105 protein-coding genes, 1 tRNA gene and 1 riboswitch are annotated in these 112,739 nt (G+C 65.6%); of the genes, 51 read left to right on the forward strand and 55 right to left on the reverse strand.

Features of this window, described 5'->3' with window-relative positions; translation table 11 throughout:
- Positions 1-93: hypothetical protein (locus tag ASF31_RS14335; RefSeq protein ID WP_200918645.1), on the forward strand; the 93-nt coding region annotated here is incomplete at its 5' end.
- A gap of 220 nt (positions 94-313) precedes the next feature.
- On the opposite strand, the gene ASF31_RS13650 is transcribed toward ASF31_RS14335, so the two are convergent.
- The 3 genes from ASF31_RS13650 to ASF31_RS13660 form a co-directional block, all read right to left on the reverse strand.
- Positions 314-1,201: a pentapeptide repeat-containing protein gene (locus ASF31_RS13650; RefSeq protein WP_055755153.1), complete on the reverse strand. Its 888-nt coding sequence runs from the start codon at positions 1,199-1,201 to the stop codon at positions 314-316.
- A gap of 81 nt (positions 1,202-1,282) precedes the next feature.
- Positions 1,283-1,774 (reverse strand): pentapeptide repeat-containing protein, encoded by a 492-nt coding sequence (locus ASF31_RS13655; RefSeq protein WP_055755154.1) that lies wholly within the window; start codon positions 1,772-1,774, stop codon positions 1,283-1,285.
- A 57-nt stretch (positions 1,775-1,831) separates the two neighbouring features.
- Positions 1,832-4,375, reverse strand: coding sequence for a hypothetical protein (locus ASF31_RS13660; RefSeq protein WP_055755155.1), 2,544 nt, complete (start codon positions 4,373-4,375; stop codon positions 1,832-1,834).
- 206 nt (positions 4,376-4,581) lie between these two features.
- On the opposite strand from ASF31_RS13660, the gene ASF31_RS13665 reads away from it, so the two are divergent.
- The 3 genes from ASF31_RS13665 to ASF31_RS13675 are packed head-to-tail and all read left to right on the forward strand — an operon-like array spanning position 4,582 to position 5,989.
- Positions 4,582-4,974 carry an NADH:ubiquinone oxidoreductase subunit NDUFA12 gene (locus ASF31_RS13665; RefSeq protein ID WP_055755156.1) on the forward strand — a complete coding sequence of 131 codons (393 nt, stop codon included), beginning with the start codon at positions 4,582-4,584 and terminating at the stop codon, positions 4,972-4,974.
- Positions 4,971-5,624 carry a DUF2155 domain-containing protein gene (locus ASF31_RS13670; protein WP_055755157.1) on the forward strand — a complete coding sequence of 218 codons (654 nt, stop codon included), beginning with the start codon at positions 4,971-4,973 and terminating at the stop codon, positions 5,622-5,624. Before ASF31_RS13665 ends, ASF31_RS13670 begins: the two co-directional genes overlap by 4 nt.
- 26 nt (positions 5,625-5,650) lie before the next feature.
- Positions 5,651-5,989 carry an EF-hand domain-containing protein gene (locus tag ASF31_RS13675; protein WP_055755158.1) on the forward strand — a complete coding sequence of 113 codons (339 nt, stop codon included), beginning with the start codon at positions 5,651-5,653 and terminating at the stop codon, positions 5,987-5,989.
- Here ASF31_RS13675 and lepB read toward each other — a convergent pair.
- The 5 genes from lepB to aroQ form a co-directional block, all read right to left on the reverse strand.
- Positions 5,986-6,750: a signal peptidase I gene (lepB, locus tag ASF31_RS13680; RefSeq protein ID WP_055755240.1), complete on the reverse strand. Its 765-nt coding sequence runs from the start codon at positions 6,748-6,750 to the stop codon at positions 5,986-5,988. The genes ASF31_RS13675 and lepB overlap by 4 nt on opposite strands.
- Positions 6,751-6,828: 78 nt before the next feature.
- Positions 6,829-7,536 carry a leucyl/phenylalanyl-tRNA--protein transferase gene (aat, locus tag ASF31_RS13685; protein WP_082465149.1) on the reverse strand — a complete coding sequence of 236 codons (708 nt, stop codon included), beginning with the start codon at positions 7,534-7,536 and terminating at the stop codon, positions 6,829-6,831.
- Complete coding sequence (gene accC, locus ASF31_RS13690) at positions 7,506-8,858, reverse strand: acetyl-CoA carboxylase biotin carboxylase subunit (RefSeq protein ID WP_055755159.1); 1,353 nt, start codon at positions 8,856-8,858, stop codon at positions 7,506-7,508. The genes aat and accC overlap by 31 nt, the downstream gene beginning before the upstream one ends.
- A gap of 3 nt (positions 8,859-8,861) precedes the next feature.
- Positions 8,862-9,350 (reverse strand): acetyl-CoA carboxylase biotin carboxyl carrier protein, encoded by a 489-nt coding sequence (gene accB, locus ASF31_RS13695; RefSeq protein ID WP_055755160.1) that lies wholly within the window; start codon positions 9,348-9,350, stop codon positions 8,862-8,864.
- A gap of 46 nt (positions 9,351-9,396) precedes the next feature.
- Positions 9,397-9,843, reverse strand: coding sequence for a type II 3-dehydroquinate dehydratase (gene aroQ, locus ASF31_RS13700; protein WP_055755161.1), 447 nt, complete (start codon positions 9,841-9,843; stop codon positions 9,397-9,399).
- A 344-nt stretch (positions 9,844-10,187) separates the two neighbouring features.
- On the opposite strand from aroQ, the gene thiS reads away from it, so the two are divergent.
- The 3 genes from thiS (at position 10,188) to ASF31_RS13715 (ending at position 12,272) form a co-directional block, all read left to right on the forward strand.
- Positions 10,188-10,394 (forward strand): sulfur carrier protein ThiS, encoded by a 207-nt coding sequence (thiS, locus tag ASF31_RS13705; RefSeq protein WP_055755162.1) that lies wholly within the window; start codon positions 10,188-10,190, stop codon positions 10,392-10,394.
- Between the two features lie 61 nt (positions 10,395-10,455).
- A complete protein-coding gene (locus ASF31_RS13710; RefSeq protein WP_055755163.1) occupies positions 10,456-11,238 on the forward strand; it encodes a HisA/HisF-related TIM barrel protein in 783 nt (260 codons plus the stop codon).
- Positions 11,239-11,972: 734 nt separating this feature from the next.
- The gene (locus ASF31_RS13715; RefSeq protein ID WP_055755164.1) at positions 11,973-12,272 is read left to right on the forward strand and encodes a hypothetical protein; all 300 of its coding nucleotides are present in this window, start codon (positions 11,973-11,975) and stop codon (positions 12,270-12,272) included.
- On the opposite strand, the gene udk is transcribed toward ASF31_RS13715, so the two are convergent.
- Entirely contained in the window at positions 12,269-12,916 is a 648-nt protein-coding gene (gene udk, locus ASF31_RS13720; protein ID WP_055755165.1) for a uridine kinase, read from the reverse strand. The two genes, ASF31_RS13715 and udk, sit on opposite strands and share 4 nt — an antisense overlap.
- 158 nt (positions 12,917-13,074) lie before the next feature.
- Here udk and ASF31_RS13725 point away from each other — a divergent pair, with 158 nt between their 5' ends.
- Positions 13,075-14,703: a long-chain-fatty-acid--CoA ligase gene (locus ASF31_RS13725; RefSeq protein ID WP_055755166.1), complete on the forward strand. Its 1,629-nt coding sequence runs from the start codon at positions 13,075-13,077 to the stop codon at positions 14,701-14,703.
- 18 nt (positions 14,704-14,721) lie between these two features.
- Positions 14,722-15,390: a DUF1499 domain-containing protein gene (locus ASF31_RS13730; protein ID WP_055755167.1), complete on the forward strand. Its 669-nt coding sequence runs from the start codon at positions 14,722-14,724 to the stop codon at positions 15,388-15,390.
- On the opposite strand, the gene ASF31_RS13735 is transcribed toward ASF31_RS13730, so the two are convergent.
- A complete protein-coding gene (locus ASF31_RS13735) occupies positions 15,387-16,289 on the reverse strand; it encodes an MBL fold metallo-hydrolase (protein WP_055755168.1) in 903 nt (300 codons plus the stop codon). The two genes, ASF31_RS13730 and ASF31_RS13735, sit on opposite strands and share 4 nt — an antisense overlap.
- 66 nt (positions 16,290-16,355) lie before the next feature.
- Between ASF31_RS13735 and ASF31_RS14645 the strand changes: the two genes are divergently transcribed.
- The 3 genes from ASF31_RS14645 to ASF31_RS13745 all read left to right on the forward strand — a co-directional run bounded on the left by ASF31_RS14645 (position 16,356) and on the right by ASF31_RS13745 (position 20,450).
- Positions 16,356-16,511, forward strand: coding sequence for a hypothetical protein (locus tag ASF31_RS14645; protein WP_200918647.1), 156 nt, complete (start codon positions 16,356-16,358; stop codon positions 16,509-16,511).
- Between the two features lie 170 nt (positions 16,512-16,681).
- The gene (locus ASF31_RS13740; RefSeq protein WP_055755169.1) at positions 16,682-19,744 is read left to right on the forward strand and encodes a TonB-dependent receptor; all 3,063 of its coding nucleotides are present in this window, start codon (positions 16,682-16,684) and stop codon (positions 19,742-19,744) included.
- A 238-nt stretch (positions 19,745-19,982) separates the two neighbouring features.
- The gene (locus ASF31_RS13745; protein WP_200918648.1) at positions 19,983-20,450 is read left to right on the forward strand and encodes a hypothetical protein; all 468 of its coding nucleotides are present in this window, start codon (positions 19,983-19,985) and stop codon (positions 20,448-20,450) included.
- Positions 20,451-20,495: 45 nt separating this feature from the next.
- Here ASF31_RS13745 and metH read toward each other — a convergent pair whose 3' ends face one another.
- Genes metH through ASF31_RS13770 form a run of 5 tightly spaced genes read right to left on the reverse strand, consistent with a single transcriptional unit; the run spans position 20,496 to position 26,614 of the window.
- Positions 20,496-23,162: a methionine synthase gene (gene metH / locus ASF31_RS13750; RefSeq protein WP_082465150.1), complete on the reverse strand. Its 2,667-nt coding sequence runs from the start codon at positions 23,160-23,162 to the stop codon at positions 20,496-20,498.
- Positions 23,162-23,623, reverse strand: coding sequence for a hypothetical protein (locus ASF31_RS13755; RefSeq protein WP_055755171.1), 462 nt, complete (start codon positions 23,621-23,623; stop codon positions 23,162-23,164). The genes metH and ASF31_RS13755 overlap by 1 nt, the downstream gene beginning before the upstream one ends.
- Positions 23,620-24,702, reverse strand: a complete 1,083-nt coding sequence (locus tag ASF31_RS13760; protein ID WP_055755172.1) for a homocysteine S-methyltransferase family protein — start codon at positions 24,700-24,702, stop codon at positions 23,620-23,622. Before ASF31_RS13760 ends, ASF31_RS13755 begins: the two co-directional genes overlap by 4 nt.
- Complete coding sequence (gene metF / locus ASF31_RS13765; RefSeq protein WP_055755173.1) at positions 24,699-25,655, reverse strand: methylenetetrahydrofolate reductase [NAD(P)H]; 957 nt, start codon at positions 25,653-25,655, stop codon at positions 24,699-24,701. Before metF ends, ASF31_RS13760 begins: the two co-directional genes overlap by 4 nt.
- Positions 25,655-26,614: a metalloregulator ArsR/SmtB family transcription factor gene (locus ASF31_RS13770; RefSeq protein WP_055755174.1), complete on the reverse strand. Its 960-nt coding sequence runs from the start codon at positions 26,612-26,614 to the stop codon at positions 25,655-25,657. Before ASF31_RS13770 ends, metF begins: the two co-directional genes overlap by 1 nt.
- A gap of 119 nt (positions 26,615-26,733) precedes the next feature.
- Here ASF31_RS13770 and ASF31_RS13775 point away from each other — a divergent pair, with 119 nt between their 5' ends.
- Positions 26,734-27,138, forward strand: a complete 405-nt coding sequence (locus tag ASF31_RS13775) for an EF-hand domain-containing protein (protein WP_082465151.1) — start codon at positions 26,734-26,736, stop codon at positions 27,136-27,138.
- 2 nt (positions 27,139-27,140) lie between these two features.
- Here ASF31_RS13775 and ASF31_RS13780 read toward each other — a convergent pair whose 3' ends face one another.
- Positions 27,141-28,067 (reverse strand): 2-hydroxyacid dehydrogenase, encoded by a 927-nt coding sequence (locus ASF31_RS13780; RefSeq protein ID WP_055755176.1) that lies wholly within the window; start codon positions 28,065-28,067, stop codon positions 27,141-27,143.
- A 29-nt stretch (positions 28,068-28,096) separates the two neighbouring features.
- Complete coding sequence (gene ettA / locus ASF31_RS13785; RefSeq protein ID WP_055755177.1) at positions 28,097-29,764, reverse strand: energy-dependent translational throttle protein EttA; 1,668 nt, start codon at positions 29,762-29,764, stop codon at positions 28,097-28,099.
- 198 nt (positions 29,765-29,962) lie between these two features.
- Between ettA and fabD the strand changes: the two genes are divergently transcribed.
- From fabD to ASF31_RS13825, 8 genes are all read left to right on the forward strand, one after another.
- Positions 29,963-30,907: an ACP S-malonyltransferase gene (gene fabD, locus ASF31_RS13790; RefSeq protein WP_055755178.1), complete on the forward strand. Its 945-nt coding sequence runs from the start codon at positions 29,963-29,965 to the stop codon at positions 30,905-30,907.
- Positions 30,908-31,052: 145 nt separating this feature from the next.
- Positions 31,053-31,793 (forward strand): 3-oxoacyl-[acyl-carrier-protein] reductase, encoded by a 741-nt coding sequence (fabG, locus tag ASF31_RS13795; protein WP_055755179.1) that lies wholly within the window; start codon positions 31,053-31,055, stop codon positions 31,791-31,793.
- Between the two features lie 179 nt (positions 31,794-31,972).
- Complete coding sequence (locus ASF31_RS13800) at positions 31,973-32,212, forward strand: acyl carrier protein (protein ID WP_008264317.1); 240 nt, start codon at positions 31,973-31,975, stop codon at positions 32,210-32,212.
- 151 nt (positions 32,213-32,363) lie between these two features.
- A complete protein-coding gene (gene fabF, locus ASF31_RS13805; RefSeq protein WP_055755180.1) occupies positions 32,364-33,635 on the forward strand; it encodes a beta-ketoacyl-ACP synthase II in 1,272 nt (423 codons plus the stop codon).
- 1 nt (position 33,636) lies between these two features.
- Complete coding sequence (gene mltG, locus ASF31_RS13810) at positions 33,637-34,797, forward strand: endolytic transglycosylase MltG (RefSeq protein WP_055755181.1); 1,161 nt, start codon at positions 33,637-33,639, stop codon at positions 34,795-34,797.
- The gene (locus tag ASF31_RS13815; RefSeq protein ID WP_055755182.1) at positions 34,794-35,678 is read left to right on the forward strand and encodes a YicC/YloC family endoribonuclease; all 885 of its coding nucleotides are present in this window, start codon (positions 34,794-34,796) and stop codon (positions 35,676-35,678) included. Before mltG ends, ASF31_RS13815 begins: the two co-directional genes overlap by 4 nt.
- Positions 35,668-36,309, forward strand: coding sequence for a guanylate kinase (gmk, locus tag ASF31_RS13820; RefSeq protein ID WP_055755183.1), 642 nt, complete (start codon positions 35,668-35,670; stop codon positions 36,307-36,309). Before ASF31_RS13815 ends, gmk begins: the two co-directional genes overlap by 11 nt.
- A 194-nt stretch (positions 36,310-36,503) precedes the next feature.
- On the forward strand, positions 36,504-38,255 hold the full coding sequence (locus ASF31_RS13825; RefSeq protein ID WP_055755184.1) for an ATP-binding protein: 1,752 nt from the start codon (positions 36,504-36,506) through the stop codon (positions 38,253-38,255).
- Here the strand turns inward: ASF31_RS13825 and ASF31_RS13830 are convergent.
- From ASF31_RS13830 to ASF31_RS13860, 7 genes are all read right to left on the reverse strand, one after another.
- On the reverse strand, positions 38,252-39,376 hold the full coding sequence (locus tag ASF31_RS13830; RefSeq protein WP_055755185.1) for a pyridoxal phosphate-dependent aminotransferase: 1,125 nt from the start codon (positions 39,374-39,376) through the stop codon (positions 38,252-38,254). The genes ASF31_RS13825 and ASF31_RS13830 overlap by 4 nt on opposite strands.
- Positions 39,373-40,182: a 16S rRNA (adenine(1518)-N(6)/adenine(1519)-N(6))-dimethyltransferase RsmA gene (gene rsmA, locus ASF31_RS13835; protein ID WP_055755186.1), complete on the reverse strand. Its 810-nt coding sequence runs from the start codon at positions 40,180-40,182 to the stop codon at positions 39,373-39,375. The genes ASF31_RS13830 and rsmA overlap by 4 nt, the downstream gene beginning before the upstream one ends.
- A gap of 8 nt (positions 40,183-40,190) precedes the next feature.
- Positions 40,191-41,195, reverse strand: a complete 1,005-nt coding sequence (pdxA, locus tag ASF31_RS13840) for a 4-hydroxythreonine-4-phosphate dehydrogenase PdxA (RefSeq protein ID WP_055755187.1) — start codon at positions 41,193-41,195, stop codon at positions 40,191-40,193.
- The gene (locus tag ASF31_RS13845; RefSeq protein ID WP_235551344.1) at positions 41,192-42,559 is read right to left on the reverse strand and encodes a peptidylprolyl isomerase; all 1,368 of its coding nucleotides are present in this window, start codon (positions 42,557-42,559) and stop codon (positions 41,192-41,194) included. The genes pdxA and ASF31_RS13845 overlap by 4 nt, the downstream gene beginning before the upstream one ends.
- Positions 42,560-42,631: 72 nt before the next feature.
- The gene (locus tag ASF31_RS13850) at positions 42,632-44,995 is read right to left on the reverse strand and encodes an LPS-assembly protein LptD (RefSeq protein ID WP_235551345.1); all 2,364 of its coding nucleotides are present in this window, start codon (positions 44,993-44,995) and stop codon (positions 42,632-42,634) included.
- Positions 44,996-45,103: 108 nt separating this feature from the next.
- Positions 45,104-46,243: an LPS export ABC transporter permease LptG gene (gene lptG, locus ASF31_RS13855; RefSeq protein WP_055755189.1), complete on the reverse strand. Its 1,140-nt coding sequence runs from the start codon at positions 46,241-46,243 to the stop codon at positions 45,104-45,106.
- Positions 46,240-47,376, reverse strand: a complete 1,137-nt coding sequence (locus ASF31_RS13860) for an LptF/LptG family permease (protein WP_055755190.1) — start codon at positions 47,374-47,376, stop codon at positions 46,240-46,242. The genes lptG and ASF31_RS13860 overlap by 4 nt, the downstream gene beginning before the upstream one ends.
- A 143-nt stretch (positions 47,377-47,519) precedes the next feature.
- Here ASF31_RS13860 and ASF31_RS13865 point away from each other — a divergent pair, with 143 nt between their 5' ends.
- From ASF31_RS13865 to ASF31_RS13880, 4 genes are read left to right on the forward strand one after another with little or no spacing between them, the layout of a single operon-like run.
- A complete protein-coding gene (locus ASF31_RS13865) occupies positions 47,520-48,995 on the forward strand; it encodes a leucyl aminopeptidase (RefSeq protein WP_055755191.1) in 1,476 nt (491 codons plus the stop codon).
- A gap of 21 nt (positions 48,996-49,016) precedes the next feature.
- Positions 49,017-49,475: a DNA polymerase III subunit chi gene (locus ASF31_RS13870; RefSeq protein WP_055755192.1), complete on the forward strand. Its 459-nt coding sequence runs from the start codon at positions 49,017-49,019 to the stop codon at positions 49,473-49,475.
- Positions 49,433-49,789, forward strand: a complete 357-nt coding sequence (locus tag ASF31_RS14790) for a hypothetical protein (RefSeq protein WP_174085785.1) — start codon at positions 49,433-49,435, stop codon at positions 49,787-49,789. The genes ASF31_RS13870 and ASF31_RS14790 overlap by 43 nt, the downstream gene beginning before the upstream one ends.
- 21 nt (positions 49,790-49,810) lie before the next feature.
- Positions 49,811-50,107, forward strand: coding sequence for a hemolysin (locus tag ASF31_RS13880; protein WP_055755193.1), 297 nt, complete (start codon positions 49,811-49,813; stop codon positions 50,105-50,107).
- Positions 50,108-50,110: 3 nt separating this feature from the next.
- On the opposite strand, the gene ASF31_RS13885 is transcribed toward ASF31_RS13880, so the two are convergent.
- A complete protein-coding gene (locus ASF31_RS13885) occupies positions 50,111-51,037 on the reverse strand; it encodes a LysR family transcriptional regulator (protein WP_055755194.1) in 927 nt (308 codons plus the stop codon).
- Between the two features lie 120 nt (positions 51,038-51,157).
- On the opposite strand from ASF31_RS13885, the gene ASF31_RS13890 reads away from it, so the two are divergent.
- Both ASF31_RS13890 and ASF31_RS13895 read left to right on the forward strand, forming a co-directional pair.
- Entirely contained in the window at positions 51,158-51,856 is a 699-nt protein-coding gene (locus tag ASF31_RS13890; RefSeq protein ID WP_055755195.1) for a pirin family protein, read from the forward strand.
- A 72-nt stretch (positions 51,857-51,928) separates the two neighbouring features.
- Entirely contained in the window at positions 51,929-52,327 is a 399-nt protein-coding gene (locus ASF31_RS13895; protein WP_055755196.1) for a DoxX family protein, read from the forward strand.
- A 48-nt stretch (positions 52,328-52,375) separates the two neighbouring features.
- Here ASF31_RS13895 and pip read toward each other — a convergent pair whose 3' ends face one another.
- The 5 genes from pip to ASF31_RS13920 form a co-directional block, all read right to left on the reverse strand.
- Positions 52,376-53,356 (reverse strand): prolyl aminopeptidase, encoded by a 981-nt coding sequence (gene pip / locus ASF31_RS13900; RefSeq protein ID WP_055755197.1) that lies wholly within the window; start codon positions 53,354-53,356, stop codon positions 52,376-52,378.
- A 26-nt stretch (positions 53,357-53,382) separates the two neighbouring features.
- A complete protein-coding gene (locus tag ASF31_RS13905) occupies positions 53,383-53,745 on the reverse strand; it encodes a DUF423 domain-containing protein (RefSeq protein WP_055755198.1) in 363 nt (120 codons plus the stop codon).
- A 48-nt stretch (positions 53,746-53,793) separates the two neighbouring features.
- The gene (locus ASF31_RS13910; protein WP_055755244.1) at positions 53,794-54,387 is read right to left on the reverse strand and encodes a hypothetical protein; all 594 of its coding nucleotides are present in this window, start codon (positions 54,385-54,387) and stop codon (positions 53,794-53,796) included.
- An 84-nt stretch (positions 54,388-54,471) separates the two neighbouring features.
- On the reverse strand, positions 54,472-57,054 hold the full coding sequence (locus tag ASF31_RS13915; protein WP_055755199.1) for a hypothetical protein: 2,583 nt from the start codon (positions 57,052-57,054) through the stop codon (positions 54,472-54,474).
- A gap of 139 nt (positions 57,055-57,193) precedes the next feature.
- Positions 57,194-57,376 carry a hypothetical protein gene (locus ASF31_RS13920; RefSeq protein WP_039247996.1) on the reverse strand — a complete coding sequence of 61 codons (183 nt, stop codon included), beginning with the start codon at positions 57,374-57,376 and terminating at the stop codon, positions 57,194-57,196.
- A gap of 157 nt (positions 57,377-57,533) precedes the next feature.
- Here ASF31_RS13920 and ASF31_RS13925 point away from each other — a divergent pair, with 157 nt between their 5' ends.
- Positions 57,534-59,012: a phospholipase D-like domain-containing protein gene (locus tag ASF31_RS13925; protein ID WP_055755200.1), complete on the forward strand. Its 1,479-nt coding sequence runs from the start codon at positions 57,534-57,536 to the stop codon at positions 59,010-59,012.
- On the opposite strand, the gene ASF31_RS13930 is transcribed toward ASF31_RS13925, so the two are convergent.
- The 5 genes from ASF31_RS13930 to ASF31_RS13950 all read right to left on the reverse strand — a co-directional run bounded on the left by ASF31_RS13930 (position 58,997) and on the right by ASF31_RS13950 (position 62,976).
- On the reverse strand, positions 58,997-59,734 hold the full coding sequence (locus tag ASF31_RS13930; RefSeq protein ID WP_055755201.1) for an endonuclease/exonuclease/phosphatase family protein: 738 nt from the start codon (positions 59,732-59,734) through the stop codon (positions 58,997-58,999). The two genes, ASF31_RS13925 and ASF31_RS13930, sit on opposite strands and share 16 nt — an antisense overlap.
- 72 nt (positions 59,735-59,806) lie before the next feature.
- Positions 59,807-60,484: a TPM domain-containing protein gene (locus ASF31_RS13935; RefSeq protein WP_235551346.1), complete on the reverse strand. Its 678-nt coding sequence runs from the start codon at positions 60,482-60,484 to the stop codon at positions 59,807-59,809.
- Positions 60,484-61,311, reverse strand: a complete 828-nt coding sequence (locus ASF31_RS13940) for a YgcG family protein (protein WP_055755203.1) — start codon at positions 61,309-61,311, stop codon at positions 60,484-60,486. The genes ASF31_RS13935 and ASF31_RS13940 overlap by 1 nt, the downstream gene beginning before the upstream one ends.
- Positions 61,308-61,991 (reverse strand): LemA family protein, encoded by a 684-nt coding sequence (locus ASF31_RS13945; protein WP_055755204.1) that lies wholly within the window; start codon positions 61,989-61,991, stop codon positions 61,308-61,310. The genes ASF31_RS13940 and ASF31_RS13945 overlap by 4 nt, the downstream gene beginning before the upstream one ends.
- A gap of 61 nt (positions 61,992-62,052) precedes the next feature.
- On the reverse strand, positions 62,053-62,976 hold the full coding sequence (locus ASF31_RS13950; RefSeq protein ID WP_055755205.1) for a bifunctional methylenetetrahydrofolate dehydrogenase/methenyltetrahydrofolate cyclohydrolase: 924 nt from the start codon (positions 62,974-62,976) through the stop codon (positions 62,053-62,055).
- Positions 62,977-63,068: 92 nt separating this feature from the next.
- Here ASF31_RS13950 and ASF31_RS13955 point away from each other — a divergent pair, with 92 nt between their 5' ends.
- Together ASF31_RS13955 and ASF31_RS13960 are read left to right on the forward strand one after the other, a co-directional pair.
- On the forward strand, positions 63,069-64,967 hold the full coding sequence (locus ASF31_RS13955) for a PPC domain-containing protein (protein WP_156356068.1): 1,899 nt from the start codon (positions 63,069-63,071) through the stop codon (positions 64,965-64,967).
- A gap of 47 nt (positions 64,968-65,014) precedes the next feature.
- Positions 65,015-65,183, forward strand: a riboswitch (yybP-ykoY riboswitch).
- A gap of 2 nt (positions 65,184-65,185) precedes the next feature.
- A complete protein-coding gene (locus ASF31_RS13960) occupies positions 65,186-65,758 on the forward strand; it encodes a manganese efflux pump MntP family protein (RefSeq protein ID WP_055755206.1) in 573 nt (190 codons plus the stop codon).
- A 6-nt stretch (positions 65,759-65,764) separates the two neighbouring features.
- Here the strand turns inward: ASF31_RS13960 and hutH are convergent, their stop codons facing one another.
- From hutH to hutG, 3 genes are read right to left on the reverse strand one after another with little or no spacing between them, the layout of a single operon-like run.
- Entirely contained in the window at positions 65,765-67,294 is a 1,530-nt protein-coding gene (hutH, locus tag ASF31_RS13965) for a histidine ammonia-lyase (protein WP_055755207.1), read from the reverse strand.
- 3 nt (positions 67,295-67,297) lie between these two features.
- Complete coding sequence (gene hutU, locus ASF31_RS13970; RefSeq protein ID WP_055755208.1) at positions 67,298-68,962, reverse strand: urocanate hydratase; 1,665 nt, start codon at positions 68,960-68,962, stop codon at positions 67,298-67,300.
- A complete protein-coding gene (hutG, locus tag ASF31_RS13975; protein WP_055755209.1) occupies positions 68,959-69,777 on the reverse strand; it encodes an N-formylglutamate deformylase in 819 nt (272 codons plus the stop codon). Before hutG ends, hutU begins: the two co-directional genes overlap by 4 nt.
- Positions 69,778-69,854: 77 nt before the next feature.
- On the opposite strand from hutG, the gene ASF31_RS13980 reads away from it, so the two are divergent.
- The 4 genes from ASF31_RS13980 to ASF31_RS13995 all read left to right on the forward strand — a co-directional run bounded on the left by ASF31_RS13980 (position 69,855) and on the right by ASF31_RS13995 (position 76,610).
- The gene (locus tag ASF31_RS13980) at positions 69,855-71,231 is read left to right on the forward strand and encodes a formimidoylglutamate deiminase (protein ID WP_156356070.1); all 1,377 of its coding nucleotides are present in this window, start codon (positions 69,855-69,857) and stop codon (positions 71,229-71,231) included.
- On the forward strand, positions 71,228-71,953 hold the full coding sequence (gene hutC, locus ASF31_RS13985; RefSeq protein ID WP_055755210.1) for a histidine utilization repressor: 726 nt from the start codon (positions 71,228-71,230) through the stop codon (positions 71,951-71,953). Before ASF31_RS13980 ends, hutC begins: the two co-directional genes overlap by 4 nt.
- Entirely contained in the window at positions 71,950-73,143 is a 1,194-nt protein-coding gene (hutI, locus tag ASF31_RS13990; protein WP_055755211.1) for an imidazolonepropionase, read from the forward strand. Before hutC ends, hutI begins: the two co-directional genes overlap by 4 nt.
- A gap of 62 nt (positions 73,144-73,205) precedes the next feature.
- Positions 73,206-76,610 carry a DNA methyltransferase gene (locus ASF31_RS13995; RefSeq protein WP_055755212.1) on the forward strand — a complete coding sequence of 1,135 codons (3,405 nt, stop codon included), beginning with the start codon at positions 73,206-73,208 and terminating at the stop codon, positions 76,608-76,610.
- A gap of 3 nt (positions 76,611-76,613) precedes the next feature.
- Here ASF31_RS13995 and ASF31_RS14000 read toward each other — a convergent pair whose 3' ends face one another.
- Both ASF31_RS14000 and ASF31_RS14005 read right to left on the reverse strand, forming a co-directional pair.
- On the reverse strand, positions 76,614-76,991 hold the full coding sequence (locus ASF31_RS14000; RefSeq protein WP_055755213.1) for a response regulator: 378 nt from the start codon (positions 76,989-76,991) through the stop codon (positions 76,614-76,616).
- Positions 76,988-78,496, reverse strand: coding sequence for a PAS domain-containing sensor histidine kinase (locus tag ASF31_RS14005; RefSeq protein ID WP_055755214.1), 1,509 nt, complete (start codon positions 78,494-78,496; stop codon positions 76,988-76,990). The genes ASF31_RS14000 and ASF31_RS14005 overlap by 4 nt, the downstream gene beginning before the upstream one ends.
- 119 nt (positions 78,497-78,615) lie before the next feature.
- Between ASF31_RS14005 and ASF31_RS14010 the strand changes: the two genes are divergently transcribed.
- Entirely contained in the window at positions 78,616-80,136 is a 1,521-nt protein-coding gene (locus ASF31_RS14010; RefSeq protein WP_055755215.1) for a carboxylesterase/lipase family protein, read from the forward strand.
- A 9-nt stretch (positions 80,137-80,145) separates the two neighbouring features.
- Here ASF31_RS14010 and gor read toward each other — a convergent pair whose 3' ends face one another.
- The 3 genes from gor to ASF31_RS14025 form a co-directional block, all read right to left on the reverse strand.
- Entirely contained in the window at positions 80,146-81,528 is a 1,383-nt protein-coding gene (gene gor / locus ASF31_RS14015; protein WP_055755216.1) for a glutathione-disulfide reductase, read from the reverse strand.
- 108 nt (positions 81,529-81,636) lie between these two features.
- Entirely contained in the window at positions 81,637-83,148 is a 1,512-nt protein-coding gene (locus ASF31_RS14020) for a tryptophan halogenase family protein (RefSeq protein ID WP_055755217.1), read from the reverse strand.
- Positions 83,149-83,330: 182 nt separating this feature from the next.
- Positions 83,331-83,406: transfer RNA gene (locus ASF31_RS14025), tRNA-Lys, on the reverse strand.
- A gap of 154 nt (positions 83,407-83,560) precedes the next feature.
- Here ASF31_RS14025 and ASF31_RS14030 point away from each other — a divergent pair.
- Positions 83,561-84,973: an amino acid permease gene (locus ASF31_RS14030; protein ID WP_055755218.1), complete on the forward strand. Its 1,413-nt coding sequence runs from the start codon at positions 83,561-83,563 to the stop codon at positions 84,971-84,973.
- Entirely contained in the window at positions 84,973-85,326 is a 354-nt protein-coding gene (locus tag ASF31_RS14035) for an Hpt domain-containing protein (RefSeq protein WP_055755219.1), read from the forward strand. Before ASF31_RS14030 ends, ASF31_RS14035 begins: the two co-directional genes overlap by 1 nt.
- 278 nt (positions 85,327-85,604) lie before the next feature.
- On the opposite strand, the gene ASF31_RS14040 is transcribed toward ASF31_RS14035, so the two are convergent.
- The 3 genes from ASF31_RS14040 to ASF31_RS14050 all read right to left on the reverse strand — a co-directional run bounded on the left by ASF31_RS14040 (position 85,605) and on the right by ASF31_RS14050 (position 87,928).
- Entirely contained in the window at positions 85,605-86,402 is a 798-nt protein-coding gene (locus ASF31_RS14040; protein WP_156356072.1) for a hypothetical protein, read from the reverse strand.
- A gap of 327 nt (positions 86,403-86,729) precedes the next feature.
- On the reverse strand, positions 86,730-87,062 hold the full coding sequence (locus tag ASF31_RS14045) for a chorismate mutase (protein ID WP_055755221.1): 333 nt from the start codon (positions 87,060-87,062) through the stop codon (positions 86,730-86,732).
- 50 nt (positions 87,063-87,112) lie between these two features.
- Positions 87,113-87,928 (reverse strand): ferredoxin--NADP reductase, encoded by an 816-nt coding sequence (locus ASF31_RS14050; protein WP_055755222.1) that lies wholly within the window; start codon positions 87,926-87,928, stop codon positions 87,113-87,115.
- A gap of 109 nt (positions 87,929-88,037) precedes the next feature.
- On the opposite strand from ASF31_RS14050, the gene ASF31_RS14055 reads away from it, so the two are divergent.
- The 6 genes from ASF31_RS14055 (at position 88,038) to egtB (ending at position 96,036) form a co-directional block, all read left to right on the forward strand.
- The gene (locus ASF31_RS14055) at positions 88,038-90,287 is read left to right on the forward strand and encodes a S9 family peptidase (RefSeq protein ID WP_055755223.1); all 2,250 of its coding nucleotides are present in this window, start codon (positions 88,038-88,040) and stop codon (positions 90,285-90,287) included.
- Positions 90,221-91,714, forward strand: coding sequence for an amidase (locus ASF31_RS14060; RefSeq protein ID WP_200918649.1), 1,494 nt, complete (start codon positions 90,221-90,223; stop codon positions 91,712-91,714). Before ASF31_RS14055 ends, ASF31_RS14060 begins: the two co-directional genes overlap by 67 nt.
- 72 nt (positions 91,715-91,786) lie before the next feature.
- Positions 91,787-92,065, forward strand: a complete 279-nt coding sequence (locus ASF31_RS14065; RefSeq protein WP_039243605.1) for a SemiSWEET family sugar transporter — start codon at positions 91,787-91,789, stop codon at positions 92,063-92,065.
- A gap of 86 nt (positions 92,066-92,151) precedes the next feature.
- Positions 92,152-92,457 carry an SCP2 sterol-binding domain-containing protein gene (locus tag ASF31_RS14070; RefSeq protein WP_017506191.1) on the forward strand — a complete coding sequence of 102 codons (306 nt, stop codon included), beginning with the start codon at positions 92,152-92,154 and terminating at the stop codon, positions 92,455-92,457.
- Between the two features lie 105 nt (positions 92,458-92,562).
- Entirely contained in the window at positions 92,563-93,774 is a 1,212-nt protein-coding gene (locus tag ASF31_RS14075; RefSeq protein WP_055755225.1) for an acyl-CoA dehydrogenase family protein, read from the forward strand.
- Between the two features lie 102 nt (positions 93,775-93,876).
- Positions 93,877-96,036, forward strand: coding sequence for an ergothioneine biosynthesis protein EgtB (gene egtB / locus ASF31_RS14080; protein WP_055755246.1), 2,160 nt, complete (start codon positions 93,877-93,879; stop codon positions 96,034-96,036).
- Positions 96,037-96,119: 83 nt separating this feature from the next.
- Here egtB and ASF31_RS14085 read toward each other — a convergent pair whose 3' ends face one another.
- Together ASF31_RS14085 and ASF31_RS14650 are read right to left on the reverse strand one after the other, a co-directional pair.
- The gene (locus ASF31_RS14085) at positions 96,120-96,341 is read right to left on the reverse strand and encodes a general stress protein (protein WP_039243609.1); all 222 of its coding nucleotides are present in this window, start codon (positions 96,339-96,341) and stop codon (positions 96,120-96,122) included.
- Positions 96,342-96,457: 116 nt separating this feature from the next.
- Positions 96,458-96,619, reverse strand: a complete 162-nt coding sequence (locus ASF31_RS14650; protein WP_200918650.1) for a hypothetical protein — start codon at positions 96,617-96,619, stop codon at positions 96,458-96,460.
- A 103-nt stretch (positions 96,620-96,722) separates the two neighbouring features.
- On the opposite strand from ASF31_RS14650, the gene ASF31_RS14090 reads away from it, so the two are divergent.
- Complete coding sequence (locus tag ASF31_RS14090; protein ID WP_055755226.1) at positions 96,723-97,016, forward strand: hypothetical protein; 294 nt, start codon at positions 96,723-96,725, stop codon at positions 97,014-97,016.
- Between the two features lie 18 nt (positions 97,017-97,034).
- Here ASF31_RS14090 and ASF31_RS14095 read toward each other — a convergent pair whose 3' ends face one another.
- Positions 97,035-97,736, reverse strand: a complete 702-nt coding sequence (locus tag ASF31_RS14095) for an MBL fold metallo-hydrolase (protein ID WP_055755227.1) — start codon at positions 97,734-97,736, stop codon at positions 97,035-97,037.
- Between the two features lie 190 nt (positions 97,737-97,926).
- Here ASF31_RS14095 and tig point away from each other — a divergent pair, with 190 nt between their 5' ends.
- From tig to ASF31_RS14115, 4 genes are all read left to right on the forward strand, one after another.
- Positions 97,927-99,273, forward strand: coding sequence for a trigger factor (gene tig, locus ASF31_RS14100; RefSeq protein ID WP_082465153.1), 1,347 nt, complete (start codon positions 97,927-97,929; stop codon positions 99,271-99,273).
- A gap of 104 nt (positions 99,274-99,377) precedes the next feature.
- Complete coding sequence (locus ASF31_RS14105) at positions 99,378-100,283, forward strand: hypothetical protein (RefSeq protein ID WP_055755228.1); 906 nt, start codon at positions 99,378-99,380, stop codon at positions 100,281-100,283.
- A 93-nt stretch (positions 100,284-100,376) separates the two neighbouring features.
- Entirely contained in the window at positions 100,377-101,024 is a 648-nt protein-coding gene (locus tag ASF31_RS14110) for an ATP-dependent Clp protease proteolytic subunit (protein WP_055755229.1), read from the forward strand.
- A 73-nt stretch (positions 101,025-101,097) separates the two neighbouring features.
- Positions 101,098-101,418 (forward strand): hypothetical protein, encoded by a 321-nt coding sequence (locus ASF31_RS14115; RefSeq protein ID WP_055755230.1) that lies wholly within the window; start codon positions 101,098-101,100, stop codon positions 101,416-101,418.
- Positions 101,419-101,421: 3 nt separating this feature from the next.
- Here the strand turns inward: ASF31_RS14115 and ASF31_RS14120 are convergent, their stop codons facing one another.
- Positions 101,422-102,069 carry an HAD-IB family hydrolase gene (locus ASF31_RS14120; protein WP_055755231.1) on the reverse strand — a complete coding sequence of 216 codons (648 nt, stop codon included), beginning with the start codon at positions 102,067-102,069 and terminating at the stop codon, positions 101,422-101,424.
- A gap of 194 nt (positions 102,070-102,263) precedes the next feature.
- On the opposite strand from ASF31_RS14120, the gene clpX reads away from it, so the two are divergent.
- Positions 102,264-103,532 (forward strand): ATP-dependent Clp protease ATP-binding subunit ClpX, encoded by a 1,269-nt coding sequence (clpX, locus tag ASF31_RS14125; RefSeq protein WP_055755232.1) that lies wholly within the window; start codon positions 102,264-102,266, stop codon positions 103,530-103,532.
- 80 nt (positions 103,533-103,612) lie between these two features.
- Here the strand turns inward: clpX and ASF31_RS14130 are convergent, their stop codons facing one another.
- The 4 genes from ASF31_RS14130 to ASF31_RS14540 all read right to left on the reverse strand — a co-directional run bounded on the left by ASF31_RS14130 (position 103,613) and on the right by ASF31_RS14540 (position 107,952).
- Complete coding sequence (locus tag ASF31_RS14130; RefSeq protein ID WP_055755233.1) at positions 103,613-104,365, reverse strand: 1-acyl-sn-glycerol-3-phosphate acyltransferase; 753 nt, start codon at positions 104,363-104,365, stop codon at positions 103,613-103,615.
- A gap of 37 nt (positions 104,366-104,402) precedes the next feature.
- Complete coding sequence (locus ASF31_RS14135; RefSeq protein ID WP_055755234.1) at positions 104,403-105,452, reverse strand: GGDEF domain-containing protein; 1,050 nt, start codon at positions 105,450-105,452, stop codon at positions 104,403-104,405.
- 110 nt (positions 105,453-105,562) lie between these two features.
- Positions 105,563-107,128 carry a DEAD/DEAH box helicase gene (locus tag ASF31_RS14140; protein WP_055755235.1) on the reverse strand — a complete coding sequence of 522 codons (1,566 nt, stop codon included), beginning with the start codon at positions 107,126-107,128 and terminating at the stop codon, positions 105,563-105,565.
- A gap of 245 nt (positions 107,129-107,373) precedes the next feature.
- A complete protein-coding gene (locus ASF31_RS14540; protein ID WP_156356073.1) occupies positions 107,374-107,952 on the reverse strand; it encodes a hypothetical protein in 579 nt (192 codons plus the stop codon).
- A gap of 184 nt (positions 107,953-108,136) precedes the next feature.
- Here ASF31_RS14540 and ASF31_RS14150 point away from each other — a divergent pair, with 184 nt between their 5' ends.
- Positions 108,137-109,000 (forward strand): 50S ribosomal protein L11 methyltransferase, encoded by an 864-nt coding sequence (locus ASF31_RS14150; RefSeq protein WP_055755237.1) that lies wholly within the window; start codon positions 108,137-108,139, stop codon positions 108,998-109,000.
- Positions 109,001-109,009: 9 nt separating this feature from the next.
- Positions 109,010-110,815: an aminopeptidase P family protein gene (locus ASF31_RS14155; RefSeq protein ID WP_055755238.1), complete on the forward strand. Its 1,806-nt coding sequence runs from the start codon at positions 109,010-109,012 to the stop codon at positions 110,813-110,815.
- Between the two features lies 1 nt (position 110,816).
- On the opposite strand, the gene ASF31_RS14160 is transcribed toward ASF31_RS14155, so the two are convergent.
- Complete coding sequence (locus ASF31_RS14160) at positions 110,817-112,547, reverse strand: patatin-like phospholipase family protein (protein WP_055755239.1); 1,731 nt, start codon at positions 112,545-112,547, stop codon at positions 110,817-110,819.
- Positions 112,548-112,739: the final 192 nt, after the last annotated feature.

Here is a 112,739-nt window from a genome sequence, read left to right on the forward strand (position 1 = left end):
ACCCCGATCGCGATGGACCAGGGCCTGCGCTTCGCCATCCGTGAAGGCGGCCGCACCGTCGGCGCCGGCGTCGTCGCCAAGATCGTCGAGTAAGAAGACCCGGTCCTCGGGCTGAAACAGTAGCGTAACAGAACGGCCCCCGGAGCAATCCGGGGGCCGTTTTGCTGTGGGCTACCCGCAGATCGCCAGAGGCGCCCGTAAGAGGTCCGAGTTTCATCGGATTGCGCCGCAGGCCAAGGCCTCTGGTCTTTGGGGTGCGGGTCAGGCCTGAGATACGGGGCGGTCCCGAAGGGACGAGTCCGAGGCGGACGGCTTAGTTTTCGGCGTTGACCAGGTTTCGCACGCGAGGCGGGACCGGCGGCGTGGGCGCTGCGCGGACGATGCGAATAGAACTGCTGCGGCAGGCCTGGGGCGAAAGGCGGCCGGGCAGGCGGGTCGAGCCGTCGCCGCAGGCTTCGCTGATCTGGTCCTGCGTCAGGCCTCGCGCGCCCGACAGGTCCGCGCCGCGAATGTCGGTTCGACGCAGCGAGGCGTTGGAGAAGTCGGCGCGCGAGAAGCTGCCGCCGGTCAATCGCGCCCCGTCCAGGCTGGCGTTCGAAAAGTCCGCGTTGGAGAAATCGCCGCCCGAAAGGTTCGAGGCCGTGACTTCGGCGCTGGCGAAGTTGGCGCCCGACGCCCGAACATTGGCCAGTGTGGCGCCGAACAGTTCCGAGTTGGAGAAGTTGGTTCCGGCCAGGGTGGCGCCGGTGAAGTTGACCCCGTGCATCTCGCTGCCCGAAAGGTTGGCGCGGGTCAGGTTGGCGCGAACGAAGGACGATCCTTGCGCCTCGGCGCCGTTGATCTGAGCCCCGGTGAAGTTGGCGGAGGTGAAGTTGGCGCCGACGATCTCGACCCCGCCCATGTTGGCGCGGCTGAAATCACTGCCGGTGAAGTTGGAGCCCATCATCTCGGCGCCGCGCAGGTTGGCGCCCACCAGGGTGGCGTTCATGAAGCTGGCGCCGGTGAAGGTGGCGCCCGACAGATTGCGGCCGGACAGTTCGCAGCGATTGCACGATCCGCCCAGCGACACCGAACGGGCCACGTCGCGGTCCTGCATCGACATCTCGACCCCGGCGAAGGCGGGGGAGGCGGCGAGCGCCAGTCCCAGCGTCAGCAGGGCCAATGTGGGGCGGACCCGGATATGTTCAGCGATCTGTTTCACGCACTCTGAATGCCTCGAAACCCCCGCCGCACCTACTTAAATCGAGGTAACTTCATGAAATCGAGGCAAGGTCGGCGCCGCTCAGCAGGCCGGAATGCGCAAGCCCCGAGGCAGGACGGTGGAGCCGTCGCCGCAGGCCCGGTTCAGTTGGGCCTGGGTCAGGCCGGTGGCTCGCGCCAGCTGAGCGCCCGACAGATTGGTCCCCGACAGGGTCGCGCCGGCGAAGCTTGCGCCCTCCAGGTAGGCGCCGACGAAGCTGGCGTTGGTCAGGTTGGCGCGCGAGAAGTTGGATCCCGAGAAAACGCCGCCATAGGCTTCGACGTCACGCATGTCGGCGTTGGAAAATCTCGTGCGGTTCATGACGCTGAGGCTCAGGTCCGCCTGACGCAGGCGTGAGCCGGCCAGGTTCAGGCCCCGCGCCTCCAGCCCCGAAAAGTCGCCCTGAAAAAGATTGCAACCGGCGCAGGAGGCGCCGCGCTTCACGCTGGCGATCTGGCCCGCGTTCTGGGCCAGCGCTGGCGCGGCGACGGCCAGCAGGGCGGCGATCAGGCCGAGGGAAAGTGTGCGTTTCATGGACCGGGCTCCGACGTTCGATCGTCTGTCAGCAAACCCTAGGCCATAACCCTTAATCTACCCCTGATCGCTTCCTTGGAGCGCCGGAGCGGCTCCGCAGGTGTCGCAGACCCAGGCGGCGCCGCGTTGCTGCAGGCTGAAATCGCCGCAGGCGGGGCAGGCGACGGCCTCGCTGTTGGCGGCGGCGCGAGCCTCTGGATCGCCTTTCTTGCCAAAGGGCAGGACGACCAGATTGTCGGGCGCCGAACCGCGCGCGAACCCCTTGGAGATGAACCGGGCGGCGGGCACGGCTTCGTTGGCGTCGGGTTTTCCGTCGCCAAGACCGTCGGCGTTCAGATCGTCGGTTCCGGCGTTGGCCAGCTCATGCCGGTCCAGATAGGAGACGCCCAGTTCGCGGAAGATGTAGTCCAGGATCGAGGTCGCGGACTTGATGGAGTCGTTGCCGGTGACGCGCCCGGCCGGCTCGAACCGGGTGAAGACGAAGGCGTCCACGAACTCGTCCAGCGGCACGCCGTATTGCAGGCCGATCGAGATGGCGATGGCGAAGTTGTTCATCAGGCTGCGGAAGGCGGCGCCTTCCTTGTGCATGTCGATGAAGATTTCGCCGAGCTCGCCGTCTTCGTATTCGCCGGTGTGGATATAGACCTTGTGGCCTCCGACGGCGGCCTTCTGGATATAGCCCTTGCGCCGGTCGGGCAGTTTGCGGCGCGCGCGTTCGCGCTCGACCACGCGTTCGACGACCCGTTCCGTCGGAGCCGGGCGAGGCGCTTCGCGGGCAGGCGCGGGGCGGCCAAGCTCGGGGCGGGCGGTGTCGAGCGACGGCAGGGACACCAGCGGGCCGGCGGGCGGTGTGGTGCGGGACAGACGAATGGCGCGATGACCGTCCAGCGCGCCCTGGCTCAGCAGTCGCGCGGCCTGGGTGGAGGTCGTGCGCCAGTCCATCGGTTCGATCGCGAGGTCCGGCATGTCGCTGAACGGCTCGACGGCGCGCCGCAGGTCGGCCGCCGCCGCCGCCGGATCGTCCAGCAGGGCGGCGACGGACGCCGGCGCCTCAGGCCAGTCGCGCAGATCGCCATATCCGAAGACCCAGCGCGTCGCCGCCGTCTCCGCCTCTTCCGACACGCCCAGCAGGGTCAGCAGCAGACCATCGCCGTCTTCCACGCCCAGGACGTCGCGGATGAAACCGGGGTCCAGGACGGGGGCGGCGAAGACCGTGTCGAAATCCTCGGCCCAGCCCAGGGCGGTCTCGATGGCGGCCAGTTCGATGTCGGTGAAGCCCAGGGCGCGCAAGGCTGTATGGTCGATGCCCGGCGCCTCGACCAGGGTGCGGCGACCGAACGTCCACCGCTCCGCCGCCTGGACATCGCCGCCGGCGGCAGAGATGGCCGAGGCAAGCGCGGGGTGCAGCCGGCGACCGATCTCGCCGTCGGCCGTCTGGAACACATCGATCGCCGCGACGCGACCCAGGCCCAGCCGCAGCCGTGCGTCCGCATCCTCGACGAACAGGCCGATGGCCGAATGGCGACGCGGCTTCTCCGGGTTCGCCCAGTCGGGGCAGGGACCGCGCAGGCTCGCCAGTTCGGCCGAGGTCTGCGCCGCCGTCGCCGCGACCACACCCGCGAGCGTCTGCGCCTGATCCATGCGGTCGTCGCTGGCGGACAGCGCGTCCAGTAGGCCGTCCAGCCCCAGGGCGATGGGGCCGGGCGTCGCGGTCTGAAGATCCAACGCCACGGTCAGCAACCGCGTCAGGGCCGTCAGATCGGTCGCTGCGTCGCCGTCCAGCGCCAGCACGGCGCTGAGGTCGATGATGGCCCGAGCCGTCTGCGCCGTCGCGGTCTCCGCATCGCGCGGGTCGAAGGCGACGATCAGCCCGCCGTCCAGCGCCGCCTCGGCCGCCAAGAGGGCCTCGGGCGCGCCGGCCGCAATCTGGGTCCGGTCCGCCAAGGCGATCAGAGGCGCGCCTTCGACCATAGGCTCCAGGGCCATCGCGGGCCGTTCGCCGTCGATGGCTCTCAGGATATCGGCGTCGCTGGCGCCGCAACGCCTCGCCAGCGCCGCCGCCCGGCCCAGGGCTGGATTGCGTGACGGGTCGCCGCAGTCGCCGCGTGGGCCTTCGCAGCGATCGACCGCATCGGCCACGCCCGCCAGCGCCTCGGCCAGGGCGTCGGCCGCCTGAGCCCCCAGACGCGCAGCCGCGCGCCGTCCGGCGTGCGCCTTCAATCGCGCCGCCGCGCCGGGGTCGTTCAGATCGACGACGCCGACAGCCGCAGGGCCAGACGCCGCCGGCGCCGCCAGGCCCAGCCTGAAGGCGCCCGACAGCTCTTCGACGAACGCGGCGGCCTCGGCCCGGTCGAACACGCCCTCGCTCACGCCTGTCTCCGCCAGCCGCTCGGCCCAGGCGTCGACGCCGCCGTTCAGCCAGTCGCCGGACAGGGGCGTTGCGAATCCTTCCGCCTCGACCCAGTCCAGCCAGGCCTCGATCCGGACGTCGGACCAGCCGGCGGGAGCCAAAACCTGTTGCACGCCGGCGGGGCGCTCGATGGCGCGGGTCTCCATCGCGACTCGTTCGGCGCGAGCGGCGAAGCCGGATTGAAAGCGCATGGCGGCGTCTCTCCGAAAGGTTCGGCCAAGCCTAGGATGCACACGCGGCCTAGCCAATACATCTGGTGTCGCTGGGCAGGTTTGCCCACAAGATATCGATTCACCGCCAGGCGCCTGAACGCTGGACGAAGAGGGCGCGGGTTTCTATGATCCGCACCAGACGCCGCCTCCCTTTCCGGCGACCCCTTACGGTTGGATTCCACGACGTGTTGAGCAAGATTTTCGGCTGGTGGGAGGGCGCCACGATCGGCACCCGGTTCACCATCGCCAAGCGCGGTCGCTTCGTCGGCCAGGACGAGAACGGCAATCGCTATTACGAGAGCCGCGACAACGTCAGCTACGACGGCCGCAAGCGTCGCTGGGTCATCTATGACGGCTATGCCGAGGCGTCCAAGGTGACGCCCGACTGGCACGGCTGGCTGCACTACACCTTTGACCTGCCGCCGACCGAGCAGCCGCTGCCGCGTCGCGCCTGGGAGAAGGAGCATCTGCCCAATATGACCGGCACGCCTCTGGCCTGGCGTCCGCCCGGCTCGCTGGCGGGCGACGCCAAGCGCCCGGCCGCGACCGGCGACTATCAGGCCTGGACGCCCGAGTGAAAATCCGCCGCATCCTGTTGGGCGCGGCGTCCGTCGCGGCTGTGCTGAGCGCCGGTGCAGTGACCGCCAGCGTGCTTCAGGACGCGCCGCGCGATGCACGTCCGGTCCAGGATCCGATCGGCGACATTCTGCGCACCACCCCGGCCCAGCCCTCGGTCCCGACCGAGACGCCGCCTGCGGGCGCGCCGGCTCCGCGTTCTCCGGTCGCCGTGGCCCCGCCGCCCAACGTCGTCATCGCCGAGGACGCCGCCGTCGAGGAAAAGGCCGAGGAAGAGGTGGCGACCGAGAAGCCCGTCGCCACCAAGGCCATCGACCAGCCCGCCACGCCCGCGCGTCGCCAGCGTCGCAAGTTCGCGATCATCCAGGCCATCGACAAGGTCACCGCCGAGACGATGAAGTTCGAGGTGGAGGTCGGCGGTCGTCCCGTGCGCTTCAACCAGAATCTGATCTTCGCGGCCCGCGCCTGCGAGGTCACGACACCGGACGAACTGACCGAAGACGCCATCGCCTATATGGACGTCTCGCTTCAGGCGCGCGGCCGGCAGGAAGGCCGCCAGATCTTCCGCGGCTGGATGTTCGCCTCGTCGCCCGCCGTCAGCGGGGTCCAGAGCCCCTACTATGACGCCTGGGTCGTCGGGTGTAAGAACTGAGCTCTGACGCCGCGAGGAGGCGCGCCATGGATCGCAACAAGCCGCCCAAGAAGACCGAGACGGTCGAAATCCGACTGCCCCACGCGACCAAGACCGCCTTCATGGCCCGGTGCCGTGACGAGGGCAGGACAGCCAGCGACGCCATTCGCCGCTTCATAGACGCCGAGTTGAACGCGACGTCATCCGCACGCCCTCAACCCCGCCTGGGCTGGCGGCCCCTGCTGGCCGCCGCCGTCGCGGGCCTGGCGCTGGGCGCCGTCGCCGCGCCCTCCCTGGCCCAATCGTCACCCACCCGCGCCGACTTCGACCGGCTGGACCGCAATCACGACGGTGTCATCAGCTTCGATGAGTACCGGGCGCGTTAGCGGATGCGGACCAGGAACCGATCCCACTGAAGGTTCAGCCACGTCCAGGGCTTTAACAGGCCTGCGCCCGGCTTCCATGAGGCCAGCACCACCTCGGCCCGGCCGATGATGTTTTCGGCCGGCAGCAGGCCGACGCCGATCTCGGGCGGCCAGCGGCTGTCCAGCGAGTTGTCGCGATTGTCGCCCATCATCAGATAGCAGCCCGCCGGCACCCGGCGCGCAGGCGTGTCGTCGCCCGGCAAGCCCGATCCGCCGTCGTAGGTGACGTAGGAACGCCCGTCCGCCAGCGTCTCGCGCACCTGCTGGACCCGTCTTTGAGGCGCATCGTGGTCGGCGACGACATCCAGCCGGGTCTGTCGCACCGGGTCGCCATTGACGAACACAACGCCGCCCCGCACCTGAACCGTGTCGCCCGGAAGGCCGACGACGCGCTTGATCCAGGCCTCGCTGGGGTCGCGCGGCAGGCGGAACACTACGACGTCGCCGCGTCTCGGCTCGCGCCCGAACAGCCGTCCCGGCGACATCGCCGGATTGAACGGCAGAGACGCCGTGCTCCAGCCATAGGGATATTTCGACACGACGATATAGTCGCCGGTCACCAGCCCCGGCTCCATCGACGACGACGGGATGGTGAAGGGCTGGAACAGGACGATGCGGATCGCGAGCGCCAGGATGACGGCGAAGAGCAGCGTCAGGGCGATCTCTCGCACCTCGCGAAGAAGGGACGGGCGGGGCGGGGCTTTTGGCGGGGTCTGGGTCATGCCGCCATTGACCGTCAGGCTGGGCGAACACGCCAATCCTAAGCTGTCGGGACGGGCCCCAAATCGTGTCCGGACAGACTAGGCGCTGGCCAAGGCGACCGCTTCTGCACCGGTCAGGGGTGCGCGCAACGCGCCTTGGTCCGGTCTAACCGACAGCGCGGGCTGAAGTCGCTCAAGATAGGTCGCTTGCGGCGTTTCAACCGCACCGAACTGGCTCAGATGGTCGGTCAGAAACTGGGCGTCCAGCAGGGTCCAGCCGCCCTTTCGCAGGCGCGCGACCAGATGCACCAGAGCGACCTTGGAGGCGTCCCGCTCGCGGCTGAACATGCTCTCGCCGAAGAAGGCCCCGCCCAGCGACACGCCGTAAAGCCCGCCGACCAGCCGCTCATCACGCCAGCACTCGATGGAATGAACGAAACCCATGGCGAACAGGGCGGCGTACAGCCGCCGGATCGGGCCGTTGATCCAGGTGTCTTCGCGATCCGGTCCTTGCGCCGCCGCGCATCCATCCAGCACCGCCTCGAAGGCTGTATCGACCCGCACCTCGCACGGCTCGCCCCGCACGGTGCGGCGCAGGCGGCTGGGGATGTGGAAGGCGTCCAGCGGAATGACGCCGCGCTGTTCCGGCTCGATAATGAAGACGCGCGGATCATCGCGCGCCTCGGCCATCGGAAACACGCCCCGGGCGTAACAGGCTAGCAGGTCCTCGGGGCCGAAACCGCCGAAAGGCCCGCTGGCGCTGAAATCGGGGTCGGTCAGGCGTCGCCCTTCTGACGGGCCGCCCATTTCTCCAGCCAGTGGATGTCGTAGTCGCCCGACAGGATGTCCGGCTCGGCCAGCAACTTCTGGAACAGGGGGATGGTCGTATCGACGCCGCCGATGACCACCTCGTTCAGCGAACGCTTCAGGCGGGCGATGGCCTCCTCGCGGTCGCGGCCGTGAACAATAAGCTTGCCGATCAGGCTGTCGTAATAGGGCGGGATCGAATAGCCGGCGTAGATCGCGCTATCCAGGCGCACGCCCAAGCCGCCCGGTGCGTGGAAGTCGGTGATCTTGCCTGGGGACGGGGTGAAGGTCTCCGGGTTCTCGGCGTTGATCCGCACCTCGATGGCGTGGCCTTTGAACTCGATCTCGTCCTGGGTGAACGACAGCGGCAGACCGGCGGCGATGCGCACCTGTTCGCGAACCAGGTCGACGCCCGTGATCATTTCGGTGACCGGGTGTTCGACCTGCAGGCGGGTGTTCATCTCGATGAAGAAGAACTCGCCGTCCTCCCACAGGAACTCGATGGTGCCGACGCCCAGATAGCCGATGGCGGCGATGGCCTTGTTGACCGTCTCGCCGATCTGCTTGCGACCCTCGGCCGACAGGGCGGGTGAGGGGGCCTCTTCCAGCACCTTCTGGTGACGGCGTTGCAGCGAGCAGTCGCGTTCGCCCAGGTGGACGACATTGCCGTGGCTGTCGGCGATGACCTGGATCTCGATGTGGCGCGGCTTCTGGAGGTAGCGCTCCATATAGACGGCGCCGTTTCCGAAGGCGGCCTTGGCCTCGGACTGGGCGGTCTGGACAGCCTCGACCAGATCGTCAGGCGTCAGGGCGACCTTCATGCCGCGTCCGCCGCCGCCCGCCGCCGCCTTGACGATCAGGGGGAAGCCGATGGATTTGGACGCCTCGATCGCGGCCTCGACGGTCTCGACTTCGCCATCCGAGCCGGGGACGACGGGGATGCCGGCGTCCTTGACCGTCTGTTTGGCGCTGATCTTGTCGCCCATCACCCGGATATGCTCGGGCTTGGGGCCGATGAAGGTCATGCCGTGGGCCTCGACGATCTCGGCGAAGCGGGCGTTCTCCGACAGGAAGCCATAGCCGGGGTGGATCGCCTGGGCGCCGGTGATCTCGGCCGCCGCGATGATCGACGGGATGTTCAGATACGACTTGGCCGCCGAGGCGGGGCCGATGCAGACGCTCTCGTCCGCCAGCCGCACCCACATGGCGCCGCGGTCGGCTTCGGAGTGGACGGCGACGGTCGAGATGCCCATCTCCTTGCACGCCCGGTGGATGCGCAGCGCGATCTCGCCCCGGTTGGCGATCAGGACTTTCGTGAACACGGCTCAGGCTTCCAGCAGGACGAGGGGTTCGCCGAACTCGACCGGCTGGGCGTCGCCGACCAGGATTTCGGCGACGACGCCGTCGCGCGGGGCCTGGATCGGGTTCATCGTCTTCATGGCTTCGACGATCAGCAGCGTCTGGCCCTTCTTGACCTTGTCGCCCGGCTGGACGAAGGCCGGCGCCTCCGGCGAGGCCTGCAGATAGGCGGTGCCGACCATTGGCGACTTAACCTCTTCGCCGGCGCGGGCGACGATGGTCGCCGGATCCGATGGCATGGCGGCAGGCGCAGCAGCAGCAGCGGGCGCAGCGGCAGCAGCCGGAGCGGCGGCGTACTGGACCGGGGCGGCGTTGACGGTGATTTCGCGGGCGACGCGGATGCGCAGATCGCCGCGCTCGACTTCGACTTCCGTCAGGTCGGTCTCGTTCAGGATGTCGGCCAGCTGGCGAACCAGGCTGGCGTCGATTTCGGCGTGTTTCTTGTCATCGGCCATTGGAGTGCGCCTTGTCTTTCGTGGTCTTGAGTAAACGGGACGGGCCTCAGCCGCGTTCCCGAACCTTGGTGAGAGCCGCCTGGACGGCCAGTTCATAGCCCGCCGCGCCGAAGCCGGCGATGACGCCGGTCGCCGCGGAGGACACATAGGAGTGATGGCGAAACGCCTCGCGCGCCGCCGGATTGGACAGATGCAGCTCGATCACCGGGATCGACAGCGTCTTCAGCGCATCGTGCAGCGCCACCGACGTATGCCCATAGGCGGCCGGATTGATGATCAGGACGTCGGCGCTCTCGCGCGCCTCCTGGATCCAGTCGACCAGAACGCCCTCATGATTGGTCTGGCGAAACACGATTTGCGCCTCGCCGGCCGCCTTGACGCAGCGCTGCTCGATGTCCGCCAAGGTGTCGCGGCCATAGATATCCGGCTCCCGAACCCCGAGCAGATTCAGATTGGGGCCGTTCAGCACATGAATGACGGGCGTTTCGGCCATGGTTCCAGAATCGATCCGGCGCAGCGCGGCGCAAGAGGGGCCTTTTAGCGGACGCAGGGCGTGGGTCAAACGCTCGCGGCGTTGAACCTTACCCGACGTTACGTGCGATGGCGTGGATTTCGCAGCGCCGGCTGCCATCGTCCCTGGTCGGGACGGCCTGAGGGAGCGGCGAGGATGCGCCAGGACGGCAAACTGATCCTGAGAACCGTGGTGGCGACCTTTGCGGCCCTGGCCGTTGCGGTCGGCGCCTTCCTGTTCGAGGCCGGCTGAGCGCACAGTCTGGCGAAGCGGCCTGTCACCGTCTATCTGACGCGCGACGGTCGGAGAGGCGAAGGTCAGGGAGAATGCGCGTGCACCAGATCCATCTCAATGGCGAGCCACGTCAGGTCCAGGCCGCCACCATCCTGGCCCTGGTCGAGGAACTGTCGCTGGACCCGCGCAAGGTCGCCGTCGAACGCAATCTCGAGATCGTGCCCAAGTCGCTTCACGCCGCCACGCCGGTCGCCGCAGGCGATCGTATTGAGCTGGTCCAGTTCGTCGGCGGCGGGTGATCCGATCAAATCGGGCTACGACGGGTTCCCCCGCGCGCCTGAGAGGCCTAGGTCAGCATCCATGACCGATACAGCCAACGAAACCTGGTCCGTCGCCGGCCGCACCTTCAACTCGCGCCTGATCGTGGGCACCGGCAAATATGCCGACTACGCCCAGAACGCCGCCGCAGCCGAGGCGGCCGGGGCCGAGATCGTCACCGTGGCCGTGCGCCGGGTGAACCTGTCCGACCCGACCCAGCCGATGCTGGTCGACTATGTGAAGCCGGATCGCTTCACCTTCCTGCCCAACACCGCCGGCTGCTTCACGGGCGAGGATGCGGTGCGCACCTTGCGTCTGGCGCGCGAGGCCGGCGGCTGGAGCCTGGTCAAGCTGGAGGTGCTGTCCAACACCGCCCACCTGTATCCCGACATGATCGAGACCCTGCGGGCGCTGGATCTGCTGATCAAGGACGGCTTCGACGTCATGGTCTATTGCACCGACGACGTGGTGATGGCCAAGCGGCTCGAAGACGCCGGCGCCGCCGCCATCATGCCTGCCGCCGCCCCGATCGGCTCGGGCCTTGGTATCCAGAACGAGGTCAATGTCCGCCTCATCGTCGAACAGGCCAAGGTGCCGGTGCTGGTCGATGCGGGCGTCGGCACGGCCTCGGACGCGACGCGCGCGATGGAACTGGGCTGCGACGCCGTCCTGATGAATACCGCCATCGCTGGAGCCAAGGACCCCATCCGCATGGCCCGCGCCATGAAACACGCCGTCATCGCCGGCCGCGACGCCTATCAGGCCGGCCGGATGGCGAAGCGGATGTATGCCGACCCGTCGTCGCCGCTGGCGGGACTGATCTGATCCAACCGTCTCCTCCCCGCAGCGCGGGGAGGAGGACCGCGAAGCGGTGGAGGGGTTCTTGAAGTCCCACAGAGGCCGCCGATGCGCTGAAGAGCCCCTCCGTCTTTCCGCTGCGCTTCGAGCCACCTCCCCATGAAATGGGGAGGTGGCGATGCTCAGCCATCGCAATGCCGCTGGTCCATCCGCAGCGATTTCAACCGCTTGCCGATTTATGTCCCCCGTCTCCCATCCACGGGGTCAAACGGCCCCATAATGCATCCGTCTCGTCGCATGGAGGGCTCGCCTGGCCTGCGACCTTGCGGCGGCGAGAGCGGAGGGAATGGGGGCGATGGTGAGACTCCATCGCGGCGCCGGGGCTGATCGGCCGGGGAATCGCCCCGGCGTCCGCAGTCGCGTCGCAGGGTCGAGGGGGATACTCGGCCGCACCGGGGATCGGGGATCGCTGCTCCGACCCGCCCGTCGCGTCGCAGGGTCGAGGGGGATACTCGGCCGCACCGGGGATCGGGGATCGCTGCTCCGACCCGCCCGTCGCAGGCTTATGGGGTTAGGCGATAAGACCGCCACCGCTCGGCGCCCCGAGCTTGCAGGCCAACCTTCCGCGCGGAGCGTCATACCCTTCGTCGAAACGGTAACTACAAACTCACACTCCGGGCGAAGGCCCGGCGCTCCGCCCAGCCCTCCAGACTTCGCAGGCCGAACGCCGCGAAGCTGATACCCCCTGTCCGGAGACCCGCATGGCCCGCCCCAAACCTCGTCGTCCCAAACCCGGTCGCGGTCTCCCGCCGCCCTACAGACAGACGCCCGAGGAAGAGGCCGAGGATGACCGCATCCGCGCGGAGTTGCTGGTCGAGTACGAACGCCTGGACGCCATCAAGGTCATCAAACAGGCCGAAGCAGACGAGCGCGCGCGCATCAAGGCGCTGAAACGCGCGGCGGAGGCGCAGGAGGCACGCGACCTCGCCGCCAGCGGTGCAGACCAACAGCCTATCCTTACGGTCCAGTCGCCAGACCGCATCAGAGACCTTTGGTCCTAATCGTCCAACATGGCCTGCAGCAGCGGATGGGCCAGGACCGGCGCGGCGAGACGCACCACAGCCTGGGGGTCTTCCAGGCGGACGGCGGCCGTCGCATCGGCGACGATGAAGTCGGCGTGGGTGCGCGACGGTTCGGTCAGGCGTTCATGCCCCGGCCGAACAGTCGCCAGATATTGCGCCACGACCGAATCCGCCGATCGGCCCCGCTCGGCCTGGTCGCGCAGCAGGCGGCGGATGAAGCGGATGTCGGCGGGGGTGTCCACGAAGACCCGGATGTCGAACAGGGCGGTCAGATCGGGGGTGCACAGAACATGCGTGCCCTCGACGATCACCACCTCGGCCGCCGGGATCGGCTCGCCGCCCGGCTCGCGGCCGTGATGGATGAAGGAATAGACCGGCGCCGTCACCGCGCGCCCGGCCTTCAATGCCTTCAGGTCTGCGATCATCAGGTCGTGATCGCGCGCCGTCACATCGTCGAAGTCGAAGGTCGCGGCGTCGAAGCCGGGCAGGGAGGCTGCGTCCTTATAATAGCTGTCCTCGCGCACCAGCACGGCCGACCCTTCCGGCAGGGCCGAGACCAACGCCTCCGCCAAGGTGCTTTTGCCGGAGCCGGAGCCCCCCGTGATCGCGATCAATATGGTCATGGGCGGCCTTCTAGACCGCTGAACCGGCCGACGCCACGGGGGACGATCCGCCGCGCCGTTGCTGACGCTACGTCACGTTGCTTATCGCCGATCACCGATGTTAGCGTCGGCTCAAGCGTCGCATCAAAGCAGACGCATCCAAGGGACAAGGATACGACATGCTGGGCTTGATGCAGGACTGGCCGCTGACGGTCGACAAGATCATCGACCACGCCAAAAACTGGCATGGCGAGCGCGAAGTGGTGACGCGCTCGGTCGAGGGGCCCATCGTTCGCACGACCTACGCCCAGATCCACGACCGGGCCAAACGCGTGTCCAGTGCGCTGAAGGACTGGGGCGTCAAGCCGGGCGACCGCGTCGCCACCCTGGCCTGGAACACCGCCAATCATATCGAGGCCTGGTACGGCATCATGGGCATCGGCGGGGTGTGCCATACCCTGAACCCGCGCCTGTTCCCCGAACAGCTCATCTATATCATCAATCACGCCGAAGACCGGATCATCTTCGTCGACCTGACCTTCGTGCCGCTGCTGGAAGCCATCCTGCCGCATATCCCCAAGGTCGAGCGCGTCGTCATCATGACCGACGCCGCCCATATGCCGCAGACGAAGCTGCCCAAGGCCGTCGCCTATGAGGACGCGATCGCCGGTCAATCGACCGACGTGGTCTGGGGCGACTTCGACGAACAGACGGCCTGCGGCCTCTGCTACACCTCTGGCACCACAGGCAATCCGAAGGGCGTGCTGTATTCGCACCGCTCCAACTTCCTGCACACCTTCATGGGCCTTCAGGCCACGGTGATGGGCGCCACGCCCAAGGAGGTGATCCTGCCGGTCGTGCCGATGTTCCACGCCAACGCCTGGGGCATCGCCTTCGCCGGTCCCGCCGCCGGCACCAAGCTGGTGATGCCGGGCGCCAAGATGGACGGTCAGTCGATCTATGAGCTGATCGAACAGGAGGGCGTCACCTTCTCGGCCGCCGTGCCGACCGTCTGGCAGGGCCTGTTCGCCCACATGAAACAGAACGGTCTGGGCTTCTCGACCCTGAAACGCGTGCTGATCGGCGGCTCGGCCTGCCCCGAAAGCCTGATCCGCGGCTTCCAGGACGATTTCGGCGTTGAGGTCACCCACGCCTGGGGCATGACCGAGACCTCGCCCATCGGCACCATCGCCAACCTGCCACCCGAAATCCTGAAGCTGTCCTACGACGAGCAGATGAAATACCGCCTGAAGCAGGGCGTGCCGCCGCTGGGCGTCGAGTTGAAGCTGAAGGACGAGGCGGGCGCCGAACTGCCGCATGACGGCGCGACCTTCGGCCGCCTGATGGTCAAGGGACCGACGATCAGCCGCGCCTATTTCAAGGAAGACGGCTCGATCCTGGACGACGAAGGCTTCTTCGACACCGGCGATGTGGCCACGGTCGACGACCTGGGCTTCATGCAGATTACCGACCGCGCCAAGGACGTCATCAAGTCTGGCGGCGAGTGGATCAGCTCCATCGAGATCGAGAACATCGCCGTCGGCCACCCCAAGGTCGAGATCGCCGCCGTCATCGGCGCGGCCCACCCCAAATGGGACGAACGGCCCGTGCTGATCCTGAAGCTCAAGCCCGACGAGACGCTGGACAAGCAGGAGCATCTGGACTTCCTGACCGGCAAGATCGCCAAGTGGTGGATGCCCGACGATGTGGTCGCCGTGGACGACATCCCGCTGGGCGCGACCGGCAAGATCGACAAGAAGCTTCTGCGCGACCGGATGAAGGACTATCGTCTGCCGACCGCTGCCTAAGTTAGAACAGGAGCCTGAATGCCGACCAGAAAGCCCGTACCCGCCATTCTGCCCTGGCTGACGGCGCTGGCGGCGGCGCCCTTCGTGCTGATCGTGGCAGCCGTTACGGCGACGCGGTTCGGCGGGCTCGATCTTGCGATCGGTTACGACCTGCTGACCTGGACCGTGGCGCGCATCCTGGCCTGGGTCGGTCTGGCGGCGGCTCTGGCGGCGGTGGTGCTGGCGCTGCGCGATCTGAGGGGCAGAGGGATTTATGCGCTGGTGGCGCTGGTTCTCTCGGGTGCGACCGTCGCCGGCTTCGTGCTGCGTCAGGGCCAGGATGCGACGCCCCATCCACGTGACGTCAGCACCAACCTGGACGAGCCGCCGGGCCTGCCGCGCGCCGCCGGCCCGCGCAGCGGCGCGCCGCAGACCTGTAACGGTGTGGACGCCATCCCGACCCAGGTCCTGGCCCAGCAGGCGACCTCCGCGCTGGTCGATGCCGGCTTCGTCGTCACCCGCGCCACAACCTTCCAGGTCGAAGCCGTGCACGCCGGCGCCTGGTTCGGCTTCGCTACCGACGCCGTCGTCCGCATCCGTCCCGGGCGCACAGACATTCGCGTCGCGGCTCGCAACAGCCGTCCCGACGGCGGCGCCACCTGTCGCCTCGCCGCCAAGATCACCCGAAACCTGGAAGCGGGACGCTAAGTCAGCCGGAACTGCGCCGACAGGCCGGGCACGCCATCGCTGATCGCCGCGCCGTCCTCGACCAGCTTGATCAGATGCGCCAGCACCGACAGCGACGCTGCCGGCCACAGCCGCTGATCGACGGCAGCGTAGAGAACCGGGACCATCTCGGTGATCGTGCGATCTCCCGCCGCCAGCCGCTGGAGCACTTGCGCCTCCCGCTGCAGCCGATGCGCGCGATAGGCTTCCAGAAACGGCCGCACCTCCGTCACCGGCGCCCCATGGGTCGGCCACAGCACATCGAAGTCGCGCGCGATCACCGCATCCAGGCTGGCCATATACTGACGCATATTCCCATCCGGCGGCGCCACGACCGTCGTCGACCAGCCCATGACGTGGTCGCCACAGAACAGCGCGTTCTCTTCGAGCAGAGCGAAAGCCATATGATTTGACGCGTGACCGGGCGTGAATATCGCCTCGATCGTCCAGCCGTCGCCTTCGATGACCTCGCCGCCCGTCAGCACCACATCTGGCGCGAAGTCCGCATCCTCATCCTCGTCAAGCGCACCCGACGCAAGCGTTTCCCGCACCGGAGGCCGGGCCGCCCAAATCCGTGCTCCGGTCGCCTCGGCGAACCGCCGGGCCAGAGGCGCATGATCCCGATGCGTATGCGTCACCAGCACATGGCTGACCCGCCGCCCCTCGACCGCCGCCATCAGCGCCGCCAGATGCGCCTCATCCAGCGGCCCTGGATCGATCACCGCGACCTCGGCCCCTTGGTCCGGTCGGCCGACGATATAGGTCCCCGTCCCGGTGAAGGTGAAAGGCCCCGGATTGTCGGCGATCACGCGCTGAATCAAAGGCGACACCTGATCGCGTCGCCCATAGGCGAAGTCGAACGCCCTGACGAACGGGATCATCGTCACGGCCGCGTTTGGCGCAGAGCTTGCGTTAACGTCTCGGTAATCATGCCTGGAGCGCCCACAATGGCCCGTTCGATCGCCAACGCTGTATCAAATCGGCTTCCGTTCGTCGCGGCGGCGATCCTGTGTCTCGCCGCGGTGCAACTGATCGCCGCCTCCTGCACGCCGGAGACCGCGCCCTATGCCACAAGCAAAGTTCACACATTGTCTGGTAGGTGACAGGTGTGTGGCACGATTGCGACATGAAAAGAGTAAGAGCCTGACGCAGACGTTCTGACCTACCCAGCCTGCGACAGAACGCCCTAAGGTGACGCCAATCATGCCTTTGCATGAGATTCGTGTCGCTGCCTGCGGAGACGTGGGCGCGTCGAAGGAAGGGGAATTCTTTCATGACGCTGAATATCAAGCAGCTACTACTCCATTCGACTATGATCGGCAGCGCAGCGCTGATGGCTGTTGTCGCCGTGCCCGCCGTCACCCTGCTGACGCCCAGCGTCGCCTCGGCCCAGGATTACACCAACGGCACCCTTGCTGGCGTGGTTCAAGGTACCGACGGAAAGGCTCTGTCTGGCGCCGCCGTCACCGTCCGATCCGCTGCTCAAGGCGCGACCCGCAACGTCACGACGAGCGCGAACGGCACGTTCCGCATCCCGCTCATCCCGACGGGTCGATATGATGTCGTGGTTGAAGCGCCCGGCTATGACACCCTGTCTGAACAAGTCGTAGTATCGCTGGGCGATTCTTCGTCGTTCACTTTCACCTTGGCGGCTCAAGGTTCCGCCAGCGCCGACGCAAGCAACCTAGGCGACATCGTCGTCGTCGGCGTTCGCCAGGGCGTCGACTTCACACGCACGACGACCGGTCTGACCGTCGATATCGAAGAACTGACAAAGCAGGTTCCGGTCGGTCGCAGTCTGACAGCCGTCACGCTGCTGGCGCCCACCGCGACTGCGGGTGGATCGGCAGCTAACGCTGCGTTTGCTGGGCAACCCTCGATCGGCGGTGCGTCGGTTGGTGAAAACGCATTCTACGTTAACGGTCTGAACACCACCAATTTCGACACCTATGTCGGATCCGTGACCGTTCCGTTCGACTTCTATAAGACTATCGAGGTCAAGACGGGCGGCTATCCGGCCGAATTCGGCCGCGCGCTTGGCGGCGTGATCAACGCCGTTACTAAGTCGGGCACCAACGAATTCAAGATGGGCCTGCACGGCAACTACACCGGTTCCGAGCTGGAAGAAACGTCGCCGGACACCTTCCAATCCGCCAACCGTCTGACCGAGACCAGGCAAGCAGACTACACGCTTGAGCTGGGCGGTCCGATCATTCGCGATCGTCTGTTCTTCTATGGCTTGGCGCAAGGCCGCGATAACGAAAGCCGTTTCGCGTCCATTACGGGCAACAGCTATAACATCGATAAATCTGACGATCCCTTCTACGGCGCCAAGATCGACGCCAACCTGTTCGAAGGTCACCGCGTCGAATTCACCTATTTCGACACTTCGCGTGAAACGGAGCGTGAGACCTATTCGTTCAACAACCGTACCGGCGTGATTGGTACGACTGCGAACAAGACCACCTTCCAGCAAGGCGGCGAAAACTACGTGGGTCGTTATACCGGATCGTTCACCGACTGGTTGACGGTTTCGGCTGCTTACGGCGTGAATGAAGACACGAATAACACTCTGCCGGGCGATCCGTCGCTCTCGCTGGTGCAAGATGTGCGTTCGGGAACCACGCAGCGCCTTTCTACGACTCAGCCCACCGCCTCTCAAAGCATCATCGACACCCGTCGTGAGTTCTACCGCGCCGATGCCGATGTCTACTTTAGCCTGTTCGGTGATCACCACGTTCGCTTCGGCATCGACAATGAGAAGCTCGAAGAGTTCAAGGTTTCTCAGCGGAATGGCGGTTATAACTATATCTATCGTCGTGGCTCGGCAAACGACGCCCGTGGCGTGGCTGCTGGTCAAGATTATGTCCAAGTAACCGTCGGTACGTTTGGCGGCACCATTAAGGGCCAAAACCGCGCTTGGTACATCCAAGACTCTTGGGATGTGAACGATCAACTGAACGTTCAAATTGGCCTGAGAAATGACTCGTTCGAGGCTGAGAACCTGGCTGGCGATAAGTCGGTCGAGTTGAACGACAACTATGCGCTCCGCGCTGGCTTTAGCTATGATCCTACCGGCAACCGGGTTGATCGTATCTTCGGTTCGTACGGCCGCTATTTCGTTCCGCCTGCTCTGAACCTCGGCTTCCGATCCGGCGATCTGTTCTTTAACGAGTACTTCAATGCTCCGGCTGGCGGGTTCCAGATCGATCCGGTCACCGGCTTGCCTGCAGCGCTGGGCAGCCAAATCACCTTGGCTAGCAACCCCGGCTACCGTACGGGACCTTCGGCGTGCCCGGCGGGTGGTCGTGGAACGGTTGGCGTTGTCGGCTGTGAAGTTAACGGCAACGGCAGCGTCGAACCTGCGATCTCGAAGTCCGCGTTGAACCTGGATCCCACGTCCGAAGACGAGTTCGTGCTGGGTTATGAACGTCAGTTTGGCGATCTTTGGTCCGCCGGGGTCACCCTGACCCACCGTCGTCTGAACAACACGTCCGAGGACATCGCGGTTGACGCCTACATCAACGCGCTGTGCGCTCGGGAAGGCATCGTTGGGTGCGAAGACATCTACTTCGGCGACTATCAATACCTGATCGCCAACCCCGGCCGTGATCTGGTCTTCCGTCTGCGTGATCCGCTGCCCGGTGAAACCACGTCGCGCGTCATTACTGTTGCGGCCCAAGATACCGGCTATGTGAAGGCGATCCGTGAATATACCGGTCTCACCTTCCAGTTCGAGCGCGCCTTCGATGGCAAGTGGGGTCTGCAAGGTTCCTACGTGATCTCGAAGAACATCGGTAACTACGAAGGCACCGTGCTCTCGGACAACGGTCAAACCGACGCTGGCTCGACCATCCTGTTCGACCACATCGGTCTGGCGGACAATCAGTACGGTCTGCTGCCGAACCACCGCGCTCACCAGATCAAACTGTTCGGTTCGTATCAGGTGTTCGACGGACTTCTGGTCGGCGCCAACCTGCGCGTCCAGTCCGGCAAGCCTTATGGTTGCTTGGGTGTTCACCCGACGGATGCCGACGCTGCGGCTTACGGCGTGTCGTCGCGCTTCTGCCAAGGTATCGCCGTTCCTCGTGGATCGCGCTTTAACTCGGAATGGACCGGAAACCTGGACCTGTCGCTTCGCTACACTGTTCCTGTGTCGCTGCCGGGCGATTTGGTTCTGCGCGCCGACATCTTCAACGTGTTCAACGAGAAGGGTCAAACCGAGCTCTACGAACAGGGTGATCTGGCTTCCGGCGCTGTGGACCCGAACTACGGCAAGCCCGTTGCTTATCAACAGCCTCGCTTCATGCGCATCGGTTTCGACTGGGCGTTCTAAGCTTCAATACGAGGCGACACTAATGGGGCGGCGAACGCAGGTTCGCCGCCCTTTTTTCCTTACGCGCCCCATTAAAGGCCACGTTGCAAGCTATGCGTTGCCTTCTACACACCCACACATTCAGGCGAGTTTGCAGGTAGTCATGGCTAGATTTGGTGCAATCCTTCTCAGCGGCTTAGTTGCGTTGCCGTTGCTGCTTGTCGCGTCTCAGGATGCTAACGCCCAGGATGGACCGATCGTGACGGGTAATCGCTCGGGCGAGACGGCCGATGCGTTGAAGACGCGCGAGGCCATCGCCTACGCACGGCCGTTGCCGCGCGGCGCGCCGAGCGCCGACTATCCGCTGGTGGCGTGGTGCGATGCGCTGGTGACCGGACATGCCGATCTGGGCGAAACGCTGACGTCGCGCGCGCCGGAGGATGTCGAGCTGGTGCGTCTGGGCCGTCTCGAAGCCCAGGATTTCCGCAGCGCCCTGGCGGCGGCCGCGCCGCGTCAGTCGGCGCCTTCGAAGGCCGAGGCCGAGCAGGCCGTCGCCGCCGTCAAGGCGCAGTGGGCCCCGCTGATGGCCAATCCCGATGCGGAGGCGCGTAGCCAGTCGTTCGGGCTGTTCTTCGGCCTGCCGGGCCGCTGTGAGCACGCCGCGCGGCGCCTGCGCGACAACATCACCACGCCGCCCGCCACGCTGGAGAGCGTCGGCATAAACTGATCGGTTCGGCGGTCGCCGGATGACAGACGGCGGCTTGAGCCCGGCTCAGGCCGCCGTTTCGCGTTTGGCGGCGTAGGGGTCGTAGTTGAGGATGGGGGCCAGCCAGCGCTCAGCCGTTGCGACGTCCCAGCCCTTGCGACGGGCGTAATCCTCGACCTGGTCCAGATCGATCTTGCCGACGCCGAAATAATGGCTGCCCGGATGGCCGAAGTAGAGGCCCGACACCGAGGCCGGCGGCGTCATGGCGTAGCTTTCGGTCAGGGCCATGCCGGCATTGTCTTCGGCCTGTAGCAGGCGGAACAGGGTGGCCTTTTCCGTGTGATCGGGCTGGGCGGGATAGCCGGGGGCAGGGCGGATGCCCTGGTATTGTTCGGCGATCAGCGCGTCGATGTCGGTCGTCTCGTCGGCGGCATAGCCCCACAGTGTGGTGCGAACTTCCCTGTGCAGCCGTTCGGCGAAGGCCTCGGCCAGGCGGTCGGCCAGGGCCGTGGCGAGGATGGCGGAATAGTCGTCGCCGGCGTCCTTGAACCGTTTGGCGATTTCTAGTTCGCCGTGACCAGCGGTGACGGCGAAGGCGCCGATATAGTCGTCGCCATCCTCGGCGATGAAGTCCGATAGCGCCAGGTTCGGCTTGCCGTTCGACTTCTTGATCTGTTGGCGCAGCGTGTGGAAACGGGCGATTTCCGCATCCCGATTCTCGTCGGCATAGACCACGACATCGTCGCCGTCAGCGCGGGCGGGCCAGAAGCCGACCACGCCTTTCGCCGTGAACCATTTCTCGTCGATGATACGCTTCAGCATGACCTTGGCGTCGGCGAACAGGTCGCGCGCCGCCTCCCCGACGATCTCGTCGTCCAGGATCAGCGGATAGCGGCCGATCAGCTCCCAGCTGGCGAAGAATGGCGTCCAGTCGATGTGGTCGGCCAGATCCTGCAGATCCCAGGCGTCGAACGCCTTCACGCCGAGGAAGGACGGCTTGCCGGGCATGGGCTGGGCGGGGTCGATGCGGAAGCGGTTTTCGCGCGCTTGGGCCAGGGTGGCGCGGGCTTTCACCTCCTGGCCGCGGGCGTATTGCTCGCGGATGCGGATGTATTCGTCGCGGGTGGCGGCCTCGTTCTTCGCGCGGTCTGTCTTGGACAACAGGCCCGAAACGACGCTGACGGCGCGCGATGCGTCGACGACATAGGTGGTCGAGCCCCGGCGATAGGCCGGCTCGATCTTGACCGCCGTATGGGTGCGGCTGGTGGTGGCGCCCCCGATCAGCAGGGGGATGTCGAAGCCACGCCGCTCCATCTCGGCTCCGACGAAGACCATTTCGTCCAGGGACGGCGTGATCAGGCCCGACAGGCCGATGATGTCCACCTTGTGCTCGACAGCGGCGTCCAGGATGCGGTCGGCCGGAACCATGACCCCGAGGTCGATGACCTCGTAGTTGTTACATTGCAGCACGACGCCGACGATGTTCTTGCCGATGTCGTGGACGTCGCCCTTGACCGTGGCCATCAGGATGCGGCCGGCCTGTTCGCGCGGCTTGCCGGCCTTTTCGGCCTCCATAAAGGGCTCCAGCCAGGCGACCGCCTGTTTCATCACGCGGGCGGACTTCACCACCTGCGGCAGGAACATCTTGCCCGAACCGAACAGGTCGCCGACCACGTTCATCCCGTCCATCAGCGGACCTTCGATGACGTGCAGCGGACGTTCGACGCCCAGGCGCGCCTCTTCGGTGTCGGCCTCGATGAACTCCGTGATGCCGTTGACCAAGGCGTGTTCGATCCGCTTGCCGACCGGTTGGTCGCGCCATTTCAGATCGACGACGCGGGCCTGGCCCTTTTCGCCCTTGTAGCGGGGCGCCATGTCGACCAAGCGCTCGGTATTGGAGACATTCGTTCGCTGCGGTCGATTCAGGATCACATCCTCGACCGCCTCGCGCAGTTCGGCGTCGATGTCGTCGTAGACCGGCAGGTCGCCGGCGTTGACGATGCCCATGTCCATGCCCGCGTTGATGGCGTGGTAAAGGAAGACGCTATGGATCGCCCGGCGCACCGGCTCGTTGCCGCGAAAGCTGAACGAGACGTTCGACACCCCGCCCGAGATGCGGGCGTAGGGCAGGGTGCGTTTGATCTCTCGCGTCGCCTCGATGAAATCGACGGCGTAGTTGTCGTGCTCCTCGATCCCTGTCGCTACGGCGAAGATGTTGGGGTCGAAGATGATGTCTTCAGGCGGGAAGCCGACCTCGTTGACCAGGATGTCATAGGCGCGGGTGCAGATCTCAATCTTGCGGGCGGCGGTGTCGGCCTGGCCGACCTCGTCGAAGGCCATGACCACGACGGCGGCGCCGTAGCGCAGGCATTTGATCGCATGGTCACGGAAGGCCTGCTCGCCCTCCTTCATGCTGATCGAGTTGACGATGGGCTTGCCCTGAACGCACTTCAGGCCCGCCTCGATCACTTCCCATTTGGAGCTGTCGATCATCACCGGCACGCGGGCGATGTCGGGCTCGGCCGCGATCAGATTCAGGAAGGTCCGCATGGCGACGACGCCGTCCAGCAGCCCTTCGTCCATGTTGACGTCGATGATCTGGGCGCCGGCTTCGACCTGCTGGCGGGCGACGTCCAGCGCCGCCGAATAGTCGCCCTCGACCACCAGCTTGCGAAATTTGGCCGAGCCGGTGACGTTGGTCCGTTCGCCGACGTTGATGAAGGTGGGGCGCATCAGGCGGACTCAACTACGAGAATAGGCAACCTGTTTCGCTGCCAGAGGCTTTTCTTGATCGACCGGGCGCGGCGCCATGACATGATGGATACAGAACCGGTCGTGACGGCTTTTTTGAAGCCCCGACTATCCAGGAATACCCAGGAGCGTGTCGGATAGCCTTTGGGACCGCTGACAGAGACGCCTCGGCCTGCAATGACCGCGTCGCAAAGAGCGAGTGCCTCTTCGACGTCGTGATCATTTCGGAGAAGTTTGAAGTCTAGGCCTTGGCCACAACTCAGGCCTAGCTCGTAGCTACCCAGACGCGCCTCCAGAAGAGACATGTCGCCGCCGTCCCCCATTCGGAGAAGAATATATTTCTCAGAGTCGTGATCGATCACGCAGGCGGGGCTGCTTGCTGCTAGTTTTCGGAGTTCGATACGCAACCGCTCGAACGCCTCGACCTCTGCGGTCTTGCTCACGCCACCATCTCGAACGGTTCGAGGCCGGATAGCCGCAAGGCCACCGGTCGATCCGGGATCGCGCGCGGCTTCAGCGGCGCGACCTCTTCGGCGACGTGGCGAATGTGATCCGGCGTGGTGCCGCAGCAGCCGCCGACGATGTTGACCAGGCCCGACGCGGCCCATTCCTCGATGAAGTGGGCGGTCTCGTGCGGTTCTTCGTCGTACTGCCCCATGGCGTTGGGCAGGCCAGCGTTGGGGTAGGCGGCGACCAGGGTGTCGGCGACGCGGCTTAGCTCGGCGATGAAGGGGCGCATCAGGTCGGCGCCCAGGGCGCAGTTGAAGCCGACGGCGAAGGGTTTGGCGTGGCGCACGCTGTTCCAGAAGGCTTCCGCCGTCTGGCCCGACAGGGTGCGGCCCGAGCGGTCGGTGATGGTGCCCGAAATCCAGATGGGCAGGGCGTCCATGCCCTCGTCCTCCAGGTCCTTGATCGCCTTGATCGCGGCCTTGCAGTTCAGCGTGTCGGTGATGGTCTCGATCAGATAGAGATCGACCCCGCCCTCGTTCAGCGCCTTCACCTGATGGCGATAGGCCTCATAGACATGGTCGAAGGTCACGCTGCGGGCGCCGGGGTCGTTCACGTCGGACGACATCGACAGCATCTTGTTCAGCGGACCGATCGAGCCGGCGGCGAAGCGCGGCTTGTGCGGCTCCTTCTCGGTCCAGCGATCGGCCGAGGCGCGGGCCAGTTTGGCGCCTTCCAGATTGATATCCCACACCGCCTGGGCGTCCAGGGCGTAGTCTTCCTGGGCGATCGTGGTGCCGGAGAAGGTGTTGGTCTCGCTGATGTCGGCGCCGGCGGCGAAATACTGGTCGTGCAGGTCGGCGATGACGTCGGGGCGGGTGATGCAGAGGATGTCGTTGTTCCCCTTCATCTGATCCTTCTCGTCATATCCGTTGGCGGCGACGAAGCGGTCAGCGCGGAAGTCGGCCTCGTCCAGGTCGCGACGCTGGATCATCACGCCCCAGCTGCCGTCGAGGACCAGGATGCGTTGCTTGGCCGCCTGATGCAGGGCGGCGATGCGTTCTGCGCGGGTCATTGGGCTGCCGCCGTCTCGCGCACGCCCAGAACGCGACAGATCGCATAGACGAGGTCGGCGCGGTTGAGGGTGTAGAAGTGGAAGTCCGAGAAGCCCTCTTCCTGCAGACGTGCGCACGTCTCGGCGGCGACCGAGGCGGCCAGCAGTTTGCGGGTTTCGGGATCGTCGTCCAGGCCTTCGAAATGCGCCTTCAGCCAGTCAGGAATGCTGGCGCCGCACGCGTCGCACATCCGCTGAAGACCGACGAAGTTGGACACCGGCATGACGCCGGGGATCAGGGGGATGGTGACACCCGCCGCCCGCACCCGGTCCCGGAACCGCAGGAAGGCGTCGATGTCGAAGAAGAACTGGCTGACGGCGCGGGTCGCACCGGCGTCGACCTTGGCCTTCAGCACCTCGATGTCGTGATCGATGGACGGGCTTTCGGGATGGCGCTCGGGATAGGCGCCGACCGTGACGTCGAAACCGCCGATGCGGTTGATGGCGGCGGTCAGTTCGGTGGCGTTGGCATAGCCGTCGGCGCGCGGCTGATAGACGCCGCCGATGCCAGCGCCACCCGGTGGATCGCCGCGCAGGGCCACGATGTGATCGACGCCGATCGCCTTGTACCCTTCGATGACCTCATCGACTTCTTCCCGACTGGCCTCCACGCAGGTCAGGTGGGCGGCAGGGCGCAGCGACGTCTCGGTGATGATGCGCTGGACCGTGCGGTGAGTCCGCTCGCGGGTCGAACCGCCGGCGCCGTAGGTGACGGAGACGAAGGCGGGGTTCAGCGGCTCCAGACGGCGGATCGCCTTCCACAGATTGGCCTCGGCCTCATCGGTCTTGGGCGGAAAGAATTCGAACGAGACGCGCACGGCGTCGCGGTTCGATCCGGCGCGGGCCACCGGGCCAAGCGGCGACAGCAGCAGGGCGCGAGCGTCGGCCAAATTGAGGGAGGCGGAGGAGGCCATCAGGCGGTCTTTCTGTCCTGGACGCGGCGTTCCGCCGTCCAGATGGTCACGGTCAGGCCCTCGGCGTCGTGGGGCAGGGCGATGGGGGCCGATGGCGTTAGGCCGCCGTCAACCAGCCAGCCGTTGATCTCGCTGTCGGCGAAGCCCAGGCGACGATGCTGATGCGCCTCGCGCATATGTTCGAAGTCGTGCGGAGCGAAGTCGATGATGACCAGGCGGCCGCCCGGACTGACCAGGCGGGCGGCCTCGGCGACGGCGGCGGACGGATCGGACAGATAGTGCAGCACCTGATGCACGATCACCAGATCGGCGCTGGCGGCGGGCAGGCGGGTGGCGAAGATATCGCCGTGGCGCAGTTCGACCTGCTCCACGCCCGCCTTAGTGACGTTGGTGCGCGCGATGTTGAGCATGTTCTGGCTGAGGTCCAGCCCGACCGACATCTTCGCCTTCTTGCCGAAAAGGGTCAGCATCCGGCCAGAACCCGTGCCCAGATCGACGACGCGTTCGAAGGGGCCGGGCCCCACAGCCTTTTCCAGCGCCGCCTCGACAGCACTTTCGCTGACATAGAGCGAACGCAAACGGTCCCACTGGGGCGCGACCTGTTCGAAATAGCTGGCGGCGGCTTCCTCGCGGTCCTTGCGGACCTCGTCCAGACGGCGATGGTCGGCCTCGCCGGCGTCCTCGGCCAAGATGTCCAGCACGGTGTCGATCAGCCGGCGCGCCTGGGCGTCGTGCGACAGGCGGTAATAGACGCGCGCGCCGTCGGGAAAGCGTTCGATCAGACCGGCGTCGGTCATCAGCTTTAGATGGCGCGACACCCGGGGTTGGCTCTGGTCCAGAATGCGGGACATTTCCATGACCGACAGCTCTTCGCCCGCCAGCAGCGACAGAACACGCAAACGGGTGGGTTCGCCGGCGGCGCGGAGGGCTTCGACAGTCTGATCTGCGGACAAGCTCATATGCTCATATAAAGATATCCTTATATGATTTGGCAAGTGAAATCGGTTTCTTGGAAACGCGTCGACGGGAATGGTTTGTGCGCGCGTTAAAGCCCACAGACCCGTCTTGGAGTGATCTCATGCGTAGCCTGTTCATCGCCGCCCTTGCTCTCGCCGCCGCCGGTCCGGCGTTGGCCCAGAGCGACTTTCCCGAGACGCCCATGCCTCAAATGTCTGGGCCTGAAATGTCAGGGCGGCCTATGGGCGGACAGATGCGGCCGCCGGAGCGCGAAAACCTGGCCCAGATGCAGGCGCGCATGACCCAGATGTTCAACCGCCTAGACGCCAATGAAGACGGCGTGGTCGACGCCAGCGAACTGGCCAATGCACGCGGCGGTCGTATGCTGGCGCGCTTCGACGCCGATGCGGACGGGCGCATTACTCGCGAAGAGTTTGACGTGGGCCTCGCCGCCGCCTTCAAGGCCATGGACAAGAACGGCGACGGCGTGGTGACGGCGGACGAGCGGCCGCAGCGTCCCCGCTGAAGTCAGACGACGGGCGTCTTCAGCGGCTCGCCCGCGAAATGCGACTGCAGATTTTCGATCAGCAGCATCAGCATGCCCTGCACCCCGGCGGTCGTGGCCCCTGCGGTGTGGGGCGTCAGAATGACATTGGGCACGTCGGCCCAGCGCGCTGGGTCTGTCGGCTCTTCGATGAAGACATCCAGGGCCGCCTGACCCAATGTCCCTGACTTCAAGGCGGCGATCAGGGCGTCCTCGTCCACGACCTGACCGCGCGAGACGTTGACCAGCAGGCCGTCGGGGCCAAGCGCCTCGATGATGTCCTGCGAGATCAGGCCGCGATTGGTCTCGTCCGCCTTGCAGGCGACGACGAGGATGTCGCTGGCCTTGGCGAGCGCCAGCAGGCTGTCGGCGCGTGGCCATTCGGCGTCGTGCGGCCGCGGCCCCCACCAACTGACCGCCATTCGGAAGGCCTCGGCGCGGTCGGCGACGGCCTTGCCGATGTGGCCCGAGCCGACGATGCCCAGCTTCTGGCCCGCGAGCGACGTCGTGATGGTGCGCGTCTCGAAGGTCCAGCCGCCGGCGCGGACCTGACGGTCGCCCGAGGCGATCTGGCGGCGTGCTGCCAGGATCAAGCCCAAGGCGTGATCGGCGACATCCTCGTGATTGACGCCAGGGGCGTGGGTGACGGGCAGACCGCGCTGGCGGCACCAGTCGATGTCGATCCCGTCATAGCCGGAGGTGAAACAGGCCACGAGGTCGAGGTTCGGCAGGCGTTCGATTAGCGCCTTGTCCAGCGGCGCCTCGCCGGCGACGACCATGACGCGGATGTCGTGGGCGGCCTCGATCGGCGGACCTTCCCAGAAGCGATAGACGTCATAGGCGCTCTCCAGAAATCCCGAGAGCGGCGCGAGATGCCGCTGCATGATGAGAACGGCGGGGCGTGGGGTCATGCAGCGGCTCCTCTTGTCAGATCAGGCGATCAGCGCCCGAACTTCTGGTGCTGGATGCGCTTTGGAATGATGCTGTCGGCGCCCAGGCGACGCATCTTGTCCTGTTCGTAGGCTTCGAAGTTTCCTTCGAACCATTCCACATGGCCGTCGCCTTCGAAGGCGAGGATGTGGGTGGCCAGACGGTCAAGGAACCAGCGGTCGTGAGAGATGACCACGGCGCAGCCGGCGAACTCTTCCAGAGCCTCTTCGAGGTTCTGAAGGGTCTCGATGTCCAGGTCGTTGGTCGGTTCGTCGAGCAGGATCAGATTGCCGCCCGAGGCCAGGGTCTTGGCCAGGTGGACGCGGTTGCGCTCACCGCCGGACAGCTGGCCGACCTTCTTCTGCTGGTCGCCGCCCTTGAAGTTGAAGCTGCCGACATAGGCGCGGGTGTTGATCTCGCGCTTGCCGACCATCATCACGTCGGTGCCGCCCGAGATGGCCTGCCAGATGGTTTCGTCCGGCTTCAGGTCGTCACGCGACTGGTCGACATAGGCCAGTTTGACGGTTTCACCGACCTTGATCGTGCCGCCGTCAGGCTGTTCCTGGCCTGTGATCAGCTTGAACATGGTCGACTTGCCGGCGCCGTTCGGGCCGATGACGCCGACGATGCCGTTGGGCGGCAGTTTGAAGGTCAGATTGTCGAACAGCGTCTTGTCGCCATAGGTCTTTTGCAGACCCTCGACTTCCAGAACGACGTTGCCGAGGCGCGGGCCAGGCGGGATTTGGATGTGGGCGTGCGTTTGGGCGCCGCGCATCGATTCCTGTTCCTCGACCATCCGCTCATAGGCGGCCAGACGGGCCTTAGACTTGGCCTGACGGGCCTTAGCGCCCGAACGGACCCATTCCAGTTCGCGAGTGAGGGCGCGCTGGCGGGCTTCGGATTCCGACTGCTCCTGCACGACGCGCTTGGTCTTGGCTTCCAGCCACGAGGAATAGTTGCCCTCGTGCGGGTGGCCCTTGCCGCGATCCAGCTCCAGCGTCCATTTGGTGACGAGGTCCAGGAAGTAGCGGTCGTGGGTCACCAGGATGACGCAACCGGGGAAGTTTTCCAGGTGGTGCTGCAGCCAGGCGACGGATTCGGCGTCCAGGTGGTTGGTCGGTTCGTCAAGCAGCAGCATGTCGGGCTTGGACAGCAACAGGCGGGCCAGGGCCACGCGGCGCTTTTCACCGCCGGACAGGTTGGTGACTTCCCAGTCGTCGGGCGGGCAGCGCAGGGCGCCCATGGCCTGGTCGATGCGGCTGTCGATGTCCCAGACGTCGCCGGCGTCGATCTTCTCCTGAAGGGAGGTCATCTCCTCCATCAGTTCGTCGGTGTAGTTTTCACCCAGTTCAGCGGCGACTTCGTTGAAGCGGTTGACCCACTGCTTCTCTTCGCACCAGGCCTCGACGTTCTGGCGCACGTTCAGGGCCGGATCGAGCTGGGGCTCCTGTTCCAGATAGCCACGCTTGATGCCGTCGGCGGCGCGGGCCTCGCCGTTGAACTCGTTGTCCAGGCCGGCCATGATCTTCAGCAGGGTGGACTTACCCGAGCCGTTGACGCCGACGACGCCGATCTTGGCGTCGTTGTAGAAGCTGAGCCAGATGTTCTCGAAGATCTTGCGGCCGCCGGGGAAGGTCTTGGTCAGACCCTGCATCTGGAAAATATATTGCTGCGCCATGAGGTGCGGTGCGCCCTTCGGGTTCGTCTGAATGGGGAGTTGCGCCGGATGTAGCGATCCTGCGCGCGAAGGGCAAATGAGGCGAGGGTCGGGCGGAGCCGGCGTCCTTATGCAGTAGGCCCTGGAGCCCTCGGCTTGCCCTCGGGTAAGTCTGGGCTTACGGGTCCGCGCCTTGATCAATGATTCAGGGAGCGGTCGATGACCCTCGCACTTCTGTTTCCGGGACAGGGCAGCCAGGCCGTCGGCATGGGCGCACAACTGGCCGACGCTTTCCAATCCGCCCGCGACGTCTTCGCCGAGGTGGATGAGGCCTTGGGCCAGAAGCTGTCGGTGCTGATGCGCGAAGGGCCCGAGGATCAACTGACCCTGACCGAGAACGCCCAGCCCGCGCTCATGGCGGTGTCCGTGGCGGCGATCCGGGCGTTGAAGACCGAGTTCGGCTTTGACGCGGCGAGCGCGGCCTATGTCGCCGGTCACTCGCTTGGAGAATATTCGGCCCTGGCGGCGGCGGGCGCGATCTCGCTGTCGGATACAGCGCGGCTGCTGAAACTGCGCGGCCAGGCGATGCAGCGCGCCGTGCCGGTGGGGCAGGGGGCGATGGCCTCGCTGATCGGCCCCAAGACGGATCTAGCGCTGGCGGAAGCAGCGGCGGCGGCCGGTTCGGAAATCGGCGTCTGCGTCGTCGCCAATGACAACAATAACGGCAATATCGTCATCTCAGGCGAGAAGGCCGCAGTGGATCGGGCCATCGAGAAAGCCAAGGAACTGGGAGCGCGCGCGATCCCGCTGAACGTTTCGGCGCCGTTCCACTGCCCGCTGATGCAGCCGGCGGCGGACGAAATGGCTGCGGCCCTGGCGTCGGCGACCATCCTGGCGCCGGTCGTGCCCGTCGTCGCCAACGTCCTGGCGCGGCCCGAGAGCGATCCGGAAGTCATCCGCCGCCTGCTGGTCGAACAGGTCACGGGCCGTGTGCGTTGGCGCGAGAGTATGGAGTGGATGGCGACCGAAGGCGGCGTCACGCGCTTCGTCGAGATCGGCTCGGGCAAGGTGCTGACCGGCATGGCCAAGCGGATCGCGCCGGACGCCGAGGCCTTGCCGCTGAACACGCCGGAAGAGCTGGAAGCCTTCGCCAAGGCGTTGTGAGCCACGCAGGTCGCCATCCTCGGACTTGACCCGAGGATCGGACCGTCCGCACTTCGGCGTCTGAGCGCCATTATCGACATTGGCGCCGCACGGTGCCTGATTCTTGGGTCAAGCCCGAGGATGACGGAAGGAATAGAGGGAACAGATGTTCAATCTTGCAGGCAAGACCGCGCTGGTGACCGGCGCGACGGGCGGAATCGGCGGGGCTGTGGCGCGGGCCCTGCATGCGCAGGGCGCGACCGTGGTGCTGTCGGGCACGCGCGAGGCCGTGCTGGCCGATCTGGCCAAGGAGTTGGGCGAGCGGGCGCATTTCGCCGCGGCGAACCTGTCGGACCCGGAATCGGTCGACAATCTGGTCAACGCAGCCGAAACGGCGGCGGGCGCGCCGCTGGACATCCTGGTCGCCAACGCCGGCATCACCAAGGACGGCCTGCTGATGCGGATGAAGGACGAGGATTTTCAGTCCGTCATCCAGATCAATCTGGAAAGCTATTTCCGCCTGACCCGCGCCGCGGTGAAGGGGATGATGAAGCGCCGTTCGGGCCGAATCATCGGCGTCACCTCGGTCGTCGGCGTGACCGGCAATCCGGGCCAAACCAACTATTCGGCGTCCAAGGCCGGGATGATCGGCTTTTCCAAGTCGCTGGCGCAGGAGGTCGGCTCGCGCGGCATCACCGTCAACTGCATCGCGCCGGGCTTCATCGCCTCGCCGATGACCGACGTGCTGAACGATCAGCAGCGCGAGACCATTCTGGGCCGGATTCCGGCAGGCCGGCTGGGTTCGGGCGACGAGATCGCCGCCGCCGCCGTCTATCTGTCGTCCGACGAAGCCGCCTATGTGACGGGCCAGACCCTGCATGTGAACGGCGGCATGGCGATGATTTAAGGACCGCGGCCCTTATCACGTCGCGCAACAGACTATTTCCAGCCCGAAAGCCTGTGCTAAAGGGTTGAATGCGTCGGCGGTTCGGGCTTTCGGGCTTGCGTCGCCATCGCTGCCGTGAGACGGCGATTTCTGAGCTACCCCCGCCTCTACGGCGATTTCAAACAGGCAGAGAGACACTCATGTCCGACACCCTCGAGCGCGTTCGCAAGATCGTCATCGACCATCTGGACGCCGATCCGGACAAGGTCACCGAAAAGGCCAGCTTCATCGACGACCTGGGCGCCGACTCGCTCGACAACGTCGAGCTGGTGATGGCCTTCGAAGAAGAATTCGACATCGAGATCCCGGATGACGCCGCCGAGCACATCCAGACGGTCGGCGATGCGGTCAAGTTCATCGACGAAAAGTCGGCCGGCTGATCTCAGTCGCCGATCTCGGCCGAACAGGCTGACGGTTCACAGGGCCGCCCGGCGCTCCTAGCGGAGACGCCCGGCGGCCTTTACTGTTTCTGACCCGCGCGAATCCGCAATGATTCCGAAGGGTCGGGCTGGAGATAAGGGAGCACGCACCATGCGCCGCGTCGTCGTTACGGGCATCGGTCTGCTGACCCCCCTGGGTTGGGGCGTCGAGAAGAGCTGGAAGGGCATCGTCGAGGGACGGTCGGGCATCGGCCCGATCACGTCGTTCGACACTACGGGCTATGGCTGCACCATCGCCGGCGAAGTGCCGAGCGTGGATGGACGCGGCGGCGGCGGCGAGGGCGACTTCGATCCCGAGAAGATCATGTCCGCCAAGGACAGGAAGCGCGTGGACGACTTCATCCTGTACGCCATCGCGGCGGCGGACGAAGCTTTGGCCGATGCGAACTGGAAGCCCGAGACGGACGAGGACAAGGAGCGCACCGGCGTGATGGTCGGCTCCGGTATCGGCGGCCTGGGCCCCATCGCCGACACGGCTATCGTGCTGAAGGAACAGGGCGTGCGTCGCGTCAGCCCTTTCTTCATCCCCAGCGCCCTGATCAACCTCGCCGGCGGCCAAATCTCTATCCGTCACGGCCTAAAGGGGCCGAACCATGCGGCGGTGACCGCCTGCGCCACCGGCGCCCACGCCATCGGCGATGCGGCCCGGATGATCGCGCTTGACGACGCGGACGTGATGGTGGCGGGCGGGGCCGAAAGCTCGGTCGTGCCGATCGGCATCGCGGGCTTTCTGGCCTGCAAGGCGCTTTGCACCGCCTATAACGACACGCCTGAGAAGGCATCGCGTCCCTATGATCGGGGCCATGCGGGCTTCGTCATGGGCGAAGGCGCCGGCATCCTGGTGCTGGAAGAATACGAACACGCCAAGGCGCGCGGGGCCAAAATCTATGCCGAGGTGGTGGGCTATGGCATGAGCGGCGACGCCTATCACATCACCGCCCCGTCCGAGGACGGCGAAGGCGGCGTGCGGGCCATGAAGGCGGCGCTGAAACGGGCCGGTCTGCAGCCGTCGGACCTGGACTATGTCAACGCCCACGGCACCTCGACCATGGCCGACTGGATCGAGCTGAAGGGGATCGAGGGGCTGGTCGGGGATCATGCACAGAACCTGACCGTCTCTTCGACCAAGTCGATGACCGGACACCTGCTGGGCGCGGCGGGCGCCATCGAGGCGGCCTTCTGCGTGCTGGCGATCCGCGATCAGATCGCGCCGCCGACGATCAATCTGGACGATCCCGAGATGGAGACGCCCATCGACCTGGTCCCCAACACCGCCAAGCCGATGAAGATCGATGTGGCCATGTCCAACAGCTTCGGCTTCGGAGGCACCAACGCCTCGGTGATCTTCAAGAAGGTCGACTGAGATGTTCGGGCGCGGGCGGGTCGAGAAATCCAGCGGGCGGTCGGGTTTTACGGTCTCGCTGCTGACCGCGTCCGCGACCTTCGGCCTGTTCTTGCTGGTGGCGCTGATCGCCGTCTGGGCGGTCTATTATGCGCCGGGACCGTCCGCGCGGCAGGGGCAGACGACGGTGGTCACCCTGCCCAGCGGGTCCGGCGTCTCCGCCATCGCCGCGCGGATGAAGGCGGCGGGTGTAATCCGTTCGACGGACCTGTTCCGTGCGGCGGCGACCCTGACGGGCGCGGATCGTCGGTTGAGGGCCGGCGAATACGAGGTGCCGTCCGGCACGTCCTTGGCCGGGGTGCTGAACCTGCTGGTCGAGGGGCGGGTGGTGCGCCATTTCGTGACCCTGCCGGAGGGTTGGTCGTCGTTGCAGGCGGTGGACATCCTGAACAAGGAGGCCGTGCTGACCGGGACGGTCGCCGAAACGCCCGAGGAGGGTAGCCTATGGCCCGACACCTACGAGGTTTCGCGCGGCGACACGCGTCAGTCGGTGATCGACCGGATGCAGCGCGCGGCGACCGAGAACCTGCGTCTGCTGTGGAGCCAGAGGTCGCCCGCGACCGTGGCGCGCACGCCGGAGGAGGCTGTGATTCTGGCCTCCATCGTGGAGAAAGAGACCGCGCTGGCGGCGGAGCGACCCCGCGTAGCGGCGGTGTTCTCGAACCGGTTGCGGGCGGGGATGCGGTTGGAGAGCGATCCGACCATCGTCTATGGCTTGACCAAGGGAAGGCCTTTGGGACGCGGCATCCGGCGTTCGGAGCTGCTGGCGCCGACGCCGTGGAACACTTACCAGATCAACGGGCTGCCGCCGACGCCGATCGCCAATCCGGGCAAGGAAGCCGTCAAGGCCGTGTTGAACCCGCCGGCCGATCCGGCCCTGTTCTTCGTGGCAGATGGCTCCGGCGGACACGCCTTCGCTCTGACCTATGAAGAGCATCTGCAAAACGTCACGCGGTGGCGTCAGATCGAGCGCCAGAAGGCGGGCTTGCCGCCGGAGGCTACGCCACCCGCAACGCCGGGAACCAGTGCGGCGCCGATGACGACCGAACCCGCCGCCGCGCCTGTCGGGAACGGTCAGGCGACAATCACCCTTCCGGCCGGCGCAACGCAAGGGCCCCGATGAGCACGCTTTCTGGCATGACCGGCTTCGGCCGGGCCGACGGGGCCGGCGAAGGCTGGACCTGGTCGGTCGAGGCGCGTTCGGTCAATGGGCGCAATCTGGAGGTCCGGTTCCGTGGACCAAACGGTTTCGACGGGCTGGAGCGTGCGGCCAAGGCGGCCTGCCAGGCGCGGTTCGCGCGGGGCCAGGTGACCATCGGCGTTCAGGCCAAGCGGACCGAAGCTGGTGAGGCGGCGGTCACGATCAACGCCGCTGTGCTGGCGCGCTATCTGACGCTGGCGAACGAACTGGCCGAGGACGGCGCAACGCCGCCGTCCGCCGACGGCCTGCTAGCCCTGCGCGGTGTGATCGAGGCGCCCGAAGAGGTGGATGATCCCGAGGCGCGGGCGGCGGTCGAGGCGGCCATGACCCGCACGGTCGAAGAGGCGCTGGATGCGCTGAAGGCGTCACGCCAGAACGAGGGCGCGCAACTGACACCGGTGCTGGACGAATTCATCGCTCGGATTGAGGCGCTGGTCGCCCAGGCGGAAGGCGAGGCGGCCGCGCAGGTCGAGGCTATTCGTGATCGCTTCACGCGCCGAATCTCCGAACTGGCGCCCGATGCGCCGGGGCTTGACGACCGAATCTTCTTGGAAGCGGCCGCTCTGGCGACCAAGGCGGACGTGCGCGAGGAGCTGGATCGACTGACTGCCCACGTCGCCTCGGCCCGCCAGCTTGTGGCCTCGGCGCCCGCCGGGCGGAAACTCGACTTCCTCATGCAAGAATTCATGCGTGAGGCCAACACGCTCTGCTCGAAATCCGCTACGACCGCGCTCACCGGAATCGGCCTGGAGCTCAAGGCCGTCATCGAACAGTTGCGTGAGCAGGTCCAGAATGTCGAATGAACGCAGCCCCCGTCGGGGCGTCCTCCTGATCGTCGCCAGTCCTTCGGGCGCCGGCAAGACCTCGCTGTGCCGGCGGTTGATGGCCGATCACGGCGGTCTGGAGCTGTCCGTGTCCATGACCACGCGCGGCATTCGGCCGGGCGAGGTGCATGGGCGCGACTACAACTTCGTCGGCCATGACGAGTTTCAGCGCCTGATCGACGAGGACGCCTTTTTGGAATGGGCGGACGTCCACGGCAATCGCTACGGCAGCCCGCGCGCGCCGGTGGACAAGGCGCTGGCCGAAGGGCGCGACGTGTTGTTCGACATCGACTGGCAGGGCGCACGTGACGTGGCCGAGAAATGCCCTGAGGACGCCGTCCGCGTCTTCATCCTGCCGCCCAGCCTGGAAGAGCTGCGTCGTCGTCTCGTCACCCGCTCACAAGATGCAGACGACGTGATCGAGCGTCGTGTGGCCAACGCCAAGGGCGAGATCGAACACTGTGACGCCTTCGACTATGTGCTGGTGAACGAGGACTTCGACCGGTCCTACGCTGAACTGGCTCACATCTATCACGCCGAGCGTTCACGCCGGTTCAGGAACCTGTGGGTTGGCGACTACAAGGCCGCCCTGCTGAACGAAGCCGTCTAAAAAGCAGCGCCACAGGCCGTGGGGACCTGCGGCGCTATGGGTTACTCAACGCTACGCTACTGACGCTGTTTTGCCGCCCAGAAGATTTCGGACGGTAAACGCGGCCATAGGGAATGTCCCGTAGCCGCCCAATGGCTCAGGTTTACGTCCTGTTCGCCCTCTTGACCTAACGTCAGGCGGTGAACGGGGGTATCATGGGCTTTCTTCATTCGATCGCGCCTCTACTGGCCAGCAGCGCCAAGGAGAGGGTCAAGCAGGTCCCGGTCAGGCTTTTGCTGGCCGCCTTGGTCGGTTGGGCCATGAACGAAGCTGGAATGCTGCGGTGGGTCCCGCTGTGGCTGGCGGTCGCGGTTCTGGTTCAGGCGTTCGAACTGTGGGCTATGGCGCCGTTCAGACGCGCCGAAGCGTCGCAGAGCCCGCTGTCCGTGTTCGTCGCTCTGGCGTCCACCACCGTGATGGCGACGACCTATGCCGCGATGGCCCTGATGGTCTGGTCCACCAATCACCCAGCGCTTGTGACGCTCGCCGCCCTGACAATGGCGGGCGGGCTATTGACCAATGTCGCGTCCGGCATCGCCTCGCGTCGGATCTTCTTCATCGGCGGCAGCCCTTATCTGGCGGCGCTGGCCTTGATGCCGGCGATCAAGGTGATCCAGGGCGATACCCGCGGGGTCGTGGTCATGACCCTGTCCGCCATCCTGTTCGTCGGCATGGTGCTGAACATCTATTGGCGCGTGCACGGATCACGCGAAGCCGAGGTGACATCACGGGCGGAAGCGGAAACGCGGCTGGAGCAGGCGCAGGCGGCCATGGCCGATCGTGCGGCGATGGCGGCGATCGTCAGCCACGAACTGCGTACGCCCGTCAGCGCCATCCTGGCCGGCGCCCATGTCATTCGCGACGGCAAGTCGTCGAAACACCGCCAGGAGACGGCCGACCTGATCATCGACGCGGGACGATTGATGACCGGCATGCTGAACGATCTGCTGGACCACTCCAAGATGGAGGCCGGGGCGATGGCGATGGAAAGCCGCGACTTCGAGCTGGGCGATTTGATGCGCGATACGGTGCGGTTCTGGGCGGCGCCGGCGGCGGACAAGGGACTGACGCTGGACATATCGGGCGTGGATGGCGAGGCGGTGTGGCTGCGCGGGGATCCCTATCGTCTTCGCCAGATCATCAACAACCTGGTGTCCAATGCGATCAAGTTCACCCCGTCGGGCGCGATCCGTCTTGAAGCGTCGGCGCCGCGTGGCGACGGGAAGCACTGTCTGACCCTGACCGTCATCGACCAGGGCGCCGGCATTGCGCCAGAGGCGATGAACCGGCTGTTCACCCCCTTCGCACAGGGGTCGGCCGAGGTGGCGCGCACCTATGGCGGGACGGGCTTGGGCCTGACCGTCAGTCGGGAGCTGGCGCGGTTGATGGGCGGCGACCTGACGGTCGAGAGCACGCCGGGGCAGGGCGCGGCCTTCACCCTATGTGTCGATCTGCCAGCGGGGCAGCCGACGCAGGCTTTGGACGGGCAGGAGACGGCGGCGCCCGTTCTGGCCCGGCGGCTTCGCGTCCTGGCCGTCGACGATCACGAGATCAATCGCCGCACGATCTCGCTCGTGCTTCAGCCGCTGGATGTCGATCTGACCACGGCCTCGGACGGGCATCTGGCGCTGGCGCTGTTGTCGGAGAAGGCGTTCGACGTGGTGCTGATGGATGTGAACATGCCCGGCATCGACGGCAATGAGACGACACGGCGCTTGCGCGCATCGGACGGGCCCAATGCGGACGCCCCTGTGATCGGGTTCAGCGCGGGCACGGAGGCCGAACAGGTGCAGGCCTGCTACGCTGCCGGCATGACGGACTGGCTGGCCAAGCCGCTGGAGCCGAAGAAGCTCTACGACGCCTTGCACCGGGCGACATCGGCTGCAGTTCAGCCGAAGGCGGCCTAACCCAAGGTTGCAAACCAGGGACGCAGGCGGGTCAAGGCGTCCTCGATTTCCGGCGTCGAGACGGCGAAGCTGAAACGGATGAAATGGTGGCCTTCGACAGGGTCGAAGTCGACGCCGGGCGCGGTGGCGACGCCGGTGTCGCGCAGCAACTGCTCGCAGAACGCCACGCTGTCGTTTGTGAGATGGCCGATGTCGGCCCAGATATAGAAGGCGCCGTCCGGCGGCGCGATCTTGCGCAGACCGAGCGCTGGCAAGGCCTCCAGCATGAGCTGGCGGTTGCGGGCGTAGGTCTGGATATGGGCTTCCAGCTCATTGATCGCGTCCATGGCGACAAGACCGGCGTGCTGGCTGAGGCTGGGGGGCGTCAGGAACATGTTGCCGATATAGGCGCGGGTGGCGTCGATCCGGTCCTCTGGGACCAGCAGCCAACCCAGGCGCCAGCCCGCCATGCTCCAGTATTTGGAAAAGCTGTTGATGACCACGGCGTCCGGCGCGAACTGCAGCATTGAAGGCGTCGGGCCGACGTAGCTGAGACCGTGATAGATCTCGTCCGAGACGATGGCGATGTTTCGCGCGCGGCAGACCTCGGCGATGGCGGCCAGCTCGGCGTCCGGGATGATGGTGCCGGTCGGATTGGCGGGGCTGGCGATGATGACGCCGGCAGGGGCTGGATCCAGCGCCTGGAGTTGGGCGGCGGTCAGCTGGAAGCGGGTGTCGGGACCGCAGGCGATCTCCACGGGCTCAAGATGAAGGGCGCGCAGCGTGTTGCGATAGGCGACGTAACCGGGCCGGGCCAGGGCGATCCGGTCGCCGGGTTTGAACAGGGTGCTGAGCGCCAGCACCAGCGCAGGAGAGGCGCCGCTGGTCAGCAGAATGCGGTTGGGATCGACGGCGACACCGTAACGCTCGTCGTACAGGCGCGCGATGCGCGTGCGCAGATCGGGACTTTCCCAATAGCCCATCGCATCGGCGTCCAGCACCTGATGCGCTCGCGCGATGGCAGCGGCGGGCGCGCCCGTGGAGGGCTGGCCAAACTCCATATGGATGATCAAACGGCCTTCGGCCTTCAACTGATGCGCCAGGCGGCTGACGGAGATGGCGCGGAACGGTTCGACGGTCATTGAAGGGCGTCCGCCAGGCGCAGGAAGCCCGCGACGTCGATGGTTTCGGCGCGGGCGTCGGGCTCAATGCCAGATGCCTCGCACAGGGCGGCGCCGCCCAGTTGTTTCAGGCTGGAGCGCAGCATCTTGCGGCGCTGGCCGAAGGCGGCGGCGGTGACGCGTTCCAACTTCTTCAGACGTTCCGGCGACGGGCGCTCATCCAGCGGAACCAGGTGGACCACGGCCGAGGCCACCTTGGGCGGTGGCGTGAAGGCGGCGGCGGGCAGATGCATGACGATGCGGGCGGTGCAGACGGCCTGGGCGATAACCGCCAGACGGCCGTAGGCGTCCTCGCCTGGCCCCGCGGCGACGCGCTCGGCCACTTCCTTCTGAAACATAAGGGTCAGGCTGTGCGGCAGCCACGGGCCGGTCAGCCATTTGATCAGCAGGGGCGTCCCGACATTGTAGGGTAGGTTGGACACCAGATGGGTCGGGCCGGAGACCAAATCCGCCTCCTTCACCTTCAGCGCATCGGCTTCGACGATGGTCAGGCGGCCGGAGCCGTCGTCCAGTTCGGTGAGCAAGGGAATGAAGCGCGGATCCTTTTCCACCAGGACCACGGGGCCGGCGTCGGATTCCAGCAGGGCGCGGGTCAGGCCGCCGGGACCGGGGCCGACCTCGATCACAGCGCGGCCCTCAAACGGACCGGCCAGACGCACGATCTTGCGAGTGACGTTCAGGTCCAGCAGGAAATGCTGTCCGAAGCTTTTCTTGGCCGAAAGGCCGTGGGCGTCGAGGGTTTCGCGGAGGGAGGGAAGGTCGGTCACACGCCCTGTTAGCGCGCGGCGCGGGCCGCCGCCATCTCCGATGCCAGGCGAATGGCGGCGATCAGGCTGTCCGGACGTGCGACGCCCTTGCCGGCGATGTCGAAGCCGGTGCCGTGATCGGGCGAGGTGCGGATGATCGGCAGGCCGAGGGAGACGTTGACCCCGCCCCAGAAGTCCAGCGTCTTGACCGGGATCAGGGCCTGGTCGTGATACATGCAGATGGCGGCGTCATAGGTCGCGCGCGCCTCGTCGTGGAACATCGTGTCGGCGGGTCTGGGGTCGGTGATGTCGATGCCCTCGGCGCGAAGCTGTTCGGCGACAGGGATCAGGATGTCGAGTTCATGCAGGCCCAAGGCGCCGCCTTCGCCCGCGTGGGGATTCAGCGCCGCCATGGCCAGGCGCGGGCGGGCGATGGCGAAGTCGCGTTTCAGGCTTTCATAGACCACGCGGGCGGTGCGGGCGACACGCTCGGCCGTGACCAGTTCCGGCACCTGATCCAGGGCGACGTGAATGGTGACGAGACAGGCGCGCAGATTTTGGGCCGTCAGCATCATCACCGGGCCGCGCGTACCGGAGTATGGCGCATCGGCCGTCAGTTCTGCGATGAACTCGGTATGGCCGGGAAAGCGAAAGCCCGAGGCGTACATCGGCGCCTTGGCGATCGGGGCGGTGACGACGCCGGACGCCTCGCCGGACAGGGCGAAGTTGACCGCCTCCTCGATGCCGTCCGCCACGGCCGAGGCATTGGCCGGATCGGGCGATCCGACCAAGACCGGCGCGGGGAGGGGGCGATGGATGACAGGAAGGGCGGAGCCGAATAGGCCGCCGACGTCACCGGGAACCCCGATCTCGGCCACGGGAACACCCTGCGTCCGCATCAGCGCCGCGTCGCCGATGACGGCGAAGGCCGTCTGGTCGGCGCGCAACGCTTTCCAGGCGGCGGCCACGATCTCCGGCCCGACGCCGGCGGGTTCGCCCAGCGTCAGAACCAGAGGCGCGACCGCTGGGCTCATTTGAACTCGATCAGGGCGTCGCTGCGCAGGTCGCGCAGATAGCGGCGCTCCAGCACGGCCAGGTTCTGGGCGCGCAGACGGTTTTCGACCTGCTGACGGTTCGGCGCTTCCGGCCCGCCGACGCGACGACCGCAGACGGCGACCAGGTGCAGGCCCAGCGGGGTGCGGATCGGCGTCGAGACCGAGCCGATTTCGCCGGTGCGCGCGAACTGCTGGAACTGGGGCGCCAGGTTGGCGACATCGGATTCGCCGAGGTCAGCGCCAAGGACGCCCTGGGTCGCGCGGGCCTGGGAGATGATGTTGTCGCACGTCAGGCCGTTGCGCAGACCTTCCAGCTTGGCGGTCGCGGCCGCGACATCGGCCTCCGATGCGGTTTCAGGCAGTTCGACCATGACCTGTTTCAGCGAAACCAGGCTGGTCGAGGCGCCGTCACGCTTGTCGCGGAGGTAGAGGATGTAGACGCCGCCATCGACGACGATGGGGTTGGACAGCTGGCCCGGCTGGAGCTGTTCCAGCACTGACTGCACAGCCGGCTGGAGCGAGTCCTTTACGACCCAGCCCGCATCGCCTGGGACGCGGGCGCTGGCCGAGGGGGCGGCGGAGAATTGCTGAGCGACGGCCTGGAACGGCGCGCCCTGGATGATCTGCTGCACCAGCTGGCGGGCGCCGTTCAAGGCTGCCTGCGCGCCGCCGACGCGGGCGGCGTCGATGTAGATTTCCCCGAGCAGGAACTGGGGCTTGGAGGCCGCCTCGTTCAGCCGACGGACTTCCTGATCGACCTGAAGGGTGCTGGCGCGGGCGCGGCTGTTGAAGCGGCCCGGGATCAGCTGGCTCCAGCCGATCTGGGTGCGCAGATTGTCGCGGAAGGCGGCGGGCTGGATGCCGCCCTGTTGCAGGAACTGCATGTAGGCCTGCGGCGTCGTGCCTGCGGCGCGGGCCATTTCGGCGATCTCGCCGTCGATTTCCTCGTCCGTGACCTTCAGGCTCTCGAACTTGGCCATCTCCTGATCTTTGAGGCGATCCTCGATCAGGGCGTTCAGGGCGGCCTGCTGAATGGAGGGCAGGTTCTGCTCGGTCGGCTGGACCTGGGACGAGGCGATCAGCATCAGCATACGCTGGCGCAGGTCGTAGCCGGTGATGATCTTGTCGTTGACCGTGGCGACGATGCCGTCGGCCATTTCGAACTGAGGCTCGGCGCGCGCCGTCGTCGGCGCCTCTTCAGCCGCAGGATTCGGCGCGCCGGCCGCAGGGCCCTGCGCGGGCGTGAGGGTCTGTGCCGGAGCGGGCGCCGTCTGGGCATAGGCCGAACCGGCGAGGAGGACTGCCGCGAGCGCAGCCCCCGTCGAATAACGCATCAAACCCATTGGTCGTCCTGATTCCTCACAGCGGTCCGCCAGCCAGGCCGGCAGGCGGTCGCGCCCCGTAAAGCGTCATGCTCAACGCATATCGCCCTGTCCATAACCTGAACCTCCGAAAGTGGCGAGGTTTAGGCGCACATAGATGCCTTCCGACGGTCCGCCGGGCCGGGCGCGGGTGTTGTCGCGCCGATAACCCAGTTCGAACCGCAGGCAGTCGTCGTCGAACAGCACCCCGACTTCGGATCGCGTGATCTCGTTCTGGTCCAGATCGGCGATGCCGGCGACGGTAAAGCCCCAGTTCTGGAAGACGAACTGCTGGCCCGCCAGCTGGACGAATTCGTAGTTGCGGTTCAGCGGCCCGTCGACGGGGTTGGACTGATCCAGAATGTAGCTGACGGTCGCCAGGTTGCGGCGACCCCAGCGGCCGTCCAGCGCCGCCTCGGCGCGGCGCACCTCGCCCGAACCGTCCACCGTGGCGTGGAACCAGCTACGGATGCGATCCGACGGCGAGAAGTCGCCCTGGACCACCCAGTCGGAGGTTTGTGAGGCCAGACCCGTCGGGTCATAGAGACGCGCGGGATCGTCGGGAATCGACGTTCGGAAGTCGTCCTGCTGGTCGAAGCGATAGCTGCGTCCCACGAACAGGCTGGCCTTGCGACCTTCAGCCCAGCGGATGGTGGCGCGACCGCCCGCCGTCACGCGCGCGCCGCCTTCCAGCAGATCATAGCCGGAGAAGCGATCCATGCGGAACAGCGACGACTCGTCCAGCTCCAGAACCTGCGAGTCCTCGATGGGAATGCGGCGGTCCAGGCTGACCTTGTTGGAGACCGAGAACTGGCCCACCGGTTCCAGGATGATGTCGGCGTCGGCGATGCGTTTGATCAGGGGATAGGTGACGTCCACGCCCGCGCTGAACCTGGACCGGCTCACCGTCTCGTCGCTGTCGACGCCCATCATCGGCGGCAGGTCAGACATGGAATAGAGATCGACGCGCGTATCGACGAACGGCTCCACGCGCATGCCGACAGGAAGGATGATCGCCCGTCGCCATTCGACTTGGCCCGTGATGCGGCGGCTGTCCACGCCAGCCAGACCTGTCGTGACGGGCGGGACGATCTCCGGATTCAGGATCGGCGCGCCAACAAAGGCGTCGCGATAAAGGGAGACGGCCGAACCCTTCAAGCGCAGCCGGCCGCCGAAGACCAGTTCGCGCGGCTCCCAGCGGGCATCGATCAGCGGAGCGACGAAGGGCAGGGTGTCGTCGTCCTCGAATACCTTGAAGCCGTTTGCGTCGCGGAAGTCCGTCGCGGCGAAGGCCGGATCGAGGCGCAGGCTCTGGATCGAGAAGGCCGCGACCGAAACGTAAGACCGATCGGTCTGATGTTCCGCGTAGATCTGGCTGATCAGACGACGGCGGTCGCCGTAGTAGAGGCCGTTGTCCTGATAGGGAGAGCGCACGTCGTAGCGATCGAACAGCGTCTTGTCCGAGGTGCGCTCGGCCGTGAAGCCGAACCGCCATGGGCCATCCGGATCGAACTCGCCGTGCGACAACAAATAGCTGCGATGTTCGCGATCGCCGAACTTGACGTTGCTTTCGAAGTCGCCGTCGCCGTCCCGATCGAAGTCGCCGAACTCGCGCTCGTAGGTATAGCCGCCGCGCGCCACGATCATGCCGTTGGCGAACCGTCGCCGCCATTGCAGGTTCAGCAGCGGCGCGACCTTCGTGTTGATCTGCGGGCTGATCAGCCAGTCCTCGGACGGCGACACGACACGCAGATAGGGAACCTCGACGGAAACGCCGCGACCCTCGTCATAGTTGACGATAGGCACCAGGAAGCCCGAGGCCCGCTCCACCGAGGGATCGGGGTGGGCGAAAAAGGGCGTGTAGAAGACGGGCACCGGCCCGATATAAAAGACGGCGTTGCGATACAGGATCGCGCGCAACTGCTCGTCCTGCGTCACCTTTTCCGCCTGGATCGAGATTGTCGGCGTCTTGGGACCGCCATCGTCGCAGATCGGGCAGGGTGTGAAGCGAGCGTAGTTCAGTTCGCTGACATTCTCGCTGCGGCGCACAGCCGTTGCAGCCATCAGACTGGCGCCGTTAGCCAAACGCGTGGCGAAATCCACGGCGACGCCGGTCTCCAGATTTTCATCCAGCTCGAGACGGCTGGCGTAGACCACGGTGCCATCGGGCGCGATGGCCTCGACGCGGCCTTCGGCCGTCGCTGAACCGGCGTTCAGATCATAGGACAGGTTCTCGCCGCGCAGCACATGGCCGCGCGTCCGGACATAGGCGCGGTTCTCGGGCGTGCCGCTGACGATGATGTTGTCGCCTTCGCGACGCGCATTGTCTGCGTCGACATAGACCGCTTCGGGCGGCAGGCCGTCGGAAGGCGCGGCTGCGGCCGCCGGGGTGGATTGCGCCCATGCAGGCGTCGCCAAGGGTGCGCAGGCGACCAGAGCCGCACCGGCGAGAAGCCTTGCTTTGAAAGCGTCGAAGCGCCGATCACCCTGCATAGGCCATCCGTAGTCTGAGAAGCGAGCGCCCGATTAGCCGTCTTCGGTATAGAACAGCAAGGTCAAGGCTGCGAGCGCCGTAAGAACAGGCGGCAGCCAGGCGGCGACGAAGGGCGCCACGACCTCGGCCGATCCCATCGCCGACGAGAACTGGTTCAGGAAGAAGAAGGCGAAGCCCAGCACGACGGCCGCCACGCTCATGCGCGCCAGGTCGCCCAGCCGCATCAGCCGCAGCGAGAAGGCGGCGGCCAGGATGGACATGGCCGCGAACACCAGCGGCGTGGCCAGAAGTTGCTGGAACCGCAGGCGATAGGCGGTGGAGGTGAAGCCCGCGTTTTCGATTCGGCTGATCTGGTTGGGCAGCGACCAAAAGGGCGTGGCCTGCGGTCGGGCGAAACGATCAAAGGCCTCGTCGTCCGCCAAGCTGGAAACCAGGGTCAGGCTGGAATAGGTGACGGCGCGCTGGCCGATCTGGGCGCCGACCGCATCGGTCAGGCGCCAACTGCCGGCGTTCAGAGAGGCCGACTTGGCATCGATCCGCTCGGAGAAGGTGCGGCCGCCGCCGGGTGCGGTCGTGTAGATGAAGAAGCTGACGTTCAGCAGTCGCGCGTTGGCGCGGTCCTGCTGGCCGGCTCGGATGATCATCTGGCGCTGATCGTCGCCCTCGCGCAGCCAGATCGCCTCCTTGGGGTCGCCGCCGGGCGCCGTACCGGAAATCCGCGCGCGCTCGCGTTGCCACAGGCCGTCGCCGGCCGACGCCATCGGACCTAACACCGTGACGGTCAGGATGCCCAGGACGAAGGCCATGCCGGCCGCCGGCAGGACAAAACGCCAGGCGGAGACGCCCGCCGCGCGCATGGCGATCAGTTCGCTGCGGCGGTTCAGGCTGATGAAGGCCGACAGGGTGCCGAACAGGAAGACGAACGGCATCAACTGCACGATGACCGACGGCGACTTCAACAGCACCAGGCCGAAAATGCGGACGGCCGACAAATCCTGGGCCGAGCCGACGCCGCGAGAGACCTCGACGAAGTCGATCAGCATGACCAGGGCCGAGATCACGGCCAACGCCACGCCCAGCGACTTCAGCTGCTGGACCAGCACATAGCGTTCGATCCCACCCAGACGGGGGATATGCGGCGAACGACGGACGGAGGCGGCGACGGCGGTCATGCGAACTTGGCCTTCAGATCGCGAAGGGCGGCGGTGGTCCGGCTGCGACGCGGCTTCAGCGCGCGGAACAGAACCCTCAGAGCGACGACGATGGCCACGACCGGCACGACGTATTGGAGCACGTTCATCCAGCCGTTCCAGGCGCTGGCGGCGACAAGGCCGTAGCCGATGACGCGCAGGACCAGGAACAGGCCCGCCGCCTTGGCGATGCGCAACGTATAGCCGGTGCGGCTGAAGGCGCCGCCCAAGATGGCGGAAAGCGCCAGGGCCATGGCGACCATGGCATAGAGCGGCGAGGCCAGCCGCGAATGCGCCTCGGCCAGCAGTTCGCCGCGCGAGCCGGCGACCTCGAGCACCTTGGCCGTCGGGTTCAGCAGCTGGCGCAGATAGAGGTCGGTCGGCTTGTAGCGAATGGTGTCGGTCACCCCGACGAAGGGCGCGAGGGAGAAATCGTATCGCCCGAACGACAGCGTCTCCAGCACGCCGCCCGACGAATAGCGCTGGGCCGAGCCGTCGATCATGGTCAGGATGGGAATGCCGCCGGCATCGCGGCTGAAGCGCGCTTCGGACGCGTTCCAGGTCGTGACCTTGTCCTTGTCGTCCAGATAGACGAACAGGTTCTTCAACAGACCGTTCTGTTCGATCTGCTGCACATAGACGGTCAGGCCGTCAGGCCCCTGAACGAACTGGCCTTCTTCGACCAGGAGAGCGGCGAGGTCGGTGCGAATGTCGAACGCCTGACGCCGCGCCTCCTGCTGCGCCCAAGGCAGAATGAAGACGTTGACCAACAGCGTGACCAAGGCGACCAGCACCGCGATACGGGCGGCCGGCGATATGACCTGCCACCGGGTCATGCCCCCCGCGAAGGCGGCCGTCAGCTCCTGTTCGCGTTGCAGACGGGTCAGGGCGATCAGGGCGCCGACGAAAAGGCCGATGGGCAGAATCACCGACAGCAGTTGCGGCAGGGCGAGCAGGGTCAGCTTGACCATGATCCACACGCTCTGACCCCGCTCCACGATGACCTGGAGTTGGTCGAGGCTTTGGCTCAGAATCCCGATTCCCGCCAGCGCTGCGCACGCGGCGATCACAGGAAACAGGATCTGACGAAAAAGGTATCTTTGAATCAGGGTCATGGGCGGATGGACTTCGCCCGGTTGCAGGCGGCGACATTGAGGCGCATCTAGTAGCACATCAGGGCGCGTCCGCGACAAGCAGACGCGCCGTTGTCATTTTGCTGTTTGCAGACGCCGGGTGGGGCCTGGCTGGAGTTGATTGAATGAAGATCGAATTCGTCGCCGCCGTGGACGCCGCCGAAATCCTGGCCGTTCCGGTTTTTGAAGATCGCAGCTTCACCGCCGCCGGGACCGCGCTGGACGGCAAGGCCAACGGCGCGCTGACCAAGGCGGCGGGCAAGGGTCGTTTCACCGGCAAGGCAGGACAGAGCCTGAGCATCGCCGCGCCGGCGGGCGTCGAGGCGGACGCCGTGCTGCTGGTGGGCGCGGGCGCCAAGGACAAGCTGGATGACCTGGCGGTCGAGGCCTTCGGCGGCAACGCCTATGCGGCGGTCAAGCTGTCGGGCGCCGAGGTGTTGACGATCGACGCTTCGGATCTGTCGCCTGAGCAGGCCGCCCGCGTCGGTTTCGCCGCGCGTCTGGCCGCCTATCGCTTCGACAAGTATCGCACGACGCAAAAGGCCGACAAGATTCCGTCGATCACCACCATCCGCGTGGTCACGACCGACCTGCGGGGCGCCGAAGCCGCGCTGGAGCCGTTGTCAGCGGTGGCCGACGGCGTGATCTTCGCGCGCGACCTGGTGTCCGAACCGGCCAACGTCCTGTATCCGGCCGAGTTCGCCAAGCGGGTGAAGGCGCTGGAGAGCCTGGGCTTGGAGGTCGAAATCCTCGGCGAGGCCGAGATGGAGAAGCTGGGCATGCGTACCCTGTTGGGCGTGGGCCAGGGCAGCCGTCGCGAAAGCCAGCTTGCGATCATGAAGTGGAACGGCGGCGAAGCCGGCGCTCAGCCGCTGGCCTTCGTCGGCAAGGGCGTCTGCTTCGACACCGGCGGCATCTCGATCAAGCCGGCGGACGGCATGGAAGACATGAAGTGGGACATGGGCGGCGCGGCCGCCGTGACCGGCACCATGATCGCCCTGGCCAGCCGCAAGGCCAAGGCCAACGTCATCGGCGTTCTGGGCCTGGTCGAAAACATGCCGGACGGCAACGCCCAGCGTCCGGGCGATGTGGTTGTGTCCATGTCGGGTCAGACGGTGGAGGTCATCAACACCGACGCCGAAGGTCGCCTCGTTTTGGCCGACGCCCTCTGGTACACCCAGGAGCGTTTCAAGCCGAAGTTCATGATCGACCTGGCCACTCTGACGGGCGCGATGATCGTGGCCCTGGGTCTGGATTACGCCGGCGTCTTCTCGAACTCCGACGATGTCGCCGACCCGATCCTGGCCGCGGCCAAGAAGGTCGGCGAGAACTTCTGGCGCATGCCGATCCCGGCCATCTACGAGCAGCACATCGATTCCAAGATCGCCGATGTGAAGAACACCGGCAACGGCCGCGCCGGTGGGTCGATCACCGCCGCCCTGTTCCTGCAACGCTTCACCAACGGCGTGCCGTGGGCGCACCTGGACATCGCCCCGACGGCCTGGGCCAACAAGAGCCCCAGCCCCACCGTGCCGGAAGGCGGCGTCGGCTTCGCTGTGCGGACTCTGGACCGGATGGTCGCGGATTCCTACGAAGGCTGATCGGTCGGGAGGTAGAGCCGGGTGAGCGACAAGCCCGAAATCTGGTTCTATCACCTGGAGCGTTCATCGCTGGATCAGGTGCTGCCAACCCTGCTCGAAAAGACGATCGAGCGGGGGTGGCGCGCCATGATCAAATCATCGCATTCGCATCGTCTGGACGAGGTCGACGAGACGCTGTGGACGTTTCGCGATGACAGTTTCCTGCCGCACGGCCGGGCCGACCAGCCCCATGCCGAGCGCCAGCCTGTGCTGTTGAGCGAGACAGGCGAGAACCTGAACGGCGCTCAGGCGCTGTTCATAGTCGACGACGCAGAACTGGGCGGGACGGAAGGGTTCGAACGATGCTTCATTATTTTCGACGGTCGCGACGAGCCGGCTTTGCAACACGCGCGGGGACGCTGGAAGGCGCTGAAGGGGCAGGGCGCGAACCTGGCCTATTGGCGTCAAACGGACGAAGGGCGCTGGGAAAAGGCGGCCTGATCGGACTGGTTCTGCTGGCCGGTTGCTCCACGCCGGTCTCCGAGGCGCCTGCGCCGCGCGCGGTCGAGCAGGCCCAGTTGAATCCGCCCGTCGGCAGCCGGATGCCGACCGCCCAGACGGAGGACGTGTGCAAGGCCGGCGAGATGCAATATCTTGTCGGCAAGTCCCGGACCGAAATCCCAGTGCCCGTGGACGTCGTCAACCGGCGCGTGACCTGCACCACCTGCCCGGTGACGCAGGACTTCTCCGCCTATCGTCTGAACATCTTCTACAACGAACAGACCGGCATCATCGAACAGGTCCGCTGCGGCTGACCTCGACGCAAGGAGACGACCATGAAGATTATCGTGAGTACACTGTTGGCCGCTGGCGCCTTGGCCGTGTCGGCCTGCGCGCCTGTCCACACCGCCGAGCCTGCGCCCGGATCGGACACCGCCTTCAAGGCGTGCAAGGTTTCGGATTATCAGAGTTATGTCGGCCGCAACCGTTCGACCATCCCGACCGCGCCCGCCGGCCAGACCTTCCGTGTGCTGTGCACCACCTGCGCCGCGACCATGGACTATCGCGAGAATCGGGTGAACTTCGTCTATGACGAGGCGGCCAACATCGTGCGCGAAGTGAAGTGCGGTTGAGCGTTAGCGCCCCACCGTATCGCCCGGCCACAGCGGTCCGCTGAACTTCGCCGCCAGATAGTCCATGAAGGCCGTGACCCTGGCCGGGCGCGGTCCTCCGCTGGGCGCCACCAGATGCAGGGCGATGGGCGGCAGCCGCCAGTCGGTCATCACCGTCTCGAGATGGCCATCGGCGACGTCCTTCCAATAGATGAAGTCCGGCTGGGGAAAGAGCCCCAGACCCGCACACAACGACGCCGTCAGGGCGTCGGAGTTGTTGGCGCGCAACGGCCCGCGCGGATGCACGACCACTTCTTCACCCGCCTCATTGCTGAACCGCCAGGTGTCCGGGCTGGGCATGTAGGCGTAGCCGAGGCAGGCGTGACGGGCCAGATCGTCGGGATGAGTGGGGCGGCCCCGCTGATCGAGATAGGACGGCGAGGCCACCAGGGCGCGGGCCACAGGCCGCAGTTTGCGCGCCGTCAGCGAGGAATCGGCCAGGGCGGCGATCCTCAGCGCGCAATCGAAGCCGCCGCCGACCAGATCGATGACCTCGTCCGACAGGTGCAAATCGACCGATACGTCGGGGTGGGTGGCGAGGAACTCGGGCAGGGCCGGGGCCACATAGGCCATGCCGAACGACATGGGCGCCGCCAGTCGCACCAAGCCGCGCGGGGTGACGGACATGTCCAACGCCTCCGACACCGCGCCCTCGGCCTCGGCCAGCATGTGGGCGGCGCGGGCGGCCAGGGTTCGGCCTGCATCGGTGAGGGCGAAGCGGCGCGAGGTGCGGTGAAGCAGGGTGGTCTTCAGCTGCTGTTCCAGGCGCGTGATCGCCTTGGATACGGTGGCCTTGGATAGGCCCAGCGTCTCGGCTGCGCCGGAGAAGGACTGGTTGTCGGCCACCTTGGCGAAGATGGCCAGGGCCTCCAGATCGGGCAGGCGGGACATGGGCGGCCTTGCGTCCTGAAACGATGAGTTTCGGTTGTTTCTATTTCTGATCGGTCGCCGATCTCTATCTTGGCGTCAAGCAAAGGCGTCGGACGGTTCCGATGCGAAAGGACGAGTGCGATGATCGAGCGCAGACCATTTGAATCTCTCGGCGGCGCCAACCACGGCTGGCTGAACGCCAAACACCATTTCTCCTTCGCCAACTACTATGATCCCAAGCGGATGAGCTGGGGCAATCTGCGGGTCTGGAACGACGACGAGATCGCCGCCGGAACGGGCTTCCCGCCGCATCCGCACGCCGACATGGAGATCATCACCTATGTCCGCGATGGGGCCATCACCCATGAGGACAGTTTGGGCAACAAGGGCCGCACTGTCGCGGGCGATGTGCAGGTGATGAGCGCCGGCACCGGCATTCGGCACGCCGAATACAACGCTGAGCCGGATTTGACGCGGATCTTCCAGATCTGGATCGAGCCGACCCGGCGCGGCGATGCGCCGAGTTGGGGCACCAAGCCCTTCCCCAAGGGCGAGCGGTCGGGCCAGTTCGTGGTCCTGGCTTCGGGCTTCGAAGGCGACAAGGACGCCCTGCCGATCCGCACCGATGCGCGGATCGTGGCGGCGACGCTGAAGGCGGGCGACAGCGCCGACTATCCGCTGGGCGTTGCGCGGCGGGCCTATCTGGTGCCGGCAAAGGGCGAGGTCGAGGTCAATGGCGTCCGGCTGAACGCCCGTGACGGCGCGGCCATCGCTCAGGAGGATGTCGTGACGGTCAGGGCGCTGTCCGACGCCGAGATTGTGCTGGTGGACGCCGCCTGATTTTCGGATCAAGCTTCACGGTCGGACCCGGTCCGACCGTGAACAACCGCATCAAAAAGGCGAGGAAAGAGAATGTTCAATCAAGTGAATGGCTGGTCTTCCCGCGCCCTGGCGGCGCTCAGGATCGTCGCCGGTCTGTTGTTCCTGGCGCATGGCGTCATCAAGGTCTTCGGCTTCCCGGCCGGGGCCGAACCCGGTCAGCAGGAGCTGCTGTCGCTGTTCGGCATCGGCGGGGTGATCGAGCTGATCACGGGCTTGCTGCTGATCCTGGGCCTGTTCACGCGTCCGGCCGCCTTCATCGCCTCGGGCCAGATGGCCGTGGCCTACTGGATGTTCCACTTCCCCAGCAGCCCCTATCCGGCGGTGAATGGCGGCGACGCGGCCATCCTGTACTGCTTCATCTTCCTGTACATCTTCACCGCCGGCCCAGGCGCGTGGAGCATCGACAATCGAACCGCAAAACGGTTCTGATCTTTAAGAATGAAAATAGCCGCCGCGCTGTCCTGCGCGGCGGCTTTTTCATGCCTTGAGGCTCGCGGCCCAGTCGGCGGCGCGCACCAGGCTGTCGACGATGCCCGGTTCCGATGAGGCGTGGCCGGCGTCGCCGACGATGTCCAGATGGGCCTCGGGCCAGGCGCGATGCAGCGCCCAGGCGCCTGAAATCGGCGTCACCACGTCGAATCGGCCCTGCGCGATCCAGCACGGGATATGCCGCATCCGGTCCACATTCTTCAGCAGCCATCCGTCCTCCTCGAAGAAGCCGGCGTTGGTGAAGAACCAGTTCTCGATCCGCGCGAAGGCGACGGCGAAGTCGGGCTCAGCGAACTTGTCCGGCCGGGCGTTTGGCCCCTCGACGCTGACGGTTTCGCCCTCCCAGCTGGACCAGGCGACGGCGCATCGCTCGCGCTCGGCGACGTCATCGCCGATCAGCCGCTTGTAGTAGGCGGCCATCAGGTCGCCGCGCTCCGCTTCGGGGATAGGGGCGATGAAGCGTTCCCAGGCGTCCGGGAAGATCATCGAGGCGCCGTCCTGATAGAACCAGTGCAACTCCTTCTTCGTCAGCAGGAAGATGCCGCGCAGCAGCAGCGCGATGACCCGCTCGGGATGGGTGATGGCGTAGGCCATCGACAGGGTCGAACCCCAGGACCCGCCGAACACGACCCATTTGTCGACGCCGCACAGCGCGCGCAGCCGCTCGATATCGTCGATCAAAGTCCAGGTCGTGTTGTCTTCCAGCGAGGCGTGGGGTCGCGACTGGCCACAGCCGCGCTGGTCGAACATGATGATGCGATAGACGGCGGGATCGAAGAAGCGGCGCATGCCCGGATTGACCGCACCGCCTGGTCCGCCGTGAAGGACCAGAACCGGCAGGCCGTGCGGATTGCCGGACTCCTCGTAATAGATTTCATGCACGCCTTCGGTCGGCATCCAACCCGAGGCATAGGCCTCGATCTCAGGGTGGAGCACACGACGCGGCTCGGCGGGCGTGGGGAAGGCCATGGATGCTTGGTCTTTCTACGAGGAAATCAGGGGCGAGAACGCAAGGCCGCAAGGGCCAGGCAGAGCCAACCGGCGATCATCAGAAGGCCGCCGATCGGGGCCACGGCGCCGAACGCCGGCACGCCGAGAAAGGCGATCGCCGCCAGGGCGAGGCAGAAGATGAGGCCGCCGATCGATCCGAGCCAGCCCGCAAGCCGCGCCAGCCCGCCGCCACTTGTCCATTGGGCGCAGGCGAAGGCGAAGACGGCGTGGACGATCTGATACTGGGCGCCGGTGGTCAGCAGGGTCTTGATCTGCGGCCCGGCGCCATGCGCGGCGAAGGCGCCGAGCGCCACGGCCAGGGCGCCGTTCAGGGCGGCGAAGACGATCAGGTTGCGACTCACTGTCATTTCGAAACCCTAGACCGCCCGTTCGTCGATGTCTGCGACCCAGGAGGGTTAACCGACACGCGGTAGCGGCGTCAGGTGGCTGGCCATGGCCGAGGCGGCGGCCTTGACGCCCCTGCGTACCGCCGCTTCGTTGGCGGGGGCGGGCGCGCGCAGTAGGCCGATCGACGGCGTCAGCGGCCCATCCGGCAGGTCCGAGAGCACGCGATAGAGAAGATAGGAGCCGGCGTCCTCTTCAATGTCGGACGAGGCGTCGGCCTGCAGCCCGGCGGCGGTCAGGGCGCGAACCATGTCGGCGACGGGCGCCGTGGTGCGGGCCACGCCCGGCCCGGTGCTGGACAGGCGGTGCTTGTAGTCGAGGGTGCGGTTTTCAGCGCGCATCTGGACCCGGAAGCCGGCACCCTTTTGCGTGCGTCCGACCAGGAGGACGGCCCTGCATTCCCCGCTGACGAGACGGGCGGCCAAGGTCGAGGCGAGTTCGTCGGGATCGGCGGCGGCGATGGGCACGGCGCGGGCCCCGCTGGGGCTCCAGATTTCGCCCGACAGATCCTCGACCAGATCCCATCCGTCATCGTCGCCGTCATAGGCGCAGATGATGATGCCAGGGCGGCGATCACCACTGGAACGACTGTCGATTTGGTTCATCGTGCCAGCCATAGCCCCATCCATGACAGTTCGGTGACGTGCAAGAGGCTGTAACTTCCCGACGCCGTCAAGTCCGCAAGAGTCTTAGCCCAGGTCGCCGACCGCCGCATCCAGCAACATGAAGGCGCGACCGCTGTCCGAGGCCAGGCTGGACTGCACTGCAGCACTGTCTCCGGCGCGGGCGGAAGCGTTCAGCATGACCGCGAAGTTGCGGACATAGCGTTCGGCGTCGGCACGCAGTTCGGCGTCGCTGAGGACGCGGCGAGACACGCTGCGGACAGCGGCCGGCGCGACGCGACGCACGATCTGACGCGCGGCGTCGGGGTCGCCACTGCTGAAGGCGCGGGCGGCCTCTTCGACGCGCGAGCGGGGCAGGAGGGCGTTGGGATCGACCCCCATGCGCCGGATGGCGGCGGCGACCCGGTCGGACAGGGCTTCGGCCTCGGCAGGCGAAGGGGAGGGCGTGTCCAACTCCAGCGGCGCCTCGTTGTCGTCGTCGCCGTCGATCAGATCGCTCCAGTCCAGGCCCTTGTCCGTCGCCGGCGGGGGCGTCTCTGCGGGCTCGAGCCGCAGGCGACTGCGCAGACCAAACCGGCGCTCCTCGGCGGGAGGCGAGGCGGGAGGCGTTGGGCGATCGGTCCGGCGCTCGGGACGAGGTTCGGGCCGGGCTTCGATCTCTGCGGCCGGCTCGCGACGACGCGCCGGCGTCGTATCGCCCGACACCACGCCCATCAGACGCACGGCCTCGGTCAGCATGTCGTAGTTTCGGCGCACGCGATCCTGGAAGCCGACATCCAGCGCCTCGGTGTCCTCGGCCGCCTTTCGCGAGGCGGCGGAAAGGGAGGCCAGGCCTTCCTCGACAGTGGCGCGCACGGCGTCGGCGCGGGCGCGAGCTTCCTGAGGCAGGCGCGCGGCGCGCTCGTCGATGTCGGCGACGGCGGTGTCAATTTCTGACAAGGCGCTGTTGAGACGTGCCACCAGGGTTTCCAGGCGGCTGACCATCCGCTCGCCGGTCTCTTCGACCAGGCCGGACGTTTCGGTGACGATGCGGCGGGCGTCGGCGATGCGGGCGTCGGCGGCTGTGTCGGCCTTTTGGGCTGCGTCGAACAAGGATTCGCCCAGGCGGTCGGTGCGCAGACGCGCCTGTTCGGCGGCGTCGGCGGCGGCGGCGCGTGAATCCTCGGCCGTGGCGCGCATCTGCTCCAGGGCGCGGCGCGTCTCTTCCATCAGGGCGTCGCGCGCCTCGGCCGCCAGGGCTTCGAAGCGATCCAGGGCGAGCTTGGTGGCGGAATCGAAGCCGTCGGCCTCGCGTTGCGACATATCGACGAGAGCGCGGAACTGGTCGGTGGCCGCCTCGACCAGATCGCGCATGGACACGACCGAGGTCTGGGTGGTGCGATCCAGATCGCCCGCGGCGCTGCGCGTGGCGGAGAGATGCTCGATCAGTTGAGCGCGCTGGCTTTCGACCTGGGCCGAAAAATCCTCCTGATCGGTGCGCAGGGCGTAGGCGGCGGTGACCAGGGCGGCGCGCTGCTGGCTGAGGCCTTCCTCGACGGACTGAATCTGCTCGGCGACGCCCGAACCTGCGTTCTCAAGTCGAATGGTCTGGCGCGCCAGATCGTCGGAGGCCACGCGGGCGGCGTCTTGGGCTTCACCAGCGGCGGCGGCGAGGTCGGCGGCGCGCGCGGCGAGGGCGGCCTCGGCTTCGCGAAGTTGCGCCTGAGCCAAATCAGAGGCGTCGGCGACCATGCGCGACTGACGCTCGACCGCGTCGATGACGCCCGACGCCTGCGTATCCAGATGGATGCCCAGGGTCTGCATCTGGTCGCGCTCGCGGCCCAGGTTTTCGGTGAGACGCCGTGCGGTGCGGCCGGCGTTCTCGGCCGCCTCGTTCAGGCGCGTTGTCTCCTGGGCCAGCGCCTCTCGAAGCAGAGCCATATCGTTGCGGGCACGTTCCGCCGCCAGGGTGGCGTGATCGATGTCGGAACGCAACGACTGAAGCACCTCGCCGGTCTGCTGGGCGGCCAGGGCGGTCGGGGCGACCAAGGCCTCGGCCAGTTGGCGGGCGCGACGGGTTTCTGCGGCCAGACCGGCGCCTTGTCGGACGGCATGGGCCAGCATGATGGCCAGGCCCGCAGGGGCCAAGGCGATCAGGGCGTAGATGGCGATTCGCAGCGGATCCAGTTCTGCCCCGCCGGCGCCGAACTCGTAAGCGGCCCAGGAGGCGACGCCGCCGATCCACAGAGCTGAGGCGACGCCCGCAATCACATAGGCGTGGCGCCCTGACGGCTCGCCCTGGGCCTTGGCTTGAACGGTTTTCACAGCCGGCGGTTTGGACAGCTCGAACGGCGCGGGCGGCTGACCGGCGGTGACGGCCATATCGACAGGAGCCTCTGGCGTCGGTTTCGCATTGACGGGGGCGGCGCCGCGTTCGGCGGCAAGGGCACGTTCCTTGGCCTGGCGCTGCTCTTCCAGCAGGCGACGGCGGCGGCGCTCCGACATCGGCGGCTCGAACGTCGGCTGCACGATCTCGAAATCGGGCTCGGGGATCGGGTCGAGCGAATGCGTCGCCTCCTCTACCGGCATTTCGTCCGAGGTCGACAGATCGACCGGCGCGACGGCCTCGTCGTCGGTCAGCTTCAGCGGCGGCCGTTTGGGAGACTTCATAAGCTCAAAAACTCGATCTCTACGCGGGCGTCCGACAGCGCCAATGAAACCCTAGAGCATGATCGATGCGGACGAAACCGACTCAAGCCCGCAACCTGTCGATGAACCGCGTCACGCAGCGCGCAAAGCGCCGCCGCGTTCAGCAGTCGCGCTTGGATTCGGACAGCAGCGTGGCGTTGGAACCGGTGTCGCGACACTCCACCACACGGCGCACTTCGCGGTCGCCGTGGTTGGGGTTGTGGGTGTCGACGCCGAACTGCGTCAGGACGGCGGCGGCCAGCAGGGCGATGAAGCCAGCGATCAGTTCGACAAGCGCCTGCATTCTACCCTCCCTCGCAGCCTGTACGGCTACGCTCCTTATGCGCCAAATCGGCGAACGTCACAATCCCGCCCTGAAAGATTGACCGAAGGACACGCGCGTGGAACGGAGGATGCAGGCGCTTCGACACCATGTCACGCGAATCAGACAGATAGGTCGCATGACTTTAGCCGGCGACAGTTACGAAGGCAGTCTGCTGGAGCCGGGGCCCGCCCTGTGGACGTCCGCCGTCGCGCACCGTTTTTCCGTGCTGATGGAAAACGAGGCCTATTTCGACGCCCTCTCGTCTGCGATTCACAAGGCTCAACGATCCATCGTGCTGTTGGGATGGCAGTTCGATCCACGCACCCATCTGGATCCGGAAACGCGACCCGGCGACAAATCGGCGGAAATCGGTCGCCAGCTGCGGATGCTGGTCAAGAAGAAGCCGGACCTGGATGTGCGACTGCTCATCTGGAAATCGCCGCTGCTGATCGCCGCGTCGCAAGGCTTCTATCCGCACAAGGCGCAGCGCTGGTTCCGTAAGCGGATGGTGGAGTTCCGGCTTGATTCCCCCGGTCCTATCGGCGCCTGTCATCACCAGAAGGTGGTGGTCATCGACGACAAGGTGGCCTTCTGCGGCGGCGGCGACATCTCGACCGATCGCTGGGATTCCGACGAACATCTGGACGGCGACCCGCGCCGCGCCCTGCCTAGCGGCCTGATCTGCAAGGCGCGTCACGAGGTGATGAGCGTGATGGACGGCCCTGCGGCGCGTGCGCTGGGCGATCTGGCGCGCGAGCGCTGGTTCAAGGCGACGTGGGAGCGCACTATCGCGGACGAGGTTGAGGACGATCCCTGGCCCGACGGCGTGCCGGTGCAGATGACCGACGTGCCCGTCGGCATCGCCCGCACCGAGCCGAAATGGTCGGGGCGGCAGGAGGTGCGCGAGAGCGAAGCCTTGCACCTGGAATCAATTCGGCGCGCCAAACGGCTGATCTATATCGAGAACCAGTATTTCACCTCGCCGGTCATCGCCGCCGCGCTGGCCGAACGACTGGCCGAGGTGGATGGACCGCAAGTCATCGTCATCTCGACCGCCAAGAGCCCGAGTTGGTTCGACAGCATGACCATGGACACGGCCCGGGCCGAGGTGCTGCACCGGCTGGAGCAGGCGGACAAATACAACCGCTTCTTCGCCTTCGCCCCGCTGACCGCCGGCGGCGACCGGATCATCGTCCATGCCAAGGTGACGATTATCGATGATCGGCTTCTGCGGATCGGGTCCACCAATCTGAACAACCGGTCGATGGGCCTGGATACAGAATGCGACATCGCCGCTGAGCCTGTCGACGCCGCCGGTCGGGCCTTCATCACGGCGCACCGTCACCGGACGATCGCCCATTGGCTGGGCGTCGCGACGGAGGACTATGCGGCGGTCGAGGGCGTCTTCGGCTCGGTGGGGCAGGCGATCTGCAACTTCGAAACCGATCGGCTGAAGCCGCTGGGCTCAGAGCCGCCGACGCGTATCCAGCGGATGTTCGCCGAATGGCAGTTGGGCGACCCGACGTCGTCCAGCGACGCCTGGCGGCCTTGGAAGCGTCTGAACCGTTCGCAACGCACGCGACCGGCGTCCGAGGGTGGTCAAGCGCCGGGTTGAACGACCTCGAAATCAACGATCAGCGGCAGGTGGTCCGAGGCGACGCGGGCCAGGGGCGAGAAGGCGGATCGCACCGCGCGGATGCGGATATGCGGGCTGACGAAACAGTGGTCGATGCGGATGGCAGGGAAGGCCGACGGGAAGGTCTTGACGCTGGGCTTCTGGCCCAACTGACGCTGGCAGTCCTGCAGGCTGCGGCACAGGGTCTGATAGGGGCGGGTGATCGAAGTGGCGTTGAAATCGCCCGCCAGCAGGATCGGTCCCTCGCATCCGCCGATCCAGCCGGATCCGGCCAACGCGGCGGCCTGAAGACGCTGCTCGCGTGGCACCAGGCCCAGGTGGGTATTCATGACGTTGACGGCCGTGCCGTCGATCTCGATTTCCGACCAGATCGCGCCGCGTGGTTCCAGCCCTGGAATGCCGCTCACGGTCGGCAGGGCGCCGGCGCGGATCAGCCGTTCGGGATGCGGGGTCAGGATGGCGTCGCCGTACTGTTCCGCCTCGACCCGCATCGCTGGATGGAAACGCGAGGTCATGGCCAGACCGTCGGCGATCGCCTCGGCCTGATCGACCCCGCCCGTGCGCGCGCGGCCCACGTCCAGTTCCTGCAGGCAGACGATGTCCGGCTCGAACTCGGCGATGACGGCGACGATCCGATCGACATCCAGGCGGCGATCTGTGCCGACGCAGCGGTGGACATTGTAGGTGAGAAGGCGAGGCATGAGCTGGCGGCTGTTTGAACTTTGACCGTGGGCTAGGCCTTCTGGCGCGCGAATGCGACCCCGATGCGACGATCAGAGCAGGATCAGATGATTGGGCAACTCATTGCGATTGTCAGCGCGCGGTGGAAAGTGGCGGGCCAGAACCTCGCAGCACAGACCGACGGCGGCGGCGAAGCCATCGACGGGGCGGTCGGCGCGCAGCTCGCGGGTCAGGACCGCGACGGCCTGAGCCCAGGCGTCCTCATCCACCTTGGCGTAGATGCCTTCATCGGCGATCAGTTCGACCTGATGTTCGTCCATGGCCGCGAAGATCAGCACGCCCGTGCGCTCGCGCGTGACATGGACGCCTTGGGCCAGGAACTGCTGCAAGGCCGCCTCCCTGACGCGGCCGCGCCTGACGCCGGCGGGCGTCACGAGACGGCGCACGGCCGGGATACGGGTCAGCAGAAAGACGCCGACGAAGACGACGGCCTGCGACAGGGCGTAGAGGCCCAGGGCCTGCGCCGTCGTGGCGTCCTGCGCGGCCTGGTGCGCCGCTTCCCAGCCATCGCCGGGCCAGCGAAGATCCAACACGAACGGAACGAAGACGGTTGGGGCCAAAAGCGCCATCGCTGCGGCCCAGGCCAGGCTGACGTCCACATAGGTCGAGACACGACGCGCGACGACGCAGAAGATTTCGCCCGACGTCTGACGCTCGGCCGCCGCTATGGCTTCGGCGATGCGGGTGCGGTCGTTGTCCGTGATCTGCATCACCATCCCCCCGACGCGCCGCCGCCGCCGAAACTGCCGCCGCCACCACCGAACCCGCCACCACCGAAGCCGCCGCCGCCGCCGCCCCAACCACCGCCGCCTCTGCCGGAGTTCCGCAGCACCTCTGACGCCGCCCACAGCAGGACCGAGCTGACATTGCTGCGCCGTCCGCGTCCGGACCTCATGGCGATCAAGAAGATGAACAGGAAAAGCCCGGCGATGATGACCAGCGGAATGACGGATTCGCCTTTGGTGTCGGATTGCTCGGCTGCGGCGGCTTGGGCGCGCGCCTGCGCCTCCGCCGGGTCGAGCGACAACTGAGCGATAAGGGCGTCCACGCCATTGATCACGCCCGCCTGGTAATCGCCGTCTCGAAACGACGGGAGGATGTCGTTGCGAATGAGCTGGGACGAGAAGGCGTCGGTCAGAATGGGCTCCAGCCCATAGCCGACCTCGACGCGGACCTTGCGTTCATTCGGTGCGACGATCAGCAAGGCGCCGTTATCGTTCTCCTTCTGACCGATGCCCCAGGCGCGACCCAGCTGATAGCCGTAGTCCTCGATCTCCTGATCCTGCAGGCTGTTGACCGTCACGACGACCAGCTGGTCGGTGGAACTGGCTTCCAGCGCCGCGAGCTTTTCAGTCAGGGCCTGTTCCGTCGCCGGATCGAGCAGATTGGCCTGATCGACCACGCGGCCGGTCAGTGGCGGGAAGTCGATCTTGCTCTGCGCGGCCGCCGGAAGGACGAGCAGCAAGGCGATGAGAAGGCCAAAAAAGAGGGCGGCGACGCCAGGCGAACGCCGCGCCGCCGCTTGGATGGTCGTCACTGGGCGGGCGGGGTCGCGCCCGGGGCCACGGCCGGTGCGCCGCCGCCGGGCGCCGAGGCGTTGGCGGGCGGGGCGTTCAGGTTGAAGTTGACCTGGGGCGCCGACTGGGCGGCGGCGGTGGCGGTGAACAGCTGCATCGGCTGCGACCCGCCATGCAGGGTCTTGGCCCAGATCACCTGCGGGAAGGTGCGCAGGGTCGTGTTGTAGTCGCGAACGGCCTCGTTGTAGTCGCGGCGCGCGATCTGAATGCGGTTTTCAGTCCCTTCCAGTTGCGACTGCAGGGTCAGGAAGTTCTGGTTGGCCTGAAGTTGCGGATAGGCCTCGACCGTCACCAGCAGGCGCGACAGGGCGCCGGACAACTGGCCCTGGGCCTCCTGATACTGCTGGAAGGCCTGCGGATTATCGAGGTCGTCGGCCGAGACATTGACCGAGGTGGCGCGGGCGCGGGCGTTGATGACGTCCGTCAGGGTGGTGCGTTCCTGGATCGCGGCGCCTTGAACCGTCGCGACCAGATTGGGGATCAGGTCGGCGCGGCGCTGATACTGGCTCTGCACATCGGCCCAGGCCGCCTCAGCGCGTTCCTGCTTGGTCGGAATGGTGTTGTAGCCGCAGCCCGCCCCGGCGGGGACGATCATCAGAGCGCCGGTCAGAGCGACGGCGCGAGCATTGAGGCGGACCATGACATCTCCCGTTCGGCGATAGCGCCGTGGGGCGGGACTATTCACCGGCCCAATGAATGCATCAAGCGTCCAATGGCTCCGGTTGGATATTGTTGAGACGGCAGGCGGCCGAATAGGTGTTGGCCAGCAGACAGGCGATGGTCATGGGGCCGACGCCGCCCGGCACCGGCGTGATGCGGCCGGCGACCTCGACCGCCTCCTTGAAGGCCACGTCGCCGACGACGCGGGTCTTGCCCTCGGCGGCCTTGACGGGGTCGGCCGAGGGGACGCGGTTGATGCCCACGTCGAGGACGGTCGCGCCCGGCTTGATCCAGTCGCCCTTGATCATCTCGGGCCGACCGACGGCGGCGACGAGAATATCGGCGCGACGGCAGACCTCGGGCAGGTCCCGCGTGCGCGAATGGGCGATGGTGACCGTGCAGCTTTCGCCCAGAAGCAGTTGCGCCATCGGTTTGCCGACGATGTTGGAACGGCCGACGATGACGGCGTTCAAGCCTGACAGATCGCCGAGTTGATCCTTCAATAGCATCAGACAGCCCAAGGGGGTGCAGGGGACCAGACCCGGCAGGCCGACGGCTAGACGACCTGCATTGACCACGTGAAAGCCGTCCACATCCTTGTCCGGCGAAATGGCGTCCAGAACCACCGTCGCGTCGATGTGGGCGGGCAGGGGCAGTTGAACCAGGATGCCGTGGATGCCGGCGTCCGAGTTCAGCTGGGCGATCAGGGCGAGCAGTTCATCCTGGCGAGTAGGTTCGGCCAGGCGGTGGGTGTCGGAACGCATGCCGGCGCGCAGCGTCGTCTCACCCTTGTTGCGGACGTAGATCTGGCTGGCGGGGTCCTCGCCGACGATGACGACGGCCAGACCAGGTTTGACGCCGTGCGCGGCTTCCAGCCGGGCGACGGCCGCCCCGACGCGTTTCACCAGGGCGGCCGAGAAGGCCTTGCCGTCGATCAGGGTCGCAGGCGTGGATTGGGCCGACATGGCAGCTCCGTCTGGCGGGAAATCAGGATGGCGGCGATTTACAGCCGTCACGGTTCGGCGTCTATGATCTGCAGCCTATGCTGGAGGAATTCATGAACCGTCCGTCGCTCGCCGCCGCTGTCAGCACCCTGGCCCTCTTGTGGGCGGTCGCGCCGGCCGTGGCCCAAGACGCGCAGCCGTTGCGCATCGGCGCTAATGTGAACGGCGCCCTGACGGACGGCGACGCCAAGGCGGCGGATGACGAATATCGCTATGACGACTATCGGTTCGAGGCGCGGGCGGGACAGCGGCTGGAAGCCACGCTGAGATCGGACGCTTTCGACGCCTATCTGGAAGTCTACGCCGACGGCGCAGCGGGCGAGCCGTTGGCGTCAGACGACGACGGACTGGGTGACGGCACCAATGCGCGGCTGCGGTTCACGCCGGAACAGGCGGGGACCTATATTCTGAGGGCCCGGACGCTGAGCGGACTGGACGGCGGCGACTATCGTGTGTCGTTGCAGGAACGCCCGGCGCCGCCGCGTGCGCCGCGACCCGGCGGCATTCGTGTGGGGGCGACCCAGAACGGCGAACTGACGGCTCGCGATCCTGAGCAGGAAGACGGCGGCCGCTATGACGCCTACGCCTTCCGCGCCAACGCCGGCGATCGGTTTGTCGTGACGCTGAACTCCGAGGCCTTCGATCCCCTGGTTCGGGTGGGGCGAATGAACGGTCCCGATTTCGTCGAGATCAGTTCCAACGACGATGCACCCGGCGGCGGGCTGAATTCGCGGCTGACCTTCACGGCGCCGACGGCCGGCGAATATGTGATCCGCGCCACGTCGCTGGAAGACGGGCTGGGTCGCTATGAACTGGGCCTGGCCGAGGCGCCGCCCGCGCCGCCGTCAAAGCCCATCGCGATCGGTGACGAGATCAAGGGTGAGCTGGGCTCGGACAGCGCCACGAACGACGGCGGCCAGCGCGCGGAGACTTATCGCTTCACCGGGACGAACGGCCAGCGCGTCGCCATCGAGATGAAGTCGAGCGACTTCGACGCCTATCTGGCGCTTCGCCGTGCTTCGGACGATACCGTCCTGGCAGAGGACGATGACGGCGCCGGTTCGGGCACCGACGCCCGCATCGCGCGCACCTTGGACGCCGACGGCGACTACATCATTGAGGCGCGCGGATTCAGCGACGAGGCCGAGGGCGACTATACGCTGAAGCTGACCGAAACCGCGCCGCCGCCGCCGCCGACCACGGCGACTTTGGGTCAAACCGTGGAGGGCGAGATCACCGACGAGGACCCCCAAGGCGACGATGGCAAACGCTATGACGCCTATGTCTTTGCTGGAACGGAAGGCCAGCGCGTTCAGGCGATCCTGCGGTCCGGCGACTTCGACGCCTATCTGGAGATCGGCAAGGCCGACGGTGAGTTCGAGGCGCTGGCCAGCGATGACGACGGCCTGGCCGAGGGCACGGATTCGCGGCTGAACTTCACCCTGCCGTCGGACGGTAGTTATGTGGTCCGCGCCATGCCGCTGGATGCGGAAAGCAAGGGCCTCTATTCACTGGAGCTGCTGGATCGCGGGCCAGAGCCCAAGCCCGGCAGTCTGCTGATCGGGTCGACCGTGCGCGGAACCCTGTCGAACAGCGCCGCGCTCAGCGACGAAGGCGCCTTTTTCGACGCCTACCGCTTCCAGGCCAAGAAGGACGAGAAGCTGCGTCTGACGATGGTGTCGAACGCCTTCGACTCCTTCATCGACCTGGGCAAGCAGGATGAGGACGGCGATTTCACCAGCCTGGCCACCGATGACGACAGCCTGTCCGACGCGCACGCCAAGCTGGATTGGACCGCGCCGGATGACGGCTGGTACGTCGTGCGCGCTCGCGCCTACGGGCCCAATCAGATGGGCGCCTATGCCCTGACGGTCGAGCGCCAACCGGCCGGCGCATCGACCTCGGCGCGCGATGATGCGCCCGTCGTCATGGCGCCCAAGTCGGGCACCTGATCGACCTGTGAGGTTGCCAAGCGCAGGAAGCGGCGTGTAGAGAGCCGCCTCCTGTTGGGGAGTAGCTTCCGGCGTTCGTCGTCGGGATCGCGTCAACATACTCGCGCTTCGGCGCGTGGCGCGATCAGCGGAACCACCGCCTAGCGAGACCAGCGTGTCCTGACGCCGCGACCGGCCGGTGCAGGACCGCTGTCACGCGTCCGGTCGAGTTCTGTTTCATGACCCCAGGCGCCATCGCCATTCTCTCGCTCAGCATGTCCACGGACGCCTTTGCAGCCGCCGTCGGACGCGGGGCGTCGCATCGACCCGCCGTCAAGGACGCCGTAAAGGCCGGATTGGTCTTCGGCGTCATCGAGGCGATCACGCCCCTGATCGGCTGGGGATTGGGCATCATCGCCGCCGGCCTGGTTGAGAAGGTGGATCACTGGATCGCCTTCACCCTGCTGCTGATCGTCGGCGGCAAGATGATCTGGGAAGGCGTTCAACCGCGGGGCACGGACGAGGATGAGGCGCCGCGCCGGTCCGGCCCTTGGGCGCTCGTGGCGACGGCGGTCGGCACCAGCATCGATGCCGCGGCCGTGGGCGTGGGTCTGGCCTTCATCGGCGCCAATATCTGGGTGATCGCCGCCTCGATCGGCTTCACCACCTTCGTGTTGACTACCATCGGCATGCTGATCGGCAAGGCCGTTGGCACGCGCTTCGGCAAAACCGCAGAGATCATCGGCGGCGTGGCGCTGATCGGTCTGGGCACGGCCATCCTGTTGGAACACCTAGGTGTTCTCGGCGGCTGAGCCGGATCAGGCCGAAGGCAGCAGGTCCGCCGCGAAGGTTCGGTAACGACCCGCGCGTACGGCGTCGGTCGCGCGAGCGATGTCCGGGGCGAAATAGTGGTCGCTAGCATAGGGAGCGGCGGCTTCTCGCACGATGGCGAAGACCTGTTCCAGCGCCGGCGAGCTGGTGAGCGGCCGATGGAATTCCAGCCCCTGCGCCGCCGCCAGAAGCTCGATGCCGACCACCGTCGCCGTGTTCTCGGCCATATCCAGCAAACGGCGGGCGCCGTGGGTGGCCATGCTGACGTGGTCTTCCTGATTGGCGCTGGTCGGCACGGTGTCCACGCTGCATGGGTGGGCGACCATTCGATTCTCGGCGATCAGGGCGGCGGCCGTCACCTGGGCGATCATGAAGCCGGAGTTCAGCCCGCTTTCCTTGACCAGGAAGGCCGGCAGTTCGCTCATCTTGGGATCGACCAGGATCGAGGTGCGGCGTTCGGAGATATTGCCGATCTCGCAAAGCGCCATGGCGATCTGATCGGCAGCGAAAGCAACGGGTTCAGCGTGGAAGTTGCCGCCCGAAATGACGTCGCCATCCTCGATAAACACCAGCGGATTGTCGGTCACGGCGTTGGCCTCGCGCGCCAGCGTTCCGGCGGCGCTGGTCAGCACATCGAGGATCGCGCCCATAACCTGGGGCTGGCAGCGCAGAGAGTAGGGGTCCTGGACCTTGGAGCAGTCGTCGCGATGACTATCGCGAATGGCGGAACCGGCCATCAACTCGCGCAGCCGCGCGGCGACGGCGATCTGGCCCGGTTGGCCGCGCAGGGCGTGGATGCGATGATCGAAGGGCGCGTCGGATCCTTTCAGCGCATCGACCGATAAGGCCCCAGCGGCGATCCCAGCGGCGAACGCCGCCTCGGCCGCGAATAGACCCGCCATGGCCAGCGCCGTCGAACACTGGGTGCCGTTCAGAAGGGCCAGGCCTTCCTTTGGGCCCAGCGTCAGAGGCGTAAGGCCGACCTTGGCCAGAGCCGCTTCGGCCTCCAACGTCTCGCCGTTGAGCCGCGCCTCGCCCACGCCGATCAGGACGCAGGACATATGAGCCAGCGGCGCCAGGTCGCCCGAGGCGCCGACCGATCCCTTCGACGGAATGCAGGGCAGGATGTCAGCGTTGACCAGGTCGATCAGGGCCTCCAGCGTCTCACGCCGAACGCCGGAGGCACCACGCGACAGGCTGGCGATCTTCAGCACCATCAGAAGACGCGTCACCGCATCCGGCAGCAGCGGCCCGACCCCGCAGGCGTGGCTGAGAACCAGATTACGCTGTAGCGTCTCCAGATCTTCCGGCGCGATGGAGGTGTTGGCTAGCAGGCCGAAGCCCGTGTTGACGCCATAGACGGTGCGCCCCTCGGCGACGATGGCGGCGATGGTCGCTGCGCCCCTGTCCACATCGGCCCAGGCGGCTGGCGTCAATGAGACGGTAGCGGGCCCCTCCAGCACCGCACGAAGCTGCGCCAGGGTGAGAGGCGATTGGCCGAGGGTGATCGCGGTCATGGCTCAGGCCTTCAGGCTCGGAAGGTTCAGTTCGTGCTCGCGCGCGGCCGCGCGGGCGATCTCATAGCCGGCGTCGGCGTGACGCATGACGCCCGTGGCGGGATCGTTCCACAACACCCGCTCAAGCCGTTGGGCGGCCTCCGGCGTCCCGTCCGCGACGATGACGACGCCTGAGTGCTGGGAATAGCCCATGCCGACGCCGCCACCGTGGTGCAGCGACACCCAACTGGCGCCAGAGGCCGTGTTCAGCAGGGCGTTCAGCAGAGGCCAGTCGGAGACGGCGTCCGATCCGTCCACCATGGCCTCGGTCTCGCGGTTCGGGCTGGCGACCGAGCCGCTGTCCAGATGATCGCGGCCGATGACGATCGGCCCCGACAGTTCGCCCGACGCCACCATGTCGTTGAACATCAGGCCGGCGCGGTGGCGATCACCCAATCCGATCCAGCAGATGCGGGCAGGAAGTCCCTGAAAAGCAATGCGCTCGCCGGCCATGTCGAGCCAGCGACGCAGGCCCGCATTGTCGGGGAACAGTCGCTTCATCGCCGCGTCTGTTTTCTTGATGTCTTCCGGATCGCCGGTGAGGGCCGCCCAGCGGAACGGCCCGATGCCCCGACAGAACAGCGGGCGGATGTAGGCGGGCACGAAGCCGGAGAAGTCGAACGCGTTCGTCACGCCCGCATCGAAGGCGACCTGACGGATGTTGTTGCCGTAGTCGGTGGTCGGCACGCCCATCGCCTGAAAGTCCAGCATGGCCTTCACATGAGCGACGATGGAGGCGCGCGCAGCGGCGGCGACGCTGTTTGGATCGCTGACGCGCTTGTCTTCCCACTCCGCGACGGTCCAGCCCGAGGGGAGATAGCCGTTGATCAGATCGTGCGCGCTGGTTTGGTCGGTGACCAGATTGGGCCGGATGCCGCGTCGGACCATTTCAGGCAACAGATCGGCTGCATTGCCCAACAGGCCGATCGACACGGGTTTTTTGTCCCGGAACGATTGCTCCAGCAGCGCCAGGGCTTCGTCCAGGTTTTCGGCCATGACGTCGACGTAGCGCGTCCGCAGACGGAACTCGATGCGGCTGCGTTGGCATTCGATCGTGATGCAGGAAGCACCGGCCATTGTCGCGGCCAGGGGCTGGGCCCCGCCCATTCCGCCGAGACCCGCGGTCAGGATCCATTTGCCCGACCAGTCGCCGCCGTAGTGCTGGCGGCCCGCCTCCATGAAGGTCTCGTAGGTGCCCTGAACGATGCCCTGGGTGCCGATGTAGATCCAAGACCCGGCGGTCATCTGGCCATACATGGCCAGGCCCTTGCGATCGAGTTCGTTGAAATGCTCCCAGGTCGCCCACTTTGGCACCAGGTTGGAGTTGGCGATCAGCACGCGCGGGGCGTCGGAATGGGTGCGGAAGACGCCGACCGGCTTGCCGGATTGAACCAGCAGGGTCTCGTCGGCCTCCAGCGCCTGCAGGCTTTCCACGATTCTGTCGAACGCCGCCCAATCCCGCGCCGCCTTGCCGATGCCGCCATAGACGACGAGGTCCTGGGGCCGCTCGGCGACCTCGGGGTCCAGGTTGTTCATCAGCATCCGCATGGCCGCTTCGGCGGCCCAGGTCTTGGCGGTCTTTTCCGGGCCGCGCGGGCTGCGGACGATCCGGGCGTTGGGCGTGTTCATCGTTGGCTCTCGGCGAAGGCGATGCAGGCGGTCAGGACGCGGCGCAGATGGCCGCGCATCGGCTCGGCGCGGTCCGGCTCATAGGGGCTGGGCCAGTTTTCTGGCGACACCGGTCCGGCGGGATCGAGAATGTAGCCCCGGTCCGCCAACTCCATTTGAATGGCGTGAACACCTGCGTCGGGTTGGCCGTAGTGGCGCGTGGTCCAGCCGCCCTTGAAGCGGCCGTTGACGACGACACTGTCGCCGCTGATCACACAGGCTTTTTCGACAGCCTGCGTCAGCTCGCCGGCGCAGGTGGCGCCGTCGTTGTCGCCGATGTTGAACTGAGGCAGTTCGCCCTCGAAAAGGCGCGGCACGACGGACCGGATGGAATGGGCGTCGTAGAGCACGACCGGACCTCGGCTGCGCAGTCGCTCTAGCTGGGCTTGCAGGGCGGCGTGATAGGGATCGAACCAAGTCGCGCGTCGCTCGGCGATTTCGGCCGCGTCGGGTTCTTGGTCTGGGCGATACAGCGGCTCGCCGTCGAAGGTTTCGGTCGGACACAGGCCGGTCGTGGTCATGCCGGGATAGAGCGAGACGCCCGACGGATCGCGATTCACGTCGATGACACTGCGCGACACGCCCGTTCGCACCAGGGTCGCGCCCATGTCGATCGCGAAGTCGTACAGCCGATCCACCCACCAGTCTGCGTCCTTGCGGGCCAGCCAGGATGAGGTCATCCGCGCCTCGATGGCGGGCGGAATGTCGGTCCCCGTGTGCGGCAGGCCGATCACCAGCGGCGCCGAACCTTCGTGGATGGTCAGCCAGTCCTGCATCCGTTCGGCCTCCCTCGCCAAATCGATCCACCGTGGTATGTCTAGACATATTGATCGTAACGACACGGACCTGTCCAGTGACCCTTCAGCCGCAGCCTGTGGATCGCACCCTCTGGTTCGAGGCGGCCTTGTTGCCGGACGGCTGGGGGCGCGGCGTCCGCATCGGCATCGCAGGCGGGCGGATCGTCAGTCTTGAAACAGACGTTGCGCGCAGCCCGGCGGACGAGGGGGGCGGTGTCGCCCTGCCTGGCGTCGCCAATGTCCACAGCCACGCCTTTCAGCGCGCCATGGCGGGCCTGACCGAAGCGCGCGGGCCTTCAGACGACGACTTCTGGACGTGGCGCGAGTTAATGTACCGCTTCCTTGATCGGGGCGGGCCGGAAGAGATCGAGGCCATCACCGCCCTGGCCTTCATGGAAATGCTGGAGGGCGGCTTCACCCGCGTCGCCGAGTTCCATTATCTGCACAACGACCCGTCAGGCGCGGCCTATTCGCACCGGGCCGAGATCGCTGCGCGGATCGTGGCGGCGGCGCAGGCGACGGGCATCGCCCTGACCCTGCTGCCGGTCTTCTACGCCCATGCCGGGTTCGGCGGACAACCGCCGGCGTATGGACAGCGGCGCTTCATCAACGATCTGGACGGTTTCGTCGATCTGGTCGCGCGATGCCGGACCCTGACCGCCGATCTGCCCGACGCTGTGGTCGGGGTGGCGCCGCACAGCTTGCGCGCCGTCAGCCCGGATCAGCTGAGGGCAATGCCTGCGCTGGCGGGCGATGGGCCGATCCATATCCATGTCGCCGAACAGACCAAGGAGGTCGCGGACTGCCTGGCCTGGTCTAGCGCTCGGCCGGTCGAATGGCTCTTGGCCAATGCGCCGGTCGATCAGCGCTGGTGCCTGATCCACTCCACCCATGTGACCGAGACCGAGTGGCAGGGCGTCGTCGCGCGCGGCGCCGTCGTCGGTCTGTGCCCGATCACGGAGGCCAATCTGGGCGACGGCGTCTTCCCGGCGGTCGATTTCACGCGCGCCAGCGGCCGGTTCGGCATCGGGACCGATTCCAACGTGCAGATCGGCGTCGCAGAGGAACTGCGGATGCTGGAGTACAGCCAGCGTCTTTCGTTGCGCGGCCGAGCCGTCATGGCCGATCCGCAGCGTTCGACGGGGCGCGCCTTGTTCGATCGCGCGTTGGCGGGCGGCGTCCAGGCGACAGGCGCGGCGTCGGGACTGAGCGTCGGGGCGTCGGCGGACATCGTATCGCTGGATACAAGCGGCGTCGCCTTTGCGGGACGGTCGGGCGATGCGGTGCTCGACAGCTGGATCTTCGGCGCGCCGACGGGCTCGATCCGTTCGGTTTGGCGAGCGGGGCGGGAGGTCGTGAAAGACGGCCGCCATATCGCCCGAGACGGCATTGTAGCGCGCTATCGCAAGGCCTTATCGGCCGTGTTGGGATGAGCCTGCATCGCCGCATCTACGCCGATCTGGAGGGGCTTATCCTGTCCGGCGAGCTATCGCCCGGAGACCGCATTCCGTTCGAGCATGAGCTGACCGAACGCTACAGTTGTTCGCGCATGACGGTCTCCAAGGCCATCTCGGAACTGGCAGGGCGGGGGCTAGTGACGCGTCGGCGTCGCGCCGGCACCTTCGTCGCCCAGCCCAAGGCCCACGCCGCCGTCCTGGCTATTCCCGACTTGCGGGCCGAAGTGATCGAGCGCGGGCAGGCTTACGGCTATGTCCTGCTGGAGCGGATCGAACGCGAGCCGGACGGTGCGGACGAAATTGAACTGGCGTCGGGTGGTCTTCTGTTGGATCTGACCTGTCTGCACAGCGCCGACGGCGCGCCCCTGGCTTTGGAATATCGGCTCATCGCGCTCGGCGCGGCGCCTCAAGCCATAGACGTCGATTTTCGTACGGTTCCGCCGGGAAGCTGGCTCTTGGACTCCGCGCCCTGGACCGAGGCGGAGAACCGCATCTCGGCCATCGCGGCCGACGCCCGCGCTGCACGCCTGTTGGAACTCAAGCCCGGCGCCGCCTGCCTGTGCGTCGAGCGGCGGACGTGGCGGGACGGGCAGGGGGTGACGCGGGTCTGGCAGACCTTCCCCGGCGACCGCTACGATCTGGTCGCGCGTTTCTCGTCAGCCCATTCACCCGTTTTGGCCAAGGAGCCTCGCCGATGAAGGCCGATCGTCTGCTGATCGATTGCCATGTAGCCACCATGGTCGAGGGACCGGTCCCTTATGGCGCGATTCAGGACGCCGCCGTGGTCGTCGCCGATGGCCGCATCGCCTGGGTGGGACCGCGCGCTGACCTGCCGCCCGTAGAGGCGGCTGAAACCGAGCGGCTGGAGGGGCGATGGATCACGCCTGGCCTGATCGACTGCCACACCCATCTGGTGTTCGGCGGAGACCGTTCTGCCGAGTTCGAACAGCGGCTCGGCGGCGCGACCTATGAGGAAATCGCACGCGCCGGCGGGGGCATCGTCTCCTCGGTCAAGGCCACGCGGGCGGCGTCTGAGGACGACCTGTTCGCTTCCGCCATGACGCGTCTGGCGGGGCTGAAGGCCACAGGGGTCACCACCGTCGAGATCAAGTCCGGCTATGGGTTGGACCTTGAGACCGAGCTGAAGATGCTGCGCGTCGCACGCAGGATCGGGCGCGAGGGCGGCGTGCGTGTCTGTACCAGCTATCTGGGCCTGCATGCCGTGCCGCCTGAATATCGCGACGACCGGGCCGCCTATGTAGACTTGGCCATCGACCACATCCTGCCCGCCGCCCATGCCGAAGGTCTGGTCGACGCGGTCGACGCCTACTGCGAGCCCATTGCCTTCTCGACCGAAGAAGTGTCGCGTCTTTTCGACAAGGCGCGCGCGCTGGGGCTACCGGTCAAGCTGCACGCCGACCAGTTGTCGAACGGCGGTGGTGCTGCCCTAGCGGCGCGCTATCAGGCTCTGTCCGCCGATCACATCGAACATGCGACCGAGGAAGGCGTCGCCGCCATGGCCGCCGCCGGCGTGGTCGCCGTCCTTTTGCCCGGCGCCTATCTGATGCTGCGCGAGACCCAGGCGCCGCCCATCGATCGACTGCGCCGGCACGGCGTGCCGATGGCCGTCGCCACCGACTGCAACCCCGGCACCTCTCCCATCGCTTCCATGACCGCCGCGCTCAACCTCGCCTGCGTGCAGTTCCGTCTGACGCCGGAAGAGGCTTTGGCCGGCGCAACGCGGGAGGCGGCGCGGGCGCTGGGTCTGTTGGGTGAGATCGGCACTTTGGAAAGTGGCAAAGCCGCTGACTTCGCGATCTGGGACATCTCGCGACCTGCTGAACTGTCTTACTGGCTAGGAAAGCCGATGCTTCTCGGCCAAACATAATCACCGGTTGTGGCCGGTTGTAATGCACGTTAAAGACGCATTCCTGTTCTGGGGTGCGACTTATGGATGTAGAAGACTTCATCAGGATTTGGGCAAACGCATCGGCTTCAGAGCGGCAGACAGCGCAGTCCTTCGTTATTCAACTCTGCAGGGTTCTTGGCGTCGCCGCTCCTAACGACGAAAAGGTCGGCGACCCCGATTACGGGTTCGAACGGATCGTAAGGTTCCTTCACGACGATCTCAGCTCTCATTGGGGCTACATCGACTGCTATCGTCGCGAATGTTTCGTGCTTGAAGCGAAACAGACAGCCAAGCGGTTGGCCAACACTCCCGACAAGCAGCAGATGAAGCTGGTCGGACCCGACGTTGTCGAACGAAAAATGGAGAAGGCTCGGGCTCAAGCTAAAGGCTATGCGCGAGCGCTGGACGAATGGCCGCCGTTTCTCATCATGGTCGACGTGGGGCGGACCATTGAACTCTGGTCCGACTTCAGCCGGATGGGAAAGACCTACCTCCAATATCCCGACCGCGAAAACTACCGGATTGCGCTTTCGGATCTGCGCGATCCCAAGATCAGGGAGCGCCTGGCGGCCGTATGGAGCGATCCCATGTCGCTGGACCCTGCGAGGCGTGTGGAGGAGGCGACGACAGAAATTGCTGCGCTTCTGGGACGCCTGGTTCAGTCCTTCCGAAAACGCTTCTCTCGCGAGGCGGGGGCAGCGAACGATCCGGTTCATCGCGCAGCATGGGAACGGCGCGTGGCCGTCTTTGTGATGCAGTGCGTTTTCGCCATGTTTGCCGACAGCGTAAAGCTAATCCCGGACCGAGCCTTTGGCGAGTTCCTGAAAAGCTATCAGGGGGCAGCGAAGAACTTCAGCAAGGCGATCAGTCAGGTGTTTCGCACGATGGATACAGGGGGTTACTGCCCGGTCCTTCGATGCGACATGCTCTGGTACAATGGCGGCTTGTATGCCGAAGACGCGGCGATCGCGGTTTCGGAAAGTGAGCTGGATATTCTTTGTAAGGCTGCGGCCTGCGACTGGGCGAAGGTCGAGCCAGCGATCTTTGGCGCGCTCATGGAAAATGCCTTGTCCGCCGAGGAGAGGGGCGAGCTTGGAGCGCATTACACGCCAAAAGCCATGGTCGAGACGTTGGTGCAGGCGACCATCATTGATGTGCTGCAGAACGAGTGGGAAGCAACGAGCGTCCAAATCGATAAGCTCGAGCGGGAGGGATATCTTCGCAAGGCATGTGAGTTGGCGAAGTCTTTTCACAACGCCCTGTGCCACATCGCCGTGCTTGATCCCGCCTGCGGGACGGGCAATTTTCTCTACATCGCCATGGACAGGATGAAGGGCCTTGAGGGCGAGGTTGTTGAGCGGCTGGCGTCGCTGGGTGTTTCGCAGCGCGTGCTGGAGACCGATGGATTGTCGGTCGGCCCACGTCAGTTCATGGGCATCGAGAAGAACCCTCAAGCCGTCTGGATCGCCACGGTCGTCATGTGGATCGGCCATCTACAATGGCATTACCGGCACTCGGGCCAGGTGCTTACGTCCAATCCAGTTTTGAAGAATTACTGCGTCATCGAGCAGGGCGATGCGATCTTGCGGACCACTAAGATGCCCTGTTCGTTATCAACAGACGGCGTACGACACATTGACCCCTTCGCGCCGGCATGGCCGAAAGCCCATTTCATCATCGGAAATCCCCCCTTCATCGCGGGGAAGAACCTTCGCGACGAACTGGGCTCGGACTACGCCGAGGCGCTCTGGGCTTCTCGTGGAGAGCGTTTTCGGTCTGCCGATATCGTGACGGTTTGGTGGGATCGAGCGGCGGAAATTCTAATCGAAGATGCCGCGAACCGAGGTCCGTTCGATGACCTCTCTGGTGCGCTTCGAACCCATTCCATGCCTGCGCCTGCATTGCAGCGTTTCGGTTTTGTGACGACGAACTCCATCACCCAAACATTTTCGCGCCGCGTCATTGAGGAAAGGCTTCAGGGCGACGTGCCGATCCGATTGACGTTCGCCATTGCTGATCATCCCTGGACCAAGGGTAAGGGCGCAGCAGCAGTCAGGGTGGCGATGCTGGTCGCAGAAGCAGGGCCTCCCAATGGGCGGGGAAGGCTGCTGACCGTCGCGCGGGAGAGTGCGGAAGGCGTGACCTACTCGGAGGCCAGAGGCGATATCGGCAGCGATCTCACGATCGGGCGCGGGGTCGAACGCACCGTGCGACTGAAGGCCAACGCCACGTTGGCTCACCGAGGCGTGCAGTTGATGGGAGACGGCTTTCTCATTACTTCGAAGAAAGCCGCTGCATTGGCGAACCAGTCGGTTGACCGACAGACCACACCCCTCAGGTCCTACCGCAACGGCAAGGATTTGACGGACCGCTCGCGTAATCTGCAGGTCATCGATCTATTCGGATGGCCTCAGGACGAGGCGATCCGACAGCATCCCGGCTTCATGCAGCATTTGATGGAAACTGTGAAACCGGACCGGGACGCAAACAACAGGGCGTCCTATCGTGACAACTGGTGGATTTTTGGCGAGCCGAGACGAGAACTTCGTCGGGCCTTAAAAGGATTGCCGCGTTTCATTGCGACGGTAGAGACGTCCAAACACCGTTGGTTCCGATTTCTGGACGCCTCGATATTGCCGGATAATCGGCTGGTCTGCATCGCGTCTGACGATGCCTTCGTGCTGGGCGTGCTGTCGTCCAGGGTACACCGGGCGTGGGCGCTTGCCGTCGGCGGAAAGCTCGAAGATCGCCCTGTCTATTCTAAGGGAACGTGTTTCGACCGGTTTCCCTTCCCCGACGCAAGTCCATTGCTGCGTGAGGAAATCGCCACCTTTGCTGAGGGCTTGGACGATCTGAGATCGCGCGCGCTGGCCCAGAATCCGGACCTGTCGATGACGGGTCTGTACAACGTGATGGAGAGGGTCTTGGCCGGGGTATCGCTTACCGAGCATGATCGAGCCATTCGGCAGGCAGGCTGCGTGGATCTGCTTTTGCATGCGAGCCAGCGTTTGGATGCGCTGGTGCTGCAAGCTTATGGATGGCCCTCTGATCTCGGTGACGAGGCCGTCATTTCACAGCTGGTGGCTCTCAATCAAACCCGAGCAGCGGAAGAAGATGCGGGACAGATTCATTATCTCCGTCCTGTCTACCAGAACGTCAACTTTCCTAAATCTCGCAAACCACACCGATCGATGCAGAAGGAGGCGCCCACTCCTCGCCCGATCTTACCGTCTGACGAAATCGCGCGCATTATGACCGTGTTGGAGGTGATGCGCGGGGTGGGGCGACCGTTGGACGTCGAACATCTCGCATCCTGTCTCGAGATTCCGAAAGGCGCGAAAGCCGTCGCCGAAAGCTTACGACACACTCTGGATATTCTGACGGCCGCCGGCAGTATTTATAGAACGGACAAAGGTTGGTTCGCGCCACAGCGGATGCCGAATTAGGGGTCAGGCCTCGGCGACGCCCATGGCTTTCATCAGGGCGTCGCGAATAGCGGCTTCTGTGAAGGGTTTCTGGATCGTGGGCTGGCCGCGCCATTCGTCGGGCAGACCGCCTTCGCCGTAGCCGGTCGAAAACACGAACGGCACGCCGCGTTCCTTCAACGCCTCCGCGACGGGAAAGACCTGACGACCGGCGACGTTCACGTCCAGCAGGGCGGCGTCGAGATTTTCCGTGTCCCGGGCGAGTCTCTGACCGTCGTCCACATTGGAGGCAGGACCGATCGGGACGCATTCCATGTCTTCCAGAATCGTTTCCAGAAGCATGGCGACGAGCGACTCGTCTTCGACCACGAGGACACGGCGACCGGTCAGAGGTTGAGTCATTGTGCGGCCGTCCTGTCCAGTGGAACCGTCAGTTCCGCGATCAATCCGTCAGGGGCGTAGACCAGATCGATCTCGCCCGCCAGATCATGTCGAATGTTTCGTTCAATCAAACGGCTACCGAAGCCCCTTCTTTCCGGAACCGTAACTTTGGGGCCGCCGATTTCGCGCCAGCTCAGCTTCAGTTTCCGGTCGCGCTGATCCGCCAAACCCCAGTCGATGAGGATGCGACCGTCCGGCGTATGCAGGGCGCCGTATTTGGCGGCGTTCGTCGCAAGCTCGTGGAAGATCATGCCCAGAGACAGAACGACGGCGGGCTCCAGCGACACCGGCGGGCCATTCAGGCTTATGCGGGTCGGTCCGTAGGCTTCAGTCTCATGCTCCAGGATGGCACGCAGGTCGGCGCCCTCCCAATGGCTTTGCGTCAGCAGATTGTGGGTGTGCGACAGCGCCATGATCCGGGACTGGAATGTCTCCGCGAAGCTGGCCGGGTCGGTATTGGAGCGGGCCGTCTGGATGGCGATGGATTGGACCGTGGCGAGTGTGTTCTTCACGCGGTGATTCAGCTCGTCGATCATCAACTTCTGACGCTGGGCGGCCAGGACGTTTTCGGTGATGTCGTGGCCCTGAACGAAGATGCCCACGACCGCGCCTGAGTCGTCGCGGATCGGCTGATAGATGAAGTTGAGATAGACGGTTTCGAGCAACCCGTCGGGCTTGCGTTGCAGCTGCGCTGCGCTCTCGCGGCCTTCATAGGGCTCGCCTGTGGCGAAGACGCTGTCGAGAAACTCGTAGAAGCCCTGGCCTTCCAGTTCCGGCAGAGCCTGCCTGACGGGCTTGCCGGCGATATCCCTGTGACCGATGAGTTGGCTGTAGGCGTCGTTGTGCATCTGGAACCGGTGATCCGGCCCGGACAGGATGGCGACGAAGCCGGGCGCCTGCATGAACATTTCGACCAGACGGTTGCGCTCGGTCTCCAGGCGACGATTGTCCTCCTGAACAGACTGGGCGCGACGCAGGACCGAGCCGCCGACAATCGCGTCCAGCGCGGTTGTCGGCTCATCCGGGCGGATGACGGGCGCCAAATCCGTCACATCCGTGGTGTGCTGAAGCAGCATCACCACTTCGCCGTCGGCGTTCAGGATGGGCGTATGGGTGGCGCTCCAGAGACGTTCCTCAAAACCTTCGGTGCCGTCCGGCTGGGCTCGAGGCATTGAAAAGCGCACGACCGCCAGGTGATCGCGTTGTCGGGTGTCGCGCGCCTTTTCCAGTGAAGCACGGACTTGGCGGACGTTCTCTGGGGCGTCCGAGCCAGGTCCCGAGTCGAAGGTCGAGAACAGGGGCTGACCGACCATGTCGCTACGCTTGGCACCTGTGACATCTATGTAGGCCTGATTGACTTCTGCGATGCGCAGGTCAGGCGTAATCAGCACATACGGATTGGGCGAGGCTTCGAAAGCCGCGCCCAGATCGACGGTCAGGTCGCTAGATTTCACTGTTTCGTTCAACGCCTACCCCGCACAGCTTGGCGATAACGCGCCATATTGAAATCGGTTCTCTCATCGCCTGTCGTGAACTGTGATCGCAAGTTTATTGGCGAGACGCCGTAATTTGCTAATCAGCGCGCATGACAATCGCCGGCGTTTTCGCCACCCTTTCGCTCATGATGGCGCCCGCAGCCGACCAGCCCACCGTCCGCATTTCGCAGGGCGTCCTGAACGGACGTGCGGATGCCGATGTGGAGGCGTTCAAGAACATTCCTTATGCCGCGCCGCCGACGGCCGAGCGGCGTTGGCGACCGCCCGGTCCCGCGCCGACCTGGCAGGGCCAGCGCGACGCCTCGGCCTATGGTCCGCTGTGCATCCAGGCGCCGCCGAACGGCGACCCCGGCGTCGGTCCCTTGCCGATGAGCGAGGACTGTCTGAACCTGAACGTCTGGCGGCCGATCAGCGCGGCGCAACCTGCCCCGGTCATGGTCTGGATTCACGGCGGGGGCCTGGTGAACGGGTCGGGAACCGCGCCGCTGTATGATGGAACGAACCTGGCCAAGCGCGGCATGGTCGTGGTGACGCTGAACTATCGCCTGGGGCGGCTGGGCTTCTTCGATCATCCGGCGCTGGCGGCCGAACGGCCGGCTGGCGAGACGGCGGGGAATTACGGCCTGATGGACGTAACGGCGGCGCTGAAATGGGTGCGCGCCAATATCGCGGCTTTTGGCGGCGACCCCAAGAACGTAACCATCTTCGGCGAATCGGCGGGCGGGGCGATCGTCACGCGGCTGATGATTTCTCCGCCGGCGCGCGGTCTGTTCGATCGGGCGATCGTTCAGTCCGGCCTGGGGCGGGAGTTGCAGACGCCGCTGGACCGCAAGGGCGCCTATGGTGCGCCTTCAGCGCTGGAGCGCGGCGAAGTCTGGGCCTACGGCGCGGGACTGCGAACGGCGGCGGATTTGCGCGCGGCGCCGGCCGATCTGTTCCTGACGCCGCCTCCGGTCTTCGCCAACGGCGACCTGACGCTCATCGACGGGCGGATCGTGCCGTCCACCGTCGAGGCGGCCTTCAAGGCCGGTCGCCAGGCCCCGGTGCCCTTCATCATCGGCAGCAACAGCGCCGAGTTCTGGTGGATGCGGCCCACGGATCGCAACGGCTATGGTCAGATCGATGACGACATGACCTGGCTCGAGCGCGCCGACGCCGTTCAGGCCTATGGCGGGCTGGAGGCGTTCGACAAGCTGGCGATCACGGATCTGGTGTTCTCGGAGCCGGCCCGGATGCTGGCGCGGCTGCATGCCAAGGCGGGCCATCCGGCCTGGCTCTATCGCTTCGATATCTCGTCGCCGCAGAATCCCGAGCCGCATGGCGGCGCGACCCATGCGATCGAGCGACCCTATGTGTTCGGCACGTTGAACACCCTGCCGTATCCGGTCGAGGATCGGGACCGAAAGGCATCGGAGGCCATGATGGGCTACTGGACCGCCTTCGCGCGCTCGGGCGATCCGAACGGCGTCGGGCGGCCACGCTGGCCCACGGCGATATTGAGGGACACCCGGCTGATGAACTTCGTGAATCCGGGACCGACCGTGACGCCCGTGCCGTTGAGCGCCAGGCTGGACCTGCTCGAGCGGTTCCGCGAGCGGCCCAGGCCCTGAGAGCAAGCGTCAGCCGGCGGAGGTCGCGCCCGACTGTTTTTCCTTCAGCGTGACCAGCTCTTCGGCCATGGTGGGGTGGACGGCGCAAGTGGCGTCCCACTGCGCCTTGGTCAAGCCGGCCTTCACGGCGATCGCGGCCAGCTGGATCATCTCGGGGCTGTCGGGGCCGACGATATGGACGCCGACCACGCGCTGGCTGTCGGCATCGACCACCAGCTTCATCAGCACCCGCTCATCAGAGCCGGTAAAGGCGTATTTCATCGGCCGGAACCGGGTGACATAGACATCGACGCCGTTCGAGCAGGAGCGGCGGGCCTCCGCCTCGCTGAGGCCCACGACCCCGACCGGCGGCTGGCTGAAGACGGCGGTGGCCACGGCCTCGTAGTCGAAGTGCTGGGGATTGTCGCGATAGACGGTCTGATGGAAGGCGACGGCTTCGCGGATGGCGACGGGCGTCAGGTTCATCCGATCGGTGACGTCGCCGATGGCCCAGATGTTGTCCGCCGTCGTCCTGGAATGGGGATCGACCTTGATGGCGCCCGCTTCATTCAGCTCGACGCCGGCGTTCTCCAGCCCCAGATCCTTAACGTGAGGGATGCGGCCGGTGGCGAACATGACGACGTCCGTCTCCAGCTTCATGCCGTTTTCGAGGTGGTTGACGAGGCCGGTGTCGGTCTTTTCGATCTTCTCGTGCTGGCAGCCCAGAATGACCTTGATGCCACGCTTTTCGATCTCTCCGGCCAGGTGTGCGCGCACATCGTCGTCGAAGCCGCGCAGGATGTTGGGGCCGCGATAGATCAGCGTCGTCTCCACGCCCAGGCCCGCGAAGATGCCGGCGAACTCCACCGCGATATAGCCGCCGCCTGCGATCAGGATGCGCTTGGGCAGTTCAGGCAAGTGAAAGGCTTCTTCGGACGTGATCGCGTGCTCAATCCCCGGCATTTCGTCCGGCTTCCACGGGCGGCCGCCCGTGGCGATCAGGATCTTCTCGGCGGTGATGGTGCGATCCTTGCCGACGATCTCAACCGTGTGGGCGTCTTTCAGAACCGCGCGCCCGTGGACCAGTTCGACCCCGGCCTTGCCCAGATTGGCGGCATAGATGCCGGACAGGCGCGCGATCTCGACGTCCTTGGCTTCAAGGAAGGTGGGCCAGTCGAACTTCACATTGTCGAAGGACCAGCCATAGCCCTCGGCGATCTCCAACGCGTGGCTGACCTCGGACGCCATGACCATGAACTTCTTGGGCACGCAGCCCCGAATGACGCAGGTGCCGCCGACCCGGTACTCCTCCGCGACCGCCACCTTCTTGCCGTCCAGCGCCGTCAGCCGCGCCGCCCGCACCCCGCCCGAACCGGCGCCGATGACGAAGAGGTCGTAGTCGTAGTCGGCCATAGGTCGGATTCCGTTCAGCGGCAGGCATCGGCATTTAAGCCCCGTCGCGCGAAATCCAAGAGCTCAACGGTCTGTTCAGACCTAATCAGGTCGGTCGCGTCGAGTGGTTCAGTTGATCGGCGGCGCCTTGCAGTTGGCGGCGATGAAGGCCTCGTGGGTTGGCATCCGCGCCACACCCTGCTGGATCATCGCCTTCATCTTATGCAGCCATTGCTGGACCTGCTCCAGAGGGATGGTCTCCGTGATCGGATCGTGCCGCTCGGGGATGACGCCTTGGCCGAGCAGCACGGCGATCCAGCTCGTCTCCTGAAACAGTTCGTCCTCATAGCGGAAGATGCGGCCCCGGCTGCGGAACTGATCCATCTTCTGCTTCAGCGTCTCGGGAATCGGCATGGCCCGCACGTGGCGCCACAGGGGCGAGTCGTCGCGCGCCGTGGCATGATAGTGCAGGATGATGAAGTCGCGGATGCGCTCGGTCTCCAGCCGCATCATGCGGTTGTAGTTGTCGATATCGGCCTGGGCGAAGCCGGTGTCGGGGAAGTGCAGCAGCAACTTGGATATGCCCGACTGCACCAAATGGATGGAGGTCGACTCCAGCGGTTCCAGGAAGCCCGACGCCAGGCCCAAGGCCAAGCAGTTCTTGTTCCAGGTCTTCTTTCGGCGACCGGTGGTGAACCGCAGGAAGTTGGGTTCCGCCATCGCCTCGCCGTCCAGGGAGGCGCGCAACTTGGCCTGGGCCTCATCGTCCGAGATGAAGGGGCTGCAATAGACATAGCCGTTGCCGGTGCGGTGCTGCAGCGGAATGCGCCAGCGCCACCCCGCCTCAAGGGCCGTCGATTGGGTATAGGGCGTCGGATCGCCGATCCGGGTGCAGGGCATGGCCACAGCACGGTCCGCCGGCAGCCAATGGGTCCAGTCCTCGTAGCCCGTCTTCAGCGCGCCTTCGATCAGCAGGCCGCGGAAGCCCGAACAGTCGATGAAGAAGTCCGCCTCCAGCTCGCGGCCGTCGTCCAACCGCACCGACTGAATGAAGCCGTCGCCGTCGCGCAGGCGCACGTCGGCGACCTTGCCCTCATGACGCACGACGCCTTGCGACTCGGCGCGCCGGCGCAGGAAGCGTGCGTACAGGCCGGCGTCGAAATGGAAGGCGTAGGTCATCTGCGAGCCGGCGCCGCGCGGGTCGGTGTCAGGACGGGTGAAACGGCCCATGCGCGCCGCCATCGTCGTGACGGAATAGGCGTCCAGGTCGTCGTCCAGCCCCGCCTTGTTCAGCCTCAGCCAATATTGGTGGAAGGAGGCGGCGTCGATGCGCGTGCCATAGGTTCCGAACGGGTGGAAATAGCTCCGGCCCTTCTGGAACCAGTCGTTGAACTGGATGCCCAGCTTGTAGGTCGCCTGGGTGGCGCGGACGAATTCGTTCTCGTCGATGCCCAGCAACTGGTTGAACAGCAGGATCGGCGGAATCGTCGCCTCGCCGACGCCGACCGTGCCGATAACCTCGGACTCGACCAGTTCGATCTTCACCGTGCCGCGCGTGACGTGCGCCAGCGCGGCGGCGGCCATCCAGCCGGCCGTGCCGCCCCCGACGATCAGAATGCGTTTCAGCGGAGCAGGAGTCATCGGGCGTAACTGGTGAAGATGCGAAGTGATCGCGCCAGGGCGGCGCCTTGTGCGATCAGTCGCGCGAACTGGCTGAGTTGTCGATCCTCGTTTTATGAGGCCTTGAAACCAATGCGCGGGACTTCGACCTAGCCCACCGCAATGCGTGACGATTGAACGTCTGTTTTTTTGAGAAGCGACGATGGTGGGTGATGTAGGGTTCGAACCTACGACCCGCTGATTAAGAGTCAGCTGCTCTACCAACTGAGCTAATCACCCGACCGATCGTCTGCGTCTTCGGGGGCGAGGCCTTGCCGAAGGGCGCTCCTACTACCCAGCGGTTCGGGGGTTGGCAAGCGCTTTCGCAAACTTTCTGCGACGGAGTATGGTCCCCGTGGAATCAGCCGCGGCAAGCGGCGGGGGAGCGAACATCATGGCCTTCTGGAACCGGCGTCGATCAATCGACACCATGATGGCGCCGCACGACGGACCGCGGCTGAAGCCGACGTTGAGTTGGCCGCATCTGCTGGCCCTGGGTGTGGGGGCTATCGTCGGCACCGGCATCCTGACACTGATCGGCGTGGGGGCCGGGCTGGCGGGGCCGGCGGTGCTGATCAGCTTCGGGCTGGCGGGACTAGTCTGCGCCTGCGCGGCCCTGGCCTATGCCGAACTGTCGACCATGATGCCGACGGCGGGCAGCGCCTATACCTATTCCTACGCCGTGCTGGGCGAGATGATCGCCTGGATCGTGGGGTGGAGCCTGATCCTGGAATATTCGCTGGTGGTCAGCGCCGTGGCGGTGGGCTGGTCCGGCTATGCCGTCGGCTTCCTGAGCGGGCTGGGGATCGACTTGCCGACGGCGCTGGTCGCCGGACCGCACGCGGGCGGGATCGTCAATCTGCCGGCCGTGGCCATCATCGGGGTAGTGACGAGCCTGCTTCTGCTGGGCACCAAGGAGAGCGCGACGCTGAACGCGGTGCTGGTGCTGATCAAGATCGCGGCGCTGGTGGTTTTCGTCGCCATCGCCCTGCCGGCTTTCAAGCCCGAGCATTTCACGCCCTTCATGCCCAACGGCTTCGGCGCGCCCTTCGTCCAGACCGGGGTGATGGCGGCGGCGGCGATCATCTTCTTCGCCTTCTATGGGTTCGACGCCATCTCGACGGCGGCGGAGGAAACCAAGAAGCCCGAACGTGACTTGGCCATCGGCATCGTCGGCTCCATGCTGATCTGCACGGCGCTTTATCTGGTCGTGGCGGCCGCAGCGATCGGCGCGCGGCCGGTGGCGACCTTCGCCAGCAGCCCCGAGCCCCTGGCTCTGATCCTGCGTCAGATGGGGCAGGGGACGGCGGCCCAGTGGATCGCGGCGGCGGCGGTGATCGCGCTTCCGACCGTACTGCTGGCCTTCCTGTTCGGCCAGAGCCGCATCTTCCTGGGCATGGCGCGCGATGGCCTGTTGCCGCGCCGCCTGGCCAAGGTGTCGAGTCGCGGCGTGCCGGCGGTGGTGACGGTGTTCACGGCCGTCGTGGTGGCGATCCTGGCTGGCCTGCTGCCGCTGGACGAACTGGCGTCGCTGGCCAATGCCGGGACGCTGGCGGCCTTCTGCTCGGTCGGGGTGTGCCTGATCGTGCTACGTATCCGCGAGCCGGGTCGCAAACGGGTGTTCAAGGCGCCGCTGTGGCCGCTGGTGGGCGCGGTCAGCGTGATCGGCTGCATCGTCTTCTTCCTGAGCCTGAAGCCGGTGACGCAGATCGGGTTCGTCGTCTGGAATGTGATCGGGATCGCCATCTATCTGCTGTGGTCGTCCAGGAACTCGCGCCTGGCCAAGGGCGAGGAGACGGCGGCCTGATGGCGTTGCGCGATCTGACGGGCGCGGTCGATTTCACCGTGCTGAACGGCATGACGGGCGGTGACGACGCCATCAACGAGGAGGTGCTGGGCCTGTTCGTCAATCAGGCCGGTCTGTGGTCCGTCATGCTGGATCCCAAGGTCGAGGGCTGGCGTGACGGGGTCCATACGATCCGGGGCGCGGCGGCGGGCATCGGTGCGCGAGACCTAGCGGGGATCTGCGCCGAGGCGGAAGCGGTGGATCAGAAGCTGGCCGCGCCGGCGGTGGAACGGGTGCGCGATGCGCTGGAAGCGGCCCTGGCCGATGTTGCGGCCTATCGCCACGAGCTGATGCTGCGCGGCCTGAAAGCCTGAGGCTGTCGGGCGAAAGTCGGACTCGAAAAAGCAGTCCAAGTGTCCAAGTGAGTCCAACTTCGGCCGTCGCCCGAAATTGCACTGCACTCCGAAAACGCGTGCAAAGTGCAAGAAAGTGCAATTTCGGCAGGCGAGGCGCGCCGCGATGTCAAAGACCGGAAGTCCATTATACGGCGACCGGAAGGAGCGGTAGGACGATTGACGCTGCTTGGGCCTAATGGGCTGATATTAAAGGACTATGCATCTAAGAATAGGATGCTAGCAGCTAGCTTGGTCATTCATCCTTCCTGTTCTGCGAAGTCTTTGCCCATCACTTCTTCAAGCGATAGGCCTGCATCATTCACCGCTTTAAGGAATCCAAAACCGCACAGCATGGTCCCTGCCTGTGAGCGTTCCGCAGCTTGCCGGGCGTCGTTTACCGCAGAGGGTCGCATGTCGCCATTGAGGACTTCGGCCATCTGACTGAAGGCCGAAGACTTCGAGTAATAGGCGTTTCGGCAAGTCGTGAGGGCTTCTGTAAAAGCCTCGCGTTTTGATTGTGGGATGTCGCTGGAAACCCGCAGTTGGCCGATGTTGGTAGCAGTTTCCCCACATATGCGGTTTGCCGCTTGAGCCAGATCATAAGCATCGTAGATGCTAGCCCCTGGCCGTCCGATATAGTCAGCGAAGTTCTTGCTGGTTGTGTCACAAGGTGCCGCTTGCGCAGTCACTTGTTGCCACAGCGTCTTGGCGGCAGACGTCATGAGAGGTTTCTGGCGTGCAAGCTCAGCCGCCGCACGATCAGCATTGGCCTTCTCTTCTGCCGCTAGTTCGGCGGCGCGTTCTTCGTTCTGCTTTTCGCGATCAGCTTCACGCTGCTTTTCGGCAGCCTCGCGTTCTGCGATTTGTTCCGGCGTTGGCGGCGGCATGATGAACCCACCCGCTGTGAACAGGGCGATTGATCCTAGCAGCGCCAGACCCGCGCGCTTTCGGTTGCCGAGTTTTATCGCCTTAATCGGCCGAATTAGGCAGACGATGGAAACAAGGAACAGGATCATTCCTGCAAGCGCGACGAGCGCACCAATACCTTCACGCATAACTTCCCCCAGGAGTTGTGCCGCTTGTGGCAGCGACTCACAGTGTCGCCAAGGCCGAGGTTGGCCAAAGGGCTCGAACTGAGTGACGGGGGTCAGATAGCTTCGACGTTCCGAATGGCTTTCGCGCGCAGATGGGCTCAGCCAGCTATGTTCCATTTGGCCGGAGGCGGGCCTTCTTCAGCCGTTTCCCACGTCTTCAGCCATTCGACCACGTCTTCATGCGGGACGATGCGGCGAGCCGAAATGTCGGCTTCCGCCTCGGCGTCATGGTCGCTGAAGATGGACAGTTCCGGTCGAGCTATGACCGGAAGCTAACATTTCGCCGCCCTAGCTGCGAGTTCGGTCGTAGGTCGCGAACTCGTGGGCGATGCAGCGGTCGATGAGCAGGCGCCAGACGGGTTCGGCGATGTCGGGCGAGAGATGGTGGGCCTCGGCGGAGACCAGAACCTTGGCGACGACGTCGTCGATGCGGGCCTGGTCGAAGACGGCGTCGCGGTCGGGCTTGATGCGGGCGGCGGCGTCCATGTAGCGCTGGCGCTCGGCCAACAGGGCGACCAGGGCGCGGTCCAGGGCGTCGACGCCCTGGCGGACATCGGCCATCGACTGGCATTCTGCGGGATCGATGCGGGGATCGACGGCGACAAGAGCGGGCTTCGACATGGCCGTGGGGTTAGCGGGTCAGGCCGCGCAAGCCAAGCCGTCAGACGGTCTCAACCGACGAAGGCGCGTTCCAGGACGTAGTCGGCGGGTTCGGCGTTGGAGCCTTCCTTGAGGCCATAGGTCTCCAGCAGCTCGCCGGCTTCCTTGATCATGGCCATCGAGCCGCACAACATGGCGCGGTCGCGGTCGGGGTCGAAGCCCTCGGGTAGGTCCAGGTCGCGGAAGAAGTCGCCGGACTTGATGCGGTCGGTGATCCGGCCGGGGGTTTCGAAATCCTCACGGGTCACGGTGGGGTAATAGGTCAGCTGTGCCTGGGCCTCTTCGCCGATCAGTGGATCGTCGTGGATCTCGCGGGTGAAGAAGTCGCGATAGGCCAGGTCGGCGACGCTGCGGACCGTGTGGATCACATAGACATGGCCGAAGCGGGAATAGGTCTCTGGATCGCGCGCGACGCTGAGCCAGGGCGCCAGACCCGTTCCCGTGCCGATCAGGAACAGGCGCTCGCCGCCGGTTAGGGCGTCCAGCACCAGGGTGCCCGTCGGCTTCTTGCCCATCAGGACGGTGTCGCCGGGCTGTATCTTCTGCAGGCGCGAGGTCAGGGGGCCGTCGGCGACCTTGATCGAGAAGAACTCCAGCTCCTCGGCCCAGCAAGGGCTGGCGATGGAATAGGCGCGCAAAACAGGCTTTCCGCCGTCTTCGCCGGGCAGGCCGATCATCACAAACTCGCCCGAGCGGAAGCGGAAGTCCTCGGGCCGTTTGACGCCGAAGCTGAACAGGCTGTCGGTCCAGTGGCGCACCCACAAAACCTCAAGCTCATTGAAGGGGCTGGCTTTCACGGGGGCGGGGGTGAGGGCGGCGTCTGTCATCGTGCCGTCTCTCTAATCTGAGAACCCCTCGCAGGGAAGGACAAGCCTTTCGCCCGGCGACGACATTTCCTCGTGACGGCTTGCAGAAGCACCGCTAGCGTCTCGACCCATGCGCACCATTCTTCTCGCCTCGACCATCCTCCTGTCGGCCACATCGGCGCTCGCACAGGAGACGCCCTCCAACATCCTGACGCCCGAACGGGTCTTCTCCAGCCCCAGCCTGAATGGTCCGGTAGCCAAGGGAGTCAGCCTGTCGCCCGATGGACAGCTGGTCGCCTTCCTGCGTTCGCGCGAGGACAATGTAGATGTGCAGGACCTGTGGGCGGCGCCTACGGGCGAGGGCGAACCCTATAAGCTGATCGACGCACGGGCGCTGGTTCCCGACGCCGGCGAACTGTCGGAGGCCGAAAAGGCCCGGCGCGAGCGGATGCGGATCAGTGCGCGCGGCGTGGTCGAATATTCTTGGGACCAGCAGGGCCGCTACATCCTGGCGCCGCTGGAAGGCGACATCTTCCTGGCGAACCGGGCGGACGGCAAGGTGCGCCGCCTGACCGAGACGCCGGCCGACGAGATCGACGCCAAGGTGTCGCCGAAGGGCAGCTATGTCTCCTATGTCCGCGATCAGAATCTGGTCGTCTATGATCTGGCGAGCGGCAAGGAGACGCCGATCACCGACGACGGCGCGGGCCTGATCACCTGGGCCACCGCCGAGTTCATCGCCCAGGAGGAGATGGATCGCGACACCGGATACTGGTGGAGCCCGGACGAGCGCTACATCGCCATGACGCGCGTGGACGAGAGCCCCGTTGATATCGTGCCGCGTTTCGAGATCACCGGAGGCGGCGCGACGATGGTGGAGCAGCGCTATCCTCGCGCGGGGCGACCCAATGCGGTGGTCGAACTGTATGTGCGCGACCTACAGGGCGGGGGACGGGTCAAGGTGGACCTGGGATCCAACACCGACATCTATCTGGCGCGGGTGAACTGGTCCGGCGACGGCAAGACCCTGTATGTCCAGCGCCAGTCGCGTGACCAGAAGACTTTGGATCTGCTGAGCGTCGATCCGACGACCGGCGCGTCACGCGTGATCCTGAGCCAGAAGGCGCAGGCCTGGGTCGATCTGAACGACGACTTCCGCGTCCTGTCTGACGGCCGGTTCATCTGGTCCAATGAGGATTCGGGCTGGCGGCACCTGTATTTGTACGACCGCAACGGGCGACGCCTGCGGGCCATTACGCGCGGCGACTATCCGGTCAAACATCTTGACGGCGTCAACGAACAGACCGGCGAGGTCTATTTCACCGCCTCGATGCGCGACGGCAAGGAACTGCCGATCGAGCAGCAGATGTTCCGCGCCAATCTGAACCGCACGGTCGATCCGGTCGCGGTGACGCCGGGCGGCGGCTGGTGGACGGTGTCGGTGAACGGGCCGGCGACGGCCTATGTCGGCAACTATTCGGACCCGACGACGCCGACCCAGTCGGCGCTTTACCGCATCGACGGCACGCGCGTGCGCTGGATCGAAGAGAACAAGCTCGACGCCAACCATCCGTTCGCCCCTTACGTCTCACGCCTGCGCGCGCCCGAGTTCGGCACGATGCAGAGCCACGGCCAGGCCCTGGTGTGGCGCATGACCACGCCGCCCGACTTCGATCCGTCCAAGAAGTATCCGGTGGTGATGCAGGTCTATGGCGGCCCCGGCACCGGGGCGGGCGTGCAGAAGAGCTGGCAGCCGCTGACCAACCAACTGCTGACCGAGGCGGGCTACATCGTCTTCCGTGTCGACAATCGCGGCGAAGGCGACCGGTCGCAGGCGTTCGAGACCAGCATCTATCGCCGTCTGGGCATTCCGGCGGTCGAGGATCAGGCCCAGGCCGCGCAATGGCTGAAGACCCTGCCTTACGTCGATGCCGACCATATCGCGGTGATGGGCTGGAGCTTCGGCGGCTTCCTCAGCCTGCTGACACTGACGGACGAGGACGCCGGCCTGGCCTCGGCCCTGGCGGGCGCGGCGCCAACGGAATGGAGCCTGTACGACACCCACTACACCGAACGGTATATGTCCACGCCCCAGGCCAATCCGGAGGGCTATGCCGCCACCGACGTCCTGCCGCGGCTGGACGATATGACGGGGCGGCTGTTGCTGCTGCACGGCATGGCCGACGACAACGTCATCTTCGGCAATGCGACGCGCGTCATCGACGCCTTGCAGGCCAAGAGTGTGCCGTTCGAAATGATGCTCTATCCCGGCCAGCGGCACGGCGTCCGCGGCGATCCGAGGCAACTGCAACAATGGCGCACCTATCTCGACTTCCTGGACCGCACGATCGGCAAACGGGCCGAACCCAAGGCCGACTGATTCTGGCGGCTGCGGTCGCGCTGGCCCTCGCGGGCTGCGCGACCGGGCAGAGCGCCTATCCGTCTGCGTCCGACGTGGTCGCTGCGGGGCGGGCGACTGACAGCGCCCATTCGGTGCTGGTCTGGACCGCAAGATCACCCCGTCAGGGCATGTCGGCGATTTCCGGCATGCCGATCCTGCTGAAGGACAATATCGAGACGGCGGACATGCCGACCACCGCCGGATCGTTGGCGCTGGCGAACAATGCGCCGGGACGGGACGCGCCGCTGGTCACACGACTGCGCGCTGCAGGGGCCGTGATCGTCGGCAAGACCAATCTGTCGGAATGGGCCAATATCCGCTCGTCGGACTCGATCAGCGGCTGGAGCGCTGTCGGCGGCCAGACGCTGAACCCCTATGATCCCGCGCGCACACCGTGCGGATCATCGTCCGGCAGCGGAGCGGCGGTGGCGCTGGGCTTGACGCCCGTCGCCATCGGAACGGAAACGGACGGGTCGATCACCTGCCCGGCGTCGGTCAATGGCGTGGTCGGGTTCAAGCCGAGCGTGGGCGTGGTCTCGCGCACCCACATCGTGCCGATCAGCCATTCGCAGGACACGGCCGGGCCGCTGGCGACGACCGTCAGGGATGCGGCCAGGGTGCTGACGGTCATCGCCGGGTCCGATCCGGCCGATCCGGCGACGGTCGAGGCCGATGCGCACAAGGTCGACTACGCCGCCGGGCTGGACGCCAATGCGCTGCGCGGTGCGCGGATCGGGGTGATGCGGTTCCTGAAAGGCTACTCGCCCGAAACCCAGGCGGTGTTCGAGCAGAACCTGAAGGCCCTGCGCGATGCCGGCGCTGTCTTGGTCGATCTGCCCGAGGGACCGGATGGCCGGGTCATAGGCGCGGCCGAGTTCAAGGTGCTGCTCTACGAGCTGAAGCACGATCTGAACGCCTATCTGGCCTCGACCGACCCGCAGCAGGTCCGCACCCGCACCCTGGCCGACGTCATCGCCTTCAACGCCGCCGAACCGCGCGAGACGGTGCTGTTCGGTCAGGACATCTTCGAGCGCGCCCAGGCGATGGGCGATTTGACCGACGCTGACTATCTGGAGGCGCGCGCAACCTCGCTTAGACTGGCGGGGCCGGAGGGCATCGATCGATTGATGAGGGACAATGGCGTGATCGCCCTGATCGCGCCCACCACGTCGCGCGCCTGGACCAACGATCCCAAGGACGACGACGACATGCAGGGATCGGCCAGTCAGTTGGCCGCCGTCGCCGGCTATCCGCACCTGACCGTGCCGATGGGCTTCGATCGGGGAATGCCCGTGGGAATCAGCTTCCTTGGCGGGAAGTGGGACGATGCGCGCATCCTTTCTCTGGGTTACGCCTTCGAACAGGTGACCCAGGCCAGACGGCCGCCGCCTGGCGTTCGACGCTGACATCCCTTGGGGCGGCCGCTGAGAGTGCGGCATGTGCATATTTAGCCTCAACGTCATGTCGACGATCGTGGCATGAGCGACCTGATCGCCAATATCGTCGGCTCAGCGGCTGCGATCTGCTCGATCACCAGCTTCGCGCCTCAGGCGGTCAAGATTTGGAAGGAGCGTGACGCGTCGTCGGTCAGCTTGAAGACCTACTCCCTGACCGTGACCTGTTTCGTGCTGTGGGTCGTCTATGGCGTCATGACGCAGGCCTGGCCTGTCACGGTCGCCAACGCCTGCGCGCTGGTGATGGCGTCGGGCGTGCTGGTGATGAAATGGCGGTTCCGCGACGGCGATCCGGAGAAGTGATCAGACCTTTCCCCGACGTGATCTTGGCGCCCCCGCCGATGCGGGCTAACCCGTAGTTCACAACGTCCAACAGGGAGACGCCCCCAATGCCCGATCTCGCACAAGTCACCGAACACATCCGCGGCGCCGTCGGCGACAACTCCGGCCTCGGCAAGACCGTCAAGCTCGATCTCGGCGACGAGGGCAAGATCTACATCGACGGCGCCTCCACGCCGAACACGGTGACGAACGAGGACAAGCCCGCCGACGCCACCGTCTCGATGAAGTGGGATGACTTCATGGCTCTGTCGGAAGGCAAGCTGGACCCGATGATGGCCTTCATGCAGGGCAAGCTGAAGATCGCCGGCGACATGATGATCGCCCAGAAACTGGCTCCGCTGCTGAAGCGCTGATGCCGGTCTGAACGACCAGCTATGGCGGCGCGGCTCCCGACAAGGGACCGCGCCGTTTTCGTATCGAGCGTCCGGCAGAGACGCGAACGGGAAAGAGGAAACGACATGGACTTCAAACATTCCGACCGCGCCCTGGATTGGCACGCCCGCGTCCGTCGCTTCCTGGACGAGCAGGTCATCCCGCGCGAAGCCGAATATTTCGCACAGGTCCGCGAGGATTCGAACCGTCAGCCGCCGGTCATGGAGACGATGAAGGCGGCCGCGAAGGAAGCCGGACTTTGGAATATGTTCCTGCCCGGCGAACACGGGGCGGGTCTGACCAATCTGGAATACGCGCCGCTGGCCGAGATGATGGGGCGGCATCTGTGGTCGGCCGAGGTGTTCAACTGCAACGCCCCCGACACCGGCAATATGGAGGTGCTCCATATGTACGGAAATGCCGAGCAGCAGGCGCGCTGGCTGAAGCCCCTGATGGCCGGCGAAATCCGTTCGGCCTTCCTGATGACCGAGCCTGAGGTCGCCTCGTCCGACGCCACCAACATCCAGACCCGGATCGAGCGCGACGGCGACCACTATGTCATCAGCGGCCGCAAATGGTGGTCGACCAATATGGGCCATCCGAATCTGGCCGTGACCATCGTCATGGGCAAGACCGACCCCGACGCCGCATCCCACGCCCAGCAATCGCAGATCATCGTGCCGGCCGACACGCCTGGCTTCCGTGTCGAGCGGATGCTGTCGGTATTCGGCTATGATGAAAAGCCGATCGGCCATGCCGAGGTCGTGCTGGAAAATGTCCGCGTGCCGGTCGAGAACTTGATCGCCGGCGAGGGCAGGGGCTTCGAGATCGCTCAGGGGCGGCTTGGCCCGGGCCGTATTCACCACTGCATGCGCACGATCGGTGCGGCCGAGCGGGCGCTGGAACTGATGGTGACGCGGCTGTTGAACAGAACGGCGTTCAAGAAGCAGTTGGCCGAGCATTCGGTCTGGGAACAGCGCGTCGCGGAGGCGCGCACCAACATCGAGATGTGCCGCCTGCTGGTGCTGAAGGCCGCCTGGATGATGGATCAGGCGGGAGCCAAAAACGCGCGTTCCGAGATCGCCCAGATTAAGGTCGCCGCGCCGAAGATGGCTTTGCAGATCATCGACGACGCCATTCAGGCGTTCGGCGGCGCCGGTGTCTCGGGTGACACGCCTTTGGCCGAGCTTTACGCGGGTGTCCGCACCTTGCGCATCGCCGACGGCCCGGACGAGGTCCATAATCGCACCATCGCGCGGTTTGAATACGCCAAACATGGCGGCCGCCCGATGCGCTGATATGTGATCCCGAACGCCAAGTGCTTGGGAACCTTGGCCTTGTTGGTGCGTTTGTTCGGCACTGACAAGGCGCTGGGGCTGGTGTCGGACGGGACAGCTGACATGAATGCGCGCTCCGAGCCCGACCCGCGGGTTGCGTCAGACGTGGCGCGGTTCAAGTCTGTTCGCGCGCGCATGATCGCTCTGGCTGAAGGTTTGTCTGCCGAGGATCTGTCAGCTCAGTCGATGGCGGATTGCAGCCCAGGGAAATGGCATCTGGCGCACACCAGCTGGTTTTTCGAGGCGATGATCCTGTCGTCCGATCCCGGATACCAGCCCGTCGATCCGCGTTTTCAGCAGCTGTTTAACTCCTACTATGAGGCTTTGGGCGAGCGGGTCAGGCGGGACCAGCGCGGGCTGATGACTCGCCCCTCCGTCGATGAGGTCCTGGCCTATCGCCGAGAGATCGACCGCCGGATGGTCGCCTGGCTGGCGCAGGGCGAGACCAGCGGCCATCAACGCTATCTGTTCGAGCTGGGTCTGCACCACGACCAGCAGCATCAGGAGCTTTTCCTGATGGATGTGCTGAACCTGATGTCGCGCTCTCCGCTCGACCCCGCCGCCTATGAGATCGAGCCCAGAGCCGAGGCGCTTCAAAACACGCGCGTTGGAACGGTGGCGTTCGAAGGCGGTCTGGTGACGATCGGCCACGACCAATCGGGCTTCGCCTTCGACAATGAGGGGCCGTCGCACCGCGTCTGGCTGGAGCCGTTCGCTCTGGCTGCGGATCTGGTGACGAACGGCGACTGGATCGCCTTCATCCAGGATGGCGGCTATTTGCGGTCCGAGCTGTGGCTGTCTGACGGCTGGGCGACGGTCAAGGCTGAGGGCTGGACCGCGCCGCTGTATTGGCGTTTGGCTAATGGCGCCTGGACCGTGATGGGTCTGACGGGGCGTAAACCTGTCGATCCTACTGCGCCGGTTCGCCACATCAGCTTTTATGAGGCCGACGCTTTTGCCCGTTGGGCCGGCAAGCGACTGCCGTCCGAGGCGGAATGGGAACATGCCGCCGCCTCTTCGCCTGATGCGTTCTCGAACCTGGTTGGCGAAGTGTGGCAGTGGACGTCCAGCGCCTATGCGCCCTATCCCGGTTTTCAGCCGACGCCGGGCACCGCCGCCGAATACAACGGCAAGTTCATGGCCAATCAGATGGTGCTGCGAGGCGGATCTTTCGCCACGCCGCCGGGCCATGACCGCATCACCTATCGCAACTTCTTCTATCCCCAACAGAGGTGGGCCTTCATGGGTTTGAGACTGGCTGAAGATCGGACCGTGGCGCGAGACGCCGCAGCGGACGACGCCCAAACCGCCGCCTTTCGAAAGGATATGATCGAAGGGCTGTCGCGTGCACAAAAGGCTGTGCCGCCGAAGTGGTTCTATGACGCGGACGGGTCACGTCTGTTCGAAGACATCACCGTGCTGCCCGAATACTATCCGACCCGGCAGGAAATGGCGCTGTTGCGCGATCGCGCAGCGGAACTGACGGCCGACTTCGGCCCCGACGCGGTGCTGGTCGAGTTCGGATCCGGCGCCAGCGAAAAGACGCGGATTCTGTTGGATGCCGCCACCGACCTCGGCGCCTACGTCCCCCTCGACATCAGCGAGAGCGCCCTGATGGACGCCGCCATTCGCGTCCGCGCTGACTATCCGAAGCTGCGCGTGCAGCCGGTTCTGGGAGATTTCGAGCATTTGGCGCCGCTGCCCGACGATCTTCCGTTGGGGCGACGGATCGGCTTCTTCCCCGGCTCGACCATCGGCAATCTGCAACCGGATGAGGCCGAGCAATTCCTGGCGGCGGCGCGTCGGATGCTGGGCGAGGGTGCGTTGTTCATTCTGGGCGTCGATCTGGTCAAAGATCCTGCAATCCTGGTCGCCGCCTATGACGACAGCCAGGGCGTGACGGCGGCCTTCAATCGCAATGTTCTGATCCGCGCCAATCACGAGTTGGATGCTGATTTCGATGTGGACGCCTTTGTTCACCGCGCCGTGTGGAATCCGGACGCCTCGCGCATGGAAATGCATCTGCAGGCGATTGCGCCGACCACCGCGCACATCGGAGATCGAACATTCCGCTTTATGACCGGCGAGACGATCCACACCGAAAGCTCGCGCAAGTTCACGCCTGAATCGATTCAGGCCATGGCGGCCGCCTCCGGCTGGACTGTCGTCCGCATCGATACCTCTCCGGCGCCCAGCGTGGCCTTGGCGGTTCTGCGCGCCTGAGCCGAATGCGCGGCTGATTGCGGACAAGAAAAAGGGCGGCGCATCGATCGATGGGCCGCCCTGTTTGTATCGAGTTTCGCCGACTATTGCCCGTCGGCGGCGTCCGCGTCTTTCTTGGTTCCGTGCGACGCTTCTCCACCCTTGCGGCCCGCCTGTGCGGCGAGGCTGCGGTCTTGGGAGAAGCTGCGTTTTTCGCTGGGGACGCTTGCGCCCCCTTTGCGCGCGATTTCGCGCTGACGTTCGGGATCCATGGAGGCGAAACCTCGCTTGGAAACGCCGGAGGGTCGTGTGGGTTGGCTGTCCATCGTGTTCCTTTCAGTGCTGCCGTTGCGCTTGCTGAAGTGAACCCAGTGACTCGGTGACGGTTCCGTCGGGAACTCCGTTTTACTGTCGCGATCCTCAAGGGCTCGTGAGTTTGACTTTACCCAGCACCGTAAGGCCGCGAATCACCTTCGCCGCCACCATCCGGTTCCATCGGCGGAACTTCATCGGGCGTGTCTGAAGGCTGTATTTCCGGCTGCTGCGCCGGCTCAGGCTGGGTTTCGGGTTGCGGCGTGGTCGGAGTGGGTTCGATATAGGTCATGAGCGGCTCCTTGTGCGATCAACCAACGCACCCTGATCGCCCGCGTTCAAAAAGGAACCATGGGTCGCAACGCCGGTTTGTTCAGCGAACCACGGAGATCGACATGACCAATACCCCGATAAGCGCGACATCACCCGACGACATCGTCCTGGAGGACGATGATCTGACCCAGCGTTTGGACCGACAGGCGGACGCCATTCTCGCCGAGGGCGAGGGCCGTAGCTTTGGCAAGACCACTTCGGTCCGCCAGGCCGTCAGAGAAGATGCGGGCCTGGTGCGCGAGAGGATTTCCGGACGCGTACATCGTGTGCAGGAAGACATTCAGGACAATCCGATGAAGGCGACGCTCTACGCATTGGGCATCGGCGTGATCATCGGCATGATCCTGCGTCGATAGGCCACACGATCAGCAGGCTCAGGCAGGCCCCGACGGCTCACGCTGGATCGGGGCCTGTCGCATTGCGGCGTCAGACACGAACGGATTGGTCCGTCGCTCTTCACCAAAGGTGGAGATCGGCCCGTGGCCCGGCACAAAGGTGACGTCGTCGCCAAGCGGCCAGAGCTTTTCGATCACGGAGCGGATCAGTGCGGGCGGATCGCTCATCGGGAAGTCGGTGCGACCGACCGAACCCTTGAACAGAACGTCGCCGACCTGAGCGAATCGCGCCGCGCGATTGAAGAAGATGATGTGTCCGGGCGTATGGCCGGGGCAGTGGCGCACTTCCCAGGTCGTTTCGCCCAGCGATACCGTGTCGCCATCCTCCAACCACCGATCGGGCGTGAAGGGGCGAGCGTCGGGCAGGCCGTACATCCGGCCGCTTTCTACGATTCGGTCGATCCAGAACTGGTCGGCCTTCTGAGGGCCGGTGATCTGGGCGCCGGTCTTTTCCTGCATTTCTGCTGCGCCGCCCGCGTGATCCAGATGGCCGTGGGTGATCCAGATCTGATCAAGCGTCAGGCCGCGCCGCGAGACCTCGCCCAGGACTGCATCGACCGAACCGCCAGGATCGATCACGGCGGCCTTGTTGGTGGCGGTGCACCAGACGGTCGTGCAGTTCTGTTGAAGCGGGGTGACGGGCGTGACGAAGACGCCGATGGGGGAGGCGGGTTGGCTCATTTGGTCAACATAGCCACGCAAAGGCCGCGAAACCACCGGCTCTGACTACGCCCGCGTTGACCTTTCGGGCCCTTCTCGACATAAGGGCGGGCTTCGAGGTGCCGCTCCACACGGGGCGGCCTTCTTGCTTATCCATTCCGCGCCGGCCGTCTCGATGGCTCATGCGCCCCAGAGCGTCAGAATCCCGACCATGCAAGTCGTCGAAAAGTCGAACGAAGGCCTCAGCCGCGTGATCGCGGTCACCATTCCCGTCGCGGAGCTGAACGAAAAGCTCGAAGCCCGCGTCAAGGAAGTCGCCCCGCAGGTGAAGCTGAAAGGCTTCCGTCCGGGCAAGGTGCCGGTCGCCCACGTCAAGAAGACCTTCGGCCGTGAGTTCATGGGCGAGATCATCAACGCCGAGCTGAACGAAACCAGCCAGAAGGCGCTCGACGAGGCCAAGATCCGTCCCGCCGCGCCGGCCGAGATGAAGCTGACCTCGGACATGGACAAGGTCATCGCCGGTCAGGAAGACCTGGCCTATGAAATGTCGCTGGAAATCATGCCGGACTTCGAGCCGGTCGATCCCAAGACCCTGAAGCTGGAGCGCCCGACCTATGAAGCGTCTGACGCCGATCTGGACGAGGCCCTGACGGAACTGGCCGGTCAGGCCAAGACCTACGAAGACAAGAAGGGCAAGACCGTCAAGGCCGCCGAGGGCGACCAGCTGACGATCGACTTCCTGGGCAAGCTGGACGGCGAGCCCTTCGAAGGCGGCGCCGCCGAGGACGCGGACCTGGTGATCGGCTCGGGCCGCTTCATCCCCGGTTTCGAAGAGCAACTGACGGGCGCCAAGGTCGGCGAAGAGAAGACCATCGAAGTCACCTTCCCCGAGAACTATCAAGCCGCTCATCTGGCCGGCAAGAAGGCCACCTTCGACATCAAGCTGAAGGCCATCAAGGCGGAAGCCGAATCCAAGATCGACGACGATTTCGCCACCCGCATCGGTCTGGAGTCGCTGGACAAGCTGAAGGAACTGCTGAAGTCCAACCTGGACCAGCAGTACGCCGGCGCCGCCCGTTTCAAGCTGAAGCGCGCCCTGCTGGACCAGCTGGATGAGGCCCACGACTTCCCGTTGCCGCCGAAGATGGTGGACGCCGAGTTCGACGGCATCTGGCAGCAGGTCGAGGCTGACAAGACCGCTGGTCGTCTGCCGGAAGAAGACGCCGCCAAGTCGGACGAGGACCTGAAGACCGAATACCGCAAGATCGCCGAACGTCGCGTGCGTCTGGGCCTGGTGCTGGCCGAAATCGGTCGCGCCAACAACGTCCAGGTCACCGACCAGGAACTGAACGCCGCCATCCTGCAGGAAGCCCGCAACTATCCGGGCCAGGAACAGGCCGTCCTGAACTTCTACCGCCAGAACCCCAACGCCGCCGCCCAGATGCGCGCGCCCATCTACGAAGAGAAGGTCGTCGACCTGATCGTGGGCGTCGCCGACGTGACCGACAAACCGATCACGAAGGAAGAGCTGCTGAAAGAAGACGAGGACGAGGGCTGATTTTCCGCTCGATTACGCGACCGTAACTGGCGGTTGTGGCTCCTGGATTGTAAGTCGAATGGGTCCGCAGTGCGGGCCCATTTTGCTTTTCAGGTATGTCTTCAATGTCTTTTTCCGCTGTCGCTCTGGCCGCCCTCATCACCGCAGGCGCGCAGGCGCAGGATCCGGCACAGCCGCCCCCGACAGATCTGGAGGAGATCACGGTCGAGGGTCAGTCGCCGCGGCAGGCTGCGCGCCAATTTGTCCAGCGTGTTGCGACCGCGCCCGCCGGTGCGCGGCTTGGACGGTGGAATACGCCGCTGTGCGTCAGCGTCGCCGGATTGAAGGCGCCCTACGGTCAGATGCTTGCCGATCGCATCGGCGAAATCGCTCATGATCTTGAAATTCGAGTGGGCGAGCCTGGCTGCTCGGCCAATGTGCTCATAATCGCCACGGAGGATGGTCCCAGTGTCGCATCTGCGCTGGTGGAAGGTTGGCGTCGTCGTTTCCGTCCTCCGATCGACAACACGAACATGGGTTTGGCGGCGCTGGAACGGTTCAAAACCAGCGATGCGCCAGTGCGATGGTGGCACATTTCCCTGCCAGTCTCAGCAGACACTGGCCAACTGGCGGCCCGTGTCGCCGGTGGAGAGCCGCCCTCGATTGGATCGCGGGCCGTCAGCCGCATGAGGTCGCCACTGCGGTACGACCTGAACTCAGCGACCGTCGTCATTGATATGACCAAGGCCAGTGGCGTCCTTTTGCCGGCTCTGATGGACTACGCCGCGATGGTCGTCTTGGCGCAGGTCGATCCCCGCGCCGACTACTCCGATCAGCCCACTGTGCTGAATTTATTTGGTGATCCTCAGAACGTGACCGGCCTCACGGACTGGGACCGCGCCTATCTGCAAGCGCTATATGAAGCGGAGCCCGATCGCGCATCCGCCGCCGCGCAGGAGGCGGCGGTCGCGGAACGACTACAGAAAGGACGTCGTGCAGCGGCGAACCAGCAAGACGCGCAGTCCGATTGAACCCGGCGTCTTGCGCAGGGTGTCATCGAACGCGATATGCAGCATAACCGGCTGACGACGCTGAATCGTCGCCACTGCATCCGAGAAGGCTAAATGCGCGATCCGATCGAACTGATGAACATGAACCTGGTGCCGATGGTGGTGGAGCAATCCAGCCGCGGTGAGCGTTCCTTCGACATTTTCTCGCGCTTGCTGCGTGAGCGAATCATCTTTCTGACGGGACCGTTCGAGGACGGGATGGCGTCGCTGATCTGCGCCCAGCTGCTGTTCCTTGAATCGGAGAACCCCAAGAAGGAAATCAGCATGTATATCAACAGCCCCGGCGGTCAGGTGACCTCGGCGCTCGCGATCTACGACACCATGCAATACATCAAGAGCCCGGTTTCGACCGTGGTGATGGGTATGGCGGCTTCGGCTGGCTCGCTGATTCTGACGGCGGGCGCCGCTGGCCAGCGGATCGCCCTGCCGAATGCGCGGGTCATGGTGCACCAGCCCTCGGGCGGTTTCCGCGGCCAGGCGTCGGACATCGAACTGCATGCCGCCGACATCCGCTACACCAAGCGTCGTCTGAACGAGATCTACGTCCATCACACCGGTCGGACGTATGAGGAGGTCGAGAAGACTTTGGATCGCGACCACTTCATGTCGGCCGAGGAAGCCAAGACCTGGGGCATCGTTGACCATGTCTACGATCGCCGCGAGCAGGCCGACGCCGATGGCGTGAAGACGCCCGGCAACTAAGACTGCCGTCGAAAGGCGAAAAGGGCGCGCCCGTTGCGGCGCGCCCTTTTCATTTTGTGCTATCGGAAACGCCATGCAGTTCACACGAGATCAAAGCGGCACGGTCGATGTCGATGGCGAAAGCTACGTCTGGGAGCTTCGTCGCCAACCTCAGCCCAAGGGCGGAAATGTCTGGGAGGGCATGGCCGTCTCCCTTCGCCACGCGGACTTCAAGCGTGAAGCCATCGTGCAGTTTCCGCCGCCACTTCGGCCCAACGGCCGACCAGATGTGGAGAAGCAGCGCGTCAATGTCGACGCTGTCCGCACCGCTGTCGCCTCGGCGATCGAGGCCGGCTGGGATCCGGCCTCGCGCGGCAAGGCGATGGTGTTCGACGTGGACGCCGACGGCAACTAAGTTTCAGGGCTTCCGGCGGAAAATTCGGAAACCTGGCTGCTGGGCCATCGCCAGCATCTCGGTGTCGCCCGAGGTGTCGCCGTAGGCGGCGACGAGCGTCATGTCATCGCCATAGGCCGCTTTCAGCCGCCGCACCTTTTCCTCACCGCGACAGTTGGGACCGGCGAAGTCGCCGGTGATTCGGTCATCGGCGTTGAAGACAAACTCAGTGCCCAGCAAGGCCTCGGCCCCCAGTTTGCGGGCGAACGGCGCAACGGTCGTCGTCGGCGACGCGGTCACGATGACGCGATGCGCACCGCGTTGGCCCCAGTCGTTCCACACCTCAAGCGCATCGGGGCGCATGAAGCGGGGCCAGATCTCTTCGGCGAAGGCTGCGGCTTCCGTTTCCAGCGTCTGGCGGCTCACGCCAAGCAAGAATTCCTTTACGGAGGCCGCCTTGATCCGGCCCCGGTCGCGATCCTTGGCGTAGGCGGCCAGCGCCGGAGCCAGCTTGACCAATCCCAAGGCCCAGGCGCCCGGACCGGCGCGCCAGCGCAGGAACTCGGTGAAGCTGTCTCGAATCGTCAGCGTGCCGTCGAAATCGAAGGCGACGATGGCAGGTCCATTCGCCGTGGACTGGCGTATTTCCTGCACAATACCCATGTCAGACATTCGCCTTGATCCCCGTCGACACTGATCCATCCACGCACTGCAACAATCCCTTGCCGCCTTCGGGGTTGTTCCGGAGCGTGTGATGGGTGATTGTCATTTTTTGAAGACCTTCGCATCCAGAGTGCTGGAATCAATGTGAGGGAAGCGCGTTTTGGGCCATTTCGGTCCGACCCGCGGGAGTGAGATAAGGGTCTATGACCAAAGCAGCCGGCACCGACGCCAAAAGCACCCTCTACTGCTCGTTCTGCGGAAAGAGCCAGCACGAGGTCCGCAAGCTCATCGCGGGCCCGACCGTCTTCATCTGCGATGAATGCGTCGAACTGTGCATGGACATCATCCGCGAAGAGCACAAGATCGGCTTTAAGAAGACGACCGACGGCGTGCCCACGCCCAAGGAAATCCGCGACGTGCTGGACGACTATGTCATCGGCCAGGCGCACGCCAAGAAGGTGCTCTCGGTCGCCGTCCACAACCACTACAAGCGCCTGAACCACGCGACTAAGAACAACGACGTCGAACTGGCCAAGTCGAACATCATGCTGATTGGCCCGACCGGCTCGGGCAAGACGCTGCTGGCCCAGACGCTGGCGCGCATCATCGACGTGCCCTTCACCATGGCCGACGCGACGACCCTGACCGAAGCCGGTTATGTGGGCGAGGATGTCGAGAACATCATCCTGAAGCTGCTGCAGGCGTCGGACTACAACGTCGAGCGGGCCCAGCGCGGCATCGTCTATATCGACGAAATCGACAAGATCTCGCGCAAGTCTGACAACCCTTCGATCACGCGCGACGTGTCGGGCGAAGGCGTGCAACAGGCCCTGCTGAAGATCATGGAAGGCACCGTCGCCTCCGTGCCGCCGCAAGGCGGTCGCAAGCATCCGCAGCAGGAATTCCTGCAGGTCGACACCGCCAACATCCTGTTCATCGTCGGCGGCGCCTTCGCTGGGTTGGAGAAGGTCATCTCGGCGCGCGGGGCAGGGGCTTCGATCGGCTTTGGCGCCCAGGTCAAGGAGATCGATGAACGTCGCACCGGCGACATCCTGAAGGGTGTCGAGCCTGACGACCTGATGCGGTTCGGTCTGATCCCCGAGTTCATCGGCCGTCTTCCGGTGCTGGCGACGCTGGAAGACCTGGACGAGACGGCGCTGGTCACGATCCTGACCGAGCCGAAGAACGCCCTGGTCAAGCAGTACAAGCGTCTGTTCGAGATGGAGAACGTCGAACTGACCTTCACGGACGACGCCCTGATCGCCGTCGCCAAAAAGGCCATCACCCGCAAGACCGGGGCACGCGGCCTGCGCTCGATCCTGGAAGGCATCCTGCTGGAGACCATGTTTGAACTGCCGACCTTCGAAGGCGTCGAGGAAGTCGTCGTCAACGCCGAGGTCATCGACGGCAAGGCCCAGCCTCTGCTGATCTACTCGGAAGCCTCCAAGAAGAAGGCCGACGGCGCCGCCTGAACTGACGACCAGCGCTGAAATGAAAAAGGCCGGAGCGAGATCGCTCCGGCCTTTGTTGTTCGAGATCGCTGTCTGCAAACCTATTTGATCGGTGTGTCGATCAGCACGGCCTGCGTCACGGGTTGGCCCGTGGCCTGGGCGACGAGCTCGGCGGTGCGGGTCTCAATGACGGCTTCGAGGCGAGCCAGGAACTCGTCCTTAGGAAGGCCGACGGGGATTGGGTCGAGGAACTCCAGCGTCGCTGTGCCGGGGTGTTTTTCGTACTTTTCCTCGGGCCAGAAGAGGCCGAGGTTGGTGGCGAGCGGCACGACCGGAACGTCGAAGTCGCGGTACATGTGCCAGACGCCGGAGCGATACTTGAACTTCTTGCCGACGGGCGCGAGGTGCCCCTCGGGATAGATCAGGATCTTGCGGTTCTCGGCGCGGGCCTCGGCGGCGCGCATGGCCAGCGCCTTGCGGGCTTCGTGGCCGCCGCAGGAGTTGACCACGATGGCGCCCAGCTTCTTCAGCACGCCGCCCAGCAGGGGAAACTTTTCCAGGTGATCGCCGGTGACGAAGGCGATGTCGTCGAACTGGTCATAGGTCGCAAAGCCGTCGCCCCAGCTTTGATGTTTTGAGGCGATGATGAAGGCGCCCTCGGGCAACCGATCCTTGCCGCGAACATCCAGTTTGATGCCGGCGAAGATCGCCATGGCCTGAACCATCCGCTTCACATAGCGGCGGATGACCCAACTGGCCGGGCCGCGACCGGGGGCGAGCGCGGCGAAGGCGGCGGTCAGCCCATAGCCGATCGACAGGATCCAGTAGGCGACATTGAAGGCGAAGCTGCGCATGGGGCGACTATGGCAGAAAGCTTGGCCTTGTCAGACCCTAAGCCGCCTTTTCGAGCGATGACGCCGGCGTGACGCAGTTTCGGCCCGCGCGTTTGGATTCGTACAGGGCGGCGTCCGCGCGTTCCAGCAGGCTGGCGGCGGTTTCGCCCTTTCGACGCTGGGCGAAGCCAGCAGAGACCGTGACTGAGCCCAGGTCGTCGTTGGTCGAGCGACGGCGCAGCGCGCGTGACGCCACGTCGTTCCGGATGCTTTCCAGCGCCGCCATCACGACGCCGGCGCCTTCACCGGGGAAGATGATGGCGAATTCCTCGCCGCCGAACCGGGCTGCGAATCGGGTCTTGCCGCAGATGTTGGACAAGACGGTGGAGACATAGCGCAGCACCTGATCGCCGGTCTGGTGGCCCCAGGTGTCGTTGAACCGTTTGAAATGATCGATGTCGAGGATGGCCAGGCTGAGCGGCGCGCCGTCGTCGTCGGCGCAGGCGGCCTCAAGCCGTTCATCAAAGGCCTTGCGGTTGGCCAAATTGGTCAAGGCGTCGGTCATCGCGTCGCGGCGCACCTGTTCCAGGTTTTCGCGCAGGCGGATGACTTCCTTGTTGGACTTTTCCAGACGCTTTTCGAGGATCGCCGTTTCGCGGCGCACGCGGTTGGTCGCGGTCGAAAGGCCGCCGACCAGATCCTTCAGCGAAGACGGATCGTCGACAGTTTCCATGCATTGCGAGGCGTCGGCGAGGGTTTCGCCATAATCGTGCTGGGTCTTGTGCGCCATGGCGATGGCGCTGGCGACGCTGGCCAGTTCGCGGTCCAGCACGGCGCCGACGTCGCGAATCTGATCCGGCAGGCGACCGCGCGGCAGGAACTCGGCGGCCAGCATTTCTGACGTCTTGTCTGTGATGACGGCGGACTGCGCCAGAAGACGGCGGATTTCCTGGGCCAGGGGACCGTCGGGGTCGCTGATGTAATGCAGCCAAAGCTCGAAGTTCAGCGGAGTGGGCCAGACGCCGGCCTTTTGCATTTCGCCGATGACGTTGCGCGCCAAAGCATAGGCTTGAGGAGCTCTTAGCGCCGTCTCGACCTTTTTCGACATTCTTGTTCCCCTAAGCTCCTGTTCTGGAGCTGTGTCGGGGCGCACACTACGGGATGTTCCGTAATGCAGGGTAAACGGCGCGGCGTCTCACCGCGCCGTTGTGTACGAATTCAGGCGCGGATAACGACGGGCCGACGCAGGAAGGCGGGGATGTCGTCGCCGAAGCCACGCACGCCCTGGCGCTGAGTGTCGCCCTTGTCAGCCTTGCGATCGCCGCGGCGATCGGATTGCAGCAGGTGCGGCTCACGATCTGCACGGTCGGGACGTGGGGCGCGAGCCGTCTCGACGGGTTCGACGGTCGCCTCCGCCTCGACTGTGGCGGCGACGGGAGCCGCGACTTCGACCGGCGTCTCGGGGCGGGCCTTGCGGCGGCTGCGGCTGCGGGGCGCTTCGGCCTCTTCAGACGAAGACGCGGCGGTGACGGGGGCGATGTCGCCAGGCTCGGCGGACGGGGTGGGCGCGCTGCTGGTGCGCGACCGGCTGCGACCGCGTTCGCCCGTGCGTTTGTCGTCGCGGCGCGGGCCGTCCTTGATGGCGGCGAAGTCGATGCCGTCCAGAACCAGCTCTTCCGGATCCTTCTTGATCAGCTTCAGGACCTTATCCAGCGACTTGTCGTCGGCCGGGGTCACGATCATGAAAGCCTGGCCCAGCTTGCCGGCTCGGCCGGTACGGCCGATGCGGTGGACGTAGTCGTCGGCGTGGTGCGAGACGTCGTAGTTGAAGACGTGGCTGACGTCCGGGATATCCAGGCCGCGCGCGGCGACATCGGAGGCGACCAGAATCTTCAGTGCGCCCGAGCGGAAGTCCGCCAGGGTCTTCATCCGGTGCGACTGATCCAGGTCGCCATGGATCGGCGCGGCGTCGAAGCCGTGGGTCTTCAGCGACTTGGCGACGATATCGACTTCGGATTTGCGATTGCAGAAGACGATGCCGTTACGCACGTCCTCACGGCCGACCAGGGCGCGCAGGGCGGTCCGCTTGGCCTTGGGGTCCGAGGTCGGGATGCGGACGATGTATTGGGTGATGGTGTCGGCGGTCATAGCCGGACGCGAGGCCTCGATCCGGGTCGGATCCTTGAGGAAGGCGGTCGTCAGGCGCGTAATCTCCGGCGGCATGGTGGCCGAGAAGAACAGGGTCTGACGACGAGGCGGCGTCAGTTTGAAGATGCGCTCGATGTCGGGGATGAAGCCCATGTCCAGCATGCGGTCGGCCTCATCGACGACCATGATTTCGACGCCGGTCAGCAGCATCTTTCCGCGTTCGAACAGATCAAGCAGGCGGCCGGGCGTGGCGATCAGAACGTCGACACCCTTGTTCAGCGCCGCGACCTGGTCGCCCATGGAGACGCCGCCGATCAGCAGGACCCAGCTGAGCTTGGTGCCCTTGGCGTATTTGGCGAAGCTCTCGGCGACCTGGTCAGCCAGTTCGCGCGTCGGCGCCAGGACGATGGCGCGCGGCATGCGGGCACGGGCGCGGCCGGTGGACAGGCGATCGACCAGAGGCAGGGTGAAGGCGGCGGTCTTGCCGGTGCCGGTCTGGGCGATGCCCAGAACATCACGTCCGGCGAGGGCGACGGGGATCGCCTGTTCCTGAATGGGCGTGGCGGTCGTGTAGCCGGTGTCGGCGACGGCCTGAAGGGTCGTGGGCGAAAGGCCCAGTTGGGAAAATTCGGTCATGAATCCTTGGGAGAGAAAGCGTCTGCGTGCATAGCAGCGACGGAACCGCCCCTCTTTGGGCGAGCGGGCGGCGCGGATCGCAGACCTGTCCCGAGGCTGGGGCGCATATAGAAGCCCCTGCGCAGAAGTCAAGTATTCCTGGTTTTTTGCTCAGCCGGCCGCAGGCCTTAAATCGCAGCCTGCAAACGAAAATCGCCGGACGGGCGAGCCGTCCGGCGATCTGCTGGATCAGAGTGGAAGTGCGATCAGCGCTTGCCGAAGATCATGTCGCCCAGTTTGGCGAAGAAGCCCTTTTCCTCGGGCTTGGCGGCGGGCGCCGGCTTGGGTGCTTCGACCGGCTTGGGAGCGGGAGCCGGCGTAGGCGCGGACGCCGCAGCGGCGGGGGCAGCGGCGGGTGCGGGGGTGGCGGCGGGCTTGGGCGCGGCGACGGGCTCGGCCGGCTTGGCGGAAGGCGCGGCCTTCGGGGCGGCGGCTGCTTTCGAAGCGGCGGCCTTGGGGGCAGCAGGTTTCGCCGCTGCAGGCTTTGCCGCCGTCGCCTTCGTGGCGGCCGCTTTTGGAGCTGCAGACTTCACTGCCGCCTTGGCGGCGGCCGATTTGGGTGCAGCAGCCTTGGGAGCGGCTTTCGGAGCAGCCTTGGGGGCAGGGGCGGGTTTCGGCTTGGCTGCGGCCTTGATGGCGACCGGCTTAGCGGCTGGCTTGGGGGCGGGGGTTTTGGGCGCCGCAGCCTTGGGCGCGACTGCCTTGGCGGCGGCGGCCTTCGGCGCAGCGGCTGCCGGCTTAGCAGCGGCCTTGGGCGCAGCGGTTTTCTCGGCGGCGGTCTTCACGGCGCTCGACTTCGGCGCGGCTTTAGGCTTGGAAGCGGCGGTCGCCGGCTTTGGCGACGCTGGTTTAGACGTAGACGGTGACTTGGCCATGTATTCCCCGACCCCTCGGTTTGATAAAAACGCGGTGGCGACGGGCGTTCAGCACCGGATCGCTACGATTCGCCATATTACCGGTGTTTGAAAAATGTCCGAGTCCGCACTTCAGATAATCGCCCGTGGCCCTCGCGCCGCCGCAGAGGCCGCCGCAGAGGCCGTCGACGCCGATCCGCGACTGGAAGGCGCGACCTATTCGATCCTGGAAGAGGACGAGGATAACGACGTCTGGCGCATCGACGCCTTTCCCACGACGGACGAAGAGGTTGAGGGGCTGAAGGCGGTGCTGGCGGGATATCCGGTGACGGTGCTGGTCGAGAAGCTGGCGGACGCCGACTGGCTGGCCATGTCGCTGTCGGGTCTGCCGCCGGTCGAGGCCGGACGGTTCTTTGTCTATGGCGCGCACGATCAGGGTAAGGTGCCCGAGGGTCGCGTCACGCTGAAGATCGACGCCGGCGCCGCATTCGGCACGGGCCACCATGGCACCACGGTCGGCTGCCTGGAGGCGTTCGACAAGCTGCTGGAGACCGAAAGCTTTGAGAAGGTGCTGGACGTCGGTTGCGGCACGGGCGTGCTGGCGATCGCGGCGGCCAAGACGGGCACGCCTATCGCCGTCGGAACCGACATCGACGAGCCCTCGGCCCGGATCGCCAATGAGAACGCCGAGATCAACGAGGCCAAGTGCGACTTCTATTTCGCCGATGGTCTCAGCGATCCGCGCATCGCCCAGCACCAGCCATATGACTTGGTGTTCGCCAACATCCTGGCCGCGCCGCTGGTGCATCTGGCGCCCGAGATCGCGGCGGCGCTGAAGAGCGGCGGGGTCGCGATCCTGTCGGGCCTGTTGCGCACGCAGGAGGAGCGGGTGCTGGAGGCCTATCTGCCGCTGGGCTTCACGGTCGAACAGACCATCCATCACGACGCCTGGAGCGCCCTGCAACTGCGCAAGGGCTGAGGATCGATCATGCGCCAGACTTTCGACGAGACGACCGACCCGTCCTTCGGGGCCAAGCACCTGCCGCTGCTGCGCGCCGAAATGGCCAAGCAGGGGCTGGACGGGTTTCTGATCCCGCATGAGGACGAGCATCAGAACGAGTATCTGCCGGACGCCAATGAGCGGCTGGCCTGGGCGACCGGCTTCACCGGCTCGGCCGGGGCGGCGGTGGTGTTCCAGGATCGGGCCAGCATGTTCACCGACGGTCGCTACACCGTTCAGGTGAAGGCCCAGACCGATCCGGCCCTGTTTGAGCGGCGCGACCTCAATGACGTGGCGGCCTATCTTGAGACGGCGGCGAGGGGGGCGGTGATCGGTTACGATCCGCGTCTGCACAGCCCGGATGCCCTGATGGCCCTGAAGACGGCGGCGCAGAAGGCGGGGGCCGAGTTGCGCGCCGTGGAGGCCAATCCGCTGGATCTGGCCTGGGGCGCCGATCGTCCGGCCCAGCCGACGGCGCCGGTCGTGCCGCATGAGGACGCCTATTCCGGCGAGAGCCATGCATCCAAGCGGGCGCGGATCGGCAAAGCCGTGGCGGACGCCGGCGCAGACGCGGTGGTGCTGACGGCGCCGATGTCGATCGCCTGGCTGTTCAATGTGCGCGGCGGGGACGTGATCCGTTCGCCCCTGCCGATCGGTCAGGCCATTCTGGCGGCGGACGGCAAGGCGCGGCTGTTCCTGGACCCGGCCAAGGTGACGAATGCTTTGCCGGCCTGGCTGGGCGACGATGTCCGCATCGAGGCGACCGAGCAGCTGCCGGCGGCGCTGGACGGGCTGTCGGGCCAAAAGGTCATGATCGATCCGTCGCTGTCGTCGGCCTGGTATTTCGACCGGCTGGACGCGGCGGGCGCGACGGTGGTGCGGGCGATGGATCCCTGCGCCATTCCCCGGGCGGCCAAGAATGCGGTGGAGATCGAGGGCAGCCGTCAGGCGCATATCCGCGACGGGGCGGCGCTGAGCCGGTTCCTGCACTGGGTCGATACGGTGGTGCAGGAGACCCTGCCGGACGAGCGCGAGGTGGTCGAGGCGCTGGAGCGGTTCCGCGAGGAGACCGGGGCGCTGAAGGACCTGAGTTTCGACACCATCGCCGGGGCGGGGCCGAACGGGGCCTTGCCGCATTACAAGCCGGTGGGCGCCAGCATTCGCAAAGTCGAGAAGGGCTCGCTGCTGCTGGTGGACGGCGGCGGTCAGTATCTGGACGGCACGACCGATGTGACCCGCACCATGGCGGTGGGCGAGCCGAGCGAGGACCAGCGCCACAAGTTCACGCTGGTGCTGAAGGCGCATATCGCCATGGCGACGATCCGTTTCCCGGCCGGGACCAGCGGCATGGCGCTGGACGCCATTGCAAGGGCGCCGATGTGGGCGGCGGGGCTGGATTACGATCACGGAACCGGCCACGGCGTCGGCAGCTATCTGGGGGTCCATGAGGGGCCGCAGCGGATCGCGAAATGGGGCACGTCCCAGCCGCTGCTGGAAGGGATGATCCTGTCCAACGAGCCCGGCTATTACCGCGAAGGCCACTGGGGCATCCGCATCGAGACCCTGCAGGTGGTGACGCCGGCTGAGGTTCCCGAGGGCGGCGAGCGGCCCATGCACGGGTTCGAGCAGCTGACTTTCGCGCCGATCGACCGCAAGCTGATCGCGGTCGAGATGCTGACGCCGGGCGAGCGGGCCTATGTCGACGCCTATCACGCCGAAACGCTGGCCAAGGTCGGCCCGTTGATGGATGGCGAGGCGCTGGACTGGCTGAAGCGGGCCTGCGCACCGCTGTGACCTAAAGGACCGGAACGCGTCGCCTCAGGTGGGTGACGGGGACCGTCAGTTCGGCCAGCGCGGCCTTCATCGCCTCATAGCCTGTGGCGACGGGTCCGTCGTAGGTTTTCCAGTCGCGAATATCGCTGCCGGCGACGTAGGGCAGGACCAGAACGTCGGCGTCGGCGCGCGACTGCGTCATCTCGACGTCGGTGGTGATGGTGGCCGAGCGCATCAGGATCGAGACGATGGGCGGGCCGGCCTTCCAGGCGCCGGACAGGACCCATTTCCACCAGGACGGCGGATTCTCCAGCGCCTGGGGATCGACGCCGCGCGTCTGGGACATGTCGACGCCGATGATGGGGCCGCTGTTCAGCTGGCGCATCACGCTGGTAGGGAAGTTCTTCAGAACGGCGCCGTCCACCAGCACCTGACCGTCCATGACGACCGGCGGCAGGACGCCGGGAATGGCGATGGAGGCGCGCATGGCCCGCCGCATCAGGCCCGTGCGATGCGCCTCGATCCGGCCCCAGGTCAGGTTCGACGAGACGGCGAAGAAGGGCAGGGCCAGGTCCGCTAGGTCGATGTCGCCGTAAGCCTGCTCCAGCAGACGGGCGACCTTGCGCGCGCGAGACATGGCAATGATCGGCACGGCCAGGTCCGACAGCGGGTCGGACTCGACGAAGGCGCGCCGAATCTCGAAATCCAGCCGCTCGTAGGACCAGCCCAGGGCCGGGCCGGCGGCGACGACCGCGCCCATGGAGGCGCCGCCTGCGAAGTCGATGGGGACCTTGGCCTCTTCCAGGGCCCTGATCGCGCCGATGTGGCAATAGGCCCGCGCGCCGCCGCCGGACAGAACCAGTCCGACCGCCGTGCCGGTGACGACGCGGGCGATGCGCTCGGCGTCGGTGGCCAGTCCTTCGACGCAATGGAACCAGCGGTCGGGCTGTAGCGCATCCAGCCAGACGCGCGTGTTGGCCGGGTGATGCATGCGCGGATCGCGCAGCAGGATCAGGTCGGTCAGGCGGCGGCCGTCGCCGAAGCCGTGGCGGCGCGGCACGGCGGACGGCGGCGCCAGAAGGCCGCTGCCGACGATGAACATTCGGTCCACCTGACGCGCGCACAGGCTGGCCCAGGCGGGCTGATCCTGTTCGGCGACATAGAGGACATAGTCGTGGTCGCCCTCCACCCGGCTGAACCATTCGGACGCCGAGGCCAGGGCCGACTGGTCGATGACCTGACAGGTGAAGCCCATGGCCTGGATGGCCGCGGCGATGCGTTCGACAAAGGCGCGGATGGGGCGGGGACGGGCCGAGACGAAGCCGAAGACGCTGGGCTCGGACGCGCCCGCCGTGCGCTCGCGGGCGCGGTGGATCATCAACCGCGACAGTTCGACCATCAGGTCCGGTTCGGTGCGGGCGGCCTCGAAGAAGGCTTCGCGCGGCAGGGCCAGAATCTCGCTGTCCCGCAGGGCGACGACGGTGGCGGTGTGCGGCGTGCCGGCCAGCATGGCCATTTCGCCCACCGGCTCGCCCGCCTTGACCACGCCCAGCATGTGCGGCGGCTGATCGGCCTCCATTCGAAATACGCCCAGACGGCCGGAGCGGACCAGATACAGGGTGTCGGCCGGATCGCCTTCGGTGAACAGCGGCTCGCCGCCGGTCAGCGCGAACCAGCTGGCCCGGTCGACCATGCGACCTTCGAAGATGCGCGCGAGCGAGGTCGCCAGCGTGTCGGGGCGAAGCGTGGCCATGGTCCGTTTGTAGGCGCGATTCTGGGCCGGGTGAATTGGGATGTTTGGACGTGCGACGGCGCCTTCGCGCGATCGCAGCGAAGTCTGGAGGGCTGGGCGGAGCGCCGGGCCTTCGCCCGGAGTGTGATTAGAGATTACCGTTTCGACGAAGGGTATGACGCTCCGCGCGGGGGGTTGGCCTGCAAGCTCGGG

Origin of the sequence: Brevundimonas sp. Leaf280 (assembly GCF_001422455.1) — a bacterium.
Lineage (GTDB): Bacteria > Pseudomonadota > Alphaproteobacteria > Caulobacterales > Caulobacteraceae > Brevundimonas.

What these genes read in the sequence shown, in the direction of transcription:
- ASF31_RS13655 (WP_055755154.1), bottom strand. Translation starts at nt 1,774, where the DNA reads ATGAAACGCACACTTTCCCTCGGCCTGATCGCCGCCCTGCTGGCCGTC.
- ASF31_RS13660 (WP_055755155.1), bottom strand. Translation starts at nt 4,375, where the DNA reads ATGCGCTTTCAATCCGGCTTCGCCGCTCGCGCCGAACGAGTCGCGATG.
- ASF31_RS13675 (WP_055755158.1), top strand. Translation starts at nt 5,651, where the DNA reads ATGGATCGCAACAAGCCGCCCAAGAAGACCGAGACGGTCGAAATCCGA.
- lepB (WP_055755240.1), bottom strand. Translation starts at nt 6,750, where the DNA reads ATGACCCAGACCCCGCCAAAAGCCCCGCCCCGCCCGTCCCTTCTTCGC.
- aat (WP_082465149.1), bottom strand. Translation starts at nt 7,536, where the DNA reads ATGGGCGGCCCGTCAGAAGGGCGACGCCTGACCGACCCCGATTTCAGC.
- accB (WP_055755160.1), bottom strand. Translation starts at nt 9,350, where the DNA reads ATGGCCGATGACAAGAAACACGCCGAAATCGACGCCAGCCTGGTTCGC.
- aroQ (WP_055755161.1), bottom strand. Translation starts at nt 9,843, where the DNA reads ATGGCCGAAACGCCCGTCATTCATGTGCTGAACGGCCCCAATCTGAAT.
- thiS (WP_055755162.1), top strand. Translation starts at nt 10,188, where the DNA reads ATGCGCGTGCACCAGATCCATCTCAATGGCGAGCCACGTCAGGTCCAG.
- ASF31_RS13710 (WP_055755163.1), top strand. Translation starts at nt 10,456, where the DNA reads ATGACCGATACAGCCAACGAAACCTGGTCCGTCGCCGGCCGCACCTTC.
- ASF31_RS13715 (WP_055755164.1), top strand. Translation starts at nt 11,973, where the DNA reads ATGGCCCGCCCCAAACCTCGTCGTCCCAAACCCGGTCGCGGTCTCCCG.
- udk (WP_055755165.1), bottom strand. Translation starts at nt 12,916, where the DNA reads ATGACCATATTGATCGCGATCACGGGGGGCTCCGGCTCCGGCAAAAGC.
- ASF31_RS13725 (WP_055755166.1), top strand. Translation starts at nt 13,075, where the DNA reads ATGCTGGGCTTGATGCAGGACTGGCCGCTGACGGTCGACAAGATCATC.
- ASF31_RS13730 (WP_055755167.1), top strand. Translation starts at nt 14,722, where the DNA reads ATGCCGACCAGAAAGCCCGTACCCGCCATTCTGCCCTGGCTGACGGCG.
- ASF31_RS13735 (WP_055755168.1), bottom strand. Translation starts at nt 16,289, where the DNA reads ATGATCCCGTTCGTCAGGGCGTTCGACTTCGCCTATGGGCGACGCGAT.
- ASF31_RS14645 (WP_200918647.1), top strand. Translation starts at nt 16,356, where the DNA reads ATGGCCCGTTCGATCGCCAACGCTGTATCAAATCGGCTTCCGTTCGTC.
- ASF31_RS13740 (WP_055755169.1), top strand. Translation starts at nt 16,682, where the DNA reads ATGACGCTGAATATCAAGCAGCTACTACTCCATTCGACTATGATCGGC.
- metH (WP_082465150.1), bottom strand. Translation starts at nt 23,162, where the DNA reads ATGCGCCCCACCTTCATCAACGTCGGCGAACGGACCAACGTCACCGGC.
- ASF31_RS13760 (WP_055755172.1), bottom strand. Translation starts at nt 24,702, where the DNA reads ATGACCCGCGCAGAACGCATCGCCGCCCTGCATCAGGCGGCCAAGCAA.
- metF (WP_055755173.1), bottom strand. Translation starts at nt 25,655, where the DNA reads ATGGCCTCCTCCGCCTCCCTCAATTTGGCCGACGCTCGCGCCCTGCTG.
- ASF31_RS13770 (WP_055755174.1), bottom strand. Translation starts at nt 26,614, where the DNA reads ATGAGCTTGTCCGCAGATCAGACTGTCGAAGCCCTCCGCGCCGCCGGC.
- ASF31_RS13775 (WP_082465151.1), top strand. Translation starts at nt 26,734, where the DNA reads ATGCGTAGCCTGTTCATCGCCGCCCTTGCTCTCGCCGCCGCCGGTCCG.
- ASF31_RS13780 (WP_055755176.1), bottom strand. Translation starts at nt 28,067, where the DNA reads ATGACCCCACGCCCCGCCGTTCTCATCATGCAGCGGCATCTCGCGCCG.
- ettA (WP_055755177.1), bottom strand. Translation starts at nt 29,764, where the DNA reads ATGGCGCAGCAATATATTTTCCAGATGCAGGGTCTGACCAAGACCTTC.
- fabD (WP_055755178.1), top strand. Translation starts at nt 29,963, where the DNA reads ATGACCCTCGCACTTCTGTTTCCGGGACAGGGCAGCCAGGCCGTCGGC.
- fabG (WP_055755179.1), top strand. Translation starts at nt 31,053, where the DNA reads ATGTTCAATCTTGCAGGCAAGACCGCGCTGGTGACCGGCGCGACGGGC.
- ASF31_RS13800 (WP_008264317.1), top strand. Translation starts at nt 31,973, where the DNA reads ATGTCCGACACCCTCGAGCGCGTTCGCAAGATCGTCATCGACCATCTG.
- fabF (WP_055755180.1), top strand. Translation starts at nt 32,364, where the DNA reads ATGCGCCGCGTCGTCGTTACGGGCATCGGTCTGCTGACCCCCCTGGGT.
- mltG (WP_055755181.1), top strand. Translation starts at nt 33,637, where the DNA reads ATGTTCGGGCGCGGGCGGGTCGAGAAATCCAGCGGGCGGTCGGGTTTT.
- ASF31_RS13815 (WP_055755182.1), top strand. Translation starts at nt 34,794, where the DNA reads ATGAGCACGCTTTCTGGCATGACCGGCTTCGGCCGGGCCGACGGGGCC.
- gmk (WP_055755183.1), top strand. Translation starts at nt 35,668, where the DNA reads ATGTCGAATGAACGCAGCCCCCGTCGGGGCGTCCTCCTGATCGTCGCC.
- ASF31_RS13825 (WP_055755184.1), top strand. Translation starts at nt 36,504, where the DNA reads ATGGGCTTTCTTCATTCGATCGCGCCTCTACTGGCCAGCAGCGCCAAG.
- ASF31_RS13830 (WP_055755185.1), bottom strand. Translation starts at nt 39,376, where the DNA reads ATGACCGTCGAACCGTTCCGCGCCATCTCCGTCAGCCGCCTGGCGCAT.
- pdxA (WP_055755187.1), bottom strand. Translation starts at nt 41,195, where the DNA reads ATGAGCCCAGCGGTCGCGCCTCTGGTTCTGACGCTGGGCGAACCCGCC.
- ASF31_RS13845 (WP_235551344.1), bottom strand. Translation starts at nt 42,559, where the DNA reads ATGGGTTTGATGCGTTATTCGACGGGGGCTGCGCTCGCGGCAGTCCTC.
- lptG (WP_055755189.1), bottom strand. Translation starts at nt 46,243, where the DNA reads ATGACCGCCGTCGCCGCCTCCGTCCGTCGTTCGCCGCATATCCCCCGT.
- ASF31_RS13860 (WP_055755190.1), bottom strand. Translation starts at nt 47,376, where the DNA reads ATGACCCTGATTCAAAGATACCTTTTTCGTCAGATCCTGTTTCCTGTG.
- ASF31_RS13865 (WP_055755191.1), top strand. Translation starts at nt 47,520, where the DNA reads ATGAAGATCGAATTCGTCGCCGCCGTGGACGCCGCCGAAATCCTGGCC.
- ASF31_RS13880 (WP_055755193.1), top strand. Translation starts at nt 49,811, where the DNA reads ATGAAGATTATCGTGAGTACACTGTTGGCCGCTGGCGCCTTGGCCGTG.
- ASF31_RS13885 (WP_055755194.1), bottom strand. Translation starts at nt 51,037, where the DNA reads ATGTCCCGCCTGCCCGATCTGGAGGCCCTGGCCATCTTCGCCAAGGTG.
- ASF31_RS13890 (WP_055755195.1), top strand. Translation starts at nt 51,158, where the DNA reads ATGATCGAGCGCAGACCATTTGAATCTCTCGGCGGCGCCAACCACGGC.
- ASF31_RS13895 (WP_055755196.1), top strand. Translation starts at nt 51,929, where the DNA reads ATGTTCAATCAAGTGAATGGCTGGTCTTCCCGCGCCCTGGCGGCGCTC.
- pip (WP_055755197.1), bottom strand. Translation starts at nt 53,356, where the DNA reads ATGGCCTTCCCCACGCCCGCCGAGCCGCGTCGTGTGCTCCACCCTGAG.
- ASF31_RS13905 (WP_055755198.1), bottom strand. Translation starts at nt 53,745, where the DNA reads ATGACAGTGAGTCGCAACCTGATCGTCTTCGCCGCCCTGAACGGCGCC.
- ASF31_RS13910 (WP_055755244.1), bottom strand. Translation starts at nt 54,387, where the DNA reads ATGAACCAAATCGACAGTCGTTCCAGTGGTGATCGCCGCCCTGGCATC.
- ASF31_RS13915 (WP_055755199.1), bottom strand. Translation starts at nt 57,054, where the DNA reads ATGAAGTCTCCCAAACGGCCGCCGCTGAAGCTGACCGACGACGAGGCC.
- ASF31_RS13920 (WP_039247996.1), bottom strand. Translation starts at nt 57,376, where the DNA reads ATGCAGGCGCTTGTCGAACTGATCGCTGGCTTCATCGCCCTGCTGGCC.
- ASF31_RS13925 (WP_055755200.1), top strand. Translation starts at nt 57,534, where the DNA reads ATGACTTTAGCCGGCGACAGTTACGAAGGCAGTCTGCTGGAGCCGGGG.
- ASF31_RS13930 (WP_055755201.1), bottom strand. Translation starts at nt 59,734, where the DNA reads ATGCCTCGCCTTCTCACCTACAATGTCCACCGCTGCGTCGGCACAGAT.
- ASF31_RS13935 (WP_235551346.1), bottom strand. Translation starts at nt 60,484, where the DNA reads ATGCAGATCACGGACAACGACCGCACCCGCATCGCCGAAGCCATAGCG.
- ASF31_RS13945 (WP_055755204.1), bottom strand. Translation starts at nt 61,991, where the DNA reads ATGGTCCGCCTCAATGCTCGCGCCGTCGCTCTGACCGGCGCTCTGATG.
- ASF31_RS13950 (WP_055755205.1), bottom strand. Translation starts at nt 62,976, where the DNA reads ATGTCGGCCCAATCCACGCCTGCGACCCTGATCGACGGCAAGGCCTTC.
- ASF31_RS13955 (WP_156356068.1), top strand. Translation starts at nt 63,069, where the DNA reads ATGAACCGTCCGTCGCTCGCCGCCGCTGTCAGCACCCTGGCCCTCTTG.
- ASF31_RS13960 (WP_055755206.1), top strand. Translation starts at nt 65,186, where the DNA reads ATGACCCCAGGCGCCATCGCCATTCTCTCGCTCAGCATGTCCACGGAC.
- hutH (WP_055755207.1), bottom strand. Translation starts at nt 67,294, where the DNA reads ATGACCGCGATCACCCTCGGCCAATCGCCTCTCACCCTGGCGCAGCTT.
- hutU (WP_055755208.1), bottom strand. Translation starts at nt 68,962, where the DNA reads ATGAACACGCCCAACGCCCGGATCGTCCGCAGCCCGCGCGGCCCGGAA.
- hutG (WP_055755209.1), bottom strand. Translation starts at nt 69,777, where the DNA reads ATGCAGGACTGGCTGACCATCCACGAAGGTTCGGCGCCGCTGGTGATC.
- hutC (WP_055755210.1), top strand. Translation starts at nt 71,228, where the DNA reads ATGAGCCTGCATCGCCGCATCTACGCCGATCTGGAGGGGCTTATCCTG.
- hutI (WP_055755211.1), top strand. Translation starts at nt 71,950, where the DNA reads ATGAAGGCCGATCGTCTGCTGATCGATTGCCATGTAGCCACCATGGTC.
- ASF31_RS13995 (WP_055755212.1), top strand. Translation starts at nt 73,206, where the DNA reads ATGGATGTAGAAGACTTCATCAGGATTTGGGCAAACGCATCGGCTTCA.
- ASF31_RS14000 (WP_055755213.1), bottom strand. Translation starts at nt 76,991, where the DNA reads ATGACTCAACCTCTGACCGGTCGCCGTGTCCTCGTGGTCGAAGACGAG.
- ASF31_RS14010 (WP_055755215.1), top strand. Translation starts at nt 78,616, where the DNA reads ATGACAATCGCCGGCGTTTTCGCCACCCTTTCGCTCATGATGGCGCCC.
- gor (WP_055755216.1), bottom strand. Translation starts at nt 81,528, where the DNA reads ATGGCCGACTACGACTACGACCTCTTCGTCATCGGCGCCGGTTCGGGC.
- ASF31_RS14020 (WP_055755217.1), bottom strand. Translation starts at nt 83,148, where the DNA reads ATGACTCCTGCTCCGCTGAAACGCATTCTGATCGTCGGGGGCGGCACG.
- ASF31_RS14030 (WP_055755218.1), top strand. Translation starts at nt 83,561, where the DNA reads ATGGCCTTCTGGAACCGGCGTCGATCAATCGACACCATGATGGCGCCG.
- ASF31_RS14035 (WP_055755219.1), top strand. Translation starts at nt 84,973, where the DNA reads ATGGCGTTGCGCGATCTGACGGGCGCGGTCGATTTCACCGTGCTGAAC.
- ASF31_RS14040 (WP_156356072.1), bottom strand. Translation starts at nt 86,402, where the DNA reads ATGCGTGAAGGTATTGGTGCGCTCGTCGCGCTTGCAGGAATGATCCTG.
- ASF31_RS14045 (WP_055755221.1), bottom strand. Translation starts at nt 87,062, where the DNA reads ATGTCGAAGCCCGCTCTTGTCGCCGTCGATCCCCGCATCGATCCCGCA.
- ASF31_RS14050 (WP_055755222.1), bottom strand. Translation starts at nt 87,928, where the DNA reads ATGACAGACGCCGCCCTCACCCCCGCCCCCGTGAAAGCCAGCCCCTTC.
- ASF31_RS14055 (WP_055755223.1), top strand. Translation starts at nt 88,038, where the DNA reads ATGCGCACCATTCTTCTCGCCTCGACCATCCTCCTGTCGGCCACATCG.
- ASF31_RS14060 (WP_200918649.1), top strand. Translation starts at nt 90,221, where the DNA reads ATGGCGCACCTATCTCGACTTCCTGGACCGCACGATCGGCAAACGGGC.
- ASF31_RS14065 (WP_039243605.1), top strand. Translation starts at nt 91,787, where the DNA reads ATGAGCGACCTGATCGCCAATATCGTCGGCTCAGCGGCTGCGATCTGC.
- ASF31_RS14070 (WP_017506191.1), top strand. Translation starts at nt 92,152, where the DNA reads ATGCCCGATCTCGCACAAGTCACCGAACACATCCGCGGCGCCGTCGGC.
- ASF31_RS14075 (WP_055755225.1), top strand. Translation starts at nt 92,563, where the DNA reads ATGGACTTCAAACATTCCGACCGCGCCCTGGATTGGCACGCCCGCGTC.
- egtB (WP_055755246.1), top strand. Translation starts at nt 93,877, where the DNA reads ATGAATGCGCGCTCCGAGCCCGACCCGCGGGTTGCGTCAGACGTGGCG.
- ASF31_RS14085 (WP_039243609.1), bottom strand. Translation starts at nt 96,341, where the DNA reads ATGGACAGCCAACCCACACGACCCTCCGGCGTTTCCAAGCGAGGTTTC.
- ASF31_RS14650 (WP_200918650.1), bottom strand. Translation starts at nt 96,619, where the DNA reads ATGACCTATATCGAACCCACTCCGACCACGCCGCAACCCGAAACCCAG.
- ASF31_RS14090 (WP_055755226.1), top strand. Translation starts at nt 96,723, where the DNA reads ATGACCAATACCCCGATAAGCGCGACATCACCCGACGACATCGTCCTG.
- ASF31_RS14095 (WP_055755227.1), bottom strand. Translation starts at nt 97,736, where the DNA reads ATGAGCCAACCCGCCTCCCCCATCGGCGTCTTCGTCACGCCCGTCACC.
- tig (WP_082465153.1), top strand. Translation starts at nt 97,927, where the DNA reads ATGCAAGTCGTCGAAAAGTCGAACGAAGGCCTCAGCCGCGTGATCGCG.
- ASF31_RS14105 (WP_055755228.1), top strand. Translation starts at nt 99,378, where the DNA reads ATGTCTTTTTCCGCTGTCGCTCTGGCCGCCCTCATCACCGCAGGCGCG.
- ASF31_RS14110 (WP_055755229.1), top strand. Translation starts at nt 100,377, where the DNA reads ATGCGCGATCCGATCGAACTGATGAACATGAACCTGGTGCCGATGGTG.
- ASF31_RS14115 (WP_055755230.1), top strand. Translation starts at nt 101,098, where the DNA reads ATGCAGTTCACACGAGATCAAAGCGGCACGGTCGATGTCGATGGCGAA.
- ASF31_RS14120 (WP_055755231.1), bottom strand. Translation starts at nt 102,069, where the DNA reads ATGTCTGACATGGGTATTGTGCAGGAAATACGCCAGTCCACGGCGAAT.
- clpX (WP_055755232.1), top strand. Translation starts at nt 102,264, where the DNA reads ATGACCAAAGCAGCCGGCACCGACGCCAAAAGCACCCTCTACTGCTCG.
- ASF31_RS14130 (WP_055755233.1), bottom strand. Translation starts at nt 104,365, where the DNA reads ATGCGCAGCTTCGCCTTCAATGTCGCCTACTGGATCCTGTCGATCGGC.
- ASF31_RS14135 (WP_055755234.1), bottom strand. Translation starts at nt 105,452, where the DNA reads ATGTCGAAAAAGGTCGAGACGGCGCTAAGAGCTCCTCAAGCCTATGCT.
- ASF31_RS14140 (WP_055755235.1), bottom strand. Translation starts at nt 107,128, where the DNA reads ATGACCGAATTTTCCCAACTGGGCCTTTCGCCCACGACCCTTCAGGCC.
- ASF31_RS14150 (WP_055755237.1), top strand. Translation starts at nt 108,137, where the DNA reads ATGTCCGAGTCCGCACTTCAGATAATCGCCCGTGGCCCTCGCGCCGCC.
- ASF31_RS14155 (WP_055755238.1), top strand. Translation starts at nt 109,010, where the DNA reads ATGCGCCAGACTTTCGACGAGACGACCGACCCGTCCTTCGGGGCCAAG.
- ASF31_RS14160 (WP_055755239.1), bottom strand. Translation starts at nt 112,547, where the DNA reads ATGGCCACGCTTCGCCCCGACACGCTGGCGACCTCGCTCGCGCGCATC.